Source organism: Rhodococcus sp. BL-253-APC-6A1W (genome assembly GCF_012843405.1).
In the GTDB taxonomy this organism is placed as follows: domain Bacteria; phylum Actinomycetota; class Actinomycetes; order Mycobacteriales; family Mycobacteriaceae; genus Rhodococcus.
Genome location: NZ_JABAFB010000002.1, coordinates 172,218 through 287,560, shown reverse-complemented (window position 1 = coordinate 287,560; position 115,343 = coordinate 172,218). Strand labels below are relative to the sequence as shown.

General features: G+C 67.8%; 111 protein-coding genes and 1 riboswitch (2 of these 112 cut by a window edge). Of the genes, 64 read left to right on the top strand and 47 right to left on the bottom strand.

Annotation, left to right across the window (positions count from 1 at the left end):
* On the top strand, positions 1-950 hold the 3' portion of the coding sequence (locus tag HF877_RS03885) for a M20 family metallopeptidase (RefSeq protein WP_169619862.1). The gene continues 208 nt to the left of window position 1, outside the view; 950 of the gene's 1,158 nt are visible here — the last part of the coding sequence; its start codon lies off the left edge, out of view; its stop codon occupies positions 948-950.
* Positions 951-968: 18 nt separating this feature from the next.
* Here HF877_RS03885 and HF877_RS03880 read toward each other — a convergent pair whose 3' ends face one another.
* Positions 969-1,439 carry a gamma-glutamylcyclotransferase gene (locus tag HF877_RS03880; RefSeq protein ID WP_169619861.1) on the bottom strand — a complete coding sequence of 157 codons (471 nt, stop codon included), beginning with the start codon at positions 1,437-1,439 and terminating at the stop codon, positions 969-971.
* Positions 1,440-1,617: 178 nt separating this feature from the next.
* Here HF877_RS03880 and HF877_RS03875 point away from each other — a divergent pair, with 178 nt between their 5' ends.
* The 3 genes from HF877_RS03875 (at position 1,618) to HF877_RS03865 (ending at position 4,335) form a co-directional block, all read left to right on the top strand.
* Positions 1,618-3,015, top strand: coding sequence for an NAD(P)H-quinone dehydrogenase (locus HF877_RS03875; protein WP_169619860.1), 1,398 nt, complete (start codon positions 1,618-1,620; stop codon positions 3,013-3,015).
* A 76-nt stretch (positions 3,016-3,091) separates the two neighbouring features.
* On the top strand, positions 3,092-3,517 hold the full coding sequence (locus tag HF877_RS03870) for a VOC family protein (RefSeq protein WP_169619859.1): 426 nt from the start codon (positions 3,092-3,094) through the stop codon (positions 3,515-3,517).
* Between the two features lie 14 nt (positions 3,518-3,531).
* Positions 3,532-4,335, top strand: coding sequence for a MerR family transcriptional regulator (locus tag HF877_RS03865; protein WP_240951967.1), 804 nt, complete (start codon positions 3,532-3,534; stop codon positions 4,333-4,335).
* Here HF877_RS03865 and HF877_RS03860 read toward each other — a convergent pair.
* Complete coding sequence (locus HF877_RS03860; RefSeq protein WP_169619857.1) at positions 4,320-4,961, bottom strand: TetR/AcrR family transcriptional regulator; 642 nt, start codon at positions 4,959-4,961, stop codon at positions 4,320-4,322. The genes HF877_RS03865 and HF877_RS03860 overlap by 16 nt on opposite strands.
* A 62-nt stretch (positions 4,962-5,023) precedes the next feature.
* Here HF877_RS03860 and HF877_RS03855 point away from each other — a divergent pair, with 62 nt between their 5' ends.
* Positions 5,024-6,061, top strand: coding sequence for an alpha/beta hydrolase (locus HF877_RS03855; RefSeq protein WP_240951965.1), 1,038 nt, complete (start codon positions 5,024-5,026; stop codon positions 6,059-6,061).
* Positions 6,062-6,084: 23 nt separating this feature from the next.
* On the opposite strand, the gene glpK is transcribed toward HF877_RS03855, so the two are convergent.
* Entirely contained in the window at positions 6,085-7,599 is a 1,515-nt protein-coding gene (glpK, locus tag HF877_RS03850) for a glycerol kinase GlpK (protein ID WP_169619856.1), read from the bottom strand.
* A 129-nt stretch (positions 7,600-7,728) separates the two neighbouring features.
* Here glpK and glpD point away from each other — a divergent pair, with 129 nt between their 5' ends.
* Positions 7,729-9,444 (top strand): glycerol-3-phosphate dehydrogenase, encoded by a 1,716-nt coding sequence (gene glpD, locus HF877_RS03845; RefSeq protein WP_169620002.1) that lies wholly within the window; start codon positions 7,729-7,731, stop codon positions 9,442-9,444.
* Positions 9,445-9,482: 38 nt separating this feature from the next.
* Here glpD and HF877_RS03840 read toward each other — a convergent pair whose 3' ends face one another.
* Positions 9,483-10,022 (bottom strand): hypothetical protein, encoded by a 540-nt coding sequence (locus HF877_RS03840; RefSeq protein WP_169619855.1) that lies wholly within the window; start codon positions 10,020-10,022, stop codon positions 9,483-9,485.
* A gap of 4 nt (positions 10,023-10,026) precedes the next feature.
* On the bottom strand, positions 10,027-11,049 hold the full coding sequence (locus HF877_RS03835) for an oxygenase MpaB family protein (RefSeq protein ID WP_169619854.1): 1,023 nt from the start codon (positions 11,047-11,049) through the stop codon (positions 10,027-10,029).
* A 50-nt stretch (positions 11,050-11,099) separates the two neighbouring features.
* Between HF877_RS03835 and HF877_RS03830 the strand changes: the two genes are divergently transcribed.
* A complete protein-coding gene (locus HF877_RS03830) occupies positions 11,100-11,717 on the top strand; it encodes a TetR/AcrR family transcriptional regulator (protein ID WP_169619853.1) in 618 nt (205 codons plus the stop codon).
* Here HF877_RS03830 and HF877_RS03825 read toward each other — a convergent pair.
* The 7 genes from HF877_RS03825 to HF877_RS03795 all read right to left on the bottom strand — a co-directional run bounded on the left by HF877_RS03825 (position 11,693) and on the right by HF877_RS03795 (position 22,864).
* The gene (locus HF877_RS03825) at positions 11,693-12,487 is read right to left on the bottom strand and encodes an Fpg/Nei family DNA glycosylase (protein WP_169619852.1); all 795 of its coding nucleotides are present in this window, start codon (positions 12,485-12,487) and stop codon (positions 11,693-11,695) included. The genes HF877_RS03830 and HF877_RS03825 overlap by 25 nt on opposite strands.
* 2 nt (positions 12,488-12,489) lie before the next feature.
* Positions 12,490-17,049, bottom strand: a complete 4,560-nt coding sequence (locus HF877_RS03820; RefSeq protein WP_169619851.1) for an ATP-dependent helicase — start codon at positions 17,047-17,049, stop codon at positions 12,490-12,492.
* A 31-nt stretch (positions 17,050-17,080) separates the two neighbouring features.
* The gene (locus tag HF877_RS03815) at positions 17,081-17,638 is read right to left on the bottom strand and encodes a hypothetical protein (protein WP_206036604.1); all 558 of its coding nucleotides are present in this window, start codon (positions 17,636-17,638) and stop codon (positions 17,081-17,083) included.
* An 89-nt stretch (positions 17,639-17,727) separates the two neighbouring features.
* A complete protein-coding gene (locus tag HF877_RS03810) occupies positions 17,728-19,086 on the bottom strand; it encodes an FAD-linked oxidase C-terminal domain-containing protein (RefSeq protein ID WP_169620001.1) in 1,359 nt (452 codons plus the stop codon).
* A gap of 37 nt (positions 19,087-19,123) precedes the next feature.
* A complete protein-coding gene (locus HF877_RS03805; protein WP_169619849.1) occupies positions 19,124-20,668 on the bottom strand; it encodes an AMP-binding protein in 1,545 nt (514 codons plus the stop codon).
* Between the two features lie 107 nt (positions 20,669-20,775).
* Complete coding sequence (locus HF877_RS03800) at positions 20,776-21,444, bottom strand: aspartate/glutamate racemase family protein (RefSeq protein WP_169619848.1); 669 nt, start codon at positions 21,442-21,444, stop codon at positions 20,776-20,778.
* 1 nt (position 21,445) lies between these two features.
* Positions 21,446-22,864 (bottom strand): MFS transporter, encoded by a 1,419-nt coding sequence (locus tag HF877_RS03795; protein WP_169619847.1) that lies wholly within the window; start codon positions 22,862-22,864, stop codon positions 21,446-21,448.
* A 238-nt stretch (positions 22,865-23,102) separates the two neighbouring features.
* Between HF877_RS03795 and HF877_RS03790 the strand changes: the two genes are divergently transcribed.
* The 3 genes from HF877_RS03790 (at position 23,103) to HF877_RS03780 (ending at position 25,155) form a co-directional block, all read left to right on the top strand.
* Positions 23,103-23,777, top strand: a complete 675-nt coding sequence (locus HF877_RS03790) for a GntR family transcriptional regulator (RefSeq protein ID WP_169619846.1) — start codon at positions 23,103-23,105, stop codon at positions 23,775-23,777.
* A 133-nt stretch (positions 23,778-23,910) separates the two neighbouring features.
* On the top strand, positions 23,911-24,168 hold the full coding sequence (locus tag HF877_RS03785; RefSeq protein WP_169619845.1) for a Rho termination factor N-terminal domain-containing protein: 258 nt from the start codon (positions 23,911-23,913) through the stop codon (positions 24,166-24,168).
* Positions 24,169-24,222: 54 nt separating this feature from the next.
* Positions 24,223-25,155 carry a hypothetical protein gene (locus tag HF877_RS03780; protein ID WP_169619844.1) on the top strand — a complete coding sequence of 311 codons (933 nt, stop codon included), beginning with the start codon at positions 24,223-24,225 and terminating at the stop codon, positions 25,153-25,155.
* Between the two features lie 16 nt (positions 25,156-25,171).
* On the opposite strand, the gene HF877_RS03775 is transcribed toward HF877_RS03780, so the two are convergent.
* Positions 25,172-26,674, bottom strand: coding sequence for an aldehyde dehydrogenase family protein (locus HF877_RS03775; protein WP_169619843.1), 1,503 nt, complete (start codon positions 26,672-26,674; stop codon positions 25,172-25,174).
* 36 nt (positions 26,675-26,710) lie between these two features.
* On the opposite strand from HF877_RS03775, the gene HF877_RS03770 reads away from it, so the two are divergent.
* From HF877_RS03770 to HF877_RS03760, 3 genes are all read left to right on the top strand, one after another.
* Positions 26,711-27,160 (top strand): Lrp/AsnC family transcriptional regulator, encoded by a 450-nt coding sequence (locus tag HF877_RS03770; RefSeq protein ID WP_169619842.1) that lies wholly within the window; start codon positions 26,711-26,713, stop codon positions 27,158-27,160.
* Positions 27,161-27,228: 68 nt separating this feature from the next.
* Positions 27,229-28,566 carry an L-lysine 6-transaminase gene (gene lat / locus HF877_RS03765; RefSeq protein ID WP_169619841.1) on the top strand — a complete coding sequence of 446 codons (1,338 nt, stop codon included), beginning with the start codon at positions 27,229-27,231 and terminating at the stop codon, positions 28,564-28,566.
* 48 nt (positions 28,567-28,614) lie between these two features.
* Positions 28,615-29,439, top strand: coding sequence for a tyrosine-protein phosphatase (locus HF877_RS03760; protein ID WP_169619840.1), 825 nt, complete (start codon positions 28,615-28,617; stop codon positions 29,437-29,439).
* Positions 29,440-29,491: 52 nt separating this feature from the next.
* On the opposite strand, the gene HF877_RS03755 is transcribed toward HF877_RS03760, so the two are convergent.
* The 7 genes from HF877_RS03755 to HF877_RS03725 form a co-directional block, all read right to left on the bottom strand.
* Positions 29,492-29,851 carry a VanZ family protein gene (locus tag HF877_RS03755; protein ID WP_169619839.1) on the bottom strand — a complete coding sequence of 120 codons (360 nt, stop codon included), beginning with the start codon at positions 29,849-29,851 and terminating at the stop codon, positions 29,492-29,494.
* A 10-nt stretch (positions 29,852-29,861) separates the two neighbouring features.
* Positions 29,862-30,263, bottom strand: coding sequence for a DUF1707 domain-containing protein (locus HF877_RS03750; RefSeq protein ID WP_169619838.1), 402 nt, complete (start codon positions 30,261-30,263; stop codon positions 29,862-29,864).
* 9 nt (positions 30,264-30,272) lie between these two features.
* Positions 30,273-31,082, bottom strand: coding sequence for an MHYT domain-containing protein (locus HF877_RS03745; RefSeq protein WP_169619837.1), 810 nt, complete (start codon positions 31,080-31,082; stop codon positions 30,273-30,275).
* A 233-nt stretch (positions 31,083-31,315) separates the two neighbouring features.
* Positions 31,316-33,106: an acetyl/propionyl/methylcrotonyl-CoA carboxylase subunit alpha gene (locus HF877_RS03740; RefSeq protein ID WP_169619836.1), complete on the bottom strand. Its 1,791-nt coding sequence runs from the start codon at positions 33,104-33,106 to the stop codon at positions 31,316-31,318.
* 120 nt (positions 33,107-33,226) lie between these two features.
* Positions 33,227-34,678 carry a condensation domain-containing protein gene (locus HF877_RS03735; protein ID WP_169619835.1) on the bottom strand — a complete coding sequence of 484 codons (1,452 nt, stop codon included), beginning with the start codon at positions 34,676-34,678 and terminating at the stop codon, positions 33,227-33,229.
* Between the two features lie 22 nt (positions 34,679-34,700).
* Positions 34,701-35,114, bottom strand: a complete 414-nt coding sequence (locus HF877_RS03730) for a SufE family protein (RefSeq protein ID WP_169619834.1) — start codon at positions 35,112-35,114, stop codon at positions 34,701-34,703.
* Positions 35,111-36,004, bottom strand: a complete 894-nt coding sequence (locus HF877_RS03725) for a sulfurtransferase (protein WP_169619833.1) — start codon at positions 36,002-36,004, stop codon at positions 35,111-35,113. Before HF877_RS03725 ends, HF877_RS03730 begins: the two co-directional genes overlap by 4 nt.
* Before the next feature lie 63 nt (positions 36,005-36,067).
* Between HF877_RS03725 and HF877_RS03720 the strand changes: the two genes are divergently transcribed.
* Entirely contained in the window at positions 36,068-36,466 is a 399-nt protein-coding gene (locus HF877_RS03720; protein ID WP_169619832.1) for a group III truncated hemoglobin, read from the top strand.
* 113 nt (positions 36,467-36,579) lie between these two features.
* On the top strand, positions 36,580-36,948 hold the full coding sequence (locus HF877_RS03715) for a PLD nuclease N-terminal domain-containing protein (RefSeq protein ID WP_169619831.1): 369 nt from the start codon (positions 36,580-36,582) through the stop codon (positions 36,946-36,948).
* Positions 36,949-36,955: 7 nt separating this feature from the next.
* Here HF877_RS03715 and HF877_RS03710 read toward each other — a convergent pair whose 3' ends face one another.
* The 5 genes from HF877_RS03710 to HF877_RS03690 form a co-directional block, all read right to left on the bottom strand.
* Positions 36,956-37,597, bottom strand: a complete 642-nt coding sequence (locus tag HF877_RS03710) for a DUF6308 family protein (RefSeq protein ID WP_169619830.1) — start codon at positions 37,595-37,597, stop codon at positions 36,956-36,958.
* A 1-nt stretch (position 37,598) separates the two neighbouring features.
* On the bottom strand, positions 37,599-38,183 hold the full coding sequence (locus tag HF877_RS03705; protein WP_169619829.1) for a hypothetical protein: 585 nt from the start codon (positions 38,181-38,183) through the stop codon (positions 37,599-37,601).
* Positions 38,184-38,226: 43 nt separating this feature from the next.
* Positions 38,227-38,889, bottom strand: a complete 663-nt coding sequence (locus HF877_RS03700; RefSeq protein ID WP_169619828.1) for a Maf family nucleotide pyrophosphatase — start codon at positions 38,887-38,889, stop codon at positions 38,227-38,229.
* 1 nt (position 38,890) lies between these two features.
* Complete coding sequence (locus HF877_RS21605) at positions 38,891-39,235, bottom strand: acyl-CoA carboxylase epsilon subunit (protein ID WP_169619827.1); 345 nt, start codon at positions 39,233-39,235, stop codon at positions 38,891-38,893.
* A gap of 174 nt (positions 39,236-39,409) precedes the next feature.
* Positions 39,410-41,050: an acyl-CoA carboxylase subunit beta gene (locus HF877_RS03690; protein WP_169619826.1), complete on the bottom strand. Its 1,641-nt coding sequence runs from the start codon at positions 41,048-41,050 to the stop codon at positions 39,410-39,412.
* Positions 41,051-41,166: 116 nt separating this feature from the next.
* On the opposite strand from HF877_RS03690, the gene HF877_RS03685 reads away from it, so the two are divergent.
* Genes HF877_RS03685 through HF877_RS03670 form a run of 4 tightly spaced genes read left to right on the top strand, consistent with a single transcriptional unit; the run spans position 41,167 to position 44,666 of the window.
* Positions 41,167-42,012, top strand: a complete 846-nt coding sequence (locus HF877_RS03685) for a biotin--[acetyl-CoA-carboxylase] ligase (protein ID WP_169619825.1) — start codon at positions 41,167-41,169, stop codon at positions 42,010-42,012.
* A 51-nt stretch (positions 42,013-42,063) separates the two neighbouring features.
* Positions 42,064-42,627: a PH domain-containing protein gene (locus HF877_RS03680; RefSeq protein WP_169619824.1), complete on the top strand. Its 564-nt coding sequence runs from the start codon at positions 42,064-42,066 to the stop codon at positions 42,625-42,627.
* A gap of 38 nt (positions 42,628-42,665) precedes the next feature.
* Positions 42,666-43,349 carry a response regulator transcription factor gene (locus HF877_RS03675; protein ID WP_169619823.1) on the top strand — a complete coding sequence of 228 codons (684 nt, stop codon included), beginning with the start codon at positions 42,666-42,668 and terminating at the stop codon, positions 43,347-43,349.
* Between the two features lie 12 nt (positions 43,350-43,361).
* On the top strand, positions 43,362-44,666 hold the full coding sequence (locus HF877_RS03670) for a HAMP domain-containing sensor histidine kinase (protein ID WP_169619822.1): 1,305 nt from the start codon (positions 43,362-43,364) through the stop codon (positions 44,664-44,666).
* A gap of 30 nt (positions 44,667-44,696) precedes the next feature.
* Here HF877_RS03670 and HF877_RS03665 read toward each other — a convergent pair whose 3' ends face one another.
* Entirely contained in the window at positions 44,697-45,227 is a 531-nt protein-coding gene (locus HF877_RS03665; protein WP_169619821.1) for a GtrA family protein, read from the bottom strand.
* A 189-nt stretch (positions 45,228-45,416) separates the two neighbouring features.
* On the opposite strand from HF877_RS03665, the gene HF877_RS03660 reads away from it, so the two are divergent.
* The 7 genes from HF877_RS03660 to HF877_RS03630 all read left to right on the top strand — a co-directional run bounded on the left by HF877_RS03660 (position 45,417) and on the right by HF877_RS03630 (position 52,897).
* Positions 45,417-46,691, top strand: coding sequence for a 5-(carboxyamino)imidazole ribonucleotide synthase (locus HF877_RS03660; RefSeq protein WP_169619820.1), 1,275 nt, complete (start codon positions 45,417-45,419; stop codon positions 46,689-46,691).
* Positions 46,654-47,196 carry a 5-(carboxyamino)imidazole ribonucleotide mutase gene (gene purE, locus HF877_RS03655; protein WP_072699464.1) on the top strand — a complete coding sequence of 181 codons (543 nt, stop codon included), beginning with the start codon at positions 46,654-46,656 and terminating at the stop codon, positions 47,194-47,196. The genes HF877_RS03660 and purE overlap by 38 nt, the downstream gene beginning before the upstream one ends.
* A gap of 12 nt (positions 47,197-47,208) precedes the next feature.
* Positions 47,209-48,393 carry a sensor histidine kinase gene (locus HF877_RS03650; RefSeq protein WP_169619819.1) on the top strand — a complete coding sequence of 395 codons (1,185 nt, stop codon included), beginning with the start codon at positions 47,209-47,211 and terminating at the stop codon, positions 48,391-48,393.
* A 10-nt stretch (positions 48,394-48,403) separates the two neighbouring features.
* On the top strand, positions 48,404-49,108 hold the full coding sequence (locus tag HF877_RS03645) for a response regulator transcription factor (RefSeq protein WP_169619818.1): 705 nt from the start codon (positions 48,404-48,406) through the stop codon (positions 49,106-49,108).
* A 113-nt stretch (positions 49,109-49,221) separates the two neighbouring features.
* A complete protein-coding gene (locus HF877_RS03640; RefSeq protein ID WP_169619817.1) occupies positions 49,222-50,001 on the top strand; it encodes an ABC transporter ATP-binding protein in 780 nt (259 codons plus the stop codon).
* Positions 49,998-52,430 (top strand): ABC transporter permease, encoded by a 2,433-nt coding sequence (locus HF877_RS03635; RefSeq protein WP_169619816.1) that lies wholly within the window; start codon positions 49,998-50,000, stop codon positions 52,428-52,430. Before HF877_RS03640 ends, HF877_RS03635 begins: the two co-directional genes overlap by 4 nt.
* 62 nt (positions 52,431-52,492) lie before the next feature.
* Positions 52,493-52,897, top strand: coding sequence for a hypothetical protein (locus HF877_RS03630; protein ID WP_169619815.1), 405 nt, complete (start codon positions 52,493-52,495; stop codon positions 52,895-52,897).
* Here the strand turns inward: HF877_RS03630 and HF877_RS03625 are convergent.
* Both HF877_RS03625 and HF877_RS03620 read right to left on the bottom strand, forming a co-directional pair.
* The gene (locus HF877_RS03625; protein WP_169619814.1) at positions 52,875-53,585 is read right to left on the bottom strand and encodes a TIGR03089 family protein; all 711 of its coding nucleotides are present in this window, start codon (positions 53,583-53,585) and stop codon (positions 52,875-52,877) included. The two genes, HF877_RS03630 and HF877_RS03625, sit on opposite strands and share 23 nt — an antisense overlap.
* Before the next feature lie 70 nt (positions 53,586-53,655).
* On the bottom strand, positions 53,656-55,131 hold the full coding sequence (locus HF877_RS03620) for an LCP family protein (protein ID WP_169620000.1): 1,476 nt from the start codon (positions 55,129-55,131) through the stop codon (positions 53,656-53,658).
* A gap of 386 nt (positions 55,132-55,517) precedes the next feature.
* On the opposite strand from HF877_RS03620, the gene rfbD reads away from it, so the two are divergent.
* Genes rfbD through HF877_RS03600 form a run of 4 tightly spaced genes read left to right on the top strand, consistent with a single transcriptional unit; the run spans position 55,518 to position 59,212 of the window.
* Positions 55,518-56,375: a dTDP-4-dehydrorhamnose reductase gene (gene rfbD / locus HF877_RS03615; protein WP_169619813.1), complete on the top strand. Its 858-nt coding sequence runs from the start codon at positions 55,518-55,520 to the stop codon at positions 56,373-56,375.
* 59 nt (positions 56,376-56,434) lie between these two features.
* The gene (locus tag HF877_RS03610) at positions 56,435-57,355 is read left to right on the top strand and encodes a glycosyltransferase family 2 protein (protein WP_169619812.1); all 921 of its coding nucleotides are present in this window, start codon (positions 56,435-56,437) and stop codon (positions 57,353-57,355) included.
* Positions 57,352-58,437, top strand: coding sequence for an NDP-sugar synthase (locus HF877_RS03605; protein WP_169619811.1), 1,086 nt, complete (start codon positions 57,352-57,354; stop codon positions 58,435-58,437). The genes HF877_RS03610 and HF877_RS03605 overlap by 4 nt, the downstream gene beginning before the upstream one ends.
* 10 nt (positions 58,438-58,447) lie before the next feature.
* Positions 58,448-59,212, top strand: coding sequence for an SGNH/GDSL hydrolase family protein (locus HF877_RS03600; RefSeq protein ID WP_346765054.1), 765 nt, complete (start codon positions 58,448-58,450; stop codon positions 59,210-59,212).
* A 12-nt stretch (positions 59,213-59,224) separates the two neighbouring features.
* On the opposite strand, the gene HF877_RS03595 is transcribed toward HF877_RS03600, so the two are convergent.
* Genes HF877_RS03595 through cofD form a run of 3 tightly spaced genes read right to left on the bottom strand, consistent with a single transcriptional unit; the run spans position 59,225 to position 62,138 of the window.
* Positions 59,225-59,776 (bottom strand): NUDIX domain-containing protein, encoded by a 552-nt coding sequence (locus tag HF877_RS03595; protein ID WP_169619809.1) that lies wholly within the window; start codon positions 59,774-59,776, stop codon positions 59,225-59,227.
* Between the two features lie 2 nt (positions 59,777-59,778).
* On the bottom strand, positions 59,779-61,149 hold the full coding sequence (locus tag HF877_RS03590; RefSeq protein WP_169619999.1) for a coenzyme F420-0:L-glutamate ligase: 1,371 nt from the start codon (positions 61,147-61,149) through the stop codon (positions 59,779-59,781).
* A complete protein-coding gene (gene cofD, locus HF877_RS03585) occupies positions 61,149-62,138 on the bottom strand; it encodes a 2-phospho-L-lactate transferase (RefSeq protein WP_169619808.1) in 990 nt (329 codons plus the stop codon). The genes HF877_RS03590 and cofD overlap by 1 nt, the downstream gene beginning before the upstream one ends.
* Before the next feature lie 377 nt (positions 62,139-62,515).
* On the opposite strand from cofD, the gene HF877_RS03580 reads away from it, so the two are divergent.
* On the top strand, positions 62,516-62,743 hold the full coding sequence (locus HF877_RS03580; RefSeq protein ID WP_169619998.1) for a WhiB family transcriptional regulator: 228 nt from the start codon (positions 62,516-62,518) through the stop codon (positions 62,741-62,743).
* 173 nt (positions 62,744-62,916) lie between these two features.
* Here the strand turns inward: HF877_RS03580 and HF877_RS03575 are convergent, their stop codons facing one another.
* Positions 62,917-63,414, bottom strand: a complete 498-nt coding sequence (locus tag HF877_RS03575; protein ID WP_169619807.1) for a metallopeptidase family protein — start codon at positions 63,412-63,414, stop codon at positions 62,917-62,919.
* A gap of 89 nt (positions 63,415-63,503) precedes the next feature.
* On the opposite strand from HF877_RS03575, the gene HF877_RS03570 reads away from it, so the two are divergent.
* The 16 genes from HF877_RS03570 to secA all read left to right on the top strand — a co-directional run bounded on the left by HF877_RS03570 (position 63,504) and on the right by secA (position 81,350).
* Entirely contained in the window at positions 63,504-63,899 is a 396-nt protein-coding gene (locus HF877_RS03570; RefSeq protein WP_169619806.1) for a DUF3499 domain-containing protein, read from the top strand.
* Positions 63,900-63,976: 77 nt separating this feature from the next.
* The gene (locus HF877_RS03565) at positions 63,977-65,347 is read left to right on the top strand and encodes a phosphomannomutase/phosphoglucomutase (protein WP_169619805.1); all 1,371 of its coding nucleotides are present in this window, start codon (positions 63,977-63,979) and stop codon (positions 65,345-65,347) included.
* A gap of 84 nt (positions 65,348-65,431) precedes the next feature.
* Positions 65,432-66,520, top strand: coding sequence for a tobH protein (locus HF877_RS03560; RefSeq protein ID WP_169619804.1), 1,089 nt, complete (start codon positions 65,432-65,434; stop codon positions 66,518-66,520).
* Entirely contained in the window at positions 66,520-67,761 is a 1,242-nt protein-coding gene (gene manA / locus HF877_RS03555; RefSeq protein ID WP_169619803.1) for a mannose-6-phosphate isomerase, class I, read from the top strand. Before HF877_RS03560 ends, manA begins: the two co-directional genes overlap by 1 nt.
* Before the next feature lie 219 nt (positions 67,762-67,980).
* On the top strand, positions 67,981-69,219 hold the full coding sequence (locus tag HF877_RS03550; RefSeq protein ID WP_169619802.1) for an alkane 1-monooxygenase: 1,239 nt from the start codon (positions 67,981-67,983) through the stop codon (positions 69,217-69,219).
* Between the two features lie 7 nt (positions 69,220-69,226).
* Entirely contained in the window at positions 69,227-69,394 is a 168-nt protein-coding gene (locus HF877_RS03545) for a rubredoxin (protein WP_169619801.1), read from the top strand.
* On the top strand, positions 69,391-69,576 hold the full coding sequence (locus tag HF877_RS03540; protein ID WP_169619800.1) for a rubredoxin: 186 nt from the start codon (positions 69,391-69,393) through the stop codon (positions 69,574-69,576). The genes HF877_RS03545 and HF877_RS03540 overlap by 4 nt, the downstream gene beginning before the upstream one ends.
* Positions 69,577-69,642: 66 nt before the next feature.
* Positions 69,643-70,344 (top strand): TetR family transcriptional regulator, encoded by a 702-nt coding sequence (locus tag HF877_RS03535; protein WP_169619799.1) that lies wholly within the window; start codon positions 69,643-69,645, stop codon positions 70,342-70,344.
* 110 nt (positions 70,345-70,454) lie between these two features.
* Positions 70,455-71,924 (top strand): adenosylhomocysteinase, encoded by a 1,470-nt coding sequence (ahcY, locus tag HF877_RS03530; protein ID WP_169619798.1) that lies wholly within the window; start codon positions 70,455-70,457, stop codon positions 71,922-71,924.
* Between the two features lie 31 nt (positions 71,925-71,955).
* Positions 71,956-72,621 carry a dTMP kinase gene (locus HF877_RS03525; protein ID WP_169619797.1) on the top strand — a complete coding sequence of 222 codons (666 nt, stop codon included), beginning with the start codon at positions 71,956-71,958 and terminating at the stop codon, positions 72,619-72,621.
* Positions 72,618-73,304, top strand: a complete 687-nt coding sequence (gene mtrA, locus HF877_RS03520; RefSeq protein ID WP_296551245.1) for an MtrAB system response regulator MtrA — start codon at positions 72,618-72,620, stop codon at positions 73,302-73,304. The genes HF877_RS03525 and mtrA overlap by 4 nt, the downstream gene beginning before the upstream one ends.
* Before the next feature lie 68 nt (positions 73,305-73,372).
* Positions 73,373-75,046: an MtrAB system histidine kinase MtrB gene (gene mtrB / locus HF877_RS03515; RefSeq protein WP_240951962.1), complete on the top strand. Its 1,674-nt coding sequence runs from the start codon at positions 73,373-73,375 to the stop codon at positions 75,044-75,046.
* On the top strand, positions 75,043-76,824 hold the full coding sequence (gene lpqB / locus HF877_RS03510; protein WP_169619795.1) for an MtrAB system accessory lipoprotein LpqB: 1,782 nt from the start codon (positions 75,043-75,045) through the stop codon (positions 76,822-76,824). Before mtrB ends, lpqB begins: the two co-directional genes overlap by 4 nt.
* A 44-nt stretch (positions 76,825-76,868) precedes the next feature.
* The gene (locus HF877_RS03505) at positions 76,869-77,513 is read left to right on the top strand and encodes a ComF family protein (RefSeq protein WP_169619794.1); all 645 of its coding nucleotides are present in this window, start codon (positions 76,869-76,871) and stop codon (positions 77,511-77,513) included.
* A gap of 207 nt (positions 77,514-77,720) precedes the next feature.
* Positions 77,721-78,386: a ribosome-associated translation inhibitor RaiA gene (gene raiA / locus HF877_RS03500; protein WP_169619793.1), complete on the top strand. Its 666-nt coding sequence runs from the start codon at positions 77,721-77,723 to the stop codon at positions 78,384-78,386.
* A 141-nt stretch (positions 78,387-78,527) separates the two neighbouring features.
* On the top strand, positions 78,528-81,350 hold the full coding sequence (gene secA / locus HF877_RS03495; protein WP_169619792.1) for a preprotein translocase subunit SecA: 2,823 nt from the start codon (positions 78,528-78,530) through the stop codon (positions 81,348-81,350).
* Between the two features lie 31 nt (positions 81,351-81,381).
* On the opposite strand, the gene HF877_RS03490 is transcribed toward secA, so the two are convergent.
* The gene (locus tag HF877_RS03490) at positions 81,382-81,912 is read right to left on the bottom strand and encodes an Rv3235 family protein (RefSeq protein ID WP_169619791.1); all 531 of its coding nucleotides are present in this window, start codon (positions 81,910-81,912) and stop codon (positions 81,382-81,384) included.
* A 331-nt stretch (positions 81,913-82,243) separates the two neighbouring features.
* Between HF877_RS03490 and HF877_RS03485 the strand changes: the two genes are divergently transcribed.
* The 6 genes from HF877_RS03485 (at position 82,244) to HF877_RS03460 (ending at position 88,508) form a co-directional block, all read left to right on the top strand.
* A complete protein-coding gene (locus HF877_RS03485; protein ID WP_169619997.1) occupies positions 82,244-82,687 on the top strand; it encodes an HAD family phosphatase in 444 nt (147 codons plus the stop codon).
* On the top strand, positions 82,684-84,093 hold the full coding sequence (locus tag HF877_RS03480) for a wax ester/triacylglycerol synthase family O-acyltransferase (protein WP_169619790.1): 1,410 nt from the start codon (positions 82,684-82,686) through the stop codon (positions 84,091-84,093). Before HF877_RS03485 ends, HF877_RS03480 begins: the two co-directional genes overlap by 4 nt.
* A gap of 3 nt (positions 84,094-84,096) precedes the next feature.
* Positions 84,097-84,606: a hypothetical protein gene (locus HF877_RS03475; protein ID WP_169619789.1), complete on the top strand. Its 510-nt coding sequence runs from the start codon at positions 84,097-84,099 to the stop codon at positions 84,604-84,606.
* Positions 84,607-84,712: 106 nt separating this feature from the next.
* Positions 84,713-85,843, top strand: coding sequence for a ferredoxin reductase (locus HF877_RS03470; protein WP_169619788.1), 1,131 nt, complete (start codon positions 84,713-84,715; stop codon positions 85,841-85,843).
* A gap of 61 nt (positions 85,844-85,904) precedes the next feature.
* On the top strand, positions 85,905-87,185 hold the full coding sequence (locus HF877_RS03465) for an acyl-CoA desaturase (protein ID WP_169619787.1): 1,281 nt from the start codon (positions 85,905-85,907) through the stop codon (positions 87,183-87,185).
* Positions 87,186-87,272: 87 nt separating this feature from the next.
* The gene (locus HF877_RS03460; protein WP_169619786.1) at positions 87,273-88,508 is read left to right on the top strand and encodes a fatty acid desaturase; all 1,236 of its coding nucleotides are present in this window, start codon (positions 87,273-87,275) and stop codon (positions 88,506-88,508) included.
* Positions 88,509-88,588: 80 nt separating this feature from the next.
* Here HF877_RS03460 and rsgA read toward each other — a convergent pair whose 3' ends face one another.
* Both rsgA and aroA read right to left on the bottom strand, forming a co-directional pair.
* On the bottom strand, positions 88,589-89,608 hold the full coding sequence (gene rsgA / locus HF877_RS03455; RefSeq protein ID WP_169619785.1) for a ribosome small subunit-dependent GTPase A: 1,020 nt from the start codon (positions 89,606-89,608) through the stop codon (positions 88,589-88,591).
* A complete protein-coding gene (aroA, locus tag HF877_RS03450) occupies positions 89,575-90,861 on the bottom strand; it encodes a 3-phosphoshikimate 1-carboxyvinyltransferase (protein WP_169619996.1) in 1,287 nt (428 codons plus the stop codon). Before aroA ends, rsgA begins: the two co-directional genes overlap by 34 nt.
* Positions 90,862-90,940: 79 nt before the next feature.
* Here aroA and HF877_RS03445 point away from each other — a divergent pair, with 79 nt between their 5' ends.
* Entirely contained in the window at positions 90,941-91,687 is a 747-nt protein-coding gene (locus HF877_RS03445; protein WP_169619784.1) for an SOS response-associated peptidase, read from the top strand.
* A gap of 39 nt (positions 91,688-91,726) precedes the next feature.
* Here the strand turns inward: HF877_RS03445 and ybaK are convergent, their stop codons facing one another.
* Both ybaK and HF877_RS03435 read right to left on the bottom strand, forming a co-directional pair.
* Positions 91,727-92,224, bottom strand: a complete 498-nt coding sequence (gene ybaK, locus HF877_RS03440; RefSeq protein ID WP_169619783.1) for a Cys-tRNA(Pro) deacylase — start codon at positions 92,222-92,224, stop codon at positions 91,727-91,729.
* Between the two features lie 27 nt (positions 92,225-92,251).
* On the bottom strand, positions 92,252-92,845 hold the full coding sequence (locus tag HF877_RS03435) for an ABATE domain-containing protein (RefSeq protein WP_169619782.1): 594 nt from the start codon (positions 92,843-92,845) through the stop codon (positions 92,252-92,254).
* 96 nt (positions 92,846-92,941) lie between these two features.
* Here HF877_RS03435 and HF877_RS03430 point away from each other — a divergent pair, with 96 nt between their 5' ends.
* Both HF877_RS03430 and HF877_RS03425 read left to right on the top strand, forming a co-directional pair.
* Complete coding sequence (locus HF877_RS03430; RefSeq protein ID WP_169619781.1) at positions 92,942-94,009, top strand: LLM class flavin-dependent oxidoreductase; 1,068 nt, start codon at positions 92,942-92,944, stop codon at positions 94,007-94,009.
* A 90-nt stretch (positions 94,010-94,099) separates the two neighbouring features.
* Entirely contained in the window at positions 94,100-94,732 is a 633-nt protein-coding gene (locus HF877_RS03425) for an isochorismatase family protein (protein ID WP_169619780.1), read from the top strand.
* A 257-nt stretch (positions 94,733-94,989) separates the two neighbouring features.
* On the opposite strand, the gene HF877_RS03420 is transcribed toward HF877_RS03425, so the two are convergent.
* Positions 94,990-95,637: a hypothetical protein gene (locus HF877_RS03420; protein ID WP_169619779.1), complete on the bottom strand. Its 648-nt coding sequence runs from the start codon at positions 95,635-95,637 to the stop codon at positions 94,990-94,992.
* Between the two features lie 276 nt (positions 95,638-95,913).
* Between HF877_RS03420 and HF877_RS03415 the strand changes: the two genes are divergently transcribed.
* Positions 95,914-96,468 (top strand): GrpB family protein, encoded by a 555-nt coding sequence (locus HF877_RS03415; RefSeq protein ID WP_169619778.1) that lies wholly within the window; start codon positions 95,914-95,916, stop codon positions 96,466-96,468.
* A 55-nt stretch (positions 96,469-96,523) separates the two neighbouring features.
* Here the strand turns inward: HF877_RS03415 and HF877_RS03410 are convergent, their stop codons facing one another.
* From HF877_RS03410 to HF877_RS03390, 5 genes are all read right to left on the bottom strand, one after another.
* Complete coding sequence (locus HF877_RS03410) at positions 96,524-96,985, bottom strand: HIT domain-containing protein (RefSeq protein WP_169619777.1); 462 nt, start codon at positions 96,983-96,985, stop codon at positions 96,524-96,526.
* 91 nt (positions 96,986-97,076) lie between these two features.
* Entirely contained in the window at positions 97,077-97,244 is a 168-nt protein-coding gene (locus HF877_RS03405) for a hypothetical protein (protein ID WP_169619776.1), read from the bottom strand.
* A 3-nt stretch (positions 97,245-97,247) separates the two neighbouring features.
* Entirely contained in the window at positions 97,248-98,258 is a 1,011-nt protein-coding gene (locus tag HF877_RS03400) for a recombinase (RefSeq protein ID WP_169619775.1), read from the bottom strand.
* Complete coding sequence (locus HF877_RS03395) at positions 98,255-99,229, bottom strand: site-specific integrase (RefSeq protein ID WP_346765053.1); 975 nt, start codon at positions 99,227-99,229, stop codon at positions 98,255-98,257. Before HF877_RS03395 ends, HF877_RS03400 begins: the two co-directional genes overlap by 4 nt.
* A 261-nt stretch (positions 99,230-99,490) precedes the next feature.
* Positions 99,491-100,036, bottom strand: coding sequence for a GNAT family N-acetyltransferase (locus HF877_RS03390; protein ID WP_169619774.1), 546 nt, complete (start codon positions 100,034-100,036; stop codon positions 99,491-99,493).
* Between the two features lie 142 nt (positions 100,037-100,178).
* Here HF877_RS03390 and HF877_RS21485 point away from each other — a divergent pair, with 142 nt between their 5' ends.
* Positions 100,179-100,307, top strand: a complete 129-nt coding sequence (locus tag HF877_RS21485; RefSeq protein ID WP_261340498.1) for a hypothetical protein — start codon at positions 100,179-100,181, stop codon at positions 100,305-100,307.
* Between the two features lie 87 nt (positions 100,308-100,394).
* Here HF877_RS21485 and HF877_RS03385 read toward each other — a convergent pair whose 3' ends face one another.
* Positions 100,395-101,828 (bottom strand): short-chain fatty acyl-CoA regulator family protein, encoded by a 1,434-nt coding sequence (locus HF877_RS03385; protein WP_169619773.1) that lies wholly within the window; start codon positions 101,826-101,828, stop codon positions 100,395-100,397.
* Positions 101,829-102,053: 225 nt separating this feature from the next.
* Between HF877_RS03385 and prpD the strand changes: the two genes are divergently transcribed.
* From prpD to HF877_RS03365, 4 genes are all read left to right on the top strand, one after another.
* On the top strand, positions 102,054-103,556 hold the full coding sequence (prpD, locus tag HF877_RS03380) for a 2-methylcitrate dehydratase PrpD (protein WP_169619772.1): 1,503 nt from the start codon (positions 102,054-102,056) through the stop codon (positions 103,554-103,556).
* 1 nt (position 103,557) lies between these two features.
* Positions 103,558-104,472, top strand: coding sequence for a methylisocitrate lyase (prpB, locus tag HF877_RS03375; protein WP_169619771.1), 915 nt, complete (start codon positions 103,558-103,560; stop codon positions 104,470-104,472).
* Positions 104,469-105,590: a bifunctional 2-methylcitrate synthase/citrate synthase gene (locus HF877_RS03370; protein WP_169619770.1), complete on the top strand. Its 1,122-nt coding sequence runs from the start codon at positions 104,469-104,471 to the stop codon at positions 105,588-105,590. Before prpB ends, HF877_RS03370 begins: the two co-directional genes overlap by 4 nt.
* Positions 105,591-105,761: 171 nt before the next feature.
* Entirely contained in the window at positions 105,762-109,145 is a 3,384-nt protein-coding gene (locus HF877_RS03365; protein WP_169619769.1) for a pyruvate carboxylase, read from the top strand.
* A 188-nt stretch (positions 109,146-109,333) separates the two neighbouring features.
* Here HF877_RS03365 and HF877_RS03360 read toward each other — a convergent pair whose 3' ends face one another.
* The 3 genes from HF877_RS03360 to HF877_RS03350 form a co-directional block, all read right to left on the bottom strand.
* Positions 109,334-110,359, bottom strand: a complete 1,026-nt coding sequence (locus HF877_RS03360) for a methionine synthase (protein ID WP_169619768.1) — start codon at positions 110,357-110,359, stop codon at positions 109,334-109,336.
* Positions 110,360-110,385: 26 nt separating this feature from the next.
* Complete coding sequence (locus tag HF877_RS03355; protein ID WP_169619994.1) at positions 110,386-111,357, bottom strand: putative oxygenase MesX; 972 nt, start codon at positions 111,355-111,357, stop codon at positions 110,386-110,388.
* A 232-nt stretch (positions 111,358-111,589) separates the two neighbouring features.
* Positions 111,590-112,543, bottom strand: coding sequence for a LysR family transcriptional regulator (locus HF877_RS03350; RefSeq protein WP_169619767.1), 954 nt, complete (start codon positions 112,541-112,543; stop codon positions 111,590-111,592).
* Positions 112,544-112,834: 291 nt separating this feature from the next.
* Positions 112,835-113,035: riboswitch (cobalamin riboswitch) on the top strand.
* A gap of 252 nt (positions 113,036-113,287) precedes the next feature.
* On the opposite strand from HF877_RS03350, the gene HF877_RS03345 reads away from it, so the two are divergent.
* Both HF877_RS03345 and HF877_RS03340 read left to right on the top strand, forming a co-directional pair.
* Entirely contained in the window at positions 113,288-114,439 is a 1,152-nt protein-coding gene (locus HF877_RS03345) for an ABC transporter substrate-binding protein (protein WP_346765052.1), read from the top strand.
* 43 nt (positions 114,440-114,482) lie between these two features.
* Positions 114,483-115,343: the 5' portion of an iron ABC transporter permease gene (locus tag HF877_RS03340; RefSeq protein WP_169619766.1), read on the top strand. It continues 264 nt past the right edge of the window; 861 of the gene's 1,125 nt are visible here — the first part of the coding sequence; it begins with the start codon at positions 114,483-114,485; the stop codon falls past the right edge of the window.

Here is a 115,343-nt window from a genome sequence, read left to right as displayed (position 1 = left end):
CGCGTATTGCGCTACGTGCCGATATGGACGCGCTGCCGCTCCAGGAGATCACCGGTCTGCCGTTTTCGTCGACTGTGCCGGGTGTCTCTCACGCCTGCGGCCACGACGCACACACCACGGTGCTGCTCGGTACGGGTCTCGCGCTCGCGTCGATGCCCGAGTTGCCGGTCGGTGTGCGGTTGGTGTTCCAGCCCGCCGAGGAAGTGATGCCGGGCGGCGCTCTCGACGTGGTCGCCGCCGGTGGCCTGGACGGGGTGTCGCGGATCTTCGCGCTGCACTGCGACCCGCGGCTCGAGGCGGGCAAGGTCGGGATGCGGACCGGCGCGATCACGTCCGCGGCAGATACCGTCGAACTGGTCCTGGACTCTCCGGGCGGTCACACCTCGCGCCCGCACCTCACCGGCGACCTCGTGTACGGACTGGGCGCGGTGATCACCGGCTTGCCGGGACTGCTGAGCCGGCGCATCGACCCCCGCACCGGAACCGTCATGGTGTGGGGCGCTGTCAGTGCGGGCAAGGCGCCCAACGCTATTCCCCGCACCGGCATGCTCGCCGGCACCGTACGCACCGGTGACCACGCGACCTGGCAACTGCTCGAGCCGATGGTGCGGGAAATCGTGCACGGACTCCTGGCACCGACGGGTGTGCGGTATCAACTGAACTATCTGCGTGGCGTGCCACCTGTCGTCAACGACACGGAGTCGGCCCGCATGTTCGAGGACGCGATCCGTCCGGTCGGACCGGACGCGTTGTCCGACACTCCGCAATCCGGTGGCGGAGAAGACTTCTCGTGGTATCTCGAGCATGTGCCGGGCGCGATGGGCCGCCTCGGCGTGTGGTCGGGCAGCGGGCCGCAGCTCGACATCCACCAGCCGGGCTTCGATCTCGACGAGAGAGCCCTTGCCGTCGGTGTCCGGGTGATGACGAATCTGGCGCTGGGCGTCGGGTAGTTCGCCCGGGGGCCGGGTCTAGAAGCTGTCGGGACGCCCCGGGCCCACGTTGCGGCTGTTACGAGTGCGCAGATCCCGCACGTACTCGGCGGGCGCTCCGGCGATCTCGGCGGCGTCGGCCATCACACCCAGGTAGCGCGCGGACGGGAGACCGCCCTCGTAGCCGTCGACCACATACAGCCACGCCAGCACGGGTCCGTCGGCGGTGTCGACGCGCACGCGGATCTTGCGATGGAACCCGAGTTCGGCACCTTCCCAGCTGTCGAGGCTGCGCTCGTCGTCTTCGGTGACGTCGTAGAGGACGATGAAGACCTTCGCCGCCGGATCCTCGACCACTGTGGCGAGAGCGCCTTCCCAGCCGATATCGGCGCCCGCGAATGTCAGCCGCCACCCGTGCAGCCAGCCCGTCCCCGCCATCGGGGAGTGCGGGCAGCGCTTCAGCATCTGCTCGGGATGCATGTTGGACCCGTAGGCGGCGTAGATCGGCACGGCATAAGGCTAACGGGTCGCCGCCCGCCGCAAGATCAGGGGCGCTCGTCGCCTGTGTTGCCAGGTCCGTATGCGAGTGGGCATGCCCGTGGCATAGCGTTGTCGGGGACGCCCGCACACCCCCGCGTGCGTTGCGCTCGTCCCCCGGCACCCTTCGGAATCGATACAGAGGAGAACCATGACCCGGATTGTCATCATCGGCGGCGGCCCCGCGGGATACGAGGCCGCGCTGGTCGCATCACAATACGGCGCATCGGTGTCACTGATCGATTCGGACGGAATCGGCGGTGCGTGTGTCCTGTTCGACTGCGTCCCGTCCAAGACGTTCATCGCGTCCACCGGGGTACGTACGGACATGCGGCGTGCCGGGGACCTGGGCATCGAGCTCGAGGGCGCGACCGTCGCCCTGCCGCAGGTGCACTCCCGCGTCAAGAGTCTCGCCCGCGCGCAGTCGTCCGACATCCGCACCAAGCTCGAGGCGGCCGGGGTGAAGCTGTACTCCGGGCGCGGCGAACTCATCGACAGCCAGCCGGGTATGGCCGCGCACAAGGTCCGCGCCAACCTCCACACCGGCGAGGAGAAGGTGTTCGACGCCGACGTGGTCCTGATCGCCACCGGCGCGAGTCCCCGGATCCTGCCGGGTGCAGAGCCGGACGGCGAACGCATCCTCACGTGGCGCCAGCTGTACGACCTCGACACCCTGCCCGAGGAGCTGGTCGTCGTGGGTTCCGGTGTCACCGGCGCCGAGTTCGTATCCGCGTACACCGAGGTCGGGGTGCACGTCACCCTCGTCTCGAGCCGCGACCGCGTGTTGCCGCACGAGGACGAGGACGCAGCGCTCGTACTCGAAGACGTCCTGGCCGAGCGGGGCGTGACCCTCGTCAAGCACGCCCGTGCCGACGCCGTCGAGCGCACCGAGAACGGTGTCCGGGTGCTGCTCGCCGACGGCAGGATCGTCGAGGGCAGCCACGCGCTCATGACCGTCGGTTCCGTCCCGAACACGCAGGGACTCGGGCTCGACAAGGTCGGGCTCGAACTCGACCGTGGTGGATTCCTGCCCGTCGACCGGGTCTCGCGCACCGCGGTTCCCGGGATCTACGCCGCAGGTGACTGCTCGGGACTGCTGCCGCTGGCATCGGTCGCCGCCATGCAGGGCCGCATCGCGATGTACCACGCGCTCGGCGAGGGCGTGAGCCCGATCAAGCTCAAGACCGTTGCGGCGGCGGTGTTCACCCGTCCCGAGATCGCGGCGGTCGGCGTGAGCCAGGCCACCATCGACGCCGGTGAGGTTCCCGCCCGGACGGTCATGCTGCCGCTCAACACCAACCCCCGCGCCAAGATGTCGGGAGTGCGTCGCGGTTTCGTGAAGATCTTCTGCCGGCCCGCGACGGGCGTCGTGATCGGCGGCGTGGTCGTCGCACCCACCGCATCCGAGTTGATCCTGCCGATCGCACTCGCGGTGCAGAACAATCTCAGCGTGGCGGACCTGGCGCAGACGTTCGCGGTCTACCCGTCGCTCAGCGGCTCGGTGACCGAGGCAGCCCGCCAGCTGATGCGTCACGACGACCTGGACTGACCCCGCACGACGCTGCGAGACCGCGTGGCGCGCCGGGGCTTGACTCTCCCCTCAGGGGAGGAACGAGGGTGGGTGTATGACGATCAACAGCATCTTTCCCGTGGTCCCGGCCGCCGACGTGGCCCGCAGCCGCGACTTCTACACCGGACTGCTCGACCTCGCCGTCGTATTCGACAGCGGGTGGTACGTGCAGTTGCAAGCCCCCGGTAGCGAGTCCGTGCAACTGGGACTCGTCGAACGAGGACACCACACCGTCCCCGAGGGATTCCGGGCGGCGCCGGCGGGTGTGCTCGTGTCCGTCGAGGTCGAGGACGTCGACCGCGTGCACGCCGCGGCGATCGCTGCGGAACTTCCGATCGTGTTGTCGCTCCGGGACGAGGATTTCGGGCAGCGGCACTTCATGACGACCGACCCCGACGGGTTGCTCGTGGACGTGATCACCGTGATCCCGTACGCCGGCGACCTCGCCGAGAGCGCCGCGGTCTCCGGCGGGCCGCAATGACAGAGGCGCGCTGGATGAGCATCGGTGAGTTCGCGCGCGCCGCACGACTGACGGTGAAGGCACTGCGGTATTACGACCGCGAGGGGCTGCTCACCCCGGACCGCGTGGACCCCGGCACCGGCTACCGTTTCTACGCGCCGTCACAACTGGCGACGGCGCTGCGGATCGGATTGCTTCGCCGTGCGGATGTGTCGGTCGCGGCGATCCGGGTGTTCCTGAGCGATCCGGCGCAGGGGAGCGAGGTGCTCGCGGCCGAGCGTGCCCGCATCGAACGGGACGCGGCGCGCGCGGCCCGGTCGTTCGCTCTCGTCGATTCTCTGGGGAGCGCGGTGGACGCGGATCTTCCCGTTGCCGTTCACCACATCGACGCGGCAACGGTGTTGTGGAGAGAATCCTGTGCCGCGGCGGAGACGCTCGACGAGTCCGCCTCGGAGGCGATCGGCACCCTGCTCGCGCAGGCCCGGCGGTATGGTCTGGACGGGTCGGCGTCTGTCGTCGGCCGATACCCCGCCGCGCTCGACGGCGAGGTCTCGTTCGGGGTGGGTCTGGAAATCGGCGCCGGCGCCCGGCTGGATGAGGCCGTCGAGGCGCAGACCGTGACCCTGCCCGGCGGGGTCTTTGCGGGCGTGGACTTCAGGGGCGCGCCGGCGCTGCTACCGGTCGCCTATCACGTGCTGTTCGCGCGTCTCGCCGACGACGGTGTGCCCGTGGAAGGCCCGGTGCGTGAGTACTACCTCGCCGACCCAGCGGTGGTCGGCGAAGACGAGATGCGCACGCGCGTCGTGCATCCCGTGCCCGAGGACTATCGACCGGGGTGAGCTCGGTCGTAGGTGCGTTCGGTCGCCTCGGTCCGAGACGCGATCGGACCGTCGGTGTCGTCGAACGTCCGGTCGATCTCCCTGGTGATGAGGTGGTTCGCGACGTCGGCCTCCATCGCGCCGACGAGTACCGATTGCGTGGCGCCGTTGCTGAGAGCAACCAACCGCATCGCTGCGGCGTGCGCGTGTTCTGCCGAGAGCCCGGCGCTTCCGAGGAGCCGCTCCGCCTCACGGACCGTTCCTCGTGAGGCGTCCGTGATGAAGCCCCGGATCCACGGATCGCTCACGGCCCGAGCCAGATACGCGTACCAGACCGAGGCGCCGATGAGGGACGGGCCGGTCGTCGGAACAGGTTGCGTCAGGAGGGTGTCGAGCGCTGCGCGAGGGTCGGTGTGCGAGTCGCCGTCACGGTAGGACTGCTCGGCGCCGGCGACGATTTCCTCCGCACCGCACCGGATCAAGTGTTCTTTCGACTCGAAGTAGTGCTGGATTCGGCCGATCGAGACGCCCGCCTCGGCTGCGACCGCCCGAAAGGTCACGCCGTCGATGCCTCGTTCGTGAATGACGGCCCACAGAGCCCACACGATTTCCCTGCGACGTCGAGCGTGATCGACAACCTTCGGCATACCGAGAACTTTACAATATGCGTATACTGTAAAAGTTCGAACCGTCGGCCTCGGGATGCCTCATGAGCGAACGCACGAACAGAGCGGACGTCCGGCCGGATGCTCCAGGACGTGACCGCGGCCCTCACCGATGGCTGCGCCGCACCGGCATGGCGCTGACTGTCGTTCTGTCCGCAGTGGGTGTGGTGGGGATCTGGCAGTTCTTCTCCGGCGCTCCGGGCGTCGGCCACTTTCGTGACGCCGAGGGGCGCGAAATCTATGTCGAGACCTACGACCGGGCGATGTCTGCTCTTCCCCCACCGACCGCGACCCACGACCTCGCGACCCGATTCGGATCGGTACGCGTGTACGAATGGTTCTCGGGCGGGGCGGATGGTGCAGTTCCGGTCGTCCTGATCCCAGGCATGTCTTCGGGTGTGCCGATGTGGGCGGAGAACCTCGGCACGTTCCTGCCTCACCGCCGTGTGCTCGCGTTCGACGCGCTCGGCGATGCCGGTTTGTCGATCCAGAGTGTTCCGCTGTCCTCGACCGAGCAGCAGGCACTGTGGATTTCCGAGGTGCTCGACGAACTCGCACCCGAGGGCGCTCACGTCGTCGGTCATTCGTTCGGCGGCGCGAGCGCGGCGGCCTACGCTCACCGGTTCCCCGAGCGCGTCCGGTCGTTGACGCTTCTCGAGCCCGTGTTCACCTTTGCCTACCCCCCGGTGCGCATGCTCGCTTGGACGATGATCTCGACCGTCCCGTTCCTGCCCGAGAGCTGGCACAACACCGCACTCGGAAAGGTGGGAGGCGCCGAGTTCGACCCGAACGACGACATGTCAAAGATGATCGCCGCCGCTTCGGAACACTTCTCGGCGCAACTTCCGACCCCGTCACCTTTGAACGACGCCGCGCTGAATTCGCTGGTGATGCCCACGTACGTCGCTATCGCAGAACGAGATTCGCTCGCCGGAGGCAGGTCTGCCGCCGAGCGCGCCCGCCGTCTCCCCGATGCGACGGTCGATATCGTGCCCGACACCACGCATTCGCTTCCTATGCAAGCGAAAGACTTTCTGGCCGTGAAACTCCCCGAGTTCTGGCGCGACGCCGAGCGGGGTTGACCGCACGCGAGGACGTGGTGTGGTCAGGCCCAGTCGTAGGTGCGCTCGACCGCCTTGTTCCATCCTGCGAACAGACGTTCGCGCTCGTCGGCGCGCATGGTCGGCTCCCACGTCTTCTGGGCTTCCCAGTTGTGCCGGATGTCGTCCTCACCGTTCCAGTAGCCCACGGCCAGTCCCGCCGCGTATGCCGCACCGAGAGCGGTGGTTTCGGCGACCACCGGCCGCACGACCGGCACGCCGAGGATGTCGGCCTGGAACTGCATGAGCAGGTCGTTCACGACCATTCCGCCGTCGACCTTCAACGTGTGGAGTTCGACGCCCGAATCGGCGTGCATCGCCTCGATGACCTCCCGGGTCTGATACGCGGTGGCTTCGAGTGCCGCCCGCGCGAGGTGCCGTTTGTCGACGAACCTGGTCAGGCCCGTGATCACGCCGCGCGCGTCGGGGCGCCAACGCGGCGCGAACAAGCCCGAGAAGGCCGGCACGATGTACGCCCCGCCGTTGTCCGGCACGGATGCGGCGAGTTGCTCGACTTCGGCGGCGGACCGCAGAATCCCCAGGTTGTCGCGCAGCCATTGGACGAGCGACCCCGTGACGGCGACCGAGCCCTCGAGCGCGTAGACGGCGGGCCGGTCCCCGATGCGGTAACACACGGTGGTGAGCAGTCCGTGTTCGCTGCGGACCGGTGTGGTGCCCGTATTGAGGAGCAGGAAGTTCCCTGTGCCGTAGGTGTTCTTGGCTTCGCCGGGGGACAGGCAGGCCTGACCGAACGTCGCGGCCTGCTGGTCGCCGAGGATCCCGGCGATGGGGACGCCCGCGTAGGGTCCGCGTTCGCGGGCGTGCCCGTAGACCTCGGACGAACTCCGGATCTCGGGAAGCATCGAGACCGGTATCCCGAAATCCGCGCAGATCTCCAAATCCCACTGCAACGTGTCCAGATTCATCAGCATCGTGCGGGAGGCGTTGGTGACGTCGGTGATGTGGACTCCCGGTCCGTGCCCGTCTTCACCGGCACCGCCCGTCAGTTTCCATACGATCCAGCTGTCGATGGTGCCGAACACCAGTTCCCCGGCGTCTGCCCTCTCCTGGGCACCGTCGACGTTGTCGAGTATCCAGCGCACTTTGGGGCCCGCGAAGTAGGTCGAGAGCGGAAGGCCCGTGACGTCGCGGTAGCGGTCCACGCCGGCGTCACCCGCGAGTTCTTCGACGAGCCGGTCGGTTCGCGTGTCCTGCCAGACGATCGCGTTGTAGACCGCCTTGCCTGTCGTGCGGTCCCAGACGACCGTCGTCTCGCGCTGATTCGTGATGCCGATCGCGGCGATGTCCTGCCTGCGCACGTCCGCCTTGGCCAGTGCCACGGCAGCCACTTCGCGCGTGTTGAGCCACAGCTCCTCGGGGTCGTGCTCCACCCAGCCGGCGCGCGGAAAGAACTGCCGGTGTTCCTTCTGCGCGACAGCCACGATACGGCCGTCGTGGTCGAAGATGATGCACCGGCTCGAGGTGGTGCCCTGGTCGATCGCGGCGATGTACTGGTTCACGGATGATCCTCGATAGGGCGGACGGGATGGCTCAGGGCAGCATCTACTGCGCGCTGCGCGGTCGAAACTACTAGCCTTGTCGGGGATACGTCGGCGACTCACGGGAGCGGTGCGGTGAATCAACCAGGTGTGCAACCCCTCGGACCGCAACAGCGCGCCGACGCATGGCGGCAACTCGCCACCGAACAATTCGACGTCATCGTCATCGGCGGGGGTGTCGTCGGAGCCGGTGCGGCGCTCGACGCGGCGACACGAGGACTGCGGGTCGCGCTCGTGGAGGCCCGCGATTACGCATCGGGGACGTCGAGCCGGTCGTCGAAGATGTTCCACGGCGGCTTGCGATACCTGGAACAACTCGAGTTCGGTCTGGTGAGAGAAGCGCTGCGCGAACGTGAACTTGCGCTGACCACCCTCGCTCCGCACCTGGTCAAGCCGTTGAAGTTCCTTTTTCCGCTTACCCATCGGGTATGGGAACGTCCGTACATCGGTGCGGGGATCTTCCTGTACGACCGGATGGGTGGCGCGAAGTCGGTGCCGGCGCAGAAGCACCTGACGAGGGCGGGCGCGTTGCGTATGGTCCCCGGTCTCAAGCGGTCCTCGCTCACCGGCGGAATCTCGTATTACGACACCGTGGTCGACGATGCGCGCCACACCATGACGGTCGCGAGGACGGCCGCGCACTACGGGGCGGTTGTCCGGACGTCGACGCAGGTCGTCGGATTCCTGCGGGAGGCCGACGGAGTCGCGGGGGTCCGTGTGCGCGACACGGAGGACGGCTCTGTCATCGACGTGCGCGGAAGCGCGGTCATCAACGCGACGGGTGTGTGGACCGACGAGATCCAGGCTTTGTCCCGCCAGCGGGGCAGATTCCGGGTGCGGGCGTCGAAAGGCGTCCACATCGTCGTTCCGCGTGATCGCATCGTGAGCGACTCGGCGATCATCCTGCGCACCGAGAAGTCCGTGCTGTTCGTCATCCCGTGGGGCAATCACTGGATCATCGGCACTACCGACACCGACTGGAACCTCGATCTCGCCCACCCGGCGGCCACGAAAGCGGACATCGATTACATTCTCGATCACGTCAACCGTGTGCTCGTGGTGCCACTCACCCACGACGACATCGACGGGGTGTACGCCGGGCTACGGCCGCTGCTGGCGGGGGAGAGCGACGAGACCTCGAAACTGTCGCGCGAACACGCGGTCGCGCGGGTTGCACCCGGCCTCATCGCCATCGCGGGCGGCAAATACACCACCTACCGCGTGATGGCGGAGGACGCCGTCGATCTCGCCGCCGAGGACATCCCGACACGGATCGCCCCCTCCATCACGCACAAGGTGCCGCTCGTGGGCGCCGACGGGTACTTCGCGCTGGTCAACCAGACCATGTCCCTCGCCGAGGAATACGGGTTGCATCCCTATCGGGTCAAGCACCTGCTCGACCGGTACGGCTCGATGATCGACCAGGTCCTCGAGCACGCGAAGAACAGGCCCGAATTGCTCGAGCCGCTGACCGATGCGCCGCGTTACCTTCAGGTGGAAGCGGTGTACGCGGTCGCTGCGGAGGGCGCCCTGCATCTCGAGGACATCCTGGCGCGGCGCACCCGGATCGCGATCGAGTACTCCCACCGCGGGGTGCACTGCGCGGAGCAGGTGGCGCGGCTCGTCGCACCGCTCCTGGGGTGGGACGAGGAGACGGTCGATCGCGAGGTCGACATCTACCGGGCCCGGGTGGAAGCCGAAATCCTGTCGCAGACCCAGCCGGACGACGAGTCGGCCGATGCCCTGCGGGTGGCGGCCCCCGAAGCACGCGGGGAGATCCTGGAGCCGGTACCGATCACCAGGTGACGTGAGTAGGGGCCCGCCACGCCGGACGTCCGTGATCGTCAGTGCGTGAGTGCGATTTTGACGACCACGACCACCGACGCGAGCAGGGCCAATCCCACCGCCGCGAAGACGGTCGTGGTCCCGGCGGGGCGGCCCTGCAGGCGTTGGACGACGAACACCGTCGAACCGATGCGAATCAGAATCGCGACCTCGGCGAGCACTTGTGCCGTACGAGGTTCGAGCCATCCGAGCCACGCCGTGAGAAGAATGAGGCACGGCAGCGACGCGGACGACAGGATCGGGACCGAGTTGCGGAGTTCCACCCAGCGCTCGGCGCCGGTGAGTGGGCGCGCCGACCGCACGCTCTGCGAGACCGACTCCGCGAACACATGCGCCAGAAACGTCGAGAGCGCGGTGCCCAGCACGATCGCGATGCCGATGTACTGCCTGGTGGTCGTGATCGGAACCAGGGCTGCGAGGACGAGCACGTTGCCGTAGACGTACGCACTTATCCGGCTTGCCGCCGCATTGCGTGACAGCGGAACACGACGGGACGCAACCGACCGGCGTGGTGCGTCGCGAGCCGGGGTGGAGGACACCCCGTCAGCGTGTCACACCGGGCCGGTGCCGTGATGTGACTTTCGGGCTGTAATGCACCGGCGAGTCGCGGCGGTCCACGGGCGGCAGATTACGACCCGGGGTGTGCAGCACCGGGGCGTCCCGGGCGATGCGGCCGGCGGCGCGATCCAGGCCCGCTCGGGCGCGCGGGTGATAGCGGAAGCGCTTCGGCACGACCTTGCCGCCCAGACCGATGGCGCGGCCCACGAAGGCGTGGATCTTCTCGTCGCGAGCACTCCAGCGATACCCGAGCAGGTCGCGCACCGGGGGGTCGTAGAGGCCGACGGTGAGCCAGGAGAACCCGGCGACGACCGGCGGACGCAGCGCTTTCCAGACCGGTTCGGGGAACCACCGCAGGAACGGCGGTCGATCGAGGTTCGACAGGTCGAGGACGTCGCGGGTCGCCTTGTTGTCTTCGAGCACGTTGCGGCACATGTGATCCCAGTACTCCAGGAACGCCTCCCACGACTCGGGGACCGAATGCATGGGCATGCCGTAGAGGCGATACCACTGCACGTGCTCGTCGAAGAGGCGATGCTTTTCTTCGAGGGTGAGCGGGCCGTCGAACCACTCGATCGACACCATGAGGCTGTAGAAGAAGGTCGAGTGTGCCCAGTAGAACGTGCCCGGGTCCAGCGCGTTGTACTTGCGTCCCTTCTTGTCGACGCCCTTGATGGTGTTGTGGTACCCGCGTACCTGCGCGGCGGTCTCCGGTGCCCGCGGGCCGTCGAAGACGACTCCGTAGATCGGGTACAGCGACCGGTAGAGGCGCTCCCAGCGCTCGTCGAAGAACTCCGAGTGTTCCTCGACGCCGGCACCGAGGCCGGGATGCATGTTCTGCATGGACCCGGCCCACGGCCCGAACAGCATGCCGCGCCACCCGCCGAAGTACTTCCAGGTCAGCGAGTCGGGGCCGAGCGGCTCGGGCGGTGCCGCAGCCGGACGGGCCGTCGTCTCGTCCGGTGCCGGCTCGTCGACGCCCTGACCGCCGGGATACTGACTACGCATGTTGTCAGAGTAGGATCTGTCCGGCACGTAGTCAACGACGGGAAACAGCAGTGGGCACCACGCGCCGCAGTTGGGCGGGGGTCGGCATCGAAGAACGCCGACGGGTACGCAGGGAACGGCTCCTCACCGCCGGTACCGACCTGATCGGCGCGCCCGGCGGTGCGATCGCGACCGTCCGTGCCGTGTGCCGCGCGGCCGAACTCACCGAGCGGTACTTCTACGAGAGCTTCACCGACCGGGACACCTTCGTCCGCGAGGTGTACGCACACGTCGCGAAACAGGCGCGCGAGGCGCTCGCGGCCGCGGTTGCCTCGGCGCCGCCGACGGGTGTCGCGGAGGCTGCGGTGCGGGCCTTCGTCGGCCTCGCCGTCGATGATCCGGCCAAGGGGCGCGTGCTGCTCCTGGCCCCGCTGCGCGAGCCCGCCCTGAGCAGCCGTGGTCTCGAACTCGCGCCGGCATTCGTCGCGCTCGTCGAGGGCCGGCTCACCGGCATCGAGGATCGAGCGTATCGGCACCTGGTGGCCGTGGGACTGGTCGGAGCGTTCACCAGCATGTTCATGGGCTACCTTGAAGGCGACGTCACGGTGTCCCGGGAAATGCTGGTGGCACAGTGCGTTTCGCTACTCGAACATGCCGGAGAGGCTTACGGTCCGGTACCGCGCGGCTGACAGCGGGGGCACCGGTACACCACCCGCTCCGGTTCGGCGGCCGTGCCCAGGTCCCAGGATTCGATGGGTGTCCCGCAACGTCGGCAGGGATCGCCGCGCCGCCCGTACACCCAGAGGTTCCGGCCGCGACGACGATCACCCGTCGTGACCCGCACCGCCCGCTCGCGGTTCGCGGTGAGGATGCGGTGTGCGAGGTCCACCCAGCCCCGAGGATCACCTGCCGTACCCACCGGCTCCCGCGGATCGACGCCGCGCAGGAAGCACAATTCGGACCGGTACACATTGCCCACGCCCGCCATGACCCGCTGATCGAGCACGGCAACCCCGATCGGGCGGAGCGGGTCGCGCGACAGATTCTCCGCGGCGCGCGCCGCGTCCCAGTCGGCTCCGAGCAGATCGGGCCCGAGGTGGCCCACCGCATCCTCTTCCCGGTCACGGGGGAGAACTTCGAGGATTCCCAGTTCGAACCCGACGGCCTGCGTCTGTTCCGTACCCAGTACCACGCGAGCCTTGAAACCGGGTTTACGCCACCGCGCGCCGCGCTCGTAGATGTGCCACTCGCCCTCCATCTTCAGATGCGAATGGATCGTGTGGCCGGGTAACCGGATCAAGATGTGCTTGCCCCGCGACACCACCTCGTCGACAATGCAACCCGTGAAATCCGCTGTGGCGAAACGAGGTACGCGGAAATCGGTTTCGGTGAGCGTTCTCCCCGCCAGAGCGGCGTTCAGTTGCCGCGCCGCGCGGTGGACCGTATCGCCCTCGGGCATCGTCAGAACCTCAACCGGTATCCGCGCGGCGTCGCCGAGAAACCGGACTCGCCCAGGATGTCGGCGAACGCGTGCCCGTGGATGGAGGCACCGTCGACCTTCTCCACGACGATCTTGTCGACGCCCCCGCGCTTGACGGTCGCGGCGAGGGAAGCACACGCACTGCGCAGCAGTCCCGGATCGTCGTCGAAGGTGAGCATCGTGCGGCCACCGCGTTCGATGAACAGCACGAGGGCGCCGTCGACGAGAACCACCAGGCCACCGGCCTTGCGTCCCGGGCGGTGGCGGGGTGCGTCGTCGGGGGCCGAGGACTTCGGCCACGGGAGTGCGGCGCCGTACGGGTTGGCAGGGTCGCAGGCTGCGAGGGTGATCGCCGCGGTTTCGTCGTGCCGGCCTTCGATCGAGTCGGCGAACGAGCGCAGGCGGTCGACGACCGCGGGTGTCGAGAACTGGGCCCCTCCCAGCGAGTCGACGAAATACCCACGCCGGCAACGACCACGCTCCTCGAACCGGCTGAGCACCTTGTACATCGTGGCGAACCCGCCGGGTACGCCCTCGCTCACCACGACCCCCCGGGTGACGACCCCGTACCGCTCGAGCAACAGTTCCGCGATGCTGTGTGCACGGATCGTCGCGTCGGTCTCACGTTCGGGGAGCAACGACCAGCGACCGGCGACGGTGGGCGGGCCGGTGCGCGACGGCATCGCCGGGCGGGCCCGGTACATCCGCGCCCGTGGGGCGCGCCGCGGGGTCCGGTGCGCGGGCGTCGCGCGGGAGGTATCGCCGATCAAGGCCCGCAGCGGCGCAAGCGTGTCTCCCGAGATGTATCCGCCCCAGACCAGGTCCCACAGTGCTGCAGCGACATTCGTGTCGGTGGCGGTCGGTTCCCGGGCGGACACGGCATCGGTGAGCTGACGGAAGAAGAACGCGCCACCACCGGCGAGCGAGTCGAGGATCGCGTGGTGGATCGGGGACATGTCGAGTTCCTCGGCGGGCGCGAGGGTCACCGGTGCCAGGTCGGCGGGGTGGAGCAGGACCCAGCCGTCCTTGCCGGAGATCGACCCGGCGCCCGACCACACCACCTCACCTGTCGCGGTGAGTTCGTCGAGCATCGTCGGTGAGTAGTCGCGCACCCGGGGTGCGAGGACCAGTGGCTCGAGTGCGCTTGCCGGAAGCGGAACCCCGGCGAGTTGTTCCACGACCGTGAGAACGCCGTCGAGCCCGTAGAGAGCACTGCCACCCGCACCCTTCCCGAGATGGTGCCAGTCGGGAAGGAACCGGCCGAGCGTGGCCGTGCTGACCGGTTCGACATCCTGGCGGGCCGCTGCGAGCGACCGCCGTCGCAGCCGCCGCAGCACCTCGGAATCGCACCATTCGGACCCGGTGGCACCCGGACGGAATTCCCCCGACGTAACGCGCCTGTCCGCGGCCATCCGCCGCAACACGGAGTCGACGACGGCCGTGCCGAGCCCGAACCGCGCCGCGACCTCGGCCGCGGTGAACGGACCGTGAGTGCGGGCATACCGGCCCACGAGATCACCGAGCGGATCTGCGACCGGTTCGACGAACGCGGTGGGCACCCCGATGGGCAACGGCACGCCGAGCGCATCACGCAACCGGGACGCGTCTTCGATGGCGGCCCACCATTGTTCGCCCGCGTACGAGACGCGGAGTGCACGTCGCCGGCGGGCGAGGTCGGCGACCCACTCGGTCGGATCGTCGGTGGTGCGTTCGCGCAACTCGGCATCGGTGAGCGGCCCGACCAGTCGCAGCAGGTCGGCGACACCCTCGGCATCGCGCGCGCGCCGCTCGGGTGTCAGTCGCTGCAGTTCGTGTTCGGCGTCGGCGATGACGTCGGCGTCGAGCAGTTCGCGCAACTCCACGCGACCGAGCAGTTCGGCCAGCAACGTCGAATCGAGCGACAACGCGGCCGCGCGGCGCTCGGCGAGCGGGCTGTCTCCCTCGTAGAGGAACTCGCCGACGTAGTTGAACAGCAGTGACGAGGCGAACGGGGAGGCGGTGGGCGTTTCCACCTCGACGAGGCGGATCTGCCGGCGGGCGACGCGACCGAGGAGGTCGTGCAGGGCGGGCAGGTCGTAGACGTCCTGCAGGCACTCCCGGACGGTCTCGAGCAGAATCGGAAAGGTCGGGTAGCGCCGCGCGACATCGAGCAATTGGGCCGAGCGTTGCCGCTGCTGCCACAACGGCGCCCGCTTGCCGGGGTTGCGGCGCGGCAACAGCAGTGCGCGGGCCGCACACTCCCGGAACCGCGACGCGAACAGCGCCGATCCACCGACCTGCTCGGTGACGATCTCGTCGATGTCCTCGGGGTCGAAGACGAAGATCTCCGACCCCGGTGGCGCGTCGTCGGCGTCGGGCAGTCGCACGATGATGCCGTCGTCGGAGGCCGTCGGGTGGGATTCGACGCCGTACCGCTCGAGCAATCGGGCGCCCACCGCCAGTGCCCACGGTGCGTGTACCCGCAATCCGAACGGGGAGTGCAGCACCAGTCGCCAGTCGCCGAGTTCGTCGCGGAACCGTTCGACCACCAGGGTGCGGTCGGTGGGAAGCTGTCCTGTCGCGGTGCGCTGCTCGGTGAGCAGAGCGATCAGGTTGGTCGTCGCGTTCTCGTCGAGTCCGCCGTTGCGACAGCGTTTTTCGGCTTCCTCGGCGTCGGCGTGGCCCAGTTCGCGGATGAACGCGCCCAGAGCGGCTCCGAGTTCTGCGGGCCGGCCCTGGCTGTCTCCGTGCCAGAACGGCAAGCGGCCGGGACGACCGTAAGCGGGCGAGACCAGTACCCGGTCGAACGTGATCTCTTCGATCCTCCAACTGGTGGCACCGAGTGCGAACACATCGCCGACCCTCGATTCGTAGACCATCTCCTCGTCGAGTTCTCCGACACGGGTGTTCTTCTCGCCCACCATGAACACGGTGAACAATCCGCGGTCGGGGATGGTGCCGCCCGAGGTGACCGCGAGTCGCTGCGCGCCCGGGCGCCCGGTGAGCGTGCCCTCGGTGCGGTCCCACACCACACGCGGCCGTAGCTCGGCGAACTCGTCGGACGGATAGCGTCCCGCGATGAGGTCGAGCACCGACTCGAACACGGGTCGCGACAGGGACGCGAACGATCCGCTGCGCCGCACGGTGTCGAACCAGTCGTCGACGTCGAGCGGTTCGAGCGCGGTCGCCGCGACCGTCTGCTGGGCCAGCACGTCGAGGGGATTGGCGGGTACCTGCAACGCTTCGATCTGCCCGGCGACCATGCGCTCCACCGTGACGGCGCAATGGATGAGATCGGTGCGGTGCTTGGGGAAGAGCACACCGCGGGACGTCTCACCCACCTGGTGCCCGGCGCGGCCCACCCGTTGCAGGCCGCTCGCGACCGACGGCGGTGCCTCCACCTGGATGACCAGGTCGACCGCACCCATGTCGATGCCGAGTTCGAGGCTCGAGGTGGCCACCACGCACCGTAGCCGCCCGCTTTTGAGGTCGTCCTCGATGAGGGCGCGCTGATCCTTGCTCACGGAGCCGTGGTGGGCGCGGGCCAGCACCGGTTCGGCGCCGTACGTGACTTCGGTGGGTGCCCCGATCTGCGCCGGAGGTTTGCCCGTGCGCTCGACGTCGGTGCCGGCGCGTTCGGTGTAGATCTCGTTGAGACGGGCGGTGAGCCGCTCGGAGAGCCGTCGCGAGTTCGCGAACACGATGGTCGACCTGTGTGCGGTGATGAGGTCGACAATCTGTTCCTCGACGTGCGGCCAGATCGACCCCGCCTGGGGAGTGGGCGACGCAGAGTCCTCGTCCGGCTCGGCGACACCGAGTTCCGTCATGTCCTCCACCGGGACCCGGACCGTGAGATCCCACGTCTTGGCCGCCGGGGGTGCGACGATCCGGATCGGCGCGCCACCGGCGAGGAACCGGCCGACCTCCTCGTGGGGCCGCACCGTCGCGGACAGTCCGATGCGCTGCGCGGGCGCGCGCAGCAGCAGGTCGAGCCGTTCGAGCGACAGCGCGAGATGGCTGCCCCGTTTGGTGCCGGCAACGGCGTGCACCTCGTCCACGATCACGGTCTCCACGCCGGCGAGGTTCTCCCGCGCCGACGAGGTGAGCATGAGGAACAGCGACTCGGGAGTGGTGATCAGGATGTCGGGTGGGGTGCGGGCGAGCTTGCGTCGGTCGGCCTGCGAGGTGTCGCCGGAGCGGACCCCGACGCTGATGTCCGGCGGGGTGAGGCCGAGCCGTTTGGCGGTCTGGGTGATCCCGACCAGCGGCGATCGCAGGTTGCGTTCGACGTCGACCGCGAGAGCTTTGAGCGGCGAGACGTAGAGCACCCGCGTGCGCTGCTCGCGGGCGACCGTCTCGTCGGCCGGGGTGGCGGCGAGCCGGTCGAGCGACCACAGGAACGCGGAGAGCGTCTTGCCGGAACCGGTGGGTGCCACGACCAGGGTGTGCGCGCCGGACGAGATCGACTCCCACGCACCGAGCTGAGCGGGAGTCGGGGCGTCGAAAGCTCCGCCGAACCATTCACGGGTCGGTGCGGAGAATCGGTCGAGGACAGAGCTCACCTGTCTATCGTGCACCCGACCGCCGACAGGCTCAGTCCTCGAAGGCGAATTGAGCGATCTGAGGCGAGTGCAGGTCGGCCCACCGGTTGCGCCCGGTGCGGACCAGTTCGGTGACGAGGGCACGGGCCGGCGCCCGCCACGGCAGGGCGTCGAACTGCTCCCGGCTCTCGGGTGTTTCCGTCCATGCGATCGTGGCCATCGCACCGCTGTGCGTCACATTCAGCGCAGGGAAGGTTGCAGCGATCCGGTCGAGGGACGCGCCGCAGGCCTCTTCCAGACCCTCTCGCGTCACTGTGATCCAGCCCTGGACATTCCGCAGACCCGGTCCCGGGGTGTCGAGGTGGAGGCCGGCCACCTCGAGATCACCGGCATACACGCTCACGAGTCGGCGGCCCGTCGGCGACACCGAATTGTCGGGCAGGCACGCGACCGACCAGTACTCCCGCTCGCTCATCCGTGCGTTGGGCACGCTCGACCGGATGTAATCGCGCAACCATGCTGTGACGATGCCGAATTCGGGGTAGTGCGCGAGCTCCCTGTACTTGGTGTCGCGTAGGGGGAGTTCGGAGACGGAGTCGGGCGAAGGCATGTTCACGCGACGATTATGGCCGTTCACGGGCCGATCCGGGTGCAAGGCCGGAATCGACGCGTTCCCACGCCCGGGGGGCTGCGTCCGGGTCACAGCACCACCCCCGGGTTCAGGATCGTCCGAGGGTCCAGCGCATTCTTGATTTGCCTGGTCAGAGCCATGACATCAGGGCCGACCTGGTCGGGAAGCCACGCCTTCTTCAAGCGGCCCACGCCGTGCTCCCCGGTGATCGTGCCGCCCAGTTCGATCGCGAGATCCATGATCTTTCCGAAAACCGCCTGTGCTCGCACGGCCATCTCGTCGTCGGCGGGGTCGTAGACGATCAGGGGATGGGTGTTGCCGTCCCCCGCGTGAGCGATGACCGCGACCGTCACATCGTGCTCCGCCGCGAGCGCGGCGATCCCCTCCACAAGCGCGGGAAGAGCCGGCAGGGGAACCCCGACGTCCTCGAGCAGCAGGCTGCCGGTGCGCTCCACCGCGGGGATCGCCATCCGGCGGGCGGCCGCAAACGCTTCCCCCTCCGCGGCGTCGTCGGTGGTGAACACCTCGTCGGCAACGGCGTCGCGACATGCCTGCGCCATCAGCGTGATCTCCTCGGCCGCGGCCGCGCCCGGTACGTCGGAACGCGCGATGAGCATCGCTTCCGTGGAGCGGTCCAGACCCATCCGGAGCATGTCCTCCACCGCTCCGATCGTGGTCCGGTCCATGAATTCGAGCATCGCGGGCCGCAGCATGCCGGTGATCGCGACGACCGCGTCGGCGGCGGCCTGGACCGACCCGAACGTGGCGACCATCGTCGACGCCGGTGGTTGCGGCGGAAGCAGTCGCAACGTCACCTCCGTGATGACGCCGAGGGTGCCTTCGCTGCCGACGAACAGTTTCGTCAAGGACAGGTCGGCGACGTCCTTGAGTCTCGGGCCGCCCAATCGCACCGCGGTACCGTCCGCCAGCACGACCTCGAGACCGAGGACGTAATCGGACGTGACCCCGTACTTCACACAGCACAGGCCGCCGGCGTTGGTCGCGGCGTTGCCGCCGATCGTGCAGATCTCGAACGACGACGGGTCCGGCGGGTACCACAGACCGTGCTCGGCCGCTGCCCGCTTGACCTCGGAATTGAGGAGCCCCGGCTGCGCAACTGCGGTTCGGGTGGTCGTGTCCACCGTGAGCGCACGCATCTTCTCGGTGCTCAGCACGATGCCCCCGGCGATGCCGCCGGATCCGCCCGACAGACTCGTGCCGGCTCCCCGGGGCACCACCGGGACGCGATGGGTGTTCGCCCACCGCAGCGTGGCCTGCACGTCCGTGGTCGACGTGGCGCGCACCAGGGCGGCGGGCACAATCGCGTCCGGGTCCTGCGCACGGTCGTGGCGGTATCCGGCGAGGATGTCAGGGTCGGTGACCAGTGCGCCCTGCGGCAACGCGGCGGCCAGTTCGGTCAGCGGCATCGCAGGCAGTCCGGTTTCCTGTTCGGTGGACATCTCGTCACCCCGCCGCCGGGACGTAGCGGGCACGCAACTTGTGTTTGACCAGCTTGCCGGTGGGTGTGCGCGGCAGGTCGTCGGAGAAGTCCACACTGCGCGGTGCCTTGAAGTGCGACACGCGGTCGCGGACGTACTCGAGCAGCTCCTGCTCGAGTTCGGGACTCGGCGTGACCCCGTCTGCGAGTTGCACGACGGCCTTGACCTCTTCGCCCATCTCCGTGTTCGGCACGCCGATGACCGCCACGTCGTAGACCTTCGGGTGCAGGGTGAGGACGTTCTCCGACTCCTGTGGGTAGATGTTGACGCCGCCGGAGATGATCATGAAGGCGGCGCGGTCGGTCAGGTAGAGGAAGCGGTCGTCGTCGAGGTACCCGATATCCCCGCTCGTCGTCCAGGTCGGGTGGTCGGGATGTGTTGCCGCTGCGGTCTTCTCGGGGTCGTTGTGGTATCGGAAAGGGTGTTCGTCGCGTTCCCACCACACTGTCCCGATCGCGCCGGCGGGGAGTTCGTTTCCCTCGTCGTCGCAGATGTGGACGATGCCCATGACGCCGTCGCGCCCCACGGACCCGGGCCGCGCGAGCGCCTGCCCGGAGTCGATGAAGGTCGCGCCCGCACCTTCGGTGGACGCGTAGTACTCGTGGATCACCGGGCCCCACCACTCGATCATCGCCCGCTTGATCTCCGGTGGGCACGGTGCGGCCGCGTGGATCGCGACCTTCATGCTCGAGACGTCGTATCTCGCCCGCGTCTCCTCCGGCAGTTTCAGCATCCGCACGAACATCGTCGGCACCCACTGGGAGGCCGTGACCGAGTACTTCTCGATCAGGGCGAGCGCTTCTTCGGCGTCGAAGCGGTCCATCAGGATCACGGTGCCGCCGACAGACTGAACGGTGCCGCAGAACCGGAGCGGCGCAGCGTGATACAGCGGGGCGGGGCACAGGTAGACCGTGGTGTCGTCGAACCCGTACATGGGCGCGAACACCGCGGTGTACGGGTCGGGGACGTCCTGCACCTGGCCCACGGACAGAGCCGGTTCGATTCCCTTCGGCCGCCCGGTGGTGCCGGAGGAATACAGCATGTCCCGGCCACGAGGCTGGTCGTCGAGCGGTGACGGATCGTGGCGGGCGAGCGCATCCTCGTAGTCGTCGAAGCCGGGAAGCGACCCGCCGAAGACGAGGCGGTGGGCCACTCCCGGGTACGCCCCGGGTGACGTATCGACCGCCGACAGGGCGTGTGCCGAGACGACCAGGGCTTGCGCGTCGCAGTCGTCGACGATGTAGGCCGCTTCGTCGGGAGTGAGGTGCCGATTGACCACGGTGATGTACAGGCCGGAACGCAGTGCTGCCCAGTACACCTCCATGACGCGCAGGTCGTTGTCGGATATCAACGCAAGATGGTCGCCGGGCGCCAGGCCGGCGGCGCGCAGATGCTTCGCCAGCCGGATCGAGCGTTCGTCCAGTTCCCGGTAGGTGAGCGATTCGCCCGTCGCGGGCCGGATGATGGCCGGCTTGTCGGGGGTGGTCGCGACGAAGTTCCCTGGGTACATGGTCCCCGGTCTACCACAGGGTGTGTCGCAGGACACATTTTCCTGCCGAAACGCGAGGCTCCATCCATGCGTATGAGGGGCTACCGATGTGCTGCGCCAGGGAGTTGTCAGGCCTGAGGTTCCGCGATCTTTCCGAGTACCCACTCGACCGCGCTGGGCACCGGTTCGATGATCACGACATCGGAGCGAGCAGACAGCACACGTGCTGCAGCGCTCAGGGGGCCGCCACCGATGACCACAGCCCCTGCTCCCGCTGCGGCGGCCTCGTCTACTGCTGCGTCGAGTTCGGTCACGCTTTCCTCGTGGGCGCACGCGAGCGCGAGCGGCCCCGTGCTGGTGAGCATTACTCCGGCGAAGTCGGCACTCGGGTCGACTCGCGCCACCAGCGAGCACAGGCTGTCGGCCAACTCGCCGGTCGTGGTCGCAATGGCAAAGCGTCGACCACCTTTGCTTGCCGCGAGTACAGCCGCCTCGCCGATCCCCACCACGGGAATGTCGGTCAGCGAGCGAAGCTCGGACACTCCGGGGTCGCCGAAGGCTCCGACGATGATGGCGACGGGATGGTGGAGATCGATACCCTCCATCGCGACGTCGACCGTGTGTGTCGCGGCGTCGGTCAGGGCCGCCGCATTCGTGATCATGCGTGGGCCGGCCCGTGCGGTTATTCCGATAACCCTGGTACCGGTTTCGGCCAGCAAGCCGGCTGCCACCTCGACCAGCATCTCGGTGGTCGCCTCGTTGGTGTTCGGATTGACGACGAGGATGGAGTCGGTCACGTCAGATGTCCTCGGGCATAGGCTGTCCGACCGTTTCTCGGGGGAACTGCACCGCGATACCGCACACCAGGAAGAGCGCGGTAAGCAGACCGAACATCGCACCGACCCCCGAAGCGTCCAGGACGGCTCCGGCGATCAGCGGGAACAACCCGCCGGACAGTGAACCGATGGCGAGGATGACGGACGTCGCCAGTCCGCGGATGCGGGTCGGGTACTGCTCGGGCGCGAAGAGCCAGATGGTGGTGTTGAGGATGATGACGGCGAAGTTGAACAGCGCACCGAATATGAGGACGAGTCCGATGTTCGTTGCGAAGAACCCGAACCCGAGGGCCGCGACAAAACCGAGCAGAGCGCCGCAGGTCAGTGTCAGCTTTCGGGGGAGTCTGCGTGCGATCAGCGCCGCGGTGAGTGCACCCGCGAGCGAGCCCGACTGCATGACGAGCGTGTACCAAAGGGCTGTATTGATGGACAGGCCACGCTCGGTCAGGATCACGGGGATGAGCGTGAGCATGGAAATCTGTGCTGCGTACGACATGCAGACAGCCACGCCGAGTGCGAGTGTGGCACGGCGGTAACGCTTCCCGAACATCTCGGTCCAGCGGGACTTCGGCGCGGCCTTTTCGGTCGCGGCCAGGGAAGGGTCGAGATAGGTGACCGAGGTGTCGACCGGCCCGCGAAGTTTGCCCTGAGCGAGTCGTGCGATCACCAGGTTGGCCTCCGCGATCTTTCCGGTCGCGGCGAGGTATCGAGGAGTCTCGGGCAGAGCGCGCCGAAAGACGACCACTGCGAGCGCAGGGACGACGAGGAGTCCGAAGAGCCAACGCCACTGGTCCGGCCCCGAGAAGACGGCGAAGACGATGACGCCGAACAGAGGGGCCAGCATATTGCCCAGACCTGCTGCGGCGACGTTGATGAGACCGACCGCGGTTCCTCGGTGGCGCGCGGAGAAGAACTCGGAAAGCATGATGACGGCGACAGCGATTTCACCGCCGAGGCCGAGGCCGACCAGGAATCGGGCGCCCACGAGTACCTCATAGGTGGGGGCCAAGGCGCAGATGAGCGAGCCGATCGAGAACACGATCAGGTTGGCGCCCAGGAGGGTTCGCCGTCCCAGCCTGTCCATCACTGCGCCGGCCAGGATCCGTCCGAGGGCGACAGCGGTGAAGGTTGCCGTATTCAACAGGCCGATCTGCGCTCCCCCGAGACCCCACTCGGATTTGAGTATGGGACCGGCGATACCGACGGTGTTCTGTTCGATTGCGTCGAAGAAGACGCCGAACAACACCATCGCGACGATCCCGAGGTGTGCGGACGTGACGCCGATCCGCGAGTACGCGGCTTCGATCTGGCCGCTCAGCGTGGCCTTTTCGGCCGGATCGCCGAGGGGCGCATCGGTGGAATGGGTAGCAGGAGTGCTCATCAAGCTTCCTCCGTTTGGTATACCAGCAGGTGACGAGAAAGCTATCGAGCGATACGGCAGTCTGGGTTGCCGTCGGGTTAAATAGCCGTTTCATCACGTGCGATTCCGCGTAACAAGACGGTCTCTGGTCCTTTGTGTGCAGCTCTCCCTGTCAAACAGGAGGCACGTTGGTATACCAACGCTCCGCAGAACTACGCTCGGAGGGCGCGCATGATTATCGATCGAGCGGAAGGCGTCCATGACTGCGATGAACGGGCACTCGAACCTGTCTCGATGGGTTTTCGAAGAGATTCGTGACCGCATCAACGACGGACGTTTGGCCGCCGGTGAGTCGCTCAGTGAGCGGGACCTGGGCGCAGAATTGCAGGTTTCACGGGTTCCGATACGCGAAGCGCTACCGATGCTCGAGGCGGCCGGTCTGGTGTCTCTGTCACCGCGCCGGCCCGCAGTCGTCACGAGGGTGAGTCGTAGTGGTGTGAATCAGTTGTACGACATCAGATCAGCTCTCGAGCCCTTGGCTGCCCGGCGCGCGGCCGCCGCCGTAGCGAGCGGCAAGTCCCCGGAGCGACTGTCAGCGGCGTTGCGCGCCGCCGCAGGTGCTCTGGCGAGTGGCGCTCTCGGTGATTTCCACACACAGAGTGGTGCCGTGCACGCAGAGATCGAACAGCTCTGCGGGAACGACTTGCTGGGTGTGCTCATGGATCCCCTTCGTGAGCGCAGCACTCGCCTGAACGTCGCCAACATCCATCAGGATCCGCAGGCACGCCACGCGGAACATGTCTCTCTCGTCGAAGCGATCGTTCAGGGCGATATCGAGCTGGCCTCTTCGCTTGCCCATGCACACGTCGAATGGGGCAGGCGCCGGACTTTCGAGACGCTGTCGTCCGTTCCCGGCTTCGACCCCGACAGTTAGCGTCTTCCGAGGCCGTTCGGTGTGTGCGTACCGCAAAGGGCTGCCGGGCGTCTGGGCGCAGGTGTTCGTCCTCGAGAACGTGTGTAGGTGGGAACGGACGGGTATACCCCGCACACATCGAAAGGAGAGCACGATGCCGAACTCGTCGATCAAGAACGAAAAGATGTACGAAGAGTTGCGGGACGACGGCGCGTCGAAGGAGAAAGCTGCCCGGATCTCCAACGCTGCCGCTGCCGAGGGCAAGTCGAAGGTCGGGAAGCGAGGCGGAAAGTCCGGGTCGTACGACGACTGGACTGTCGACGACCTGAAGAAGCGGGCGAAAGAACTCGGCTTGAGCGGTTACTCGAGCATGCGCAAGAACGAACTCGTGGACGCGTTGCGCAACCACTGACGGGAAGGCAACCTGGACTCGCGTGGCCACCCCCGGCCCGCGAGAGGGGCAGGCATGGCATTGAGCGTGGACGGCGACACCCTGTACTTCGAGTTCCCCGAAGTACACGGGGAAGCCGAACTGGCCGTCTCGTTCCACCGCACCGTCCGGGTGCCGGACGACGGGAAGCGCTACCCGCTGCCACCGAGCCTGGGCACCTTTCCTCTACGTGTTTTGGACGAGCACATCGTCCTGCCCGTATGGCAGTCCGAAGCCTGCTGGATCAAGTTCGACACTCGTTATCCGTTTCTCGTCAAGGTCGGAACCGGCGACGTCGACGCGGTGACGGGCGGGCCCTGGACGCCGGAACCCGATTTCGATGCCGAGGACTATTTCGAGGTCCCGGAACAACCCTGGCTCGACGGGTTCTGTGTGGACGGCGGACTGGTCCGCCAGTTCGTGGCGATGCCGCTGGGTGCGGGGTACACCGTCGAGGAACAACTCGGTCGCGGGCCGGCCACCGGGGGAATCCGGATCGCCGCGTCCCCGATGAGGGCCGACGTGTACGAGCGGCGGCGCGCGCGAACCGACGACCGGCAGCACATGATGACCTTCGCGCCGCCTCCGCCGCCCGGCATGGGACTCGGCGCGGGCGGTTCGATCACCCAGCGCGTCGCGACGCCGGTGGAAGAACGCGGCGTATGGGACACGGGCCGTCGCTCGGCTGCGCACGTTGCGCTGGTCAACAGCGTGCAGTGGGAAACCCTGACGGGAACAGCGCCGCCGACCGAGCCGATCACCGCGCGCGAGTACACCGAGCGCGGGTATCCGTGGTTCGAGGTGTACGACGAGTCGGTCGCGCGGGAAGCGGCCACGGCACTGTCGGGTGTCGAGACCGTCTCGCGCGTGCTCGCCCGCCGAGGGGACGACCCGCTGGCCGGAAACGAGACCGTCGACGTGCCCGAACTCCTGAGGATCCGTCCGCGGAAGGGCCGGGACCGCGGTTGAGATCCGCCGTTGGGGCTCAGCCGAATTCGACACCCTGGGCAAGCGGGAGTTCGTTCGAGTAGTTCACCGTGTTGGTGGCGCGGCGCATGTACGCCTTCCATGAATCCGAACCCGATTCGCGGCCGCCGCCGGTCTCCTTCTCACCGCCGAACGCACCACCGATCTCCGCCCCGGAGGTACCGATGTTGACGTTCGCGATACCGCAGTCCGAGCGGGAGAGGAACTGCTCGGCCTCCCGTTGGTCGAGGGTGAAGATCGACGACGACAGCCCCTGGGGGACTGCGTTGTTCAGCGTGATCGCCTCGTCGAGGTCGTCGTAGGTGAGGACGTACAGGATCGGTGCGAACGTCTCCTCCCGTACGACCTCGGTCTGGCCCGGCATGCGGACGAGTGCGGGGGAGACGTAGACCCCCTTCCCGGACACGTCGACACGGTCGCCGCCGGCGACGACAACGCCGCCGTCGGCAGCGGCGCGATCGAGAGCAGAGCGCATCGCCTCGTACGATTTCTCCGAGACGAGCGGACCCACGAGGACTCCCTCGTCGAACGGATTTCCCACGCGCAAGCCGGAATACGCGGTTGCGAGCCGCTCGACGAGCGTGTCGGCGATCGACCGGTGCACGATGAGCCGCCGGAGTGTCGTGCACCGCTGCCCGGCGGTACCCGCGGCGGCGAACACGACGCCGCGCACCGTGAGGTCGAGGTCGGCCGACGGAGTGACGATCGCTGCGTTGTTGCCTCCGAGTTCGAGCAGGCACCGGCCGAATCGAGCGGCGACGCGGGGAGCAACCGCCCGCCCCATCCGCACGGACCCGGTTGCGCTGACGAGCGCGATCCGCGGATCGTCGGAAAGGGTTTCTCCGACGCGGGAGTCGCCGAGAAGCACGTGGTGCAGGCCGTCGGGCGCGCCCACATCGGCGGCAGCGCGCCGCAGGAGTGCGTCACACGCGAGCGCGGTGAGCGGCGTGGTCTCGGACGGCTTCCACACCACCGGGTCGCCGCACACGAGCGCGATCGCGGTGTTCCACGACCACACCGCGACCGGGAAGTTGAACGCCGAGATGACACCGACCACACCGAGGGGATGCCATGTCTCCATCAGGCGGTGACCCGGACGTTCGGACGGCATGGTCCGCCCGTACAACTGGCGGGACAGCCCGACGGCGAAGTCGCAGACGTCGATCATCTCCTGAACCTCACCGGCCGCCTCGGACGGGATCTTCCCGACCTCGAGTGTGACGAGTGCTGCCAGGTCGCTCTTGTGCTCGACGAGGAGTTCGCCGAGACGTCGGACGAGTTGTCCGCGAACCGGGGCGGGCACGTGTCGCCATTGCTCGAACGCGCTTGCGGCGGTCGAAATGGCGAGATCGACGTCTTCGGCAGAGTGGAGGGGAAGTCGAGCGAGTTCGGTGCCGTCGACCGGGCTCGTGACGCCGAGGACACCGTCCTGCGGAAGTTCGACTCCGCAACGGCTCAGGGCCGCCTCTGCTCGGGTGCGGAGGTCGGAGGTCGCATTCATCGGTGTGGTCCCTTCGTGCTCGGATAATCTGCGCGGGTGCCGGAATCCCCTAAAGACGCGCTGGACGAGATCGATCGATTGCTGTTGCGCGAATTGGAAGCCGACGGGCGGGCCACCTTGGCCGCGCTTGCCGACAAGGCGGGCCTGTCGGTGTCCGCCGTCCAATCCCGGGTACGACGCCTCGAGTCGCGCGACATCATTCGCGGGTACAGCGCCAGAATCGATCCCGAGGCGATCGGACTCGCGCTCTCGGCGTTCGTCGCCATCACCCCTCTTGATCCGTCTCAGCCGGACGATGCACCGGCGCGATTGCGCCATATCGACGCCATCGAATCCTGTCACTCGGTCGCCGGGGACGAAAGCTACATCCTCCTCGTGCGTGTCGCCTCGCCGCGCGCGCTCGAACATCTGCTTCAGCAAATTCGTGCGACCGCGAACGTGGCAACCCGGAGCACCGTCATTCTCCAAACATTTTACGAGCGGTGACGGTAAACGCCGGTAAATTTCTTGTAATGAAGACCCTTTACTGAATGTTCTGACGTATCGTTCCCGGTATGAGTACTGCACTCCGGCGCCCGGACAGTGACGGATCCCTCCTTCCCGACCGCGTTCACGACGTACTGCGGCAGCACCTGCTCACGGACGGAGCAGACCTCGTCCTCGACCTCGAACGCTCACGCGGCCTACGACTGGTCGACCAGCGCGACGGCACTGTCTACCTCGACATGTTCGGGTTTTTCGCGTCCTCGGCGCTGGGCATGAACCATCCTGCGCTCGCGGACGACCCCTGTGCCGCAGAGGAGTTCTGCACTGTCGCACCGAACAAGCCCAGCAACTCCGACATCTATACGGTGCCGATGGCCCGGTTCGTCGACACCTTCGCCCGGGTCCTCGGGGACCCGGCCCTGCCGCACCTGTTCTTCGTCGACGGCGGTGCGCTCGCCGTCGAGAACGCTCTCAAGGCCGCGTTCGACTGGAAGAGCCGCCTCAACGAGTCCCGCGGACTCGACCCCGGCCTCGGAGGCTCGGTACTTCATCTGACCGAGGCGTTCCACGGGCGGAGCGGCTACACGATGTCGCTCACCAACACCGATCCGGTGAAGACCGCACGCTTCCCGAAGTTCGACTGGCCGCGAATCGACGCGCCCTATCTGTGCGACGGCCGCGACATCGCCGCGGCGGAGGACCGCGCGCTCGACCAGGCGCGCGCCGCATTCGCCGAGCGCCCCCACGACATCGCGTGCTTCATCGCCGAACCCGTCCAAGGGGAGGGCGGCGACCACCACTTCCGTCCGGAGTTCTTCCGGGCCATGGCGGATCTGTGCCGCGCCAACGACGCGCTGTTCGTGTTCGACGAGGTGCAGACCGGTGTCGGACTCACCGGCACCACCTGGGCCTATCAGCAGTTCGGCGTGGCTCCCGACCTCGTGGCATTCGGAAAGAAGACGCAGGTGTGCGGGATCATGGCCGGCGGGCGGATCGACGAAGTGCCCGACAACGTCTTCACGGTGAGCTCTCGTCTCAACTCCACCTGGGGTGGCAATCTCACCGACATGGTGCGTGCCCGCCGCATCCTCGAGGTGATCGAACGGGACGGACTGATCGAGCGTGCCCGCACCCGTGGGGCGCATCTGCTGGCCGGAGTGCAGCAACTCGCCGCGCGCCGTCCTGCGGTGACGGAGCCGAGGGGCCGCGGGCTGATGTGTGCGCTGACCCTGCCGTCACCGGACATGCGCGACGCGGTGCTGCGCGACCTGTACCGCGACGAGCACGTCCTCATGATCGGCACCGGCACCCGCGGTATCCGATTCCGGCCCCCGCTGACGGTCACGACAGCCGAACTCGACGAGGCGCTCGCCGCCGTGGACCGGGTCCTCGGGCGCCACACCTGAGCCGTGCGGGGCTTTCCGGTTCCGAGCGCAACGCCGTAGGTTGTCGACATGACCGATGCACTGGGCAGCGAGGCCGCTGCGGACACCGCCTTCGCGATCCCGTCACTGGCGAACTTCCGCGACATCGGCGGGTGTGCGAGTTCCTACGGTGGCGTGGTTCGTACCGGGGTGGTGTACCGCTCGACCGACCTGAGCCGGGTCACCGAGACCGATCTCGACACACTCACGGCGCTGCACATCGCGAACGTCTTCGACCTCCGCACCGCGGCCGAGCAGGAGCTGCGTCCGGACAAGCTTCCGGCGCACGCCCGGCACTTCGCCCTCGACGTCCTCGCCGACCGGAACAACGGGTCCATCGCGGCAGCACTTCCCGACATCGTTGCCGATCCCGCACTGGCCGCCCAGGCGTTCGGTGACGGCCGCGCCGTCGAATATCTGCGGGGGAGCTACCGGGACTTCGTGACGTTGCCGAGCGCTCTCGCGTCGTATCGCGCTGTCGCGGAAGGTATGGCGCAGGGCGACGTTCCCGCGCTGGTCCACTGCAGCGCGGGGAAGGACCGGACGGGGTGGGCCGCAGCGTCCCTGCTCCTGTTCGCCGGCGCCGACGAGGATGCGGTGTTCGCCGAGTACCTGCGTACCAACGACATGCTGCTGCCCGCTTTCGACACGATGTTCGCCCGCTTCGCCGAACGGGGAGGTGACCCGGACATCCTCGTTCCGATTCTCGGTGTGCGGCGCGAGTACCTCGAAACCGCAATCGACGAGGCGCTGACCCGGTACGGCAGCATCGAAGGGTATTTCGCGGCCGGCCTCGGTCTCAGCGACACCGCGCTGCAGGCTCTGCGCGACCGCCTCGTGGCCCCGCAGGAGTGAGCGTTCGCCGGGCAGGCGGTACCTGACGAATAGGCCGGTGCCGCAAACGGTTTCAGCGTGCGCGCGCTGCGCGGGTGCGGCGGCGGAGCGCCTCGGCGACGGCGAGGCCGACAAGGATGCCGAAGAGGTCGGCGCACCAGTCCCAGACCGATCCCGAACGCCGCACGGCGACGGTCGCCTGCAACACCTCGGTGAGAGCTCCGTACGCGGCCAGCCCCACCAGCGTGATCGCGGGGGAGAAGCGCGCGAAGCGGGAGCAGTACGCCAGCACCGCGAACATGAGCGCGTGGGTCACCTTGTCGGAATGCGGTGGCCCCGAGGGAGTGGTGTCGCCGGGCAGGAGGAGCATTACCGTGACCGCGATGACGGCAACCACGAGTGGCAGCACTCGCTGCCAGGCGAAAGGGGGCATGGCGCCAACGTTAGTCGGCACCGCCGGGCGGCCGGTCCGAGGCTCGCCATTCCGTGACCAGGCGGTACGCCCTGCGCCCCAGCATCCAGAGGGCGACGAGCGCGAGGAGAATCGCGATCGGGTGCCGGATCGCGACGAGGATCAGCAGCGCGACGAGCACCAGCGGGACCAGCGTCACGAGGTTCAGATAGAGATTCTCGCGGGCTGGTGGGGGCACCAGGGCTGCCGGCGCCGACGGCAGGTCGCGGAACAGCGGAACCAGGTCGCCGCGGGTCCGGGCTTCCGTCGCGCGAGTCACACGCTCGTCGAACTCGTCGAGCGTGAGCCGGCCGGCCGCGAAGTGGTCACCGAGCAGCTGCACGGCTTCTTCGCGTTCGGCCGTTCCGATACGTACTTCGGGACGCTCGCCCATGGGTCCAGACTAGTGGAGATCGGACGTGCGGGGCGTGCCCGAATCCCAGGCTGCGATCTCGGCCTCGGCGCGCAGATCATCGTGGCTCGGTGACGCCAGCAGCAGCAGCACGATCGCGCCGAGGACGACGAAACCTGCGATGAACCCCGGGAACATCAGCGACATCACGGTCATCCCGGTGGGTTCGGGCGCGTCCGGCAGCACGTGCACTGCCACCCCGGCCATGCCGGTGTAGTGCAGCGCGACCACCGCGGAGGCCATGACGGCCGCCGCCACGACGCGCATCGCCGCACTCTCCGCCGCACCCGACAGCCACAGCGCGGTGAGTGAGGCGACCACCCCGATCAGCACCGATCCAGCGATGTACGGACTCTGTTGTTCGAGTTCTCCCTGTACCCGCACCGCCGACATTCCGGCGTAGTGCATGGCCGCGACCGCGAGGCCCATCACCACGCCTCCCACGGCCAGTCGTTCACCCGGCGACCACGACCGCAACCGTCGCACATCCGCCTGCAGGATCCACAGTCCGAACCATGTCGCGCCGATCGCCAGAGCGACGGAGAGCAGGGTCGGCGCCAACGCGTACCTGACCGGCGATCCCGGAAGCGAGAAGCCCATCATTCCGATGAAGTGCATCAGCCAGATGCCGACGCCGCCGATCGCGACGCTCGCGAGGAAGGTCCAGCGTGCCCGGGACCGGGCGACCCGCGTGGCGTGGCGGGCGCAGGTCAAACCTGCGTAACACCCGACGGCTGAGGCGAACCAGCCGAGAGCGAAGAGCCACATTCCCATGGAGAAGTGGTGGAGTTCGTGCGACATACGTCCCCTTGACGGAGGGCGGCACGGGCCCCTCCACGGCATGCAGGGGCTGCGTGCCGCGCATGGATTGGACAGCGACAACGACCCCGACAGTCTCGAAGAGAATAGGTCACAATGCCCCACGCCGATAGGTCCGAAGTCCCACGGCGAGGTGTGGAACCGGTCACGTGCGCATATGACGGAGGCCCCCGCACCGACGATGCGGTGTGGGGGCCCCTCGAGACGTGCTGGTGCTACTTGAGTTCGGCGAGGACCGTGCCCTGCGTGATGGCGGAGCCCGGCTCGACCGTGAGGCCGGTGACGACGCCGGCCTTGTGCGCCGTGACGGGGTTCTCCATCTTCATGGCTTCGAGGACGGCGATGAGGTCGCCCTCGGCGACTTCCTGTCCTTCGGTCACGGCAACCTTGACCACGGTGCCCTGCATCGGCGCGGTGACCGCGTCGCCGGATGCCTTGCCACCCTGGCCGCCGCCGCGCTTGCGGGCCTTCGGCTTCTTGCGGACGACGCCGGGGGCGCCACCGCCGCTGCCGAGAGAGAACTGGCCGGGAAGCGACACCTCGACGCGACGTCCGCCGACCTCGACGACGACGTTCTGACGCGGCAGGACCTCGTCCTCGTCCTCGACCGCACCACCCGGGGTGAACGGCTCGATGGTGTTGTCCCAGTCGTTCTCGATCCACTTGGTGTAGACGTCGAACTTCTCGCCGTCGCCGACGAACGCGGGGTTCTCGACGATGTGGCGGTGGAACGGGATGACGGTGGCCAGACCGTCGACCTCGAACTCGGCGAGCGCGCGTGCCGCGCGCTGCAGCGCCTGCTCGCGGTTCTCGCCGGTGACGATCAGCTTCGCGAGCATCGAGTCGAACTGGCCGCCGATGACGTCGCCCTGGACGACACCGGAGTCGACGCGCACGCCGGGGCCCGTCGGCTCGCGGTAGACGGTGATGGGGCCGGGGGCGGGCATGAAGCCACGGCCGGCGTCCTCGCCGTTGATGCGGAACTCGAAGGAGTGGCCGCGCGGAGTCGGATCTTCCTTGATCTCGAGTTCCTCACCGTTGGCGATGCGGAACTGCTGGCGCACCAGGTCGATGCCTGCGGTTTCCTCGGTGACGGGGTGCTCGACCTGCAGTCGGGTGTTGACCTCGAGGAAGGAGACGGTGTCGCCCTGCACCAGGTATTCGACCGTGCCGGCGCCGTAGTAACCGGCCTCCTTGCAGATCGCCTTGGCCGAAGCGTGGATGCGGGCACGCTGGTCGTCGGTGAGGAACGGCGCGGGGGCCTCCTCGACAAGCTTCTGGAAGCGACGCTGCAGCGAGCAGTCGCGGGTGCCGGCGACGATGACGTTGCCGTGCTGATCGGCGAGGACCTGGGCCTCGACGTGGCGGGCCTTGTCGAGGTACTGCTCGACGAAGCACTCACCGCGGCCGAAGGCTGCGATGGCCTCGCGGGTAGCCGACTCGAACAGTTCGGGGATTTCCTCGATGGTCTGCGCGACCTTCATGCCGCGACCGCCGCCGCCGAAGGCTGCCTTGATCGCAACGGGCACGCCGTACTGCTTCGCGAACTCGACGACCTCGTCGGCGTTCTTGACGGGGTCCTTGGTGCCGGCCGCCATCGGGGCCTTCGCGCGCTCGGCGATGTGCCGGGCGGTGACCTTGTCGCCGAGGTCGCGGATGGACTGCGGGGAGGGGCCGATCCAGATCAGGCCCGCGTCGATGACAGCCTGGGCGAAGTCGGCGTTCTCCGACAGGAAGCCGTAGCCGGGGTGGATCGCGTCGGCGCCGGACTTGGCCGCAGCGTCGAGGATCTTGTCGAACACCAGGTAGGACTCGGCCGAAGTGGTGCCACCGAGCGCGAACGCCTCGTCTGCGAGCTTCACGAACTGTGCATCGGCGTCCGGCTCAGCGTAGACAGCGACACTGCCGTACCCCGCATCCTTCGCCGCGCGGATGACCCGCACAGCGATTTCGCCGCGGTTCGCGACGAGCACCTTCGTGATCTGCGCGCTGGCATGACTGGGCACGGAGCCTCCTGCTATCGATCGTTAGGTTATTTCCGTCAAGCGGCAGTCTAAGCACCAATCCGCTAGACGATGTAACCGGATGGCGTCTACACATTACGGTGCCCACCTGAGCGTGCAACGCTACTCGCCGGTAGGTGGGACGTCCCGATCAGGGGCTCCGGAGCTCGGTGCAGAGGAAGCCACCACGTCGTGCATCAGTTCGCGTGTCCGGTGCAGGAAGCGGAGAACGTTCGCGGCCGCGACCGGATTGTCGGGGAAGCGAGCGGACATGTTCAGGCCCTCGGGGGTCCGGTTGATCCAGATGTAGACGTCGTGGGCGAAGCTCCGGCTGCGCAGCGCGCGAGCGTTCCACTCCGGCCACTGGGCGGCCATCGGAACGAAGCGCACATCCATGTAGGACACGACGAACCGCGGGCGGATGGGCACGCCGAGCAGTTCGCCGACACGGTCGAACGGCACGCGAGCGCTGGCGCGGGTGCGGCGCAATTCGCGCGCGGCGCGGGCGGTGAGCGTGTCGAAATCCGTTGTGCCCGTGAGGTCCAGGTCGATCGGGCTCACTCCGACGAACCAGCCGAGTGCGCCCGCCCACATCGGGCCCGTCCGGGTATGGGCGGGCGCGACGACGCGAAAATTGTCGACGCCCGCCAATTCCCGGGTCGCCTGCCCCAGGCATGCGAGTACGCCCGCGAAGAAGCCCGCGCCCGAGTCCTGACACCGCGCCGCGAACACGGACGCCTGCTTGTCGTCGAACCAGCGTTCCACCGCACCCTGCTGCGCGACGGTGTGCGGCGGGCGAGGGCCGATCGGGAGCGGGAACGACGGCGCGTGCCCGCCGCACACTTTCAGGGTGTGCTGCCAGATGCGCACGGCTTCGTGCTTGTCGTCGAGTCGCTCGGAACCGTCGCGTTCGGCGGCGCCGAAATCGATGTAGCTGCCGACGGGGAACAGTTCGGCGGGGCGGCCCGTCCGCTCCTCCTCGTACAGGGCGGTGATCTCGTGCGCCACCAACACGATCGAATACCCGTCGATGATGGAGTGGTCGGCTCCGAAGAAAACCGTGAAACACGGTGCAGTGCCGGAGAACCCGGACGAGTCGCCCGGGAGCCGTTCGAGCGTCGCGAAGACGTACGCGGGCCACAGATGAGGCGTCGTGTAGTCGTCGAACAACCCGTGGAGGTGATCGCGGATGGTGTCGGGATCGCTGGGGTCGTGGCGGATGGAACGGAGGGAGATCCTGCCCGGGGGTGCGGTACGCCGGATGATCGGACTCTCCGCACGATCGGATCCGGTCAGGCGGGTATGGCTGCGCAACGGCTCGTGCCGGTCGATCCACCGTTCCAGCGCGCGGCGGAACTTCTCGGTGTCGATCTCACCGTCGATCTCGAAAGCGGTGCCCAGCCAGGATTCCCGGCCCCCGCCGTAACGGGCGCCACTCGAACGCCGCAGGTGCGCCTCGTGGATGTAGGAGGCCGGACGCGAGTCCTGCTGCCAGGCGTCGTCTTCTGCGCACGGCAGCCATTCGGTCAGGACCCCCGCCGAGATCGGGTAGTCGGCCAACTCGGTGAATTGCATCGAACTCGCGGTTCCGCAGGACTCAGGAGCGGAGGTGACGTTTGATGCGCGACAGCATGGCGCTCATGCCGCGCAACCTCAACGGGCTCACGACGGCGGCCAAGCCGAGCGCGGAGTAGAAGTCGTCCGGCACGTCGAGGATCTCTTTCGCGCTGAGGCCGTCCAGCCCCTGGTGCAGGATCGACGCGAATCCGCGCGTGGTCGGAGCCTCGGCGGGAGCACTGAAATGCAGTGTCACGCTGGAGGGGTCCGCGGCGTCGACGGAGAGGAACAGCGGCGACTGGCACTCGGGCACAGGCTCCATCGCCGCCTCTTCGAGCTCCGGTGGGAGCGGCGGCAGTTCCCGGCTGAACTCGAGCAGGAGCTGTAGCTTGTCCTGACCCTCGACGGCGGCGAAGTCGTCGACGATCTCGGCGAGAGGTGCGGGAATACTCATGCGACCGGCGCTGTTCCCGGCTCGTCGCCCTGGACGATCGGCACGCGCACCGCGTTGCCCCATTCCGTCCACGAACCGTCGTAGTTGCGTACATGCGGGTAACCGAGCAGGTGCGTGAGCACGAACCAGGTGTGGCTGGACCGCTCGCCGATCCGGCAGTACGCGATGACATCGGCGTCCTTGTCGACACCCGAGTAGATCTCGTCGAGTTCGGCGCGGGAGCGGAAACGTCCGTCCGGAGCAGCGGCCTTCGCCCACGGAATGGAGACCGCGGTGGGGATGTGACCGCCGCGCAGGGCGCCTTCCTCCGGGTAGTCGGGCATGTGGGTGCGCTCGCCGGTGTACTCCTGCGGCGACCGGACATCCACGAGCGGAACGCGTCCGAGGTGGGAGAGGACGTCGTCCTTGAATGCGCGGATCGGGGTGTCGTTGCGTTCGACGACGGGGTAGCCGCTCGTCGTGGCCGACGGGATTTCGAGGGTGGTGTCGCGGTTCTCGGAGATCCACGCGTCGCGGCCACCGTCGAGCAGGCGGACGTCCTCGTGACCGAAGAGCGTGAACACCCACAGTGCGTAGGCGGCCCACCAGTTCGACTTGTCGCCGTAGATCACGACGGTGTCGGTGCGGCGGATGCCCTTGCGATCCATCAGCGCCGCGAACTGCTCGCCGTCGATGTAGTCGCGCGTCACCGGATCGTTGAGGTCGAGATGCCAGTCGATCTTCACGGCGCCCGGAATGTGCCCGACGTCGTAGAGCAGCACGTCTTCGTCGGATTCGACGACCTTCATCTCGGGATGCCCGAGGTGCGCCGAGAGCCACTCGGTCGACACGAGACGAGCGGGATCCGCGTAGGCGGCGAACGACGAGTTGCTATCGGGTGCGACGGGCACTAAGAGCTCCTGGGGCAGTGGTGGCAGGTGCGCAGTCGATTCTAGGCGGTAGCGTTCGAGCACGTGACTCGCAGTCGATCCCGCCACGCCGATCTCGGCTGCCGTGCCGACATCGACGTGCTGGTGCGGCGGTTCTACGAGCGTGCGACGGCCGATCCGCTGCTCGCGCCGGTATTCGACGTTCTCGCCGTCGTCGGGCTCGACGAACACCTCGTCGTCGTCGGCGACTTCTGGGAACAGATCCTGTTCCGCACCACGCGTTACGACGGAGCGTTCATCCCCGTCCACCGCGCGCTGCACGGCCACCACGGCCTGACATCCGCCCGGTTCGAGCGCTGGCTCGCGTTGTGGATCGAGAACGTCGACGCGCTGTTCGCGGGGACGAATGCCGACCGTGCCAAGATCAAAGCCGAGGCGATGGCACGGTCGCTCGCCCGCTCGCTGAAGGTCGATATGTCGTAATATCCGCGCGGACGCCGTGACGAGCAGACACGGCAGGGACCAGCAGACGCGGTAGTGCTTAACAGACGAACCGATCCGGGGCGGCCGGCGGCGACATACAGGGGTGTGCGGGAATGCCGTATTTCGGGTTGATCGTGATGATCGTGTGGGTGGCGTGCCTGATAGACCTGATCCGTGCCGACGAGCACGAGGTGCGGCACCTGCCCAAGCCGCTGTGGCTGATGGTCGTGATCCTTCTGCCACTGGTCGGCTCGGTGCTGTGGTTGCTCGTCGGACGGCCGGACGGGGTCGACCGGTCGCGGACGCAAAGGCCTGCGTCGACGTTCCCCGAATACAACCGGCCCGGGCGGCAGGCGGGGCAGCAGCCCGAAACCGACGAGGAGTTCCTCCGGCGCTGCCGCGAACGCGCAGAACAGCAACGCCGCGTGGCCAGGGAGCAGGAGAAGCGCCGGCTGGAACGCGAGGGCGGCGCCGGGGCATGAGCGCCGCTCAGTGGGAGACGGGCGCCTTCAGTTGCATCCACGCGAGCACATCGAGCACCCGCAGGGCCGGCACCGCGTCCGGCAATCCGGCCCGCTCCCGCAGCCCGACGAGGCGTGCCTGTAGCTCACCGTCGTTGTGCCGCAACGCTTGCCGGATCGGCTCGAGATGCGCCTGCTTGGTGTCGAGCACCTCGCCCACGACGCGATCGTAGATCGGGTAGAGCCGGGGCCGCTTCCGGGCGATCAGCTTCGACGCGACCGTGCGTCCGATGCTCGGCACCGTCCACAACGCCGTCTCCAGTTGCCACGCAGGGGAACGGGGCGTCATCTCGTCTGCTTCCTCAGCGAGATCGCGGTCCGGACCGATCGCCGCCAGCAACTCGGCGAACTCGTCGCGGCGTTCCCGGAGCACGATGTCGGCGCCGTCGGGCGAGACCTCGACCGAGAGAAACGTGACGGCGACGAGGTCGTCGGCGGTGAAGACGTCGGCGTCGCGTTGCCGGGTGCCGGTCGAATCCCACTCGTCCCAGAGCGCGCCGCTCCGGAGCCGGCCGGTCTTCCGCAGCGGCACTCGGAAATAACGCTCCAGCACGTCGAGTGCCGGCGCGTCGTCCCGGCCGGCGAGCACCTTGGGCAGCCGGATCGGCACGTCAGGCTTCTTCGGTCATGACGCCGAGGACGTGCTGCGCGAACCACCGATTGTGATACTCCTCATACGGACCCGCGCCTTGGTCGGCCAGACGCTCGGCCAGAGGGCCGATGGTGGTCTCGTCGAGCGGAAGTGCGAAGAACTGTTCGTCGGCGCCGTCGTCGCTGAGAAACCAGTCGACGACCACCGCGTCGCCGTGCGCGGCGGCGTTGTCCGAGTCGTGGAACTTCAGCAGCGGATACCGCATCGACAACTGGTCCAGCGAGGAACCGGTCTGCTGGATCAACGCGGAAGTGGACGTCGTGAGCACCGTGCGGTAATCGACGGTCTCCCCGTCTTCCGTGTACCGCTCGACGTGCAGGACTTCCATCGGGCCGATCGCGAGCGTGAACAGCCGCTGGTGGTCTGCGGTTCTGCCCGCGGACGGAAGGCAGGTCAGCGTCCACCCGGACACTTCATGGTCCGCCGGATCGTCGAACGCGGAGGCCAGGTACCCGGCCACCAGATCGACGACCACGTCGAAGAAGGGATCCTGGCTCAGCAGGACGAAGCTTTCTTGGGTCGCGGACCCCGCGATGTCGTTCATGACCGTCCTCGGATTCGGTGATGGGGATGGTCCGGAAATTCGCTCAGTTTTCGAGAGCCTCGATCGGGATGGCCGCGTTCTCGGTCCACAACTGCGCAACCGAGATGCCGACCCGGGCAAGAAGCGTGCGCACGAGGGGCAGTCCGATACCGACGACAGACGACGGATCGCCTTCGATGCTGTCGATGAACCAGCCGCCGAGACCGTCGAGGGTGAACGCTCCCGCCACCTCGAGCGGCTCTCCGCTCTCGAGGTAGGTCTCGAGTTCCTCTTCGGTCGGGGTGCCGAAATGGACAACGGTGCCGCTGTGGTCGGATGCCTCGGCAACGAGTTCACCGTCGTGGACCCGCAGCACGCTGTGTCCCGTGAGCAGTTCCGCGCTGCGACCCGCCATCATGTGCCAGCGTTCACGCGCCACATCGGTTGTACCGGGCTTGCCTTGCAGCACACCGTCGACGAGGAGCATCGAGTCGCAACCGATGACCACCGCGTCCTTGAGTCCGCTTTCCTCGAGGACCGGCAGGATCGCAGCGGCTTTCTCGCGAGCGAGTGCTGTGACGACGGCCGCCGGGGCCGTACCGGGCTCGAGTGCCGAGACGACGGCGTCCTCGTCCACACCGGAGACGTGGACGAGCGGCTTGACTCCGGCCGCGTGCAGCACCGACAGGCGGGCCGGGGAAGCCGACGCCAGCACCAAGCGCGGCACGTCAGAGCCGGTTCGGGTACGAGTACGGGGAGAACGGAGCCCGCTGGCGGTGCATGCGCGTCGGGTCGCCCCATGTCTCGGCCGGCGTGGTGTCTCCTGCGGGAGCCACGGACGCCGCAGCCGCCGCGAGCACGGAGACCAGGGCCGCGACCTCCTCGTCGGAGGGGTTGCCCTTGACGATGCGCAGAGCGACGGCCGGTTCTGCGGCAGGCTCCGGCGTTTCCGCCGGGGACTGCCGGCCGGCCGGTTCGGGAGCCTGCCCGTCGGTGGCTTCGCCGAGCGCGGCGTCGGTCGCTTCGTCGAACTCCGCGTCGGTGATGATCTTGTCCTCTGCCGTCGCGGTCACTGCGCGCCACCCGCGTGCGCTGCCGCGAACTGGGTCGCTGTCATGTGGGTCCTCTCGTTGAGGTCATCGCACGCCACCTGCGGCGTGCTACGCCGTTCGGGTCGTGGCGACGGGTGCGCGACCGCGTCCCGCCGGTGTCACCGGCGGGACGCGCACGCACTCCGTCGCGAACCGTCACAGGGGAATGTTTCCGTGCTTCTTCGGCGGGAGCGAAACCATCTTCCGCTCGAGCAGTCGCAGCGCGGAGACGATCTGCCCGCGGGTGTGCGACGGCGGGATGACCGCGTCGACATATCCGCGCTCGGCCGCGATGTACGGGTTGACGAGGGTGTCCTCGTATTCGTTCTGCAACTGCAGGCGCAACGCATCGACGTCCTCGCCGGCTGCGGCGGCGTCCTTGAGCTGCTTGCGGTAGACGAATCCCACGGCTCCGGATGCGCCCATCACGGCGATCTGCGCGGTCGGCCACGCGAGGTTGACGTCGGCGCCCATGTGCTTGGAGCCCATGACGTCGTACGCGCCGCCGTACGCCTTGCGGGTGATGACGGTGATCTTGCCGACCGTCGCCTCGCCGTACGCGTACAGCAGTTTCGCGCCGCGGCGAATAATGCCGTTGAACTCCTGCTCGGTGCCGGGCAGGAAGCCGGGGACGTCCACGAGCGTGATGATCGGGACGTTGAAGGCGTCGCACGTGCGCACGAAGCGGGCGGCCTTCTCGGAGGCGTCGATGTCCAGGCAGCCTGCGAACTGGGTCGGCTGGTTGGCGACGATGCCGACGCTGCGGCCGTCGATGCGGCCGAAGCCGATGATGATGTTCCGGGCGCGCTCCGCCTGGACCTCGAGGAACTCGTCGTCGTCGAGGAGACGGCGGATGACCTCGTGCATGTCGTACGGCTGGTTCGCCGAGTCGGGGATGATCGTGTCGAGCTCGAGGTCCTCGTCGGTGAGCGAATCCTCGATCGCGCCGTCGATCGGATCGGTCGGGGCGCTACGCGGGGCAGCAGCCTGGTTGTTGCTCGGCAGGTACGACAGCAGGTCGCGGACGTAGTCGAGCGCGTCCTGCTCACCCTCTGCGACGTAGTGCGCGACACCCGACTTGACCATGTGGGTGTGTGCGCCGCCGAGGTCTTCCATCGTGACGTCTTCGCCCGTGACGGTCTTGATGACGTCGGGGCCGGTGACGAACATCTGGCTGGTCTTGTCGACCATGACGACGAAGTCCGTCAGCGCGGGGGAGTACACGTGACCGCCCGCGGCGGGGCCCATGATGAGGGAGATCTGCGGGATGACGCCGGAGGCCTGCACGTTGCGGTGGAAGATCTCGCCGTACAGTCCGAGCGAGACGACACCTTCCTGGATGCGCGCGCCGGCACCTTCGTTGATACCGACCAGGGGACGACCGGTGCGGACCGCGAGATCCATGACCTTGACGATCTTCTCGCCGTAGACCTCGCCGAGGCTGCCACCGAAGACCGTGGCGTCCTGAGAGAAGACGCAGACGTCGCGGCCGTCGATCGTGCCGTAGCCGGTGACGACACCGTCGCCGACGGGGCGGTTCTCGGCCAGGCCGAAGTTCGTGCTGCGATGGCGGGCGAGAGCATCGAGTTCGACGAACGAACCTTCGTCGAGCAACGCGGTGATGCGCTCGCGGGCGGTCAGCTTGCCCTTGGCGTGCACCTTCTCGATGGCGGCCTCACCGACGGGAGCCTGAGCCGTGGCCTGACGATTGCGCAGGTCGGCGAGCTTGCCGGCGGTGGTGTGAATATCGGGCGTACTCGCCGCCTCGGACGCGGAGGGCTCCTGGACAGTGGTCATGGGCAGTCAGCTTAGCGAGCGTCACATGCCTGTGCCGCGCCGGTCCCGGTTGTGTTGAATTATTGAACTGGACCTACCGGCGGGTAGGGAATTTCGACCCACCCTAGGCTGGGCGCATGGCCGGAAACCGCAAAACGCCAGATCTCGCTTCCCTGCGCGCACCCCTCGACGTGGCTCGTCTGCGCAGCGCCCTCACCGCGGCAGAGAGCGGCGCGTTCTACACCCGGCTCGACGTCGTGGACGAGACCGGCTCGACCAACGCGGACCTGCTCGCCGTCGCAGGAACGGGCGCCGACCGCCGCGCGCTGCTGGCGGAGTTCCAGAGCGGTGGACGCGGCCGGCACTCGCGTACCTGGAACGGTGTGCCGGGAGCCCAGGTCATCGTCTCGGTGCTCCTGCGCCTGCCCGGGTGCCCCCTGCGCGACCTCGGGTGGCTGCCGCTGATCGCCGGGATCGCCACCGTCGACGCCGTGCGCTCGGTCGGCGGGGTCCCGGCACAGCTCAAATGGCCGAACGACGTGCTGGTCGGCGGCCGGAAACTCGCGGGGATCCTCGTGGAGGTGGCGTCCACCTCACCCGAGCCGGTGGCCGTCGTCGGCGTCGGGGTCAACGTGACCCTCACGGCGGAGGAACTGCCCGTTCCGACCGCCACGTCGTTGTTGCTCGAGGACGCCGGCGATCTCGACCGGACGCTGCTCGCGGAGACGCTGCTGGCCGCGTTCGCCGACCGGATCCGTGCGTGGGCGCGCGCGGGCTGGAACACGGCGGGGCCCGCCGCTGCGTATCGCGAGCGCTGCGGCACGATCGGGCAGCAGGTACGGGCGGTGCTCCCGGGCGACACCGAACTGCGCGGCGTCGCCGTGGACGTGGACGACCAGGGCCGTCTCGTGATCCGGCCCGACGGCGGCGGCGACACGGTGGCCGTGGCCGCGGGGGACATCACGCACCTGCGTCCCGCCTGACAACCACGCCGACGAGGCGGTCGGTCACCGGCGTGTGCCATCGTGGGCGCCATGGGATATCCCGACGACGCGCTGGCACCAGGGGAAGAGTTGCTGCTCCACCGTCATCCGCACTGGAAGGCGTTGATCGTTCCGGCCGCAATCCTCCTCGTCGCGACGCCGCTCGCCGGCTTCCTGCTGGGCGTCGTCGCGGCTCGGCTCGACGGTGCCGCAGCGACCGTCCTGAGCGTGGCGGTCGTGCTGCTGTGGCTCGCGGTCGTGGTGTGGCGCTCCCTCGTTCCGCTCGTGAGCTGGCTCAGCACGCATTTCATCGTCACCGACCGGCGCGTGCTGGTTCGCACCGGTGTCCTCACGCACACGGGAATCGACATCCCCATGGGCCGGATCAGCAATGTCCAGTTCCGGCACGGCCTCGTCGACCGGATGCTCCGCACCGGAACCCTCGTGGTGGTCTCGGCTGCCGACGATCCGCTCGAGTTCGACGACATTCCCGAGGTGCGGCAGGTCCACGCCCTGCTCTACCAGCAGGCGTTCGACGCGCACGACCGCACGGCGGCGGAAAACCGCCCCGCGCGGCATCCGCACGAAGAGGACACCCACCGCAAAGCGTGGTAATCCCGACAACCGGGCCATCGATCCGTACGCTGAATTCCGTGACTGCCGTACTACTCGCCGAAGACGACGACGCCATCGCGGCACCGCTTTCGCGCGCGCTCGGCCGCGAGGGTTACGACGTGACAGTCGAACACAGCGGTCCGGTGGCACTCGAACGCGCACTCTCCGGCGACTACGACCTCCTCATCCTCGATCTGGGCCTACCCGGTATGGACGGTCTGGAAGTGTGCCGTCAGATCCGCGCGGACCGGTCCGAGCTGGCCGTCCTCATGCTCACCGCCCGGACCGACGAAGTCGACTTCGTCGTCGGGCTCGACGCGGGCGCCGACGACTACGTCGGCAAGCCGTTCCGGCTCGCCGAACTGATGGCGCGGGTCCGCGCATTGCTGCGGCGCCGGGGCTCGGGCGAGCAGGACGATATCGTCGACGTGTCGGGGATCCGGCTCGAACGAGCCGCCCGGCGGGTCCTCGTCGACGGGTCCGAGGTCGCGCTCGCCAACAAGGAATACGAGTTGCTGAGGGTCCTGCTCGAACACGCGGGGCAGGTGGTCTCGCGCGACATCATCCTCGAAGAGGTCTGGGGTGACACCGATCTCCGGGGGTCCAAGACCCTCGACATGCATATGTCGTGGCTGCGTCGCAAGATCGGCGACGAGGGACCCGCAGGTGAACGACGCATCGCGACGGTGCGCGGCGTCGGTTTCCGTTTGAATACCGACTAGCGGCCCGCGCACGTGCGTAGTCGCATCCTCAATGCGGTGATGGCCACCGTTCTGCTCGTCGCCCTCCTGCTCGGTGTTCCGCTCGCCTATACGGCCTACCTCTTCGTGGAGGACACGGCACGGCGCGACCTACAGGACCGTCTCGGGCGGATGGCCGACGAGATCATCGCGCAGGAGGGCACCGGCGGCCTCGTGGTCGGCGGCCTCGACACCAGTTCCCTGCGCCTTCTCGTTCCCGCCGACGGCCGGGTCGTGGTGGTCTACCCCACCCCGGAGAACGTTGCGGCGCGCCTCGACATCGGGGCTCCCGTCGTGGAGTCCCCGATCGTGGAGTCGCTCTCGATGGGCACTTCGGGTTCGCTGCGGATCGAGGTTCCGTCGGAGAGCCTGCGCACTCTTCAGCAGCAGGTGCTCGCGGCCGTGACATTGCTCGTGCTGCTGTCCGTCGCCGTCGGCGCACTCGTAGCGGTGGCGACCGCCCGACGGCTCGCCGACCCCCTTCGGGACGCGGCACGTCGCGCGGCCCGGTTGGCCGAAGGTGATTTCCGGCCGGTCCCGCGGCGGCACGGAATTCCGGAACTCGATCGCGTGTCCGACGTGCTGGACGCCGCAGCCGTCGAGATCTCCAACCGCCTCCAGCGCGAGCACGGCCTGGTCGGCGACGTCTCCCACCAGTTGCGGTCGCGCATGACGGCGATCCGGCTGCGTCTCGACGAACTGTCCACCCACGACGACCCGGCGGTCGTCGAGGAGGCCGAGGCCGCGATGGCACAGGTGGACCGGCTGACCGCTGCGATCACCGATCTGGTCCGGCAGTCCCGCAACAGCGCCGCCGAACTCCGCACCGAGGTCTCGGTGGTGGGCGACCTCACCGGCGTGATCGCGGATTGGCGGGGCCCGTTCCAGGAGGCCGGCCGCGAACTGGTGCTGAGTGGCGACCCGTCGTTGCGCTCGTCGGTGACGGGATCGCGGTTGCGTGAAGCGGTCGCGGTGCTCGTCGACAACGCACTCGTCCACGGTGGCGGAACGTGCACGGTCTCGGTGCGCTACGTCGCCACGCGCGGTGATTCGACGGTGTGCGTCGAGGTCAGCGACGAAGGCGAGGGAGTGTCCGACGACCTGGTACCGCATATCTTCGACCGCGGCTTCTCCGGTGGCGGCTCGACCGGACTGGGTCTGGCACTGGCACGGGCGCTGGTCGAAGCGGACGGCGGGCGTCTCGAATTGCAACGTCGCAGACCCGCTCTGTTCGCGTTGTTCCTCGGTGCGAGCAAAGATCATGCGGTGCCGGAGAGCCGACTCCGGGAACCGAGATGATCCGGCCGGCCTGCCGCGCTCTGGATCGGATCAGCTCCGCGGCTCGTCGGTGAGTTCACCGGGCACGCTGTCGGGGGTCATCTCCTCGGGGAAGACGAACCGCCGGAAGCAGTAGAAACGGAACATCATCTGCAGCAGGTTGCCGATGATGTACGCGCTGACGAAGTCCGCGATGTTCTCGACCGTGAGGCTCACCTCGGGAACCCGCAGGTTGAACACGTAACTCGAGATGTACAGCGGGATGAAGGACAGGACCACCCCGATCCCGCTCACGAAGAAGAACAGGAATGCCTCGTGCGCACGCTCGCGGCCACCGCGATTCTTGAAGGACCATTCGCGGTTGAGGACGTAGGAGCAGAGCACCGCGATCACACCGGCGATGATCTTGGCCGTGACGGGCTTTTCCGACAGAACCGTGAGCTTGAGGGTGTAGAAGATCGTGGAGTCGATGACGAACGTGGTGCCGCCCACGATCGCGAACTTGATGAGCTCGCGATGACGAACCAACAAGTCCCGAAGGGGCTGCGGAACTCTGTTCAGGGTTTCATCAACGAATGACACTCGGAGAAGTCTACGAAACGTTTGCGTGAATTCACGAACCTTGCGAGAAACTATCAGCCACGCCACAGGTTCGTATCGTGCGCGACGGCCGGGCGGCGCACACCCTTCCACGAGCGCCGCACGATGCCCGCGACGTGCGGTGACACCGCTGCGAGGCACCCGCGACGGCCTGTGACAACATGGTTACCCGTGACCGGCAGATCCGATTCGTCTCCTCGATCCGACACCCCACGTGCACTCACCGGCGGTATGCCGGTCGTCACCATGATCGGTGGGGGCCAGCTCGCCCGGATGACCCACCAGGCCGCAATCGCGCTCGGCCAGACGCTGCGCGTCCTCTCCGGCAGCGCGGACGAGCCCGCGGCGCAGGTCAGCCCGGATGTCGTGCTGGGAAGCCACAACGATCTCGACGCGCTCCGCCGCGCCGCCACCGGCGCACACGCACTGACCTTCGATCACGAGGGCGTGCCCACCGAGCACCTCGAGGTGCTGCAGCGCGAAGGCGTGAACGTCCTGCCGCCGCCCCAGGCACTGATCTTCGCGCAGGACAAGATCGCGATGCGGAACCGGCTCGGCGCCCTCGGCGCACCCATGCCGAAGTTTGCCGAGATCACCTCCGTCGACGATGCGATCGCCGCACTCGACACCCTGGGCCGGCCCTACGTGCTCAAGGCGGCACGTGGCGGATACGACGGGCGCGGCGTGTGGATCCTCGACGACCGCGCCGAACTCGAGCGTGTCGTCGCCGAGCAACTCGCCGCCGGTGTGCCGCTCCTCGCGGAAGAGAAGATCGAGTGGACGCGCGAGCTGTCCGCGATGGTCGCCCGTTCCCCGTTCGGGCAGGGCGCATCGTGGCCCGTGGTGGAAACCGTCCAGCGCGACGGGCAGTGCGCCGTCGTCATCGCGCCCGCACCGGACCTCCCCGCCGACGTCGCGGCCGCAGCCGAACAGCTCGCCCTGCGCATCGCCGGTGAACTGGGCGTGGTGGGAGTCATGGCGGTCGAGCTCTTCGAGACCCGGTCCGGCGAGTTGATCGTCAACGAACTCGCGATGCGTCCGCACAACTCCGGCCACTGGGGTATGGACGGCGCACGCACCGGCCAATTCGAACAGCACCTGCGCGCGGTGCTCGACTACCCGCTCGGCGACACGACTCCGCTCGCCCCGGTGACGGTAATGGCGAACGTTCTCGGCGCTGCCGAAGCTCCCGAGATGAGCATGGACGAGCGCCTGCACCACCTGTTCGCCCGGATGCCCGACGCGCGGGTGCACCTGTACGGGAAGGGTGAGCGCAAGGACCGGAAGATCGGGCACGTCAATGTGCTCGGCGATCCGAGCGGGTCGATCGACGACCCCGCATACGTCGCCGCGGTGCGGGAGCGCGCCGAACGCGCGGCGCACTGGCTCTCGCACGCGGTCTGGACCGATGGTTGGAACGAACACACGGGAGACAACGGTGAGTGACGTGTCGCAGGGTGCGCAGGTCGGCCTGATCATGGGCAGCGACTCCGACTGGCCGACGATGGAGGCCGCCGCCGAGGCGCTCGCCGAGTTCGGAATCCGCTTCGAGGTGGGCGTCATCTCCGCGCACCGCACACCGCAACGGATGCTCGACTATGCCGCGAACGCGGCGGGCCGGGGAATCAAGGTGATCATCGCCGGAGCCGGTGGCGCCGCGCACCTGCCGGGCATGGTCGCGTCGGCGACGCCGCTGCCGGTGATCGGTGTGCCGGTCCCGCTCAAGTATCTCGACGGCATGGACTCGCTGCTGTCCATCGTCCAGATGCCCGCCGGAGTGCCCGTGGCAACCGTGTCCATCGGTGGCGCGCGCAACGCGGGCCTGCTGGCGGCGCGGATCCTCGGCGCTTCCGATCCGGCGCTGCGCGAGCAGATGGAGCGGTTCCAAGCGGGTCTCGAGAAGATGGTGCTCGAGAAGGACGACGCGCTGCGGCGCACGCTCCTCGGCTGACAGACCGCCGCCGTGCAGACGACGTCGCTGGTGGAACGATGGAACCGGTGGTCCCGGGCGCACGTCGGAACGGTCGACGCCGTCCTCGCGGGACCGATCGTGTTGTTCGCGGTGGCCGCTGCGCTTGCCGTCGACGAGAGCTCACCGGCGGTCGTCGTCGTGGCTCTCGCTCTGTCCGTCCCGCTCGTCTGGCGGCGCATGTATCCGGTGGCCGCGGGCGGAATCGTCGCTGTCGCCTCGTACGCGCATCTCGCGTTCCTGCCGGAACTCGGGCCCGGGACCGCGATCGCGGTTCCCGTCGCGGTGTACTCGCTTGCGGCCTACGCCCCGCGCTGGGCCGCGAACGTCGCTCTCGTCGCCGCGGTGGCGGGAGGCGCGGGTGCCGGGGCGCGGTATCTGTCCCCGCCGGGCAGCCGACCGTTCGACGTCGCGGTCATGGCGGTGCTGGTCGCCGTGTTCCTCGGCGGGATCTGGGCGTTCGGGCGAGTTCGGGGCCTGCGGTTGCGGGAGGTGACGTCGCTGACCGAACGGAACCGGCTGCTCGAACTCGAACGGCTCAAGGAAGCGGAACTCGCCGCCACCCAGGAACGCACCCGGATCGCGCGGGAGATGCACGATATCGTCGCGCATTCGCTCACCGCGATCATCGCGCAGGCGGACGGCGGACGGTATGCCGCCGCGCAGCACCCGGAGACAGCCACGGAGGTGCTCGCCACCATTTCCGAGACGGGCCGCGGCGCACTGACGGATATGCGGTCGCTGCTGTCGGTGTTGCGCGAGGACTCGCCACGGGAGTTCACCACGACACCCGGCCTCGGCGATCTCGGCGCCCTGATCGACCGGATGGGCGACAGCGGTCTCGACGTGACGTTCACCGAGACCGGAACGCCCCGCGAGGTCTCCGACGGGCTCGGCCTGTCCGTGTACCGCATCGTGCAGGAGTCGCTGACGAACGTTCTCAAGCACGCCGGACCGAGCGCACACGCCGAGGTGACCCTGGACTGGCGCCCGGACCGCCTCGTCGTGGAGACCGTCGACGACGGGCGGGGTGCGGCCGCGCTGGTGGAGGCGCGGCCGGGAGGCCAGGGGCTCACCGGCATCGACGAGCGGGCACGGTTGCACGGCGGCACCGCCGTGTCGGGGCCGCGCGCGCGAGACGGCGGTGGGTACCGTGTTCGCGTCACGGTCCCTGCCTAGGCTGACGGACGTGTCCGATCCCGAAGTTCCGATCCGCGTCGCGCTCGTCGACGACCAGCAACTCGTCCGCGCGGGTTTCCGCATGGTCCTCGAATCGCAGCCCGACATCGACGTGGTGGCGGAGGCGTCCGACGGAGCAGCGGCCGTGGCCGAACTCGCGCGTGTGCACGCCGATGTCGTCCTGATGGACGTGCAGATGCCGCGGGTCGACGGGATATCCGCGACCCGGATGCTGCTGGCGGAACCGGACGCGCCCAAGGTCGTGGTGCTGACGACCTTCGACAACGACGAGTATGTCGTGCAGGCCATCGCCGCCGGAGCCAGCGGATTCCTTCTCAAGGATGCGCCGCCCGAGGATCTGCTCGACGCGGTACGGACGGTGTACCGGGGAGACGCGATCATGGCGCCGCGCGCGACGCGGCGACTGCTCCGGCACATTTCACCGATGCTCGGAGCGTCCGCGCATCCGCCTGCCGCGCAGGTGGACGTGCCCGCCGAGTTGACGCCGCGTGAACTCGAAGTCCTGGTCGCGATGGCGCACGGGCTGACCAACGGCGAGATCGCGCAGCGGTTCGTGTTGTCGGAGGCGACCGTGAAAACCCATGTGGGGCGGGTGCTGGCGAAGACCGGTTCCCGCGACCGGGTGCAGGCGGTGTTGTTCGCGTTCCGGTCCGGTCTGGTGCGCCCCGACGAACTGCTCGGCGCGGGCGAGTAGGCCCACGGTCGGACCGGGACACGGCGATGTGTCCTACCGTGGGATGACACGGCCCCACGAGGATCGCTCCGCGCTCCGATGTGCTGCGGCCGCCGGATTTCTACGGTCGAACCATGACAAAACCTGGTTCTTTCCTGCCGGCGTGTTCGGCGCACGACGTCGTGCGTGTCTACGGTCGCGGCGACGCCGAAGTGCGCGCCCTCGACGGGGTGACCGTCGCCTTCGAACGCGGCCGGTTCACCGCGATCATGGGGCCGTCCGGCTCCGGAAAATCCACGCTCATGCACGCACTCGCCGGCTTGGACGGAATCGACGCGGGCCGCGTGGTTCTGCACGGAGACGCGCGGCGGAGCGACATCGACATCAGCTCCGCGTCCGACGCGGTCCTGACCGGATTACGACGCGAGCGCATCGGGTTCGTGTTCCAGGCCTTCAATCTGCTGCCGGTGCTCACCGCCCGCGACAACGTGCTGCTGCCGATGCGTTTGGCCGGAACGCGTCCGGCCCCCGAGTGGTTCGACGAAGTGATCGGCCGGCTCGGTCTCACCGAGCGCCTGGACCACTTCCCGCACGAGATGTCGGGTGGGCAACAGCAGCGGGTCGCGGTCGCGCGCGCACTGCTGGCGCGACCGGACGTCATCTTCGCCGACGAACCCACCGGCAACCTCGACTCGCACTCCGGCGCCGAGGTGCTCTCGCTCCTGCGGTCCAGCGTGCGCGAAACCGGTCAGACCGTCGTCATGGTCACGCACGACCCGGTCGCCGCATCGTATTCCGACCGGGTCGTCCTGCTGTCGGACGGCCGGCTCGCCGGCGAAATCCATGAGCCCACAGCAGATTCCGTGCTCGAAACGATGCGCGATCTGAGCGCGGGCCCGGTGTCGGTCGGATGAGACATCTCGTTCTCGCTCAGGCACGGGCACACCGCGGCCGATACGTCGCGTCGGCACTCGCAGTGGTCGTCGCGGTCGCCTTCGTCGTCGCGACGCTCGTTCTCGGCAGCACCGTCGACTCCGCGATCACCACGTCGACAGCGGCGCAGTACGACGGTGCCGCCGCCGTCATCACCGAGTCCGACTCCGGCCTCGACCCCGACGGGGTTCTCACCGCGATCTCGGCTGTGCCGGGCGTGGAAGCCTCTGCCCTCGATGTGACGGGCCCGATAAAGGTCGCCGGAACCGATGGGTACAGCACCGCATCGACGGTGTCGGGCGACGTGTCGTTGCGGTGGCAGCGACTCGCCGACGGGCGCTGGCCGTCCGGCCCCGGAGAGGTGACGGTGGGCTCGTCGTCGCGCCACGCAATCGGTGATTCTCTGGCGATCACCGATATCGACGGGAAACCTGCGGCCGGCGACGTCACGGTGGTCGGTACGGTCGACCTTGCGGGGTCACCCCTCGCGCTGGATTCGCGCCTCGTGTTCGGCGACGTCGCGCAGGTCCGGGCCTGGGCGGGGGAGTACACCGAGTGGGAGATCAGGGTCGCGGGCCGGGGCGGGTCCGCGCTCACCGACGTACTCGCCGCCGCAGTTCCCGGCGCGCAGGTCACCACAGGTGCCGACCGGGCGACCGCGGTAGCGGGAAGCTATGTCGGCGACATCGGGGTACTCCGCAACGTGCTGCTGTGTTTCGCTGCCATCGCGGTCGTGGTCGCCGGATTGGTCATCTCCAACACCTTCGCGGTCCTGCTCGCGGCCCGGACGCGCGAGTTCGCGCTCATGCGCTGTGTGGGCGTCACATCCGCGCAGGTGCGACGCAGCGTACGTGCCGAATCCGTGATCGTCGGCTTCGTTTCGGCGGTCTTCGGCGTGCTCGCCGGATGTGGTCTCGCTGCCGCGGTCGTCGCGGTCGCCCGCGCCGCGGACGTGCCGATCCCGCTCACCTCGATCGCGGTGACCCCCGGCGCGATCGGCCTCGGTCTGCTCCTGGGCACCGTGGTCACCGTGATCGCCGCGAACGGCCCGGCCAGGGCTGCGACACGCGTGTCCGCACTGGCTGCGATGCATCCGCTCGAGACCCAGCCGGAACTGGTGCGGGACACGTGGGTGCGCAGGGTGTGCGCACTGCTGGCGATTGCCGGCGGTGCGGCACTGCTCGGGATCGGAGCGGCGGTGGGCAACGTCCTGATGGCGTGCCCCGGTGGGCTGATGCTGTTCGTCGGCGTCATCTTGGCGTCCCGCCGGATCGTGCCGGCCCTGGTGGGGGCGGTAGGACAAGTGCTGGCCCGGTTCGGTGGCCCCGTGGCCGCGCTCGCCGCCGGCAATGCCCGCCGCAATCCCCGTCGTACCGCGTCGACCGCGACCGCGCTGTTCATCGGCGTGACCCTGACCTCCACGATCGTGGTGGGCATCGGCACGCTCAAGGCCGGCGCACCCGCCTTGATCGACGAGAACTTTCCCGTCGACGTCGCGGTGATGTCGGTTCCGGACGCATCCGACGGTGCCGTGGACCGGTTCACCGCACTCGACGGTCTCCGCGCGGGAACCGCGGTCGCGAATACGACCGTCGGGGTCGGGGAGACCGAATTCTTCGTCACCGGGGTGGATCCGGACTCTGCCGCACAGACACTGCGGGACGACGTTCGGTTGCCGCAGCCGGGAACGATCGCCCTCGAACCGGCGCTGGCCGAGACGCTGGGAGTCCGTGAGGGCGAGGCGATCACCGTGCGTGGCGACACCGGGTCGCGCGAACTCACGGTCGTGACGGCGGGCCCCGGTGCGCCCGACCTGATCGCGCTCGCCGACCTGCAGGCCATCGATTCCGAGACTGCCGACACCGTCTGGTTGCGGCTGGACGACGGTCTGACCGACGACCGGCTCGTCGCGGTCTCGGACGACATCGCGCGGGTGGCGGCCGACATCTCACCCGGCAGCGAGGTGGTGGGCGCGGTGGCGAACCGCCAGATGCTCGAGAAGGTGCTCGACACGATGTTGCTGGTCGTGGGGGGTCTGCTGTCGATCGCGATTCTCATCGCACTGATCGGCGTCGGAAACACGATGGCTCTGTCCGTGATCGAACGGCGTCGCGAGACCGGGATGCTGCGCGCGCTGGGCCTGTCCCGGTCCGGGGTGCGCAGTCTGCTGGTCCGGGAAGGCGTGATCATCGCCGGCGTCGCGTCGGTGCTCGGGGTCGCTCTGGGCCTGCTGCTCGGCACGGCCGGGACCGCGTCCGTGATCGGCGCGGGCTACGTCACGCCGGGCGCCGTCCCGTGGGCGCAGCTCGTCGCAATCGTCGTGGCGGGAAGTGTCGCGGGTGTGGTGGCCTCACTGATCCCGGCGTACCGCGCGGGCCGGACCAGCCCCGTGGCGGCGCTGACCGGCTGACGGTCTCTGCGCGGCGCCGCCGTCGTCCGTGACGGCGGCGCCGGATCGCTAGGCTCGGAACCGTGCCCCCCGAACGCAGGGTTCCGAGCCGAGCGGTCCGCGCATCGCGCGGTGTGCCGTCCGCGCGTGTCGCCACCGTGGCTGCATTGCTCTGGGCCAGGTTGTGGGGCGCCGCGGTGACCTTCGACGACGAGTGCGGCATCTACGTGTGCGCCGGTATGCGGGGCGGCTTCGCGCGCGGAGGGACGACAGTCGGCGGCGCGTTTCTCACCCGCGCCCAGCCGACCCGGCGGTTGCTGCGTCACGAGGCCGTCCACGCCGATCAGTGGGCACGATACGGTCTCGGGTTCGCCGTGCGGTATTGGTGGGAAGAGATCCGAAATCCAGGTTCTCGCAACCGGTTCGAGATCGAAGCAGGGCTGGAGGACGGCGGCTACCGGAAGATCACCCGTCCAGGCGCACGGTGACCTTCTCGCTCACGACGCGCCGTTCCTCGGCGGCCGGGTCGGGACGGGAGACCTGCACGAGCGACGCGCCTGCCGTCAGCACGGCGAGCAGGCCGCCGATCAGCGCGTCGGGCGTCTCCCAGGTCCGTGACGAGAGCACCCGGTCCGCGGCGGTGATCCCCGCGCTCTGTGCGGCGTCGCGCGCGGCGGCGAGTACGTCGCCGGCGGAGCGCCCGTCGAGCACCGAGCCACCGTCGCCCGCCGAGCGGAACTGGTCGCCGTGCACCCGGACGTTCGTCGCGTAGTCGGTGACACCGGGCGGCAGATCCGCGACGGGCGCACCGAAGGCGTCCAGCGAGAGCGCGGCCACCTCCGGAACCTGTTCGACGTCGGCGAGACGATCGGGCGTCACGAGAGCCACTTCCACGTCGTCGGAAGGCTCGAGGACGACTTCGGCGCCCGCCCACCACGTGCCGAGAAGCACAGCGGCAGTCTGCCAGTGCGCCGGAAGCAGGACCGCCACCTGCGCGCCGGGCAGCACACCGAACTCGTCACGCAGAAGGTTCGCCGTCTTCGCCGCCCAGTTGGCCAGCGTGACCGCCGACAGTTCGATCCGGGCTCCGGTCGCGTCGTCGTACCAGGTGATCCGCGGACCCGCCGGATCGGTGGTGAGGATCGGTTCGAGCAGGGTGTCGGTCAGTGTGGTCACATCTACCTCGTTCGTCGGGCGGTGGTTGGTTCGCGTGTCGATCGCGGGCGGTGCGGGGCCGGCGGTGCGGTCAGTTGACGCAGCGCGGGCCCTCCGACCCTGCGTCGATCGGAGGCGCGGCCGGGGCAGGTGTGGCGGTGCCGTCCGCGGGGGTCAGGCCGGACGAACTCGAGGTGGTGGTCGACTCCGAACCGGCGAAGGTCGAGGTGCCGGGACCGCTGTAGTCACCGGCGAGCACCACTCGCACCGTTCCCTCGGGCAGCGTCGGATCCGTCGCCGTGTCGAGCCCTCCGAGCGCAGCGGCCACCGCGCGCGTCTCGTCGGACTCCTCGTCGGCGCCGTACACGGTCGACGACGAGACCGCCGAGCCGGTGTAGTTGCCCACCTCGCCCTCGACGTACCCCTCGGACGAGAGCTCGGCCGAGACCACCGACGCGAGGCCGGCCACGTCGCCGGCGTTCGTGACGTCGACGGTCACTGTCGACGGCTCGATGTCCGGTACCGGTGTGGCGGACGTGGTCCTGTCGTCGTCGGGCGCCCGATCGTCGGAGGTGCGTCCGACCAGACCCGCCACGAAGTCTCGTACCTCGTCGGGGTCGACCTGCACCACGGATTCGCCGTAGTCGGTCATCGCGTTGATGTCCTCCACGGGGATCGTCGAGAACGTCACGTCGCCTCCGGCGAGGCCTTGCAATTGGGTCGCCAGATCCATGATGTCCCAATCGGAGTCGAGCACGACCGACCGCTGCACAGCTGCCGTGAGCTGATTCAGCTTCGACGGGTTGCTCAGGGTCTTGGCGCTGAGCACCTTCTGCGCGAGCGACGCCATGAACACCTGCTGGCGAACGATCCGATCGAGATCCCCGCGGGGCAGACCGTGTCGTTGCCGCACGAAGCTGAGCGCGTCGGGGCCTTCGAGCGTCTGTTGTCCGGCATCGAACCGTGCGCCGGAGAGAGGCTCGTCGACGGGAGCGTTGAGGCACACCTCCACGCCGCCCACCGCGTCGGTCAACAGCACGAAGCCCAGCAAGCCGACTTCGGCGTAATGGTCGACGGTGACGCCGGTCAGGTCGCCCACGGACTCGATGAGCGCTTCCCGGCCCGCCTTCGTCGACTCGGTCTCTGCCTCGGCGGCGTCGGAGCCGGACTCCACCAGTTCCAGCCGTGTCGTTTCCTTCGTTGCGCCGTAGGCGGCGTTGATCTTCGACATGCCGATGCCGGGAACATCGACGTAGGTGTCGCGCGGGATGGACAGCGCGGTCGCGGAACGCCCGTCGTTCGGCACCCGGATCATGATGATGGTGTCGGTGTTGTTGGCGACCTCCTCGCCGGCGCGCAACGCGTCGAGTTCGCGCTGCGACAGCGGGTTGCCGTGCGCATCGGTGCGGCTGTCGGTGCCGACCAGCAGAATGTCGACCGCACCGTCCTCCCCGCCGCCGAGGCCGAGACCGCCGATCGATGCGAGCGAAGACCGCAGCGAGTCGATCCGTTGCCAGGCGATGCCGGTGACCACGAGTGCGAGAGCCGCGGCGACCGCCGCGATCATCTGCAAGGGCCGTCCGGTGAAGACGCGGGGTGCCGCGGCGACCGCGGGGCGACCGGGATCGTCGCTCCGGCGGGGCCGGCGCGGTCGTCTGCCCGTGGCGGCGGCCGACCCGGGACCGTCGGCGATCGGTGTTCCTCCCGCGCGAGAGCGGCGGCCGCCCGTCGGGCGTCGCCCGCCGGTACGGCGGCGGGGCGGCTCTGGCGGCACCTGGTCCTCCTGTCGGGTGGATCGCTTCTGTCGTGTCGAGCACTGCTGTTGTATCGCGCACTGCTGTCGTGTCGAGCACTGCTGGGCAGGCTGATGTCGGGTGTCCGGACTTCCCCTGAAGGCTACTGGGGCGGGTGCTCCAGGGGCACGCACCACTCCGGCGTGCCAGACTTCACAGCGTGTCCACCCTCCTCGTCACCGGTTCCCACGGACAGCTGGGCCGTGCGCTCCTCGCCCGGGCTGCCGCATCCGGGATACCCGTTCGAGGCGTCGGTTCCACAGAGATGGACATCACCGATCCGGTAGCCACCGCCGCGACGATCGAGCCGGGTGCGGTGGTGATCAATTGCGCCGCGTACACCGCGGTCGACGCAGCGGAAAGCGACGAGGCCCGCGCGGCAGCCGTCAACGGAACGGGGCCCGGGGTGCTCGCCGCGACCTGTGCGGACAAAGGTGCCCACCTGATCCACGTTTCCACCGATTACGTGTTCGCGGGCGACGCGACCGAGCCGTACCGCACGGACGCCGCGACCGGCCCGCGCACCGCGTACGGACGGACGAAACTGGCCGGCGAGCGCGCGGTGCTGGGCACGTTGCCGTCGGCGCATGTCGTGCGCACCGCATGGGTGTACACGGGAGACGGCACGGATTTCGTGGCCACCATGCGGCGGCTCGAGCGTGAGCGGGACACCGTGCGGGTCGTCGACGACCAGCGTGGATCGCCGACCTATTCGCACGACCTCGCCGACGGACTGCTCGAGCTCGCCGCTCGGACGGATCTGCCCGGCGGCGTGCTGCATGCCACCAACGGCGGCGACGCCACCTGGTTCGACCTCGCGCAGGCCGTGTTCGCGGAGGTCGGCGCAGATCCGGTACGGGTGCAGCCGTGCGGGAGCGACGAGTTCGTGCGGCCCGCCCCGCGCCCGGCGTATTCGGTGCTCGACGGCGGGGGGTGGGCACGTGCCGGTCTCACGCCCTTGCGACCGTGGCGAGACGCGCTGCACGCGGCCATCGGATCGGTGGACACGCGCAGATGACCTGCGAGTGCGCAGCCTGTGTTTCACCGCACACCGAGAGGGTCGCTATGGTTGCCCGCGTGGATTCGACGCTGGCCGTGGTGACGGTGACGTACTCGCCCGGCGAGCACCTCGAGAACTTTCTGACTTCGCTCGCCGGAGCGACCGAGCGCCCGACGCGGGTGATCATGGCCGACAACGGGTCGACCGACGGTACGCCGGAGGCAGCTGCGGTCGCGCATCCGAACGTGGAGCTCCTGCGCACCGGCGGCAACATCGGTTACGGCGGCGCGGTCAACCGTGCCGTTGCCGAGATCGAGTCGTCGGTCGAGTTCGTGGTGGTCGCCAACCCGGACGTGCGATGGGAACCGGGGTCGCTCGACGCGCTGATCGAGGCGGCCGGCCGGTGGCCGCGAGCCGGCTCGCTCGGCCCGCTGATCCACGAGCCCGACGGAAGCATCTACCCGTCCGCTCGTTCGGTCCCGACCCTCGCATCCGGTGCCGGGCACGCGCTCCTCGGAACGGTGTGGCCCGCGAATCCGTGGACCCAGCGGTACCGCCAGGAGAACGAGGAGATCAGCGAACGGTCCGTCGGCTGGCTGTCCGGATCGTGCCTGCTGCTGCGCCGATCCGCATTCGACGCCATCGGCGGATTCGACTCGCGCTACTTCATGTACATGGAAGATGTCGACCTGGGCGACCGGCTGGGCCGCGCCGGGTGGCTCAACGTGTTCGTTCCGTCCGCGCACGTGACCCACGCCAAGGGCCACGCCGCCGGGCGACATCCCGAACTCATGCTTCCCGCACACCACGAGAGCGCGTACCGGTTCCAGGCCGACCGTCATCCGCACAGGTGGCAGGCGCCGCTGAGATGGGCACTGCGGGGCGGACTGCTCGTGCGATCGAAGCTTGCGGTCGCGGCCGCGGTGCGTGAGCGCGCCAGGGCAAGCGCCGAGCCGGACGTTCAATCCGGCAACGACACGAAACAGGGGAGACCATGACCAGTGCTGCAGCATCGCATACCGATGCGGTGATCCTGGTGGGCGGCAAGGGCACGCGGCTGCGACCGCTGACGTTGTCGGCACCGAAGCCCATGCTGCCGACCGCCGGGGTGCCGTTCCTGGTCCACCTTCTTGCACGGATCCGCGAGGCGGGGATCAAGCACGTGGTGCTCGGCACGTCGTTCAAGGCAGAGGTCTTCGAGGAGCACTTCGCCGACGGCTCGGACTTCGGCCTCGAGATCGAGTACGTGACCGAAACCGAGCCTCTCGGTACCGGCGGCGGTATCCGCAACGTGCTGCCCAAGCTGCGCGGCGACCACGTGATGGTGTTCAACGGCGACGTGCTCGGAGGCACCGATCTCGGCGCTGTGCTCGACACCCACGTGCGCAACGAAGCGGACGTGACGATGCATCTGGTGCGCGTCGGCGATCCGCGTGCCTTCGGGTGCGTGCCGACAGACGCCGACGGACGGGTGACGGCGTTCCTCGAGAAGACACAGGATCCGCCGACCGACCAGATCAACGCGGGCTGCTACGTCTTTCGGCGGGAGATCATCGAACAGATCCCGGAGGGCCGGCCGGTGTCGGTCGAGCGGGAGGTCTTCCCGACCTTGCTCACCGAGGGCAAACGCGTCTACGGCCACGTCGATGCCGCCTACTGGCGCGACATGGGGACGCCGGAGGACTTCGTGCGCGGTTCCGCCGACCTGGTCCGTGGAATTGCGCCGTCGCCCGCGCTGGACGGGCCCCGCGGCGAGTCGCTGGTGCACCCGAGTGCCTCGGTCGGTCCGGGCGCGCTGCTGATCGGCGGCACGGTCGTGGGGCGCGGAGCGGAGATCGGCGCCGGCGCGCGCCTCGACGGTGCGGTGATCTTCGACGGCGCCCGGATCGAGGCCGGGGCGGTGATCGAGCGGACCATCATCGGATTCGGTGTGCGCGTGGGTCCACGGGCGTTGATCCGGGACGGCGTGATCGGCGACGGCGCCGACATCGGAGCCCGGTGTGAATTGTTGCGCGGTGCGCGGGTGTGGCCGGGGGTGCAACTCCCGGACGGGGGCATCCGGTTCAGCACGGATGTGTGAGAGGTTTCACGTGGGATTCGAACGTTATGTGGCATTGGGTGATTCGTTCACCGAGGGTGTAGGCGACCCGGATGCGTCCCGGCCCAACGGGTTACGCGGCTGGGCCGATCTCGTTGCGGAGCAGCTTGCGCTCGCGAGCGACGACTTCGCCTACGCCAATCTCGCGATCCGGGGGCGGTTGCTGCGTCCGATCATCGACGAGCAGGTCGACACCGCGGTGGCGATGAAGCCCGATCTGGTCACCATCTACGCCGGTGGCAACAATCTGATGCGGCCCAAGGTCCACTTCGACGATCTCGCCGCCGATTACGACGAAGCGATCGGCCGACTGGCCGCCACCGGCGCCCGGGTGCTGATGTGGACCGCGTACGACGGCAGCTGGGCGCCGGTGTTCGGCGCGCTGCGCGGACGCTGGGCCGTGTACAACGAACTGATCCGGGAGATCGCCGACCGGCACGACGCGACCATCGTCGACTTCTGGCGCTTCTCCGAATACCGCGATCTCCGGATGTGGGACCCCGACCGGTTGCATCTGTCACCGGCGGGCCATCACAACATGGCGCTCCGGGTACTCGATATCCTCGGCGTCTCCCACAGCCTGCCGCTCGTCCGGCTCGACGCGCCGGTGCCTCTGACGCCGACGGCGCAGCGCGCCGACGATCGCCGGTGGATGCGAGAATTCCTGTTCCCCTGGGTGGGGCGCCGGCTGCGCGGACTCTCCTCCGGTGACGGAGTGACGCCGAAGTACCCGTCGCTCACCCCGATCGGGGTCTGACCCGCGGGTTCGTCAGCGCCGCGCGTACGCGAGCCGCACGAGGTGGTCGATCGTGTCGCGCTCGGCGCCGGGCGGAAGTGCGTCGACGGGCCACCACCGCAGATCGGTCGACTCGTGGCTGCGTACCGGTTCGGCGCCGGCGGGTGCCGTCACCAGGAACCGCAGGTCCAGGTGGCGGGTGGGAACGCCGAGCGAGCACGTGATCGGATGCGTGTGCGCCGAGAGCAGTTCGGGGTCGATCGTCAGACCTGCGATCCCGGATTCCTCGGTGGCTTCCCGCAGCGCTGCGTCGACCACGGTCTCGTCGGACTCCTCGCAGTGCCCCCCGAGCTGGATCCACCGGCCCACCCGCGGATGCAGTGTGAGGAGCACGTTCCGGTGGTCGGCGTCGAGTACCAGCGACGACGCGGTGATGTGCCCGGGCACGTGCGCGCGCAGGCATCCGTCCGGTGCGGAGTCGAGAAACGCGAGCATCGTGTGCCGCAACGAATCCGCGTCGGCGGAGTCGGGATGCCACGCGGTGAGGCGATCGACCGCGGACCGGTGCAGGGAACGCGACGACATCGCTACAGCTCCACGAAGGCGGGTCCGGGATCGGCGGGCTCCCGGGGCGACGGGTCGTCGAGGGGATATCCCACGGCGACAGCCCCGAGCGGTGACCAATCGGCCGGCAGCCCGAGTTCGTCGCGGACGACCTGGGGCGCGAAGATCGTCGAACCGATCCAGCAACTGCCGAGCCCGCGGGTCGCGAGGGCGACGAGAAGGCCCTGCACCGCGGCGCCCGCAGCGACGGTGAACATCGTCGCCTCGGCGGCGGTGCGTTCCGCGTCGGGATAGTGGTGGGCGCCGTCCGGAACCCAGAAGGGGACGACGATTTCGGGGGCGTCGTAGAGGATCGAGCCGCGCGAGAGCCGGCGCTCGATCACGACCGGATCGAGACCGTCGCGTTCGAGATCGGCGGCCCACTGCTCACGCATGCTGTCGAGCAGGCGTCGCCGGACCTGCTCGGTGCGCACCCAGACGAATCGCACCGGGCGAGTGTGGTGAGGCGCGGGTGCGGTGAGCGCGTCCGCGACGGCTTCGCGAAGATCCTCGGGATCGACAGGTTCCGAGGCGAATTCGCGCACCGAGCGACGCAACAGCAATGCTTCGCGGCGTCCGCGTTCGAGGGCTTCGGCGGTGCCGAGCCAGAACAGGTCCTCGTCGCCGCTGCGGATGAGTGCGCGTGCGTCGGATCCGTCGTCGGGCAGATCGAGTCCGCGGACCACCGCGACGGGCACGCCGCCGAGCTTGCCCTTGACGAGATCGCCTGCCGCGGCGATCTCGTCGGCGACGGCCACCGCCGTCACGAGCAGTTCGTTGCCCTGGGCGTCGCGCGAGCCGGCGTATTCGTGCAGTACCGGCAGACCGGCGGAACCGATCGCGGCGTCGGTCTGGCCGTTGCGCCAGGCGCGGCCCATGGTGTCGGTGACAACGACCGCGACGGTGACGCCGAGCAACGCGGAGAGACGGTCGCGCAGCGCGGCCGCGCTCGCGTCGGGATCTTCGGGCAGGAGCGCGAGTTCGGCGCCGTCGACGTTGGAGCCGTCGATCCCCGACGCGGCCTGCACGATGCCCAGCCGGTTCTCGGTGATGAGGGTTCGGCCCTTGCGGGCGAGCACACGTACTGCCTCCTGGTCGACCAGGCGGCGCCGCAGGGCATCGCGGGCGTCGGGATCGGTGGGCGCGGAGACGATCCGGCCTTCGACCTTGGAGATCACCTTGCTCGTGACGACGACGACGTCGCCGGTCGTCAGCCAGGGCGCCGCGGCGGCGATCGCGGCGGCGAGGTCGTCGCCGGGGCGGAATTCGGGGAGCCCGGGCACGGGCAGGATTTCGAGGGGCCCGCCGGGGGCGTGGTCACGCACCGAGGCGTGGGGCGCGGCGTCGGGGGACATCACAGGGTTACTCCAGCGAGTTCCAGAGCGGCGCGGGCCATATCGGCGGTCGCGTCGGGGTCGGTCATGAGCAGGGGGACGGAGCGGACCTCCACGCCCGGAACGTCGGCGCTGTCGGTGTCGTGCACGAGCCAGCCGTCGAGGATGCCCGTACCGTTGCGGCCGCCGTAGTAGCGGCCGACCGCTTCGGCCGTGGTGTCGACGCCGATGACGTCGAGGCACGCGTCGGCCATGCCGCGCAGCGGTTTGCCGCCGACGACGGGGGAGAGGCCGACGACTTTCGCGTTCGTCGTGCGCAGCGCGCCGCGCACACCCGGGATCGCGAGGATCGCACCGATGCTCACCACGGGGTTGGACGGTGCCAGCACGACCGCGTCGGCGTTCTCGAGGGCGTCGAGGACTCCGGGGGCGGGCTTCGCCTCGTCGGCGCCGATATGCGCGAAACTGTGCGTCGGGACCTGAGCGCGGTGGCGGACCCACCACTCTTCGAAGTGGATCGCGCGCTGGAGGCCGTCGGCGGGATCGGTGATGACCACGTGGGTTTCGCTGCGGTCGTCGGACACCGGCAGAAGTGTGACGCCGGGCTTCCACCGGGCGCACAGTGCCTCGGTGACCGCCGAGAGCGGGTATCCGGTGCGCAGCATCTGGGTGCGGATGAGGTGGGTCGCGATGTCGCGGTCGCCGAGACCGAACCAGTCGGGAACGGCACCGTACGCGGCGAGTTCTTCCTTCGCGTTCCAGGTTTCGTCCACACGGCCCCAGCCGCGCTCCTCGTCGATTCCGCCGCCGAGGGTGTACATGCAGGTATCGAGATCGGGGCAGATCCTCAGCCCGTGCATCCACACGTCGTCACCGACGTTGACGATGGCGGTGATCCGGTGGGGTGCGTCCGGATTCGTGTCGGCGCCGGGCGAGATGCCGAGAAGTTGGCGCAGACCTGTGAGAAAACGCGCCCCACCGACACCCCCGACCAATACAGTCACATTCACGGGGCAAGCCTAGGCGGTGCGCGCCGTACCCGGTTCAGCGACGTCCGAAACCGGAAGTGGCAAAGTCGTCGATAGTAAGCGACGGTTATCCCACAGCTTGACCGCGACACGCCCGACGTGTCTAATCACATACGTGTCATTCCGAGTTTTCGGATCGAGATCGATTGCGGGGACCCGCTTTCGAACGAAGGTTCGAGGGGTGGCCGCGGGGGAGATCCCCGGTCCAAAGATCGGCGCTGCAGTTGAGGAGGCGACCTATGGCCGACGAGCGCGAGGGATTCGAGATCGTTCGGATCGGAACTGCAGTCGAGAGTGTCTGTGACGAGCCGGATAGTGGGGCACCGATCCTGAATCTCGTTTCGGGATTCGACGACCTCATGGAGGGCGACGAACAGTGGCAGGAGCGCGCACTCTGTGCGCAGACCGACCCGGAAGCATTCTTCCCCGAGAAGGGTGGTTCCACACGGGAGGCCAAGCGCATCTGCCTGGGGTGTGAAGTTCGGGGCGAATGCCTCGAGTACGCCCTCGCTCACGACGAGCGGTTCGGTATCTGGGGTGGACTGTCGGAAAGGGAACGGCGGCGCCTCAAGCGCGGCATCATCTGACGGGACGCAGGGTCCGGTACGGGGAGTTCGGGCCCGGGTCCGGTATTCCAGGGAAGCCGCGTGGCGAAGGCCGGGTTGATCGACGGGGGTCGAGCAACCCGGCTTTCGTCTGTCTGCGTCGGTCTTCCCGAGTCGCCGTCGTGTTCGTCGGCGCCGACGGGGTGGAACCGAGGTCACTCCTCCTCGTCGAATCCTCCGAGTCCGGGGTCGACGACCTCCGGTTCGATGCCGAGATAGGTGGCGACCTGGTGCACCAGCACGTCGTGGACCAGATCGGCAAGATCCTCCGGGTCTTTCGCGCGGAGTTCGAGCGGCCGGCGGAAGAGCACGATGCGAGCGCGGGTGGCGGCACCTCGGCGATCGATGCCGGCGGGCACGAGACGCGACAGCGGGACCGGTCCGTCCGCAACCACCTCGTCCGGCCAGTTGACCGTATCGGGATCGCGAGCACGGATCTTGGGCACTTCGTCGACTGCGATGTCGAGTTTGGTGAGGCGCGCGTGCCAGCGCGAGTCGATGGGGGCGAACGCCGTCAGCACCAGAAGGTCGAACTTCTCGGCTCTCGACTTCCACACGGGGAGTTCGTGCGGAAACACCGGCCCCCGAATTCCCCGGCCGCGCCGCGTCACGGATCGGGACGAGAGCGGGCGGGAACGACGTGCACGGGCCATGTAGTGGACACTACGACACGAAAAATCCGTGGGCTCGAAACGGTGTGTCCGAATAGTCCCGGGGGCTCCGGCGCGCTACGCTCCCTCCCGTGAGAACACTGCGTCGATGCTGCCGGCCTGGGTGCAAGAACCCAGCTGTTGCGACGCTGACCTACGTGTACTCGGATTCCACCGCTGTCGTCGGTCCACTGGCCACCGTTGCCGAACCTCACTCGTGGGACCTGTGCGAAACGCACGGTTCGCGAATCACCGCCCCCAAGGGGTGGGAACTGGTGCGGTACGAGGGTGCTTTCTCGTCGGGTACGCCGGACGAGGACGACCTGACAGCGCTGGCCGAGGCCGTGCGGGAAGCCGGACTCGGTGAGCGTGTCCGTGGTGAAACCGACGCTGCGCAACCGGAGAGTTCGCCGCGCGTCGCAGTCGCTCCCGCGGGGCGTACAGGACGCCGCGGTCATCTGCGGGTCCTTCCCGACCCCACGTCCTGACGGCTTCGCACTAGGCTGACCACGGGCCGTGTCACGAAGGATGGCGCGGCTCGAGTCGAGTAGCAGGAGCGGAACAAGTGGCGAGATCTGCCGAGTCGGTGTCAGCCGTGATCAAGGCGTACGACGTCCGAGGTGTCGTGGGGGAGCAGATCGACGAGGACTTCGTCCGCGAGGTCGGAGCCTCGTTCGCGCGTCTGATCCGGAGTGAAGGCGCCTCCGACCGTGTGGTCGTCGGGCACGACATGCGTGAGTCGTCGCCGAAGCTGTCGCAGGCATTCGCCGACGGGGTCACCGCGCAGGGCCTCGACGTCGTGCTGATCGGGCTGGCCTCCACCGACCAGTTGTATTTCGCATCCGGGTTGCTCGACGCGCCCGGTGCGATGTTCACCGCGAGCCACAATCCGGCGGCCTACAACGGCATCAAGCTGTGCCGCGCGGGCGCGAAGCCGGTCGGGCAGGAGACGGGACTCGCGATCATCTCCGCCGAACTCGTCGACGGCGTCCCCGAGTACGACGGAACGCCCGGTGTCGTGAGCGAGCGCGACGTGCTTGCCGACTACGCGTCGTTCCTCCGCGGGCTGGTGGATCTGTCGCAGATGCGGCCGCTCAAGGTTGCGGCCGACGCGGGCAACGGAATGGGCGGGCACACGGTGCCCGCGGTCTTCGGTCCGCTGCCCATCGATCTGGTGCCGCTGTACTTCGAACTCGACGGCACGTTCCCCAATCACGAGGCCAACCCCCTCGATCCCGCCAATCTCGTGGACCTGCAGCGGCTCGTCGTGGAGTCCGGCGCCGACGTGGGCCTTGCCTTCGACGGCGACGCGGACCGGTGCTTCGTCGTCGACGAGCGCGGCGAACCCGTCACCCCGTCGGCGGTCACCGCCCTCGTCGCAGACCGGGAACTCGCGAAGGAGCCGGGAGCGACGATCATCCACAACCTGATCACCTCCCGCGTCGTGCCCGAACTCGTCCTGGAGCAGGGCGGCGTTCCGCTACGGACCCGGGTGGGGCACTCGTTCATCAAGCAGCAGATGGCCGAGACCGGCGCCGTGTTCGGCGGCGAGCACTCCGCGCACTACTACTTCCGCGACTTCTGGGGTGCCGATTCCGGCATGCTCGCAGCGCTGCACGTGCTCGCGGCTCTGGCGGCGCACGACGGCACGCTGTCCGACCTCATGTCGTCCTACGACCGGTACGCGGCATCGGGTGAGATCAATTCCACGGTCGCCGATGCGGCCGACCGCACCGAGGCCGTCATCGCCGCGTTCTCCGACCGCGCCACGTCCGTCGACCGCCTCGACGGCGTCACCGTGGACCTTCCGGATCATGCGTGGTTCAATCTGCGCGCCTCGAATACCGAACCGCTGCTCAGGCTCAACGTGGAGGCGCGGACCCAGGACGAGGTCGATGCCCTGGTCGAGGAGATTCTTGCTGTTGTGCGTGCGTGACGTAGGTAGTCGCGCGGGGAATAATCGAGGTGCTCGGCGTCGGGGTGGGGGCCCCAGGGCGGGCGGAAGGAAGGTGACGCGGTCGTGACGGCACCCTTGCCGCTGTTCGACTTCGACGACGTGGACGGAGTGATCGCAGCAGACGTCGACGGCGTCCTGCGCAGCGCCGCTCTCGGCGGAGCGCAGATCCGTGCGGTCGCCACCGCCGTCGACGAACGGCTTCTGGACGGCCTCGCCGATGTGCGGCCGCGCAGCGTGGTCTTCGTCGGCACCGACGCACGGTCGAGCCGCGCCGCCGAACTGGTCGTGTCGTTGTTCGCCGAGCACGCCGCTGCCCCGTTGGTGTACGCCCCGGAGACACCGCCGTGGGTGGGTGCGCTGGACGTCGTGGTGGTGGCCGGAAACGATCCTGGCGATCCGCAACTCGCACGATCGATCGATGCGGCCCTGAGGCGCAGCGCCGAAGTGATCGTCGACGCCCCCGACGAAGGTCCCGTGCGGGCTGTCGCAGCCGGACGGGCGGTGCTCCTGGCTCCGCGCGTGCAGGTGCCGGCTCGGTATGCGCTGGCACGGCACGTCGCCGTGTTCTACGCCGTCCTCGCGGTCATGCGCGACGTGCTGCGGGGGGACGCCCTCCGGGTGGACCTCGCCCGGCTCGCGGACGCGGTCGATCAGGAGGCGCTCCGCGATCACCCCTCGAACGAGGTGTTCCACAATCCGGCGAAATCCCTCGCGGTACGCATGCAGTCGCGGCGGGTCATCGTCGCGGGGGACCGTCCGGTGACTGTCGCGCTGGCACGACACGCGTCGGAGTCGCTGCTCCAGGGTGCGGGTGTCGTCGCGTCCGCTGCGGCGCTGCCCGATGTGCTGGCCGCTCGTGAGCGACTGATCGAGGTCCTCACGGCCGCCGGTGAGCGATACGACCCCTTGTTCCACGACGAAGAACTGGACGGTCCGGCCCCGCTCGCGCCGGCACGCGTCTTCGTGTTCAGTACGGATTCCGACCGGCTCGCGGCGCAGCGCCGCGGTGCTGCGCTACCCGACGCCGAGCTGCTATCGGTGGTAGGGGAATTCGAATCCGACACGGTCCCTCCCGTGCTCGAGCAGATTGCGGTATTGATGGTGCGAATCGACATGGCGGCGGCCTATCTGAGACTGGCCGGGGGACGATAGTGCACTCACTCGAGGGGGCGGTGCGGTCGTACGCATGGGGCTCGCGCACCGCGATCGCGACGCTGTGCGGCCGCAAGGTGCCGTCCGACCACCCGGAAGCCGAACTGTGGCTCGGGGCGCATCCCGCGGACCCGGCGCGGGTGATTCTTCCCACCGACGAGAAGCTTTCGCTGCTCGAGGTCCTCGATGCCGACCCGCACGGGCATCTCGGTCCGCACACTGTCGAGCGGTTCGGGACGCGGCTGCCGTTCTTGCTCAAGCTTCTCGCAGCGGAGGAACCGTTGTCGTTGCAGGCGCATCCGAGTGCGCGGCAGGCGGCCGAGGGTTTTGCCCGCGAGGACGCACTGGGATTGCCGATCGATTCGCCCATCCGCAACTACAAGGACGCCAGCCACAAACCCGAACTGGTGGTCGCGTTGACGCGGTTCGAGGCGCTCGCCGGATTCCGTGATGCGCATCGCACCGTTGCGCTGCTCGAGGCCCTGCACGTGCCCGAACTCGAACCGTATCTGGGGCTGCTTGCCGGGCAACCGGATTCCGACGGCTTACGGGCGCTGTTCACCACGTGGATCACTCTGCCTCCCACTGCGCTGCTGGCCTTGCTGCCTCGTGTGCTCGACGGGTGCGTCGGCTACCTCACGGGAACGGAGAACGGGCGGGAGTTTGTCGAGGAAGTACGGACCACGCTGCAACTCGCCGAGTTCTATCCCGGCGACGCCGGGGTCCTGGCGTCGCTGTTGCTCAACCGCATCACCCTCGAGCCCGGTGAGGGGCTCTACCTGGCAGCCGGCAATCTGCACGCCTACCTGCACGGCATGGGCGTCGAGATCATGGCGAACTCGGACAACGTCCTGCGCGGCGGTCTGACGCCCAAGCACGTGGACGTGCCGGAACTGCTGCGGGTGCTCGATTTCGGTTCTGCAGCGGTGCCGATTCTCGATGCCGAGCAGATCGGACCGTTCGAGTGGCGGTACCGGACCCCGGCACCGGAGTTCGCGCTCTCTCGCGTCGAACCCGGACCGGGCGACGAAGTCGTGATCGCTCCCGGCGGCCCGCAGATCCTCCTGTGCACCCATGGTGCGGTGAGCGTCGAGTGCGCCGGAACGACCGTGGACCTGGACTCGGGTGATTCGGTGTGGCTGTCGCATTCCGACCCGGAGACGGTCGTGCGGGGCCGCGCGGACGGCGCACAGGTGTTCCGTGCGCGCCTCGGTGAACTCCCGGCACTGTCTCGCGACTGACGGTTCTTCCGGTACGACCGTCGATCCGTCACCGTGCGGTGACGGGCATTCCCTGTACGGTGCTCCTCTGCCGCCCCGCTGCGCGTGTGGCAGTTTACAAATCCTCAAGAATGTCTAGACCTCGGACGCGATCCGTCCTATAGTCCAGATCACAGTGATGTGTGTCACGACGTCGGGATGTCCGGCCGGGTGACCCACACGGGTGACGAGGAGACAGACATGAGTACGGACTCGGCGGCGAGCCCGCTGGACATGCCGGATGTGCAATGGCGTGACCGCAAGAAGAAACTGTGGCTGCTCGGCCTCGTCCCGCCCACCGCGCTCTTCCTTGCCACCGCGCTCATCTGGGCCGGAAACGCACTGGGCTGGCAGGCGGTGACCCCGGCGCTGTGGTGGATCGGGCCGCTGCTCGTCTACGTGATGGTCCCGACGCTCGACCTGTTCGTCGGGCCCGACGGTGAGAACCCGCCGGACGAACTCGTCGAAGCACTCGAGAACGATCGCTACTACCGGTACTGCACGTACATCTACCTGCCGTTCCAGTTCGCCAGCCTCGTGTTCGCCTGCTACCTCTGGTCGGCCGACAACCTGTCGTGGCTCGGCATCGACGGCGGCCTCGGTATCGCGTCGAAGATCGGCCTGGCGCTCTCCGTCGGTGTCGTCGCCGGTATCGGTATCAACACCGCGCACGAACTGGGCCACAAGAAGGTCGAGCTGGAACGGCGACTGTCCAGGATCGCCCTCGCACAGTCGTTCTACGGCCACTTCTACATCGAGCACAACAGGGGACACCACGTCCGCGTCGCGACACCGGAGGACCCGGCCTCCGCTCGCTTCGGCGAGAGCTTCTGGGCGTTCCTGCCGCGCACGGTCATCGGCAGCGTGCGCTCCGCGTGGCGGCTCGAGCGGGCCCGCCTCGAGCGGCTCGGCAAGCCCGTGTGGAGCCTGCGCAACGACGTGCTCAGCGCGTGGGCACTCTCGGCTGTGCTCTTCGGCGGCCTCATCGCAGTCTTCGGGATCGGGATCGCGCCCTATCTGGTGATCCAGGCGGTCTTCGGCTTCGCGCTGCTCGAAGCGGTCAACTACCTCGAGCACTACGGTCTGCTCCGGCAGCGCACCGCCAACGGCCGGTACGAACGGTGCAGTCCCGCCCACAGCTGGAACAGCGATCACCTCGTGACCAACATCTTCCTCTACCACCTGCAGCGGCACAGCGACCATCACGCCAACCCGACCCGCCGCTACCAGACGCTGCGGAGCATGGAGATGTCGCCGAATCTGCCCGCCGGGTACGCCACGATGATCGGGCTCGCCTACATCCCGCCGCTGTGGCGCAAGGTCATGGACCCCCGGGTGCTCGATCACTACGACGGCGACATCACGCGGGTCAACATCCAGCCGAGCAAGCGCGAAGCGATCCTCGCCCGCTACGGCGCCGCTGCCCAGGAAGGGAACTGATCCCCAGATGACTGCGTACCGCTGCCCGGTGTGCGACTTCGTCTACGACGAAGCGCTCGGTGCCCCGCGCGAAGGATTTCCCGCCGGCACCGCATGGGATGCCCTTCCCGACGACTGGTGCTGCCCCGACTGCGGGGTCCGGGAGAAGATCGATTTCGAGGAGTATGCGCGATGAGCACCGAATTCCGGCTGTTCCGCTGCCTGGTCTGCGGCTTCGAGTACGACGAGAAGCTCGGCTGGCCCGACGAGGGGATCGAGCCGGGGACGCGCTGGGAGGACATCGACGACGACTGGTCGTGCCCGGACTGCGGTGCGGCCAAGGCCGACTTCGAGATGATCGAGATCGTCCGGCGGTGAACAGCCGTCGACAGGACATCTCGTTCGGCTTTGACGCGCACGCGGAGCCGTGAGAGCGTCACGGCCATGGCGAGTGCGCAACCGGGTAGCGGCGGCAGCGACGGCAGGGGTGTGTCGCCGAACGGCAACGGTGTGACCACCTCGCCGGGTGACACCGCCGGTGCGTCGTCCGCGCGGGTGCTGTTCCACGAGGCGAGCCGGGTGCTCCTGCGCTCGACGATTCTCGACGCGATGCGGGACCTGCTCCTCGAGCGCGACTGGTCGGCCGTCACCATGAGCGACGTCGCGCGCGCCGCGGGAATCAGCCGGCAGACGTTGTACAAGGAGTTCTCGTCGCGGCAGGGGCTTGCCCAGGGCTACGCGCTGCGCCTGGTCGACGAATTCGTCGACGCCGTGGCCGACTCGGTATACGCGCACGTCGGCGACGCGCGTGCGGCCCTCGTCGGAGGATTCACGTCGTTCTTCACGGCGTCGGCGGCCGATCCGCTGGTGCGGTCGCTGCTCCACGGCGAGGCCAAACCCGATCTGCTGCGCCTGATCACCACCGATGTCGCGCCGATCCTCGAGCGGGGCTCGGTCCGGCTCGCCGACACCTTCGAGCACAGCTGGGTGTCGGCGTCCGGCACCGACGCCGGCATCCTGGCCCGCGCGATCGTGCGGGTCGCGCTGAGCTTCATCTCGATGCCGCCGGTCTCGGGCAACGACGTCGCCGCCGACCTCGCCGACCTGCTCGTTCCCTTCGTGGAGAAGGCCGCGGTGCCCGGCTGACCGCGACCCGCCCGTTCGTACCGGCCGTACCGTGACGCCGCAGGTTGTATAGCCTGGTTGCAACTGCTTTGTTCGAAGAATTGTCTGCCGACAGGAAGAGGCATTTGCACGTGTCTGACACCACGCTCGTCGCCGACCGGATCAACGGTCTCGATTTCAAGGTCGCCGATCTGTCCCTCGCCGAATTCGGGCGCAAGGAGATCCGCCTGGCCGAACACGAGATGCCGGGACTGATGTCGCTGCGTCGCGAATACGCCGAGGTGCAGCCGCTGAAGGGCGCACGGATCTCGGGCTCGCTGCATATGACCGTGCAGACCGCGGTACTGATCGAGACCCTCGTGTCGCTGGGCGCACAGGTCCGATGGGCCTCGTGCAACATCTTCTCCACCCAGGACCACGCTGCGGCCGCGATCGTCGTGGGCCCGCACGGCACGCCCGAAGAACCCAAGGGTGTGCCGGTGTTCGCATGGAAGGGCGAGTCCCTCGAGGAGTACTGGTGGGCGGCCGAGCAGATGCTCACCTGGCCCGGTGAACCCGCCAACATGATTCTCGACGACGGTGGCGATGCCACGATGCTCGTGCTCAAGGGCGCGCAGTTCGAGAAGGCCGGCGTGGTCCCGCCCGTCGACGAAGAGCACGATTCCGCCGAGTACAAGGTGTTCCTGCAGTTGCTGCGCAACTCGCTCGAGGCCGACGCCGGCAAGTGGTCGGCGATCGCCGCGTCGGTGCAGGGCGTCACCGAGGAGACCACCACCGGTGTGCTGCGCCTCTACCAGCTCGCGGCCGCCGGCGAACTGACGTTCCCGGCGATCAACGTCAACGACTCGGTCACCAAGAGCAAGTTCGACAACAAGTACGGCACCCGGCACTCGCTGCTCGACGGCATCAACCGCGGCACCGACGTGCTCATCGGCGGCAAGACCGCGCTGGTGTGCGGTTACGGCGACGTGGGCAAGGGCTGCGCCGAGGCGCTGCGCGGCCAGGGCGCACGTGTGTCGATCACCGAGATCGATCCGATCAACGCGCTGCAGGCCCTCATGGACGGCTACGACGTCGTGACGGTCGAAGACTTCATCGGCCAGGCCGACATCGTCATCACCTCGACGGGCAACAAGGACATCATCACCTTCGAGCACATGAAGGCGATGAAGCACCAGGCGATCCTCGGCAACATCGGTCACTTCGACAACGAGATCGACATGGCCGGCCTCGAGCGGTCCGCCGACGTCACGCGGATCAACATCAAGCCGCAGGTCGACGAGTTCACCTTCGCCGACGGACATTCGATCATCGTGCTGTCCGAGGGACGTCTGCTCAACCTCGGCAATGCGACCGGTCACCCGTCGTTCGTGATGAGCAACTCGTTCGCGAACCAGGTCATCGCGCAGATCGAACTGTGGACGAAGCCGGACGAGTACGACAACGAGGTCTACCGCCTGCCCAAGCACCTCGACGAGAAGGTCGCCAAGATCCACGTCGAGGCGCTCGGCGGCAAGCTGACGAAGCTGACCAAGGAGCAGGCCGAGTACATCGGCGTGGACGTCGAGGGCCCGTACAAGCCCGAGCACTACCGCTACTGATTCCGAGATCGGCGGCGAGAAGCGCAGCGTTATGGGTGGTCTGATTGTCGTCGAAGGTCTCGACGGGGCCGGAAAGCGGACATTGTCCGCCGGCCTCGTCGAGGCGTGGCGCGCCGCGGGGGCGCGCGTGGCCACACTGGCGTTTCCCCGCTACGGCCGATCGATCCACGCCGATCTGGGCGCCGAGGCGCTGCGGGGACAGCACGGCGACACCGCGTCGAGTGTCGAAGCGATGGCGTTGCTGTGGGCACTCGATCGGCGCGACGCCGCCGACGAACTGCGGAAACTCCTCGCTGCCAACGACATCGTGCTTCTCGACCGCTATGTCGCGTCCAACGCGGCGTACACCGCGGCCCGGCGCCACGAGGATGCCGCAGGGCCGTCGGTCGAGTGGATCCGGAACCTCGAATACGAACGCTTCGCGCTTCCCGTGCCCGATCTGCAAGTGCTGCTGCGTGTCCCTGTCGCGCTCGCCGCAGAACGGGCCAGGAGTCGCGCGGAGTCGGACGCCGCGCGGGAACGCGACGCGTACGAACGCGACGGCGACCTCCAGTACCGGACCGGAGAGGTGTACGACGGCTTGGCGCAGCGGCACTGGATGTCACGGTGGATCGTGGCGGGCGCCGAGACCGATACGCAACAACTCGCCGTTCGCATCTCAAATCTGCTTCGCGAAGGTGAAGGGGTGACACGATAGAGCTTATGAAGCCGAGGATTCTGGTAGTCGACGACGATGCAGCACTCGCCGAAATGCTCACAATCGTGCTGCGCGGCGAAGGATTCGAGCCGTTCGTGGTGGGCGACGGGACGCAGGCGCTCGGTGCCGTGCGCGAAATCCGCCCGGACCTCGTCCTGCTCGATCTCATGCTTCCGGGCATGAACGGCATCGACGTCTGCCGCGTGCTCCGCGCCGATTCCGGCGTGCCCATCGTGATGCTCACTGCCAAGTCCGACACCGTCGATGTGGTTCTCGGACTCGAGTCGGGCGCCGACGACTACATGGTGAAGCCCTTCAAGCCGAAGGAACTGGTGGCGCGCGTGCGCGCCCGGTTGCGCCGCACCGAGCAGGAACCCGCCGAAGTACTCTCGATCGGCGATATCACCATCGATGTTCCGGCACACAAGGTCACCCGCGGCGACGAACTGATCTCGCTCACCCCGCTGGAGTTCGACCTGCTGGTGGCGCTCGCGCGCAAGCCGCGTCAGGTGTTCACCCGTGAGGTGCTCCTGGAACAGGTCTGGGGTTACCGGCACGCAGCCGACACCCGTCTGGTGAACGTTCACGTCCAGCGCCTGCGGGCGAAGGTCGAGAAGGATCCCGAGAACCCGGAAGCGGTGCTCACGGTGCGGGGGGTCGGCTACAAGGCCGGACCGCCGTGATCCGTGGTCAACCTCTGCGGCGGCGGATCGCACGGAGAACGCTGCCGCTCGTAAGGTGGTCGCGGGCCATGAGCAGCAGGCTCGCGCACACCTGGCGACGATCGCTCCAGCTACGTGTGGTCGTCTCGACCCTCACGCTGTCGCTGATCGTGATGCTCGTGCTCGGCGTGGTGCTCATCAGCCAGATCACCGACCGGCTTCTGGAAGTCAAGATCGACGCCGCGACCGAGGAGATGGACCGCTCCCGCGCGCTGGTCGAAGGACAGCTCGCCGGAGCCGACGACTCCGGCTCGCTGGCGGTCCGGCTCGACGGCGCCGCCGCGACCCTGACCAGCCGCGGTAGCGACGGCGGTCAGGACACCGGCGTCGCCGGCACGTTCGACCCGGTTCTCATCGTTCCGGGCGACGGTCCGCGCGCGCCCACCGCGAGCGGGCCGGCCGAGCAGATCCCGCAGAATCTGCGCGCCTTCGTCCAGAACGGGCAGGTCGCATACCAATTCGCCACAGTCTCGAACCCCAACGGCTATACCGGCCCGGTACTGATCATCGGCAGCCCCACCGACTCGGCCATCTCGACGCTCGAGCTGTATCTGGTGTTCCCCCTCGGCGGTGAGGAACGCACCCTCGCGCTCGTTCGGGGCACGCTGGTGGTCGGCGCGGGTGTCCTGCTCGTGCTGCTCGCCGCGATCTCGATGATCGTCGCCCGCCAGGTGGTGCTGCCCATCCGCTCCGCCTCCCGCATCGCGGTGCGGTTCGCCGACGGCCGCCTCAAGGAACGCATGCCGGTGCGGGGCGAGGACGACATGGCGCGACTCGCCATGTCGTTCAACGAGATGGCCGAGAGCCTGTCGCGGCAGATCACCCAGCTCGAAGAGTACGGCAACCTGCAGAAGCGGTTCACGTCCGATGTGAGCCACGAGCTTCGTACCCCGCTCACCACGGTGCGGATGGCCGCCGATCTGATCCACGACGGCAGCGACGAGCTGGATCCCTCGCTCAAACGCGCGTCCGAACTCCTCGTCGCCGAACTCGACCGGTTCGAGGGCTTGCTGGGCGACCTCCTCGAGATCAGCCGCCACGACGCGGGTGTCGCCGAGCTCGCCTCCGAACGGCTCGACGTCCGCATGTGCGCCCGGGCCGCGGTGTCCACGGTGCGCCACCTCGCCCGCGAAACGTCGACGGAGTTGATCGTCGACATGCCTTCCGAACCCGTCGAGGCCGACGTCGATCCACGTCGAGTCGAACGGATCCTGCGGAATCTTCTCGCCAACGCGATCGACCACGGTGAAGGAAAACCGATTCTGCTCCGCCTGCGGGCCGACGACAACGCGGTGGCGTTCGTCGTCCGCGACCAGGGCATCGGCCTGCGTCCGGGTGAGGAGAAGCTGGTGTTCAACCGCTTCTGGCGATCCGACCCGTCGCGGGTGCGCCGTTCCGGTGGTACCGGTCTCGGCCTCGCGATCAGCGTCGAAGACGCCAACCTGCACAACGGAAAACTCGAGGCGTGGGGCGAACCGGGCCGGGGCGCGAGCTTCCGGCTGACGTTGCCGCGCGAACGCGGCCGGAAGGTCGGACGCAGCCCCGTCCCCCTGGTGCCGGGCGCCGTCCACGCGGTGCAGGGCAAACCGCCGCAGTCTCCCGGACACGAACCGGCCGGTGGTTCCTCCGCGGAGGTCTCGGCCGACGGTGCCGGTGGGGTGGACAACTCGACGCCGTCACCCTCGGAAGGAGCGCCGACATGACCCGCGCCGCACGGATCCGTACCGCGCTCACCGTGGTGATGTGCGTGGCGGCGCTGGTCGTCTCCGGGTGCGCGACCCTGCCCGACTCGTCGTCTCCGCAGGCCATCGGCACCATCGATCCCGCACCCGCGACCACCGAGGTCAGCGCACCCGTCCCCGGCCGCGAACCGGATCTGTTGCTCCGCGATTTCCTGCAGGCCAGCACCGAACCCACGAACCGGCACGTCGCGGCCCGGCAATTCCTCACCCCGGAGATGTCCGGACGCTGGGACGACGCGGCGAGTGCGACGATCGTGGACAAGGTCGACGTTCTCGTCGAGAACCGCAACAGTGACCGGGCGACGTACGTCGTCCGCGCGAACATCGTCGGCTACCTGGAAGAAGGCGGTGTCTACCGGGCGGCCGGCGGCGAATTCGAAGCGAAGTTCACGCTCGTGCGGACCGACGGTGAGTGGCGGATCGACGCGATGCCCGACGGGGTCATCATGGATCGGCCACGCTTCCTCAACAGCTATCAGCGACGTTCGCTGTACTTCGTCGAACCGGCGGGCGAGACGGTCGTTCCCGACCCGCGGTGGATCACCGGCAGTCCGGAACAGACCGCCTCCCAGCTGATCGGCCTGCTCGTCGAGGGGCCGAAGGCATCGTTGGAACCTGCCGTGCGGAACCTGCTCGAGGACGTCACTGTGGTCGGTGCCGTCACCAAGGCCGACGGGCGCACCGGGCAGGTCGGTGTCGGGCTCGGTGGCATCCGCGTCGACTTCCAGGGCATCGGGGCGATGAGCAAGGAAGACCGGGAACTGCTCGCCGCGCAGGTGGTCTGGACGCTCGCCAACGCCGACATCTCGGGTCCGTACGTGTTGCTGGCGGATCACCAGCCACTCGACGAACGGTTCCCCAACGGGTGGACGACCGCCGATGTCGCGTCCATGAACCCCCTGGCCACCTCGAGTGCCACCATCGGTCTGCACGCGCTCCTGCGCGGTGGCCTGGTGGGGGTGGCCGAGACAGGTGTCACCCCGGTTCCCGGGTTCTTCGGCTCCGCCGCCAACCTGGAATCGATTGCGCTCTCGCGCGACGGCGAACTCGTGGCAGCGGTCGCGGAGACCGGGGGCGTCGCACCCGAGCCCGCCACGCAGCTGATCGTCGGCGCGTACGGCGACGACGTCGCCGAACCGGCGGTCGACGGTAATTCGATCACGCGCCCGACCTGGTCGCCGGACGACACCTCCGTCTGGGCGGTGGTCAACGGAATGGCGGTGGTGAGAGCCGTGCGGGAGCCGGGCACCGGCCGCGTCACCGTCGTGGGCGTCGAGGCGGGCGCCCTCCGGGCGGTAGGCGGACGGATCACCGAACTCCGGCTGTCGCGGGACGGGGTACGAGCCGCGCTCATCATCGACGGACGCGTATATGTCGCGACGGTCGTGCAGACGCCGAACGGCGAATTCTCCCTCACCAACCCCCGCGAGATCGGGTTCGGCCTCGGAGGGCCGGCGCTCTCGCTCGACTGGAGTACCCCCGATACCGTCGTGGTCTCGCGGGCGGCGTCCGACATGCCGGTCGTGCAGATCGCGGTCGACGGGTCCCGGACGGACGCGCTGCCCAGCCGGAACCTGACGCCGCCCGTCATCGCCGTCGAGGCGTCCACCACCGCCGAATTCGTCGCGGACTCGCGTGCGGTGTTCCAGCTCAACAACCGCGATCCCGCCGACGACCGCTATTGGCGCGAGGTCCCGGGGCTTGCCGGGCTGACTGCGATCCCGGTGTTGCCGGGCTGACACAGCCCCTCGAACCTGTCGGTGGTGGACGTCACACTGCCGGAATGCTGTCGTCCCTCTTCGACCTCGTGCTGCCCCTTGCGTGCGGTGGGTGCGGTGCGAGCGGGACCGCATGGTGTCGCGCGTGTGCGCGGGTGCTGAACGATCCACCGGCGCTGGTCCCGCTTCGGGGCGACCCGGGAGTACCGGTGTGGAGTCTGGGCCCGTACGCCGGCCCTCGGAGGCGCGCGGTGGTCGCCGCGAAAGAGCGCGGCCGCCGGGATCTCGCCGACCCCCTCGGACTCGCCTGGGCGGTGGCGGTGTCACGCCTGCGCCGATGGGGTGAACTGCCCCCGGGGCCGACGACCGTCGTACCGGCTCCCACTCGTGCGCGGGCCGCCCGAGCGCGCGGGGGCGACCCTGTCTCGCGCGCGGCGCAGGTTGCGGCGAGCCACGACCCGCATCTGTTCGTGCATCCGCTCCTCGTCTCGGCCCGGGGCGTACGGGACTCGGTGGGCTTGTCCGCCGCCGAGCGCCGCCGCAACCTCGCCGGCCGGATCCGGCTTCGGGAGGGAGGTGTTCCGCGGACGCGGCAGGTGCTCGTGGTGGACGACATCGTCACCACGGGAGCCACCGCTGCGGAGTCCGTGCGGGTGTTGCGCCGGGGCGGTTTCGACCCCGTCGGAATGCTCGTTACAGCACACGCATGAGGCCGCTGTGGTAACGGCGGGTGTCCAAAAAGTGAATTGGACCGCAACGATGGCATGCGTCCGGCAGACCGACTACCGTTGCCCTCAGACCCGGAAACGAACAGGTAGAAGGGTGTAACGCCCATTCTTCCGGTTCCGGGCGGGCGCTATCGCGCTCATCGAACATGCCGGTGCGCAGTTGGCACCGGCCGTACTCGGGAGGTACTTGTGACGACCCCTTCGAAGACCCAGGCTTCCGTTGCCGAGGCAGACGCCACCACGGAAGGCCCCCAGGCCGAGATCGTCGTGAAAGGCCGCAACGTAGAGGTGCCGGATCACTTCCGGATCTACGTGTCCGAGAAAATTGCTCGAATCGAACGATTCGATCCGACGATTTTCCACTTCGATGTCGAGTTGCAGCACGAGCGCAACCGCCGACAGAGGAAGAGCGCCCAGCGAGTCGAGATCACGGCGCGAGGCAAGGGACCGGTCGTTCGCGCGGAAGCTTCCGGCGACAGTTTCTACGCGGCATTCGAATCGGTGATCGCCAAGCTCGAATCCCGGCTGAGGCGGACGAAGGAACGCCGGAAGGTGTCGTACGGCGAGAAGACCCCCGTCTCCGTCGCGGAAGCCACCGCGGCGCTGGCGCAGGACGACGAACTCGCGATCTCGCCGGATCTGCCGCTCGACGGCCAGGAGCAGGAACCCGAAGGTCCCGGCAGGATCGTCCGCGTCAAGGAGCACAAGGCCGAGCCGATGACGGTCGACGACGCCCTCTACGAGATGGAACTCGTCGGTCACGACTTCTATCTGTTCCACGACAAGGAGACCGACAAGCCGTCCGTGGTGTATCGGCGCCACGCTTTCGACTACGGTCTCATCAAGCTCGTCTGAGCAGTGCCCGGAGCAACTGCGGCGTGACGCCGTCGCAGTAACTCCGGGAGAACGCCTACCATGGAATCCGGCCGGGGTCCGCAAGGCCTCGGCCGGATTTCTTGTCCGTGCAGGTACCCGAGATTGAGGACGAACACACCAGTGCTGTCGCTGACGAAGCTGCTCCGGATCGGTGAAGGTCGCATGGTCAAGCGGCTCAAGCAGATCGCCGAGCATGTCGAATCCCTCTCCCCGGAGTTCGAAGCCCTGACCGACGCCGAACTGCGGGCCAAGACGGACGAGTTCCGTCACCGCTACCAGGATGGGGAATCGCTCGACGAGTTGCTTCCCGAGGCCTTCGCGACCGCCCGGGAGGCGTCGTTCCGCGTCCTCGGTCAGAAGCACTACGGCGTTCAGATCATGGGTGGCGCCGCCCTGCACTTCGGCAACATCGCCGAGATGAAGACCGGTGAGGGCAAGACCCTGACCTGCGTGTTGCCGGCATACCTCAACGCCATCTCGGGAGACGGCGTCCATGTCGTCACCGTCAACGACTACCTCGCCAAGCGCGACTCCGAGTGGATGGGCCGTGTGCACCGGTTCCTCGGACTCGAAACCGACGTGATCCTGTCCGGCATGACTCCGGCGCAGCGCCGTGCGGCCTACAACGCCGACATCACGTACGGCACGAACAACGAGTTCGGCTTCGACTACCTGCGCGACAACATGACGCACTCGCTCGACGACCTCGTCCAGCGCGGCCACAACTACGCGATCGTCGACGAGGTCGACTCGATCCTCATCGACGAAGCGCGCACCCCGCTCATCATCTCGGGCCCCGCCGACGCGTCGAGCAAGTGGTACGCCGAGTTCGCGCGCATCGCGCCGCTGCTCGAGAAAGACGTCCACTACGAGGTCGACATCCGTAAGCGCACGGTCGGTGTGCACGAGGCCGGTGTCGAATTCGTCGAGGATCAGCTCGGTATCGACAACCTGTACGAAGCGGCGAATTCGCCGCTCGTGAGCTACCTGAACAACGCCATCAAGGCCAAGGAGCTCTACGCCAAGGACAAGGACTACATCGTCCGCAACGGCGAGGTCGTCATCGTCGACGAGTTCACGGGCCGCGTGCTGTCGGGACGCCGCTACAACGAGGGCATGCACCAGTCGATCGAGGCCAAGGAACACGTCGAGATCAAGGCCGAGAACCAGACGCTCGCCACGATCACGCTGCAGAACTACTTCCGGCTCTACGACAAGCTTTCGGGCATGACCGGTACCGCCGAGACCGAGGCTGCCGAGCTGCACCAGATCTACGACCTGGGCGTCATCCCGATCCCGACGAACCGTCCGATGGTCCGGGTGGACCAGGGCGACCTGATCTACAAGACGGAAGAAGCGAAGTTCGCCGCCGTCGTCGACGACGTGGTCGAGCGCCACGAGAAGGGCCAGCCGGTCCTGATCGGTACCACGAGCGTCGAACGTTCGGAGTACCTGTCGAAGCAGTTCACCAAGCGCGGCGTTCCCCACAACGTCCTCAATGCGAAGTTCCACGAGCAGGAAGCGCAGATCATCGCGGAGGCCGGGCGGACCGGCGCGGTCACCGTCGCGACGAACATGGCCGGTCGTGGTACCGACGTCGTGCTCGGCGGCAACCCCGACATCATCACCGACACCCTGCTGCGCAAGCGGGGACTCGATCCGGTCGAGACCTCGGAGGAATACGAGGCCGCGTGGGACGAGACCCTTCCCGCGGTGCAGCGGCAGGTCAAGGAAGACGCGGACCGGGTGCGCGAGGCCGGCGGCCTGTATGTGCTCGGCACCGAGCGTCACGAGTCGCGCCGTATCGACAATCAGCTGCGTGGCCGCTCCGGCCGTCAGGGCGACCCGGGGGAGTCGCGCTTCTACCTCTCGCTCGGCGACGAGCTGATGCGACGCTTCAACGGCGCTGCGCTGGAGTCGATCATGACCCGGCTCAACCTGCCCGACGACGTCCCGATCGAGGCGAAGATGGTCTCCAAGGCCATCAAGAGCGCGCAGACCCAGGTCGAGCAGCAGAACTACGAGATCCGCAAGAACGTCCTCAAGTACGACGAGGTGATGAACCAGCAGCGCACCGTCATCTACGAGGAGCGTCGCCGCATCCTTCGTGGCGAGGATCTCGAGGGCCAGGTGCAGCACATGCTCACCGACGTGGTCTCGGCCTACGTCGACGGCGCCACCGCCGACGGTTACGTCGAGGACTGGGATCTCGAGCAGTTGTGGACCGCGCTCAAGACTCTCTACCCCGTCGGCATCGACTACAAGACGCTGCTCGCGGAGAACGAGGATCTCGACCGCAACGACCTGCGTGAGGCGCTTCTCGACGACGCCCGTGCCGCGTACGCGCGCCGGGAGGCGGAACTCCAGGCGCTGGCCGGGGAGAACGCGATGCGCGAACTCGAGCGGCGGGTCCTGCTCTCGGTCCTGGACCGCAAGTGGCGTGAGCACCTCTACGAGATGGACTACCTGAAGGAAGGCATCGGCCTGCGCGCGATGGCGCAGCGCGACCCGCTCGTCGAGTACCAGCGCGAGGGCTTCGACATGTTCACCGCCATGCTCGAGGGCCTCAAGGAAGAGTCGGTCGGCTTCCTGTTCAACCTCAAGGTCGAAGCGGCGCAGCCGCAGGCTGCCGCGGGCAACGGGGTGTCGGTGACACCGGCGTCCGCTGCCGCTGCGTCCCGGACGGCGCCCCCGGTCGGGCAGCCCGTTCCGTCTCGGGCACCCGCCCAGCCGGCGCCCGCGCCCGCTCCCGCCGTGCTGCGCGCACAGGGTCTGGACGAGGGCGAACGTCGTCTCACCTACAGTGGCCCCGCCGAGGACGGTCGTGCGCACGTCGCACGTCGCAGTGGTGGCGACGGCGCCGCACCGGCCGCGCATGCCGGCACCCGCAAGGAACGTCGTGCGGCTGCGCGACGCGACGCGAAGTCCGGCCGCCGGCACTGACCGTCGGTGAACTCCTTCACGACCCTGTGGCTCATCCGAGCCACAGGGTCGTGATCGTCCAGGGGTGAGGCGACTTCGGCTTCGGCGTCCGGCGCGCGATCCGTCCCGCCACCGCGTACACGCGGTCGCCCCGGGCGTAGGTGCCGAACACCTCCGCGGTGTCCGCGTCGACCGCGTGCACCCGGGTCCGGAGCAGCACCGCGGCTCCCGCAACCCCGGTCGGGGAGGTGCGCGACGCCGTGACCGCCTCGACGAGCGTCGGTTCGAGTACCGCCGCGAGCTGGGTGACGGCGCGTCGCCCGTCGACGACCTCGAGGATAAGCCGCAGGGCCACCTCCGCGAACCTGTGCGCGGTGGCATCGACCCGAGGTACTGCGTCGGCGTGCGCGACCGGGGCGCGAGCCGAACCGGCGGGACGGCCGGATCGCCCGTCGTGCGGCGTGGCGCGCGGCGCGGCGTGGGGCCGGCACCGGACGCACTGCCCGGGAGCCTGCGATTCCTGTGGTGGCGGCTCGAAGCGAGGGATGCGGCGTACGTAGCGGCCGGTGTGCAGATCCGTCATGTCATGTCTCCCGGGCGTGGACGGCGCCGGCTCGGCGGCCGGTGCAGGGATCGCGCCTGTGCGGCGCGATGAGGTCCGGGAGAGGACGGACCGCCGATATCGTGACATATCCGGCGGGTCCGCGCTCGCCGTACATCTCGCGGCCGACCCGGGTGATGTCGCCACCGCGACGCGGCCGGGTGCGATGTGCACTTTGCGTCAGCCGTCCACGAATACGCTCTGCTGGTTGTCGTGGACGCCGGTGAACATTTCGGTCGGGGTGAGGGGCCGTGACGCCACCGTAGGCATGATCCCTTCGCGATGACGGCGAAACATCTAGGGTGAGGCCGTGCTGCGTGGACTGGTGCTCGACTTCGGTGGCGTGCTCGCCGGCCCGGATACGGACCCCGAGGCACTCGCGGCGGTCGTCGCCGAGTTGCGCCGCCGCGGGGTGCGCACCGCGATCCTGAGCAACGATCCCGGTGGCCCGCACGCGCAATGGTTGCGGGATCTCGCCGGGACCTTCGTCGACGAGGTGGTGCTGTCGGGGGATGTGGGGGTCGCCAAGCCCGATGCCGAGAGCTTCCGGCTCGTCGCCGAACGCCTCGGGCTCGCACCTTCCGAATGCGTCTTCGTCGACGACCTGGCGGGCAACGTGCGGGGCGCCGTGGCTGCGGGGATGGTCGGCGTCCACCATGATGGTCCCCACACCGTGATGGCCGAATTGGCTGTTCTCTTCGGCATCGCCGCAGGACGATCCGGGCAACCCGGAAGTGAGGGGGACGTTCGGCAATGACGAGTCGGATGACGGCGCAGGACGCGTCGTACTACTACCTGGAGACGAGCAACACGCCGATGCACATCGGCTCGCTGGCGATTCTCGAGCCGCCCGACGGGGGAGTTCACTACGACCGGGTGCTCGAGTTGGTCGAGCAGCGGCTCGCGGAGGTTCCGCGTTACCGCCAGAAAGTGCGTGAGGTGGCCTTCGGGCTCTCCCGGCCGGTGTGGATCGACGACCGGGACTTCGACATCACGTACCACGTCCGCAGATCCGCGGTCCCGCGTCCGGGCACCGACGATCAGTTGCACGACCTCGTCGCCCGGCTGATCTCGAGACCCCTCGACCGGACCCGCCCGCTGTGGGAGATGTACGTCGTCGAGGGGCTTGCCGGCGACCGCTGCGCAGTGTTCACCAAGTCTCATTCGGCGCTGGTCGACGCCGAGCAGTCGCTCGAGATCGGCCAGGTGCTGTTCGACCGGGACGCGATTCCGCGCGAGGTGCCGGAAGAGTTGTGGATGCCGGAGCAGGAACCGTCGGAATCGGCGTTGCTCGTCGGAGCACTCGCCGAACTGGTCGCGCGGCCCGGTGAAGGCGTGGCCGCGGTGCGGTCGGCGGTGGGCAACCTTGCGTCCACGCTCACCGAAACCGTGGACGCGGTGAGCCGTATCGCCCGCACCGCGGCGCAGTCCGCCCCCGAATCGCCGCTGAACGCGTCGATTTCCCGCAGCAGGCGTTTCGCTGTCGTGGAGTCCGACCTCGAGCCGTACCGGAAGATTCGTTCCCGATACGGCTGCACGGTCAACGACGTGGTGCTCGCCGTCATCGCCGGGGCACTGCGGTACTGGCTGCTTTCCCGCGGCGAGCCGCTGACCGAGGCCACCGTCGTCCGCTCGATGGTTCCCATGTCGGTCTACGTGCGTGACGCCGGCGGCGAGGGTACGGACGGGACGACCACGGTGCATCCTCAGGGCGAGGTGTCGTCGTTCCTCGTCGACCTCCCGGTCGGGGAGCCGAACGCCGTCGTGCGGCTGTCGCACATCGCCCACGCCGGGGAGGCGTACGCGCGGGAGCGCAGGCGGGTCGCGGCGCAGTCCATGATCCGGCTGTCCGGGTTCGCGCCGGCGACCATGCACGCGGTCGGAGTGCGCGTCGCGTCGGGTTTCTCGCAGCGCGTGTTCAATCTCATGATCACCAACGCTCCGGGGCCGCAGTATCCGCTGTATCTGGGAGGGGCACGACTGCTCGGGATGTATCCGGTCTCGCCGTTGCTCAAGAATCAGGCCCTGAGTGTCGCGCTGACGTCGTACGACGGAAAGATCTACTACGGTTTGAATGCGGACCGCGATGCCATGCCCGACGTGCATGTGCTGACGTCGCTGCTGCACGAATCGCTCGAGGAGTTGTCGGATGCCAGTAGGTGAGAAGTGACGCGTGTCTATGTACCGGCGACGCTCGGGATGCTGCAGCGTCTCGTGGCCGAGAACGAGCTCGACGCGGTGGGGCGTACAGCGTTCGCGGTGACGCCCACCTTGCGTGAGGCCTACACCTCCGGCGACGACGACGAGCTCGCGGAGGTGGCCATGTCCGAGGCGGCGCGTGCCTCGGTGCGGCTGCTGGCCGCCGAGGACACCGGGGCGACCCCTGAGTTCGGGACGCGGCGTGTCGTGATCGCCGCGGACGTGGAGGGCGCAACCCCGCGCCCCGATCTCGACGACGCCGTGGTGCGCCTCGCCGGGCCGATCCCGATGAGCGCCGTCGCGTCCGTGCACGTGGATCTGAAGGCCGCGGAAGCGGACGTCGCGCGTGCGATGGAGGTTGTCGACGCGGCCGATCTGGGCGACGAGGAGGCCGAGTTCGTGCTCGGCGACGCCGAGGATCACGAACTGGCGTGGTACGCGGCGCAGGAGTTGCAGTTCCTGCTGGAATTGCTCTGACCGCTCGGAACGAGGATGCTTGTGAGTGGAGTCTCCACGTAACCTACGGAACCGTAACCTCTGATAACCTTCGCGGTCGTAGTTCCAGCGTGAGGAGAATCGGTCGATGGGTTTCAAGGAATGGATCGAAAGGCCCGCGGCCCATGTGGCACCGGGTGAGCGATCTCTGTCCAACGTGGTGCGAGGCGCGGTCGCGCGACTCACGACCCCACTGTTGCCCGATGATTATCTGCACTTGATCAACCCGTTGTGGTCGGCGCGTGAGCTTCGTGGGCGCATCGTCGAGGTCCGTTCCGAGACCCCCGACTCCGCAACCATCGTCATCAGGCCCGGCTGGGGCTTCGACTTCGGGTACTCGCCCGGTCAGTACATCGGCATCGGCCTGCACATCGACGGCAAGTGGCATTGGCGGTCGTACTCGCTGACCTCCACCCCGATCCGCACCGACAAGGTCATCTCGATCGCGGTGAAGGCGATGCCCGAGGGGTTCCTGTCGAGCCATCTCGTCGGTGGTGTGCCGGAAGGCACAATCGTGCGCCTCGCGGCTCCGCAGGGCGACTTCGTTCTTCCTGATCCGCCGCCCGAGAAGATCCTGTTCCTGACGGCCGGCAGCGGCGTCACACCGATCATGTCGATGCTCCGCACCCTCGATCGGCGTGCGGCCGACCGTGGCGTCGACATTGCCGACGTCGTGCATGTGCACTCGGCGCCCACCGCCGAGGACGTGATGTTCCGGTCCGAACTCGAGCAGTTCGACGCCAACCACGACCGCTACCGCTGCCACCTGCAATACACGCGTGAACAGGGCAAATTCGCCCTGTCGCAGCTCGACGAGGTATGTCCGGACTGGCGGGAGCGTCAGACCTGGGCGTGCGGACCGCAGCAGATGCTCGCCGATATCAGCGCTCACTGGGAGAAGGCGGGCCTCGAAGATCGCGTGCATCTCGAGCGCTTCGCGGTCACACGGGCCGATACCTCCGGAGCCGGGGGAACGATCACGTTCGCGAAATCCGGCAAGACGGTGACCGCCGACGGTGCCACCACCGTTCTCGAGGCGGGGGAGAGCGCAGGAGCGCTCATGCCCTTCGGTTGCCGGATGGGTATCTGTCAGACTTGTGTGGTGCCGCTCCAGAAGGGGTATGTGGTAGATCTCCGGTCGGGCGAGGAGCATGGAGAGGGCGAGCGAGTCCAGACCTGCATCTCCGTTGCTGCCGGCGACTGCACCATCGACGCCTGAGGCCTCGACCGCACAATCGATGCCCCCGAGGGCACAACCATGAACGACGAGAGGGACCCGCTTGGCCATCACCGACATCCGCGAGTTCGCGCATCTGACCGACGCCGACATCGACGCTTTGGCAACAGAGTTCGATGCCATCCGGCGCGATGTCGAGAATTCGCGTGGGCCGCGTGACGCGCGGTACATCCACAACACGATTCGGCTGCAGCGAACGCTCGAGATCGTCGGCCGGATCGTGCTGCTCGGCTCGCGGCGGCGCTCACGCTGGCTGCTCGGCACGACCGCGTTGTCGCTCGCGAAGATCATCGAGAACATGGAGCTCGGGCACAACGTGATGCACGGGCAGTGGGACTGGATGAACGATCCGGAAATCCACTCCACGTCGTGGGAATGGGACCAGACCGGCCCGTCCGCTCATTGGAAGCGCGCCCACAACTACGAGCACCACACGTACACGAACATCGTGGGGATGGACGAGGACGTCGGATTCGGCATCCTGCGCATGACCCGCGACGAGAAGTGGCGCCCGATCAACCTGCTGCAGCCGGTCGCGAACGTGGTCCTCGCGCTGACGTTCGAGTGGGGTATCGCGCTGCACGACCTGACGGCGCAGCGGATCGCGTGGGAGAAACAACTCGGTGACGGTCCGCGGCCCAGGATGTCCGGGCCCGACCGCGAGTTCGTGGCGAAGGCCGGCCGCCAGGTGTTCAAGGACCTGGTGCTGTTCCCCGCCGCGACCGGACCGGCATGGCGCAGCACGCTCACGGCGAACCTGACGGCCAATGTCGTGCGCAACATCTGGGCGTACCTGGTGATTTTCTGCGGACACTTCCCGGACGGCGCCGAAAAGTTCACGGTCGAGCAGTTCGAGGACGAGTCGCGCGGTCAGTGGTACCTGCGGCAGTTGCTCGGTAGCGCGAACATCACCGGTGGCCGGGTCATGGACTTCATGACCGGCAACCTCAGCTACCAGATCGAGCACCACCTCTTTCCGGACCTGCCGAGCAATCGCTACCGGGAGATCGCGGCCCGGGTCCGTGCGCTGTGCGGCAAGTACGACCTGCCGTACACGACCGGACCGATCGGACGGCAGTACATGCTGGCACTGCGCACCATCCACAAACTGGCGTTGCCGGACACCCTTCTGCGGGCGACGTCCGACGATGCGCCGGAGACGTCGTCGGAGCGTAAGTTCGAGCGACTCCGTGCTGCCGCAGCACTGCCGGCTCTCACCGAGGACCCCGTCACGGGACGTCGCCGTGGGTTGCTCACCGCGCTGCGCTCGCATGCCGAGCACACGGTGGCGATGCGACGTGCGCGTCGCCGGAATCGGCAGTAATCGACGCCGCCCGCCCGTAAGTGATTCCGATCACACGTCCGAAATCGCCTAACCTACGGAGCCGTAACCTACGGTAGAGTAGCCGCCATGGCGATATCGGACATCAAGGAATACGCGCACCTTACGGAGGCGGACGTCGAGGCCATCGGCCGCGAGCTCGATGCCATCCGGCGCGATATCGAGGAGTCGCGCGGTGAGCGCGACGCCCGATACGTCCGCAACACGATCCGGTTGCAGCGCGGCCTCGAGGTCGGTGGACGTCTGGTCCTGTTCGGTTCCAAGAAGCGCTCGCTGTGGTGGCTGGGCACCGGAATGCTCTCGTTGTCGAAGATCATCGAGAACATGGAGCTCGGGCACAACGTGATGCACGGGCAGTGGGACTGGATGAACGACCCAGAGGTCCACTCCGCCAACTGGGAGTGGGACAACGTCGATCCGTCGGCGCACTGGAAGATCACCCACAACCACCTGCACCACAAGTTCACGAACATCCTGGGCATGGACGACGATGTGGGCTACGGGTTGCTCCGCGTCACCCGCGACCAGCGTTGGAAGCCGTTCTACCTCGGCAACATCGCCTACAACGCGATCCTGGCGTCGCTGTTCCAGTACGGCATCGCGATCCAGTTGCTCGAACTCGGCAAGGTCATCCAGGGTCGCGACGACCGCGAGATCACCAAGAAGCACGGCGCCGAGGTGCTCGCGAAGATCGCGAAGCAGGACCTGCGCGACTACGTCGTCTATCCGGCGCTCACGGGCAAGTCGTGGAAGACCACGATCACCGCGAACGCCACGGCGAACTTCGTCCGCAACGTGTGGACCAACGCCGTGATCTTCTGCGGGCACTTCCCGGACGGTGCGGAGAAGTTCACGAAGCAGGACGTCGAGAACGAGACGCACGCCGAGTGGTACCTCCGGCAGATGCTCGGGTCCGCCAACATCTCCGGCGGCAAGATCATGGACTTCATGACCGGCAACCTGAGCTACCAGATCGAGCACCACATCTACCCGGACCTGCCGTCCAACCGGTACGCGGAGATCGCCGTGCGCGTGCGGCAGTTGTGCGACAAGTACGACCTGCCGTACACCACCGGTCCGCTGGCCGTGCAGTACTGGAAGTCCTGGCGCACCATCGCGAAGCTCTCGCTACCCGACAAGTTCCTCAAGGACGACCGCCACGCAGCCCCCGAGACCGCATCGGAGCGGGGCTTCGGTGGCCCGGCGGAGATCGATCCGGTCACCGGACGCCGGCGCGGTCTGGCCACCACGATCGAGACGACCCGCAAGCGCGGTCTCGTCCGCAGGATTCTCGGCATGCGCTGAGTTCGCGAGCGTGTGCTGCACGCCCCGAACGATGATCGAACCCCGGCACCGGAACTGGTGCCGGGGTTCGATGCATTCGATCACCAGGAGTCGTTGGACGCCAGCGAGGTGAGCAGTTCGCGCACGGCCTGCGCCCGGCGCAGCGACTTGCCCTCGAGGCGGTCGAGCGCGCACTCGGGGTCGGCGGGCGGCCCGAGATGCGTACAGCCGCGGGGGCAGTCGGCGACCGCCGCGGCGAGATCGGTGAAGGCCGCGACGACGTCATCGGGCTGGATATGCGCGAGCCCGAACGACCGGATGCCCGGAGTGTCGACCACCCAGCCACCGGACGGAAGCGGAAGCGCGACGGACTGGGTCGACGTGTGCCGGCCCTTCCCGACACCGGAGACCACACCCGTGGCGCGGTCGGCGTCGGGGACGAGGCGATTGACAAGGGTCGATTTGCCGACGCCGGAGTGGCCGATCAATGCGGTGACCCGGCCGGTGAGACGCTCGGTGAGATCGGAAAGATCGTTGTCCTGGCCGACGGCCAGCACGGGGATGTCCAGATCGGCGAACTGCGACGCGAATTCCTCCGGGTCGGTGAGATCGCTCTTGGTCAGCCCCAGCATCGGGGCGAGCCCGCCCGCGTACGCGGCGACCAGCGCGCGCTCCACGAGCCCGGTGCGGGGCGGCGGATCGGCGAGCGCGACGACGATGAGCAGTTGCGACGCGTTCGCCACCACGATCCGTTCGAACGGGTCCGTGTCGTCGGCTGTCCTGCGGAGCACGGTGGTGCGTTCCTCGACCCGCACGATGCGCGACAGGCTGTCGGGACGGCCGGAAAGGTCGCCGACCACCCCCACCCTGTCTCCGACCACGATCGGCGTACGGCCCAGTTCGCGTGCGCGCATTGCCACCACGGGCCGCTGCGGATCGCCACCCAGGACGACCCCCCAGCGCCCACGGTCCACCGAGAACACCATGCCCTCCACCGCATCGAGATGGGCGGGCCGATCCTTGGTACGCGGTCGCGAACTCTTGCCCGGACGGACCCGGACGTCGGACTCGTCGTACTGCCGCCGGCTCAGGAGCGTGCTCCCGTCAACATCGCCGCCCACAGACCTTCGAATCCGGGGAGGGTCTTGGCGGTCGTGCCGATGTCCTCGACCTCGACGCCGTCGACGACGAGACCGAGGATCGCGCCGGCAGTCGCCATCCGGTGGTCGGCGTAGGAGTGCCAGACACCGCCCGTCAGGGTGGCCGGTTCGATCCGGAGGCCGTCCTCGGTTTCCGTGGCGATGCCGCCGAGCCGGCCGATCTCGGCTGCCAGCGCGGCGAGCCGGTCGGTCTCGTGGCCCCGCAGGTGTGAGATACCGCGAAGACGCGAGGGGGTCGAGGCCAGCGCGGCCACAGCGGCCACCGTGGGCGTCAGTTCACCGACGTCGTGCAGGTCGATGTCGATGCCGGTGAGCGTGGCCGGTCCCCGCACCGTGAGCGTCCCGTCCGACAGCGACACAGCCGCCCCCATGCGCTCGAGGATGTCCCGGATGGCGTCGCCCGCCTGCGTGGTCTTCTCCGGCCAGCACGGGACCGACACCGTGCCTCCGGTGACCGCGGCGGCGGCGAGAAACGGGGTGGCATTCGAGAGGTCCGGTTCGACGACCACGTCGTGGGCGGCGATCGGGCCGGGCAGCACCCGCCACGTGTTCGCCTCCGAGGTGTCGACGTGCACGCCCGCGTCACGGAGCATGTCGACCGTCATATCGATGTGCGGGGTGGACGGGACGGGCTTGCCGTCGTGGTGCACGGTCACACCGTCGTCGAACCTCGCGGCGGAGAGCAACAGACCGGACACGAACTGCGACGACCCGGACGCATCGATCGTGACGGACCCGCCGCGCACGCCGGCGCGACCGTGGACCGTGAAGGGCAGCGTGTCGCCGTCGATGTGCGCGCCGAGTGCCCGGAGTGCGTCGAGCACCGTGCCCATCGGCCGGGATCGTGCCTGCTCGTCCCCGTCGAAGCGGACGTCCCCGTCGGCCAGGGCAGCCACCGGCGGAACGAAGCGCATCACGGTCCCCGCGAGGCCGCAGTCCACCGCGCCGGCTCGCAGGGGTCCCGGCGTCACATCCAGGGTGGTGCCGCCGTCGCGCTCGGTGATCGCGGCGCCGAGGGACCGCAGCGCAGCGATCATGAGGTCGGTGTCGCGGCTGCGCAGCGCTCCGGTGACCGTCGAGGGGCCGACCGCCAGGGCGGCCAGGACGAGGGCACGGTTGGTGATGGATTTGGATCCAGGCAGCGTCACGGACGCGTCGACGGGGGACACGGCTCGGGGTGCTTTCCACAGGCTCACCCGTCCATCTTCGCCCATCGTCCGCCCGGGCATCGACTCCCACCCGTCCGCGCGACCGGTGTGTGCCGTGTCGGCGGTCGCTGCCACACTCGTGGGCATGTGCGGCAGGTATGCATCGACGGCCGATCCGGCCACTCTCGCGATGGAACTCGACGCGATCGACGAGACGGGCGACGAGGAACTGCGGCCCGACTACAACGTCGCGCCCACCACGCAGGTGCTCACCGTGGTGGCGCGGCACGACCGCGACGATGCGGACGGCCCGGCGCGGCGCCGTATCCGGCGGATGCGCTGGGGACTGGTGCCTCCGTTCGCCAAGGAGGTGGCTTCGGGCGCTCCGCTGTTCAATGCGCGGTCCGAGTCGGTGGCAACCAAACCGGCGTTCGCGCACTCGCTGCGTTACCGACGGTGCCTCGTTCCGATGGACGGCTGGTACGAGTGGCAGGTGGAACCGGCGCCGGACGGCAAGACCCGCAAGGTGCCGTATTTCATGGCGCCCGCCGACGGTGCACGCGTCTACATGGCGGGTCTGTGGGCGGTGTGGCGCGATCCGCGTACCCCCGACGCGCCACCGCTGATGAGCACCACGATCCTCACCGCGGATTCCGTTGCGCAACTGGGCAATATGCACCACCGGATGCCCCTGATGCTCCCGCCCGAGCGGTGGGATGCCTGGCTCGATCCCGACAGCCTCGGACACCCCGACCTCATCGTGCCGAGCGAAGACGCCGTGGCGCGGATTCGGATTCGCAGGGTGTCGGACAAGGTCAACAGCGTGCGCAACAACGGCCCGGAACTGCTCGTGGCCGACGACGGCGCCGGCGACCAGATGGCGCTGCTGTAGCGGCTGCGCCGTCAGTGACCTGCTGTAGCGGCTGCGCCGTCAGTGACCTGCTGCGACCGGGGCGACCACGGCTCCGGTCAGGCGGATCAGGTCCGCGGGGGCGAGTTCGATTTCGAGGCCGCGCCGCCCCGCGCTGCACAACACCTTGTCCCAGTGGCCCGCCGACGCGTCGATCACCGTCGGGAGGCGTTTGCGCTGACCGAGCGGGGAGATGCCACCGAGTACGTAGCCGGTCGCGCGTTCCGCGGCGGCGCGCTCGGCCATCGTGGCCTTGCCACCACCGAGCGCCGCCGACGCGGCCTTGAGCGACAGCGTCTCCGGGACGGGGACGACGGCGACGCCCAGCTTGCCGGACGGCAGGGCGATCACGAGTGTCTTGAAGATCTGGGCGGGCACCACGCCGAGGCGGTCGGCGAGCGCCTCGACCGCCTCGGATCCGAAAGAGCCGGACCGAGGGTCGTGGGGGTATTCGTGGACCACGTGGGGCACCTTCTCGCGGGTGAGAAGCGTGGTGGCGGGGGTCGACGTGGATGCCATGTGCTCACCTTAGGCAACAGCGTTCCCTCATTCTGTGGCAACGCGCTGCGGCGACCGGCGCGCATAGGCTCGCGCGGCCCGCACCCGGTCGCCGCACCGAGTGCAGCACCAGTACCGGCGTGCGTGAGTGCGCAGCAGGAAGCGATCGCACGGGGTCGCACCGCAGCGGGATATGAGCGATGCGCTCTCGCCGGTCAGCAACGCGGCGGCGTCCTCGGCGATCTGCATCATCGCGTGCTCGACGATCCGAGTCGTCGGATGGATCGAGGTCCGGCGTAATCCCGTCTTCTCCTCGTACCTGAGGACGACCGCGCTGGGCACGGTGGTGAGTGCTCGGTTGATGCCCTCCAGTGCCGCCGGATCGGGAGCGTTCCCGTTCACATGGGCGGCGAACACCGTGCGCAGGTCCGTCCGCAATCCGACGAGTTGGCTCCGGCAGTAGGCCAGAAGTTCGGTGTCGCGAGGCGCGAGACCGTGACCGATCAGCCATCCGGTGGCCTCCGTCGGCGTGCTCAATTCGTCTGCCTCGAGTCCGCCGGGGAGGCTCACGGTGCTGTTGACCAGCGCCAGACTCCAGTGAGTCTCGGCGCCGGGCGCCGGCGGGAGCGGAATCGTCACCATGCCTCTCATGGTAACCGTTGTGGTTTTCCGTGAGATCCCCGTACAGTGAACCTCACGTTGAATGGCAACTGTTTCCGTGAGAGTTGAGATCGCTTCATGCTCGAGCCGCGCACGTCCGGCACCGCCCCTTTTTCCCTTTCCGTGCTCGACAACGCACATACCGGCGTCGGGAGCACCGTTCAGGAGACCTTCCAGGAGATCATCGCGCTGGCGAAGCTGGCCGACCGGCGGGGATACCGACGTTTCTGGATGTCCGAACACCACGCGATGCCGGGCGCTGCCACGTCGTCACCCCAATTGATGGTGGCGCGATTGACCGGCGAAACCGAACGCATCCGGCTCGGTGCGGGCGGGGTCATGCTGCCCAACCATGCGCCCCTGGTGATTGCCGAACAGTTCGGCATGCTCGACACCCTGGCCCCCGGGCGGATCGATCTCGGCGTCGGCCGGGCACCCGGCACGGACGGCGCGACCGCGGCAGCGCTGCGGCGGCATCGTGGCGCCGGCGACGACTTTCCTCAGCAGGTTCTGGAACTGCTCGGGTTTCTCGACGACGAGTTTCCGCAGGGACATCCTTACCGCGACGTTCACGCGGTACCCGGTCCGTGGCAGGCCGAGCAGAACGAAGTACCCCGAGCCACGACCCGGCCCGGCGTGTGGATCCTGGGTTCCTCGCCGTACTCCGCGCAGTTGGCAGGGCAGCTAGGGCTGCCCTATGCCTTCGCCTTGCAATTCGGCAGCGCCGATGTCGTCACCGCTATGGCGCTGTACCGCAAGCATTTCCGGCCGTCCGCCGTGCTCGCGGAGCCGTACGGTCTGGTCAGCGTCGGAGTCGTTGCCGACGACGATCCCGTGGAGGCCCGGCGTCAATCCGCGTCCACCGCGATGGGCATGTTGCGGATGTTCCGGCGCGAGCCGTACTCCCTGCTTCGTCCGGAAGACGTCGAGGCATATCCCGCCACCGCCCAGGAGCGGCAGATCCTGGACGAATGGACGGACCGCACGCTGCACGGCACAGCGCCGACCGTGGCCCACCGCCTCGAGCAACTCCACGAGCACACCGGCGTCGACGAGGTGATGCTGGTTCTGGTGGGCCACTCCCGGCAGGCCCAGGCCAGAACAGTGGAACTCATGGCCGATCACTACGGTCTGCCCGGACTCTGACAAGCACAATCCCGGTACGACACGGACGCATCGAACAACTCGGCGCATCCGCACACTCGACCACTCGGTCGTCTCGAGAAGGAGAACACCATGACGTCCCCCCGCCGCGCGCTGCTCGTCGTCGACGTGCAGAACGAGTACTTCGACGGTCCCATGCAGATTCAATATCCTCCGCGCGAGGCGACCCTTGCGAACATCACGCGGGTCCTCGACCACGCCGACGCCGCCGGACTGCCCGTCGCCGTCGTCCAGCACACACTCCCGGCCGAGGCTCCTGTCTACGCGGAAGGGTCGCACGGCTGGCAGCTGCATCCGGACGTGGCCGCCCGGGTCAAGCCGCACTGGAAGCAGGTCACCAAGAACTACGGGTCGGTGTTCGGCAACACCGACGTGGCGCAGTGGCTGCGTGAGCAGAACGTCGACACCATCACGATCGTCGGGTACATGACCAACAACTGCGATCTGGCCACTGCCGCAGAAGCCGAAGTGCACGGCCTCGTCGCGGAGATCATCTCCGACGCCACCGGCGCGATCCACCTCGCCAACGCAGCGGGCAAGGTTTCCGCCGAGCAGGTTCACACCACACTGATGACGCTGTTCCACTCCAACTTCGCCGCGGTCGCGAGCACCAAGATGTGGACCGACGCCGTGTCGTCGGGCACCGCCCTTCCCAAGGACAATCTCGTCGCGTCGGCACTCGAGGGACGAAACTCCTTCAGCTGACGCCGGGTCTTCCGCACGGAGGAGACCGAGACATCAGGACGGACGTTCAGGACGGACGTTCAGGACGGACGTTCAGGACGGATGAGAGCGGGCGCCGCACCCTTCGGGTGTCAGTTTCAGAAGTCGTGTTCACGGCGTCAAGAGTGGTGTGCATGGCCTCCGCGGGATGTGGGCAGTCGGCTCTCGACGTTCGGACGGGCAATCTCATGTTCCTGTCCCGGAAGTGCGATTGAGTGTCGGGGCAAGCGTGTGCGGGCTCAGATCCTATCCAGCCAGTTGTGATCGGGATGGACCTGTTCGACGGCGGATCGAAGCCAACCGTGTTGGTTCCCGCTCAATGCTGGGAGGACTGTGTCGAGATCGGCGAGGTCCTTCGAGCGAGCATGCTTGGCTTTGAACAACAACACGACCTCGGGAGCGAGGTAAGGCACTGCGCTGGCCGACATGCGTACAACAGCCTGCCAGGGCTTGGTGATCGTTGGATCGCGACGGCAGATCCAGATGGCGCCATCATGCATCTCCCTGAATACATCCAGGACGAATGCATCGGAGGTCTTGGACCAGAGCCAGGTTTGGTGACTTTCGGTATAGGCGGATGAGTTCAGTGGGTGGAGCCAGCTACCTACGGGAACCTTCCATTGCCAGTCGGTGTCGGCGAACGCGTCGAGCACGGCCCGTACGTCGTCGTTGAGCACCACAATCTCCAGATCGTCGTGTTCCCGGGTCTGGCGGCCGAGATGGAGATCGAGTGCCCAGCCACCTGCGACGGCCCAGCGGATTGGTTGGCCGTCAGACGCTTCTACGCCGTCCAAGCGTGCCGCTACCTGTTCCGGTGTCCAAGGAATCCACCTCGCGTTGTCGCCGTAGAAGGGGGCATGGGAAGGGCGTGCTGATGGTTCCGCCATTCGACGCATTCTGTCACTCTTCGGACGACAAGCAGGCGATACTCCAGCTGAATGTGAACGTGACACTGGGTCGCTGAGTTGAGCCTCGGGCTGTGCCCGTGGGGCCACACTAGATGTGGCCGGTCGCATGTTTGCTTGCGAGAGTGCAATCGAGGGGCGGGCGGACGCATATACGGCCTGATCCCGCGTAGCCGGGTGTCGTCGAGACCGCAGTGACGCGAAGCCTGCCGCGTGTGCAGTGCCGGTCCCGTGGTTCAGCCACGATAGCGTGGGGCGGTGCCGGTAATCGTTGTTCCGTACTCCGAGGAATGGTCCTCGCAGTTCAAGGCCGTAGCGGCGGATCTGCACGGAGCGTTGTCACGGGTGCCCGTGGTCTCAGTCGAGCATGTCGGGTCGACGTCCGTTCCGGGGCTTGTCGCCAAACCCATCCTGGACATCGACGTCATCGTGCAGCGCGAACATGTTGCGCCCGCGATTCGTGCGCTGGCCGATGCCGGGTACGTGCATCGCGGGGATCTCGGCGTCGCAGGTCGTGAGGCATTCCGTGCACCGGCGGGCGGGCCAGCGCGGAACGTGTATGTCTGCGTCGAGGGCACTCTGCATCTGCGGAATCATCTTGCCGTTCGGTCGGTGCTGCGTTCGCATCCCGACCTGCGCGATGCGTATGGCGAGGTCAAGCTGGCGCTCGCCGGCGACCCAGCGATGACCACCGAACGCTACGTTGCCGGCAAGTCCGCGATCTTGCAGACAGTGCTCGATCGTTCCGAGCTCTCCACGGACGAGAAGTTGGCGATACTCCAGCTGAATTCTGACATGGCGCCGGGCCGCTGAGGCTCGGACGATACCCCTGCGGCACAGGCGCACAGTTTGCTCGATCCGGATCGCGTTACGTGTTGAGCCCGTTCGTGATTGCTACACGGAGGGAGTCGTGCGCCGGGGTGAGGGCATGGGTTGGATTGGTCCATCGGTCGGTGGGGTAGAGCCACACGGGCATGCGACGGTATTGCGCGGGTTCCCATTCGTATCGGGGCCAGATGTGGGTGTGGAGGAAGGCGTCTGTGTTGCCGAGGATCTCGATGTTCACTCGACGAAACTGGCTGTCGGCTTGCCGGCAAGCGTGTTCGACGGCGCTTGCAAGTCGGTCGATGCTCTCGAGGTAGGCGAGGCGGCGCGTCCGGGGCAGGTCGCTGAGTTGGGTGATGGTGGGGTCGTCGGTCAGTAGAACGCAATAGCCGGGAAGCCATTGGACGTCGCCGATCGCAGCGAATGCCTCGGGTAGCCGAGTGAGGATCGTCGGATTCTGTCCACGCAGTGCCGATTCGACTCGGGCCTGTTTCCAGTCGGTCACCGCGCCGATTGTGCCCGGGATCGTTGCAATCGGCCCGCCATTCGGATAACCCCGCTGGTCAGCTACCAGCCGACGGGCGGCATCACAGATGCTACTCAGGGCTGAGCATGCCCGCGGCGAGGACCACGCACACCACCATCACCCCGGCCAGCGCGATCGACGCGATGGGGCTGACGCCGAGTAGCCAGGCGATGAGCCCGGGGCTGGCGCTGAGCGCGATCAGCGTCCATAACCAGCGTGATCGCAGCATTGTCGTCATCCGCTATTCCTTGTCCGTCGTCGGGATCGTGTCCGGGAGTTGCCAGTTCTCGATCATCGCCAGGGTCTGCGCGAGCAGGGCGTCGGCGCGGGCTTCGACATCGTCTAGGACATCGCCGACGTCGGCGAGCGCGGTGAGGGCGTCGCGTCGCGCGGCGGTGCCGCGGTCGTAGTACTCATCCGACAGCGGTGGTGGCTCCAGCGGCGGGGTGGGGACGGGCGTAGTGGTGTTCGTTCGTGGCCTGCGGGGCGGGATGGTGTGGGTGGGTGCGGTGCGGGTCAGGTGCTGGCGGACGATCGCGGCGACCGAACCTGCGGTCAGCGGTTGCGGGGGCAGCGGCAGGTAGCCCCATCGGTCGATCGGCGTGAACACCAGCCCATCGGGCGACGGGTCGTCGACGAGGTCGGGGAGGTGGCCGCGGGTCAGGTGTGCTGCGAGGGTGCGGGTGCTGGGGTGGCGGTCGGTGAACGCGAGAATCTGTGCCCACCTGCGGTAGACGGCCGTCGGCGTCAGCGCGGGGTCGTCCGTGGTGGGGTCGAGCCGGTATCGGTAGCGGCCGGTGTCAACGACCAAAGTCTGGTCGTCGCAGATCAGGTGGCGGCGCTGCAGCCCGGTGATCTGTTGCAGTGGTATGCCGGCGGCGGCGATCAGGAGCAGTGCGGCGTCGCGGCGCCCGAACAGCCCTTGCGGCCACCCGCCGGTGGGGAGCTGTGGGATCTGTTGCCAGATCAGTTCTCTCGTCTGACGGAGGCGGTGGGCACGGTTCGCGTCGAGCAGGTCGCGGATGGTGTCGGCGCGGCCTGGTGCGGGTAGTCCGGCGTGGTCGTGGTGCCAGTTGATCGCGGTCACCCGCGCCCGTTGCGTCGGTGCCGCCGCGGGGTGTTCGGCGAGGAACTGTGCGAGCGTCTCCGGGGCGCCGGGCAGGGACGGTAGGGCGGCGGCGTGGCACCAGTCCTGGAACAGGGCCCAGTCGTAGCGGTAGCGGCGCGGCTGCCACACAGGTGTGGTGGTCACAGGCCGATGGTGGTGACGGCGTTGCCGACCAGTGGGGAGTGTTCGCGGGCGTACACCTCGAGCATGACCGGGCTCGCGTGCCCGGTCTGCCGCATGATCGCGTGCGCATCGGCGCCGTTTCGGAAGGCCTGGGTGACGAACCCGGCCCGCAGCGAATGCCCACCGAGCTGATCGACCAGGACCGGGTCATACCCTGCGGCGGCGGCCCGCTGCCGGATCCGTTTGTGGATCGCTGCCCCCGACAGGCTGGTGGCCGAGAGGATTCCGTTTCGGCGCACCGACCGGAACACCGGCACGATTTTCTCCAGTGCCTGCGGCCAGGCACCCCGGCACACGTGCCCCTCGAAGTCGGGAGCAGAGCGCAGGAGCCGGATCACCGCGGGACGGCCGCCGGTGTCGAAGGCGGTGACGACCTGCAGCCACCGCAGGTACGCGCACGGCGGACAGGAACAGTGTGAGTCTGTGTACGGCAGGGCCCGGGTGGTGCCGGCGCCGTCCTGGTCGGTCTTCGACCTGCGCAGCCGCACATGCAGCCCGTCGTGCCGGTGCCGGGTGATGTCCCCGACTCGGAATCCGGCCAGCTCCGAGCGCCGGAACGCGCCCGCGAACCCCATCAACAGCAGGGCACTGTCCCGACGTTCGTACACCTGGCCCGACCACCCCGCCGCGACCACCTCCGCCGACCCGGGTGTCGTGTGCCCGGCGGCGCGGTGGCGGTGTCCGATCGCCGCGACCCACCGCGTCAACGTCGCCGGTGCATACATCCGCCCGCCGGACTCGTCCCGGAGTTCGGCGGCCTCCGCGAGATACGCGGCGACCACCAACGGATCCGCCGGCAACACCTGATGACCCTGGGCACTGCACCAGCGCTCGAACCGTCGCCAATCCGACACGTACGCCCGCCGGGTATTCTCCGACTTCGATACCTCTACCGCCCGGCTCACCAGAGCAGCGGACTCGGCAGCCAACACCGCCGGCGCGGACGGAGCACCGCCAATCGCAACCGAAGCCGAACCAGTACCCACACCACTGTCGGTGCCACGCAAGATCACTGCTGCAGGCTAGAACCACTCACCGACATACGACGTTTTGCTACACGAGCGAGCAGGACCGGGTCTGATGGTCGGTTCGGACACCTTGACATGGTCGAGGTCGTGTCGGTCGTCGAGACGGTCAGGTCTCGCCACATCCGGTCGTGGACGCGGTGGACTCGTACAGGGCTGGGCGCTGGCTCAGCGTTCGAGCTCGATCGGTGGGCTTTCGATGAGGCGTGCGAAGGCAAGGTGGTCGCGGCGTTCGCCCCGTACCAGCCGGTATCCGCGAAGAATCCCTTCGAAGCTCATGCCGATCTTGCCCAGCACTCTCGCTGACGCGAGGTTGTCCACATCGCACGTTGCGGCGATCCGCTCCAATCGGAGATGCTCTGCGCCGAGGCGGAACAGAACACGAGCGGCATCGGTCCCATGCCCCTGCCCCCACGCGTCTGCTCGCAATGTGTAGCCGAGTTCGCCTGTTCTGTGCTCGATGTCAGTGGTCCACACCGACGCCGACCCGATGAGTCTCTGATCGGCCAGGATCGCGAGGTCCAAGCGGTTCGGTCGGACAGTCACCGCTTGTGCGAGGAAATCTCTCGTATCCGCCTGTGAGTTCGGCCCCCAAGACATGAAGCGGCAGACATCCGGATCAGATGCGAAGGCATGCACATCGTCGTGATCTTCGGGCCGGAAGCGCCGGAGAACGACCTTCTCACCGCTCGCCAGAATGTCACTTCGCTTCATGATCGGGATCCTATGTGCACGCTGATTTCTGATTGACCACGGAGCCGATTACACTCCTCCCCGCTGACTCCAGCACACGCACGACGCCCAATTCCCGGGCTGTGCAGCACTTTCCGCATCACCACCTCACAGGAGTATGACCATGGGTTCTGCCGACCTCATTCCTTTTGTTGACTTCATCGTCGACGTCGCTGACGCCGCTGGTGACCTGTTCTCGGGCCTCAGCTTCTTCCTCGGCTCGCTCGAGACTGTCTCGGGTCTGTTCGCGTAGCGGTATGCGTTGCAGTGGGGTCGGGCGTGTGCGCACGTCCGACCCCACTGGCTTCTCTAGGGACGGCGTTCGAGGCGCTCGCAGCGCCTATGTGGTCGGCCGCAATGGCGGGTACGGCAGTCGACTGCTGAAGTCGATGTCGGCGCGAATCGGGCGTCCGATCTGCGGGAAGGCGCGCTGCGCGCAGTCCGTGCGCTCGCAGATCTTGCAGCCGGCGCCGATCGGCACCGGGGACATCTGCTCGTCCAGTCGGAGACCTCGCGAGTAGACGAGACGATCGGCGTGGGTGATGTCGCAGCCGAGACCGACGGCGAAGCTGCGTTCCGGCACCCCGTAGGGGCGGGCGCCATCGTCGGTGGTGCGGGCGATCCACAGGTAGGTGCGGCCGTCCGGCATCTGCGCCACCTGGGTGACGATGCGGCCCGGGGTGCCGAACGCGTCGTGCACCACCCACAGTGGGCAGCTGCCACCGACGCGGGAGAAGTGGAATGCCGTGGCGGACTGGCGCTTCGAGATGTTCCCGGCCCGGTCGGTGCGGACGAAGAAGAATGGAACGCCGCGGCGCGTGGGTCGCTGCATCGTCGAGAGCCTGTGGCAGACTGTCTCGAAGCCCACCTCGAACTGCAGCGAAAGCATCTCGATGTCGTAGTGCAGCCTCTCCGCGGCGTCGAGGAACTGGGTGTACGGCAGCAACAAGGCGCCCGCGAAGTAGTTCGCCAGGCCGATTTTCGCCAGTTCTCGGGCATTCTCACTCAGACCTGTCGCGGCCTCGAGCTGCCGCTCGATCACCGCTGACTGCGTGAGGAAGGCCAGCTGCGTGGCGATCTGGAACGCCCGCTGCCCCGGGGACAGGTGCCGCGACAGGGTCAGGATCTGGTTGGTCGGGTCGTAGACGCGTTTGGGTCCAGGCCGGTCGGGTGGATCGGTGCGCAGCCGGACGACGATGTCGTGTTCGGATTCGAGGAGAGCAGTCAGTTGCGTGTCGAGGGATCCGATACGTAGACCGTGCTTGAGGAACAGTCGCTCGGCGGCGTCGTCGAGTTCTGGGATGTGATTGTGCCGGTCGTAGAAGAAGTCTCGGACCTCCTCGAACGGCATCGGGATGGACGAGTCGGATGCTCCGTCAGCGGGACTGGCGAGATGCGCGCTGTACTGCTCGAGCTGCTCTGTCGCGGCGACGAGCCGACGGTGCACACTGACCAGGGTGTTGCCGATCTCCGGCATCCGCGCAACGAACTCTTCGATGAGTGTGGGGCTTGGTGAACCGACTCCGACCGCGGTCAGGACATCATGGAGATCTGCCGCGAGCCGGGCGTCTTCCTCGGCGGCAAAGAACTGTGCATCGAGATTGAAGGTGGCATTGAGCTTGAGCAGTACAGGCACCGTCAACGGGCGCTGATCGTTCTCGAGCTGGTTCACGTAGCTCGCGGACAGGTCCAGGACCCGCGCCAACTCGAGCTGAGTGAGTCCGCGTTCCTCCCGGAGTCTCCGCAGTCGTGGGCCGCCGTAGATCTTCTGCATCTTCGCGTCCCTTCGGCTGATAGGCCCCCTCTGTTCGTCGTCCACTCAAACACGATCACGCAGATTCGCACCATTTGCAAATCTCGCCGATACACACCGCAAAAATACGCATATTCAGTGGCTTCTCTAAGCGTTGAGGGGTGCATACGCTGCAACTACCGACACGTCGTGCGCCCCGCATCCCGTGGCGCAGATCCAGCAGTTTCCACCGAAGGACACACCACGTTGAAGACGTATTCCGTTCGCACCCGCCGCTCCGCCGAACAGTTCCCCAAGAGCGAGCACCTCGCGTGGAAGATCGCTGAGATCGCGACCGATCCGGTCGAGGTGCCGGCCGACACCTCCGAGATGATCGTCAACCGGATCATCGACAATGCGGCCGTCGCGGCAGCGTCGGTGACTCGTCGTCCGGTCGCAAACGCACGCGCCCAGGCCCTGGCACACCCGTACGCCCCCGGTTCGACGGTCTTCGGCGTCGGCGGCACGTTCTCACCCGAGTGGGCGGCGTGGGCCAACGGCGTCGCGGTGCGTGAACTCGACTTCCACGACACGTTCCTGGCCGCGGAGTACTCGCATCCGGGCGACAACATCCCGTCGATCCTCGCGGTCGCCCAGCACACCGGCCGCGGCGGCGCCGATCTGATCCGAGGCCTGGCCACCGGCTACGAGGTCCAGGTGGACCTGGTGCGCTCGATCTGCCTGCACGAGCACAAGATCGACCATGTCGCGCACCTCGGCCCGTCCGCCGCCGCCGGCATCGGCACGCTCCTCGGCCTCGACACCGAGACGGTCTACCAGGCAATCGGGCAGGCCCTGCACACCACGACGGCAACACGTCAGTCCCGCAAGGGCGAGATCTCGAGCTGGAAGGCATACGCGCCGGCGTTCGCCGGGAAGATGGCCGTCGAGGCCGTCGATCGTGCGATGCGCGGCGAGGGTGCCCCGTCCCCGATCTGGGAGGGCGAGGACGGCGTCATCGCGTGGCTGCTCGGCGGCCCGAACGCGGAATACGCTGTGCCGCTGCCCGGCCCCGGCGAGGCCAAGCGCGCGATCCTCGACACCTACACCAAGGAGCACTCGGCCGAGTACCAGAGCCAGGCCCCGATCGACCTGGCCCGCCGGATGCGGGAGCGGATCGGTGACCTGGATCAGATCGCGTCGATCGTGCTGCACACCAGCCATCACACCCACGTGGTGATCGGCACCGGCTCCAACGACCCACAGAAGTTCGATCCGTTCGCGAGCCGCGAGACGCTCGACCACTCGGTGATGTACATCTTCGCGGTCGCGCTGCAGGACGGCACGTGGCACCACGAGCGCTCCTACGCACCCGAGCGTGCGCAGCGTCCGGACACCATCGAGCTGTGGAAGAAGATCTCCACCGCCGAGGATCCCGAGTGGACCCGCCGCTACCACTCGACCGACCCCGACGAGAAGGCGTTCGGTGCCCGCGCCGAGGTCACGCTCAAGAACGGCGAGGTGATCGTCGACGAGCTCGCGATCGCCGACGCGCACCCGCTCGGCGCCCGCCCCTTTGCGCGGGGCCAGTACATCGCGAAGTTCCGCACCCTCGCCGAGGGCGTCATCGCCCCGGCCGAGCAGGATCGCTTCCTCGACGCCGCGCAGCGCACCCCCGAACTGAAGGCCGGCGAGCTGAACCAGCTCACGTTCACCGTCTCGGACGACGTCCTCGCCCGTGCCCCGAAGTCGCCGAAGGGACTGTTCTGACATGACCGGCCTCATCGCCGCCTCCACCTCCGCGGCCGACAAGCGCATCGCGTTCCGTGCCGGCCTGGCCTCCGGCAGGATCCAGCGCCTGCCCGGTGCAATCAATCCGTTGACCGCCAAGCTGATCCAGGAGATCGGTTTCGAGGGCGTGTACGTCTCCGGTGGCGCTTTCTCCGCCGGGCTCGGCCTTCCCGACATCGGGCTGACCACGCTCACCGAGGTCGTCGCGCACAGCCGGCAGATCGCCGGGATCACCGATCTGCCGGTGCTCATCGACGCCGACACCGGTTTCGGTGAGCCGATGTCGGCGGCGCGCACCGTCCTTGCCGCCGAGGACGCCGGTATCGCCGGCCTGCACCTCGAGGACCAGGTCAACCCCAAGCGGTGTGGCCACCTCGACGGCAAGGCCATCGTCCCCACCGCCGAAATGGTCCGACGACTACGTGCCGCCGTCACGGCCCGTCGCGATCCGAACTTCGTGATCTGTGCTCGCACCGACGCCGCCGGTATCGACGGCATCGATGCCGCGATCGAGCGAGCCAAGGCCTACGCGGACGCCGGCGCCGACCTGATCTTCACCGAGGCCCTGCACACCGAGGCGGAATTCGCGAAGTTCCGTGCCGCGGTGGATATCCCGCTGCTCGCGAACATGACCGAGTTCGGTAAGTCGAAGCTCATCCCCGCACGGGTGCTCGAGGAGATCGGCTACAACGCGGTGATCTACCCGGTCACCACCCTGCGACTGGCGATGGGCGCCATCGAACGGGGCCTGCGTGAGATCCACGAGACGGGCACGCAAGAAGGCCAACTCGACCGGATGCAGACCCGCTCCAGGCTGTACGAACTGCTCGAGTACGAGCGCTACAACGAATTCGATTCCGGCATCTTCAACTTCACGCTCGGAGGGAACCAATGACCAATGCAGTCCCGACGATCTACAAGGGCCTGGCCGGTGTCGTCGTCGACACCACCGCGATCTCCAAGGTGGTGCCCGAGACCAATTCGCTGACCTACCGCGGGTACGCGGTGCAGGACCTCGCGGCGAACACCAGCTTCGAGCAGGTCGCGTACCTGCTGTGGAACGGCGAGCTGCCCTCGGACGCCCAGCTCGAGCTGTTCTGCCAGCGTGAGCGGGCCAGCCGCCGCGCGGACCGGTCGCTTCTCTCGCTGGTGGCGAAGATGCCCGACAACTGCCACCCGATGGACGTGGTGCGTACCGCGATCAGCTTCCTCGGTGCCGAGGATCCGGAGGAGGCGGACAACTCCCCGAAGGCCAACCGCGAGAAGGCACTGCGGATGATGGCGGTGCTCCCCACCATCGTCGCCGCCGACCATCGCCGTCGCCACGGGCTCGACCCGATCGCCCCGCACAGCCACCTCGGATTCGCCGAGAACTTCCTCAACATGTGCTTCGGCGAGATCCCCGCACCGGAGATCGTCAAGGCGTTCGAGGTCTCGCTGATCCTGTACGCGGAGCACAGCTTCAACGCCTCCACCTTCGCCGCCCGCGTGGTGACCTCCACACTGTCGGACATCTACAGCGCCGTCACCGCCGCGATCGGCACCCTCAAGGGCCCGCTGCACGGCGGCGCCAACGAGGCGGTCATGCACGACATGATCGAGATCGGCGATCCCGAGCGCGCCGAGGCGTGGATGAAGGACAAGCTGGCCCGCAAGGAAAAGGTCATGGGCTTCGGACACCGCGTCTACAAGAACGGCGATTCCCGCGTCCCGACCATGCGTCAGGCGTTCTTCGATGTCGCCGCGAAGACCGGCGGCGACAAGTGGGTCCAGATGTACGAGATCCTCGAACGCACCATGAACGAGGCGACCGGCATCAAGCCCAACCTCGACTTCCCCACCGGGCCCGCGTACTACCTGATGGGCTTCGACATCGAGGTCTTCACCCCCATCTTCGTGATGAGCCGCATCACCGGATGGACCGCACACATCATCGAGCAGGGCGAATCCAACGCCCTGATCCGCCCGCTCAGCGAATACACCGGCGTGCCCCAGCGCTCGGTGGTGGCCTGAGCCCACGAACTGCGCCCCGGGGTTCGGTCATTGGCATCACCGTCTCCTGCTCCCCGGGGCGCTCCCTTTTCTGAATCACCCCGACCCGCGCCGAGCCCTCGGTGCGGGTCGCTGTGTTGCCGTGGCGCCGTTGCTGCATCTGGCATCACCTGACAGTGAGGTTCACAGTCCATGTTCTCCAAAGTGCTTGTCGCCAACCGTGGCGAAATCGCCATCCGCGCGTTCCGTGCCGCCTACGAACTGGGTGCCGGGACCGTTGCGGTGTTCCCGTACGAAGACCGCAACTCGGTGCACCGCCTGAAGGCGGACGAGGCCTATCAGATCGGTGAGGTCGGGCATCCGGTCCGGGCGTACCTGTCGGTCGAGGAGATCCTCGCGGCGGCCGAGCGTGCCGGTGCGGACGCGATCTACCCCGGTTACGGGTTCCTGTCCGAGAATCCGGACCTGGCGGCGGCGTGTGAGGCGAAGGGCGTCACGTTCGTGGGCCCGTCGGCCGAGACTCTGGAGCTGACCGGCAACAAGGCGCGGGCGATCGCGGCGGCGAAGGCGGCGGGTCTGCCGGTGCTGGCGTCGTCGGAGCCGTCCTCGGACGTCGATGCGCTGCTCGCGGCGGCCGAGGGCATGGAGTTCCCTGTCTTCGTCAAGGCGGTCGCGGGTGGTGGCGGTCGGGGCATGCGCCGGGTCGCCGAGCGCGGCCAGTTGCGGGAGTCGATCGAGGCGGCCTCGCGTGAGGCCGAGTCGGCGTTCGGTGATCCGACGGTGTTCCTCGAACAGGCCGTCGTCGACCCGCGGCACATCGAGGTGCAGATCCTTGCCGACGGCGAGGGCAACGTCATCCACCTGTTCGAGCGCGACTGCTCGCTCCAGCGCCGCCATCAGAAGGTGATCGAGCTGGCGCCGGCCCCGAATCTCGATCCGGCGTTGCGGGACCGGATCTGTGCGGACGCGGTCGCGTTCGCGAAGCAGATCGGTTACCGGTGTGCGGGCACCGTCGAGTTCCTCCTCGACACCCGCGGTAATCACGTGTTCATCGAGATGAATCCGCGCATCCAGGTCGAGCACACGGTCACCGAGGAGATCACCGACGTCGACCTGGTGCAGGCTCAGCTGCGGATCGCGTCCGGCGAGACCCTCGAAGACCTGAAGCTGAGCCAGGATTCGATCACGATCCGTGGCGCCGCGCTGCAGTGCCGCATCACCACCGAGGATCCGGCCAACGGCTTCCGCCCGGACACCGGACGGATCACCGCGTACCGCACCCCTGGTGGTGCGGGTGTGCGTCTCGACGGTGGAACCACGGTGGGAGCCGAGGTGGGAGCCCACTTCGACTCGATGCTGGTCAAGCTCACCTGCCGCGGCCGCGATCTCGAGGCCGCCGTCGCGCGTGCCCGCCGCGCGGTCACCGAGTTCCGGATCCGCGGCGTGTCCACGAACATCCCGTTCCTGCAGGCGGTTCTGGACGACTCCGACTTCCGCGCAGGTGAGGTGACCACCTCCTTCATCGAAGAGCGTCCCGACCTGCTCACAGCACGGCGGTCTTCCGACCGGGGCACTCGCATTCTCGAGTACTTGGCCGATGTCACCGTGAACAAGCCGCACGGCGAGCGTCGGACGACGATCTACCCGCACGACAAGCTGCCGAAGATCGATTTGTCTCTGGCCCCGCCCAAGGGTTCGCGCGACCGACTCCTCGAACTGGGACCGGACGGATTCGCAAAGGCCCTGCGAGAGCAGAAGGCACTCGCGGTTACCGACACCACGTTCCGCGACGCGCACCAGTCCCTGCTCGCCACCCGCGTCCGCACCTCGGGCCTCGTCACCGTCGCACCCTACGTCGCGCGGATGACGCCCGAACTGCTCTCGATCGAGGCGTGGGGCGGAGCGACCTACGACGTGGCGTTGCGCTTCCTGCACGAGGATCCCTGGTACCGGCTCGCGGCGCTGCGTGAGGCGGTACCGAACATCAACTTGCAGATGCTGCTGCGCGGCCGGAACACGGTCGGCTACACCCCGTACCCGGAGAAGGTCACCCGCGCGTTCGTGCAGGAGGCCGCCGACACGGGCATCGACATCTTCCGGATCTTCGACGCGCTCAACAACATCGACCAGATGCGCCCCGCGATCGAGGCCGTCCGCGAGACCGGCACCACGGTCGCCGAGGTCGCGATGTCGTACACGGGCGACCTGGCGAACCCGAACGAGAAGCTCTACACCCTCGACTACTACCTGCGCCTGGCGGAGGAGATCGTCGAGGCCGGCGCCCACATCCTCGCGATCAAGGACATGGCCGGCCTGCTGCGCGCCCCCGCCGCCACCAAGCTCGTGACCGCGCTGCGCGCGAACTTCGACCTGCCGGTGCACGTGCACACCCACGACACCCCCGGCGGCCAGCTCGCGACGTACCTCGCGGCGTGGCAGGCGGGCGCCGACGCCGTCGACGGTGCCTCGGCGCCGCTGTCGGGCACGACGAGCCAGCCGGCCCTGTCGGCGATCGTTGCCGCCGCGGCGCACAGCGAGTTCGACACCGGCATCGACCTGCAGGCCGTGTGCGATCTCGAGCCGTACTGGGAAGCGCTGCGAAAGGTGTACGCGCCGTTCGAGTCCGGCATCCCCGCGCCCACCGGTCGCGTCTACACCCACGAGATTCCGGGCGGTCAGCTGTCGAACCTGCGTCAGCAGGCCATCGCACTCGGTCTCGGCGACCGCTTCGAAGAGGTCGAGGCCGCCTACGCGGGAGCCGACCGACTTCTGGGACGACTCATCAAGGTCACGCCGTCATCGAAGGTCGTCGGCGACCTCGCCCTGCACCTCGTCGGAGCGGGAGTGTCCGTCGGCGAGTTCGCCGCCGATCCGGGGCGTTTCGACATCCCCGATTCCGTCGTCGGGTTCCTGCGCGGCGAGCTCGGCGAGCCCGCCGGCGGCTGGCCGGAGCCGTTCCGCACCAAGGCCCTAGCGGGCCGCAGTGCCGCCGCGGCCGAGGTCGCGTTGTCGGGCGAGGACGAGAAGCTGCTCGACGGCACGTCCGACGAGCGTCGCACCACCCTGAGCCGCCTCTTGTTCCCCGGCCCGGCACGCGAATTCGGCGAGAGCCGCGCGCAGTACGGCGATCTGTCACGTCTGTCGGCCAACCAGTTCTTCTACGGGCTTCGCCGCAGTGAAGAGCATCGCGTCCAGATCGGCAAGGGCGTCGAGTTGCTCATCGGACTCGAGGCAATCTCCGAGCCCGACGAGCGCGGCTACCGCACCGTCATGTGCATCCTCAACGGCCAGCTGCGGCCGGTGTCCGTGCGGGACCGGTCCATCGCCAGCGAGGTCCCCGTCGCGGAGAAGGCCGACAAGAACAACCCCGGCCACATCGCCGCCCCGTTCGCGGGAACGGTGTCGATCTCGGTGGCCGAGGGCGACACGGTCGAAGCCGGGGACACCGTGGCAACGATCGAGGCCATGAAGATGGAAGCCTCCATCACCGCTGCCGTCGCCGGCACCGTCTCCCGTGTGACGTTGCGCGGGCCGCAGCAGGTCGAAGGCGGCGATCTACTGGTGGATATCGACTGACCCTGCCCGACCACCCCGAAATTGCACTGTGGCCCCGCACCGATCTGGTGCGGGGCCACAGCCTTGTCGGCAGTTCCGCTACGCCTCGGGGGCGTAGCCGGCGTTGGTGACGCAAGCCGGGCGTGCCGGCGACCTTCGCATGTCCCGGCGGAGCTCCACCCGGAAGTGCCGACGAGTGGTCGGGGTCCCTAGGACAGCTCACGTCGCAGAAGTTCAGCCCCCGTTGCGAGCGCGACCATCTTGTCTCGTGCGACGCGTCGGCCCAGCGGCGCCATACCGCAATTGGTGCTCGGGTAGAGCTTGTCGGAGTCAACGAACGGGAGTGCGCGACGAAGGGTTGCAGCGACCTCTTCGGGCGTTTCGATGGTGTCGCTCGCCACATCGATCGCTCCCAGCATGACCTTCTTGCCTCGAAGCAGTTCGATCAGGTCGACAGGTACCCGCGAACTGTGACTCTCCAGCGACACGATGTCGATCGAAGACTGTTGCAGCAGTGGAAACGACTCTTCGTACTGGCGCCACTCGGCCCCGAGCGTAGCCTTCCAGTCGGTGTTGGCTTTGATGCCGTAGCCGTAACAGATGTGAACGGCAGTTTCGCAGCTCAACCCTTCGGTAGCACGCTCGAGCGCCGCCACGCCCCAGTCCCGCAGTTCGTCGAAGAACACGTTGAACGCGGGCTCATCGATCTGGATGATGTCGACGCCGGCCGCTTCCAAGTCCTTTGCTTCTTGGTTCAGGATGGCCGCGAACTCCCATGCGAGTTTTTCGCGACTCTTGTAGTGGTCGTCGTAGAGCGTGTCGATCATTGTCATTGGGCCAGGCAGGGCCCATTTGATCGGCTGGTCGGTCGCTGCGCGAAGACGCATCGCGTCTGCTGCGAACACTGACTTTTCGCGGCTCACCGCGCCGACAACCGTAGGGACACTCGCGTCATAGCGGTCACGAATGCGCACGGTCTCGCGTCGGTCGAAGTCGACGCCACTGAGGTGCTCGATGAACGTGGTCACGAAATGCTGACGCGTCTGTTCACCGTCACTGATGATGTCGAGCCCGGCGCGACGTTGCTCATGTGCTGCGAGCGTCTGGGCGTCGAACTTCCCTTCGCGCAGTTCGTCGTCTCGCAACTTCCACGGCGACCAGAGCTTCTCTGGCTCCGAGAGCCACGAGGGCTTGGGCAGGCTACCGACGATGGAGGTGGGCAGGAGTGTGTTCATCTCTGGAACCTTTCGGTCTCGCACGGTCAGGCGGATTGCTTGGTAGCCCACTGTTCGAGAACAGCGCCATACGGTTTCATGAGGTTCACCTCGGTGAACTTTCCCTGTGTGGTCGCGAGTTGTGTGCGCTCGACACGGTCGTAGCTCACCTGCGGAAGTGAATAGTTACCGTTGTCGAGACTCGGCTGGTACACCTCCGACGCCGCAGTGTTCGCGTTGTAGATCTCGGGACGATAGATCTTCTGAAACGTCTCCATCGTCGCGATCGTTCCGGCGAGTGCGAGAAACGAATAGTCGTTGAGCAAGTCACCGCGATGGTAGAAGGCCAATGGAGCGACGGATCCCTGAGGCATGAAGTAGCGCACCCTGAGCCCCATCTTCCCGAAGTACCGGTCGGTGAGCGAATTCTCATCTGCCACATACTCCACCCCGAGAATCGGGTGGTGATTCGTGAGCCGGCGGTACGTCCTGGACGTCGAAACGCTGATGCAGATGACTGGCGGTTGCGAGAACCGTTCGCGATACTCGTCCGATTCGACAAAACGCTGAAAGACCTGCCCGTGCAGATCGCCGAAGTCACTGGGTATTCCCGTCGCTTGGTGTCCCGGGAGTCGAACGCTGAAATCGTAGTCGCGAATGTATGAGGAGAAGTTGTTTCCGACGATGCCCTCCGTGCGGGAGCCCGTGGTGGTATCGACGATGTCGACGTCGAGCACTTCGATTACCGGAAATGCGGCGTCATCCCCGGCCGACGCGAGATGCAGGTCCACCGAGACGATGTCGAGCTCGAGTGCGTAGCGGTCACCACGCGGATTGTCCCAGTGCACCAGCTCGTTGACACGGGTGTTCATCATCGTCACCGCGTTGCGCAGATTCTGCCGACGCCCCTCGCCGCGTGCGAGATTCGCGAAGTTCGTCGTGCTGCGCGAGTCGGTCGACGGGGTGTAGTCCTCATTGAAGCGCGTCGTACCAATGCTGAAGACACAGTCGTTCGTCATGCTGATCAGTTGCCCCAAATCGCTTGCGGTGAGTGCAGCGACGAGCGCGTCTCCGCACGGTTCACTGCCTGAGATTTCGCAGCACTTCAACCGAATACACGATGGTCCAGGGCCGAACTTTCAGGCCGAGAACACTCGGGAGGCGATTGTCCGAAGTGGCGTGGAAGTCAGTGTAAGTAGACCCGCCGCCATAGGCTAATTAGCTAATGCGATAGCTGGGTATAGCCGCTTCCTATGCCAGAAGATCGACTCCGAACCCCGAAACGACGTCGCGCATCTCCGCCACGAATCGCTGAGCCTGGGCAGTCAAGGGCACCGAGGCATGACCGATCCAACCGATCTCGATGCGCTCGTCCACGTCGAGCGGCACAGCGACGATGGACGGATCGAGATCGTCCGAGATGATGCCGGTAGAGATGGTGTACCCGCCCAGTCCGATCATGAGGTTGAAGATGGTCGCTCGATCACTGACCCGAATGTCTTGCTTCGATGAACGGGTGGAGAGGATCTCTTCTGCGAGGTAGAAGGAATTGTTCACACCCTGGTCGAACGTGAGCCGGGGCAGATCTTCGAGATCATCGAGCGTCACGCTCTTTCGCCCTGCGAGAGGGTTCGTGCGGGCGATGAAGATGTGCGGCGATGCCAGAAACAGTGGCGTGAAGACCAGCCCGGCTTCGCGAATCAGCTTGTTGATCACGTTTGCGTTGAACTCGTTGCGATAGAGCACACCGAGCTCGCTCCGCAGCGTGCGGACATCCTCGATGATGTCCCACGTGCGGGTCTCTCGAAGGCTGAACGCGTACTCCGCGGCCTCGGATGCTTTCACCATGCGGGCGAAGGCGTCGACGACGAATGAATAGTGCTGAGTCGATACGGCAAGGAGCCTGCGCGAGGGCCCGCGGCCCAGATATCGCTGTTCCAGGAGTTCCGCTTGCTCGACCACCTGGCGCGCGTAGCCGAGAAACTCCACCCCGTCTTCGGTGAGCGTCACCCCGCGGGTCGAGCGAACGAAGAGCGCACGCCCCACGCGACTTTCGAGGTCTTTCAGCGCGGCCGACAGGGTCGGTTGCGCGACGTAAAGCAGGTCCGCTGCGGCACTGATGGATCCTTCGGCGGCCACCTCCACGAAGTACCGCAACTGCTGAAGGGTGATTCCCCGCACCGTTCCCGCGATGTCACGTGCCACAGCAAAAAAACCTATCGCATCTGCACACTGCGCCGACCGCCGCGGGACAGTCCCGGATTCCCGCCGGTTTCCCTCTTCGTGTACGGCAGGGCACTTCCCGCTGGCCAATGACATTCGGTGCTCATCACGGCCGGAGCGGCGAACCAACTGCGTCGCCCAGTGTAGAAGCAACACCGACTGCTGACTGCGGGCGGGCGGAGCGGGAGGCCGTCACGTCGTCCGTCCGCGCGAGTCCGCGTGAGATGACTGGATGCCGAGGCCCCCTGTGGACCCTGGAGGCAGAGCGTTTCGGGCGATTTCTCCGGTTAGCGGCCACATGCAACAATGCCCCGGTTAGGTGATGACGAAAGAGGAAGCCGGTGTGAAACCGGCGCGGTCCCGCCACTGTAATCGGGGAGCGACCTTCCGCTCTGCCACGGCCCACCAGCCGGAAGGCAGGAGGGGAGCGACGATCCGAGAGCCAGGAGACTCCCGTCATCGCGACCTCCTATTCGGGGCGGATTTCCCCGAGAGAGGTGGCCAGTCCACCATGCAACACACCGCGCCGCTGCTATGCCCCGTAGCAACCTCCGGCGTATCCGGGCCCGGCGACGCTTTCACTGTTCACGCCTGACGTCTGCCCCCAAACCGTCTCGGAACGCTGCCGACCTGGGCTAGGCTCGTCTCGATTTCTCGGCTTCTTGAGCATCTGCCGGCACGAGCTGGATCTTCGGTCGACCATTACCGCTCACCTGTGGAGAAAACATGTCCCAACGGTCCATGACCGCTGCGCTTTCGGTGCTCGTCGCTGCCGGTCTCGTCCTGAGCGCGTGCTCGTCCGACGCCTCGGGCGCAGACACCGCCGTCGACGCACGCGGCTGCATCACCGAATTCGATGCGACCACCGACTACTTCCCCGACAAGTCGACGCTGTCGGACGCGAAGAACTTCACCATCGAGTACCACGACAGCTATCAGGTGCTCACCGTGAACCAGCCCTACCCTGGCGGAGCCCCGGAATCATATGTGCTGGTCAAGTGCGGCGCCCCGGCCCCGGAGTTGTCCGGCGACCTGGCAGCGGCGCCACAGATCTCGACGCCGATCACGAGCCTGTACTCGGCATCGACCACACACCTGCCGCTGATCACCGAGCTCGACCAACTCGATGTCCTGACCGGTGTCTCGAACGCCGGGTTCGTCTCCGATCCCGCAGTGCGTGAGCGGATCGACGCCGGCAAGATCGTCGAGTACGCGCCCGGACAGACCGTGAACACCGAGAAGGTCGTCGCCGCGAACCCGGACGTGCTGATGACCGGCGGCACCGACGACCCGTCGTACGCCAAGCTCCGGGCCGCTGGGATCCCCGTCGTCGCGAACGCCGAATACCTCGAATCGACCGCCCTCGGGCGCGCCGAGTGGATCAAGGCGATGGCAGCGCTCACCGGCACCGAGGCGCAGGCAGCGGACGTCTACTCGCAGATCCGCAGCGACTACGAGAACGTCGCGGCGAAGGCGCAGGGCGCCGCGGCCAGCCCCGTGCTACCCGGCACGATGTACCAGGGCACGTGGTACATGCCGGCCGGCGGCAGCTACATCGGCGGCCTGGTCCGCGACGCGGGCGGCAGCTACCCATGGCTGAGTGACCCGGCGACCGGCAGCCTGCAGCTGAACTTCGAGTCGGTGTACGCGCAGGCCGGCACGGCGCCGACGTGGTTCGTCACCAGTTCGTGGGAGACGACGGCCGACCCGTCGCCGAGGATCCTCGCTACGGTCAGCTCGCCGCGGTGCGGGACGGCGCGGTGTGGTCGGCGACGAAGGCGATCGGGCCCACGGGCGGCAACGACTTCTACGAGCGCGGCGTCACCCGCCCCGACCTGGTTCTCGCCGACATCGTCGCGATCCTGCACCCGGACCTGATGCAGGACCACGAGTTCGTGTTCTACCGGCAGGTGCCGCGGGCATGACCACGCTCCTGTCCCGTCCGCCGGCCCCGCTCACCGGGCCGGCGGACGGGAGGGGGCCGACGCCCGCCCCCCGCGCGTTCTCGCGGCGGACCGCGGTCGCGCTGGCGCTGCTGGCCGCGTCCACCGTCGTGCTGTTCGTGCTGGCGCTGGCGCTCGGCCCGGTCCGCGTCCCCCTCGCGGACACCGTGCGGGTGCTCGTCGGCGCCGCCCCCTCCGACCCGCGCTGGCAGGTGGTGGTGCACGAGTTGCGCCTGCCCCGCGCGATCACGGCCGTCCTCGTCGGCGCCGCGCTCGGGGTCGCCGGCCTGCAGATGCAGACCCTGTTCCACAACGCGCTCGCCGACCCGTTCGTACTCGGCGCCAGTTCCGGGGCGAGCCTCGGCGTCGCGCTGGTCGTCGTCGCGGCCGGCGGGGCGGGCGCCGCGTCGTTCACGTCCGGGTTCGCGGGCGCCGGACGCGCCGGGATCGTATCCGCGGCCGCGACCGGCGCGGCCGCCGTCCTGCTGCTGGTGCTGCTGCTGTCGCACTGGGTGAAGAACGCGGTGACGCTGCTGCTGATCGGCGTGATGGTCGGCTCCGCCACCACCGCGATCGTCAGCGTCCTACTGGTGTACACCGATCCGCAACGCGCCCAACAGTTCCTCCTGTGGGGCCTGGGCAGCTTCGCAGCCACCACGTGGGCCGATCTCGCCCTCATGGCCCCGATCGTGATGGCGTGCATCGTCGTCGCGCTCGCGACGGTCCGACCCCTCAACGCACTCCTACTCGGCGAGGGCTACGCCCGAACGATGGGCATCGACGTCCGCCGCGCGCGCCTGCTCACACTGCTCGCCGCATCCCTGTTGGCGGGGGTGACC

Bases quoted from the DNA above. Each gene is read 5' to 3' on its own strand.
- HF877_RS03875 (WP_169619860.1), top strand. From the start codon at position 1,618: ATGACCCGGATTGTCATCATCGGCGGCGGCCCCGCGGGATACGAGGCC.
- HF877_RS03870 (WP_169619859.1), top strand. From the start codon at position 3,092: ATGACGATCAACAGCATCTTTCCCGTGGTCCCGGCCGCCGACGTGGCC.
- HF877_RS03865 (WP_240951967.1), top strand. From the start codon at position 3,532: ATGAGCATCGGTGAGTTCGCGCGCGCCGCACGACTGACGGTGAAGGCA.
- HF877_RS03860 (WP_169619857.1), bottom strand. From the start codon at position 4,961: ATGCCGAAGGTTGTCGATCACGCTCGACGTCGCAGGGAAATCGTGTGG.
- HF877_RS03855 (WP_240951965.1), top strand. From the start codon at position 5,024: ATGAGCGAACGCACGAACAGAGCGGACGTCCGGCCGGATGCTCCAGGA.
- HF877_RS03835 (WP_169619854.1), bottom strand. From the start codon at position 11,049: ATGCGTAGTCAGTATCCCGGCGGTCAGGGCGTCGACGAGCCGGCACCG.
- HF877_RS03825 (WP_169619852.1), bottom strand. From the start codon at position 12,487: ATGCCCGAGGGCGATACGGTCCACCGCGCGGCGCGGCAACTGAACGCC.
- HF877_RS03815 (WP_206036604.1), bottom strand. From the start codon at position 17,638: ATGCCTTCGCCCGACTCCGTCTCCGAACTCCCCCTACGCGACACCAAG.
- HF877_RS03810 (WP_169620001.1), bottom strand. From the start codon at position 19,086: ATGCCGCTGACCGAACTGGCCGCCGCGTTGCCGCAGGGCGCACTGGTC.
- HF877_RS03805 (WP_169619849.1), bottom strand. From the start codon at position 20,668: ATGTACCCAGGGAACTTCGTCGCGACCACCCCCGACAAGCCGGCCATC.
- HF877_RS03795 (WP_169619847.1), bottom strand. From the start codon at position 22,864: ATGAGCACTCCTGCTACCCATTCCACCGATGCGCCCCTCGGCGATCCG.
- HF877_RS03790 (WP_169619846.1), top strand. From the start codon at position 23,103: ATGACTGCGATGAACGGGCACTCGAACCTGTCTCGATGGGTTTTCGAA.
- HF877_RS03785 (WP_169619845.1), top strand. From the start codon at position 23,911: ATGCCGAACTCGTCGATCAAGAACGAAAAGATGTACGAAGAGTTGCGG.
- HF877_RS03780 (WP_169619844.1), top strand. From the start codon at position 24,223: ATGGCATTGAGCGTGGACGGCGACACCCTGTACTTCGAGTTCCCCGAA.
- HF877_RS03775 (WP_169619843.1), bottom strand. From the start codon at position 26,674: ATGAATGCGACCTCCGACCTCCGCACCCGAGCAGAGGCGGCCCTGAGC.
- lat (WP_169619841.1), top strand. From the start codon at position 27,229: ATGAGTACTGCACTCCGGCGCCCGGACAGTGACGGATCCCTCCTTCCC.
- HF877_RS03760 (WP_169619840.1), top strand. From the start codon at position 28,615: ATGACCGATGCACTGGGCAGCGAGGCCGCTGCGGACACCGCCTTCGCG.
- HF877_RS03755 (WP_169619839.1), bottom strand. From the start codon at position 29,851: ATGCCCCCTTTCGCCTGGCAGCGAGTGCTGCCACTCGTGGTTGCCGTC.
- HF877_RS03750 (WP_169619838.1), bottom strand. From the start codon at position 30,263: ATGGGCGAGCGTCCCGAAGTACGTATCGGAACGGCCGAACGCGAAGAA.
- HF877_RS03745 (WP_169619837.1), bottom strand. From the start codon at position 31,082: ATGTCGCACGAACTCCACCACTTCTCCATGGGAATGTGGCTCTTCGCT.
- HF877_RS03735 (WP_169619835.1), bottom strand. From the start codon at position 34,678: ATGCAATTCACCGAGTTGGCCGACTACCCGATCTCGGCGGGGGTCCTG.
- HF877_RS03730 (WP_169619834.1), bottom strand. From the start codon at position 35,114: ATGAGTATTCCCGCACCTCTCGCCGAGATCGTCGACGACTTCGCCGCC.
- HF877_RS03715 (WP_169619831.1), top strand. From the start codon at position 36,580: ATGCCGTATTTCGGGTTGATCGTGATGATCGTGTGGGTGGCGTGCCTG.
- HF877_RS03705 (WP_169619829.1), bottom strand. From the start codon at position 38,183: ATGAACGACATCGCGGGGTCCGCGACCCAAGAAAGCTTCGTCCTGCTG.
- HF877_RS03690 (WP_169619826.1), bottom strand. From the start codon at position 41,050: ATGACCACTGTCCAGGAGCCCTCCGCGTCCGAGGCGGCGAGTACGCCC.
- HF877_RS03685 (WP_169619825.1), top strand. From the start codon at position 41,167: ATGGCCGGAAACCGCAAAACGCCAGATCTCGCTTCCCTGCGCGCACCC.
- HF877_RS03680 (WP_169619824.1), top strand. From the start codon at position 42,064: ATGGGATATCCCGACGACGCGCTGGCACCAGGGGAAGAGTTGCTGCTC.
- purE (WP_072699464.1), top strand. From the start codon at position 46,654: ATGGTTGGAACGAACACACGGGAGACAACGGTGAGTGACGTGTCGCAG.
- HF877_RS03640 (WP_169619817.1), top strand. From the start codon at position 49,222: ATGACAAAACCTGGTTCTTTCCTGCCGGCGTGTTCGGCGCACGACGTC.
- HF877_RS03635 (WP_169619816.1), top strand. From the start codon at position 49,998: ATGAGACATCTCGTTCTCGCTCAGGCACGGGCACACCGCGGCCGATAC.
- HF877_RS03620 (WP_169620000.1), bottom strand. From the start codon at position 55,131: ATGATCGCGGCGGTCGCCGCGGCTCTCGCACTCGTGGTCACCGGCATC.
- HF877_RS03605 (WP_169619811.1), top strand. From the start codon at position 57,352: ATGACCAGTGCTGCAGCATCGCATACCGATGCGGTGATCCTGGTGGGC.
- HF877_RS03595 (WP_169619809.1), bottom strand. From the start codon at position 59,776: ATGTCGTCGCGTTCCCTGCACCGGTCCGCGGTCGATCGCCTCACCGCG.
- HF877_RS03590 (WP_169619999.1), bottom strand. From the start codon at position 61,149: ATGTCCCCCGACGCCGCGCCCCACGCCTCGGTGCGTGACCACGCCCCC.
- HF877_RS03580 (WP_169619998.1), top strand. From the start codon at position 62,516: ATGGAGGGCGACGAACAGTGGCAGGAGCGCGCACTCTGTGCGCAGACC.
- HF877_RS03575 (WP_169619807.1), bottom strand. From the start codon at position 63,414: ATGGCCCGTGCACGTCGTTCCCGCCCGCTCTCGTCCCGATCCGTGACG.
- HF877_RS03550 (WP_169619802.1), top strand. From the start codon at position 67,981: ATGAGTACGGACTCGGCGGCGAGCCCGCTGGACATGCCGGATGTGCAA.
- HF877_RS03545 (WP_169619801.1), top strand. From the start codon at position 69,227: ATGACTGCGTACCGCTGCCCGGTGTGCGACTTCGTCTACGACGAAGCG.
- HF877_RS03540 (WP_169619800.1), top strand. From the start codon at position 69,391: ATGAGCACCGAATTCCGGCTGTTCCGCTGCCTGGTCTGCGGCTTCGAG.
- HF877_RS03535 (WP_169619799.1), top strand. From the start codon at position 69,643: ATGGCGAGTGCGCAACCGGGTAGCGGCGGCAGCGACGGCAGGGGTGTG.
- HF877_RS03525 (WP_169619797.1), top strand. From the start codon at position 71,956: ATGGGTGGTCTGATTGTCGTCGAAGGTCTCGACGGGGCCGGAAAGCGG.
- mtrB (WP_240951962.1), top strand. From the start codon at position 73,373: ATGAGCAGCAGGCTCGCGCACACCTGGCGACGATCGCTCCAGCTACGT.
- lpqB (WP_169619795.1), top strand. From the start codon at position 75,043: ATGACCCGCGCCGCACGGATCCGTACCGCGCTCACCGTGGTGATGTGC.
- HF877_RS03505 (WP_169619794.1), top strand. From the start codon at position 76,869: ATGCTGTCGTCCCTCTTCGACCTCGTGCTGCCCCTTGCGTGCGGTGGG.
- HF877_RS03490 (WP_169619791.1), bottom strand. From the start codon at position 81,912: ATGACGGATCTGCACACCGGCCGCTACGTACGCCGCATCCCTCGCTTC.
- HF877_RS03480 (WP_169619790.1), top strand. From the start codon at position 82,684: ATGACGAGTCGGATGACGGCGCAGGACGCGTCGTACTACTACCTGGAG.
- HF877_RS03470 (WP_169619788.1), top strand. From the start codon at position 84,713: ATGGGTTTCAAGGAATGGATCGAAAGGCCCGCGGCCCATGTGGCACCG.
- HF877_RS03460 (WP_169619786.1), top strand. From the start codon at position 87,273: ATGGCGATATCGGACATCAAGGAATACGCGCACCTTACGGAGGCGGAC.
- aroA (WP_169619996.1), bottom strand. From the start codon at position 90,861: ATGGGCGAAGATGGACGGGTGAGCCTGTGGAAAGCACCCCGAGCCGTG.
- HF877_RS03445 (WP_169619784.1), top strand. From the start codon at position 90,941: ATGTGCGGCAGGTATGCATCGACGGCCGATCCGGCCACTCTCGCGATG.
- ybaK (WP_169619783.1), bottom strand. From the start codon at position 92,224: ATGGCATCCACGTCGACCCCCGCCACCACGCTTCTCACCCGCGAGAAG.
- HF877_RS03435 (WP_169619782.1), bottom strand. From the start codon at position 92,845: ATGGTGACGATTCCGCTCCCGCCGGCGCCCGGCGCCGAGACTCACTGG.
- HF877_RS03430 (WP_169619781.1), top strand. From the start codon at position 92,942: ATGCTCGAGCCGCGCACGTCCGGCACCGCCCCTTTTTCCCTTTCCGTG.
- HF877_RS03425 (WP_169619780.1), top strand. From the start codon at position 94,100: ATGACGTCCCCCCGCCGCGCGCTGCTCGTCGTCGACGTGCAGAACGAG.
- HF877_RS03420 (WP_169619779.1), bottom strand. From the start codon at position 95,637: ATGGCGGAACCATCAGCACGCCCTTCCCATGCCCCCTTCTACGGCGAC.
- HF877_RS03405 (WP_169619776.1), bottom strand. From the start codon at position 97,244: ATGACGACAATGCTGCGATCACGCTGGTTATGGACGCTGATCGCGCTC.
- HF877_RS03390 (WP_169619774.1), bottom strand. From the start codon at position 100,036: ATGAAGCGAAGTGACATTCTGGCGAGCGGTGAGAAGGTCGTTCTCCGG.
- HF877_RS21485 (WP_261340498.1), top strand. From the start codon at position 100,179: ATGGGTTCTGCCGACCTCATTCCTTTTGTTGACTTCATCGTCGACGTC.
- HF877_RS03385 (WP_169619773.1), bottom strand. From the start codon at position 101,828: ATGCAGAAGATCTACGGCGGCCCACGACTGCGGAGACTCCGGGAGGAA.
- prpB (WP_169619771.1), top strand. From the start codon at position 103,558: ATGACCGGCCTCATCGCCGCCTCCACCTCCGCGGCCGACAAGCGCATC.
- HF877_RS03370 (WP_169619770.1), top strand. From the start codon at position 104,469: ATGACCAATGCAGTCCCGACGATCTACAAGGGCCTGGCCGGTGTCGTC.
- HF877_RS03365 (WP_169619769.1), top strand. From the start codon at position 105,762: ATGTTCTCCAAAGTGCTTGTCGCCAACCGTGGCGAAATCGCCATCCGC.
- HF877_RS03360 (WP_169619768.1), bottom strand. From the start codon at position 110,359: ATGAACACACTCCTGCCCACCTCCATCGTCGGTAGCCTGCCCAAGCCC.
- HF877_RS03355 (WP_169619994.1), bottom strand. From the start codon at position 111,357: ATGACGAACGACTGTGTCTTCAGCATTGGTACGACGCGCTTCAATGAG.
- HF877_RS03345 (WP_346765052.1), top strand. From the start codon at position 113,288: ATGTCCCAACGGTCCATGACCGCTGCGCTTTCGGTGCTCGTCGCTGCC.